Source organism: Pseudomonas sp. FBF18 (assembly GCF_024261405.1).
Taxonomy (GTDB): Bacteria; Pseudomonadota; Gammaproteobacteria; order Pseudomonadales; family Pseudomonadaceae; genus Aquipseudomonas; species Aquipseudomonas palmensis.
Genome location: NZ_QKRS01000003.1, coordinates 340282 through 453740 on the forward strand (window position 1 = coordinate 340282; position 113459 = coordinate 453740).

Consider the following 113459-nt stretch of genomic DNA (forward strand, 5'->3'; position numbering starts at 1 on the left):
TGCCCAAGCCGATCCGCCAGCTGTCGGAAGTCAGCTCGACCATCCAGAAGGGTGTGTCGGGGGCCGAGAGCATCTTCGAGCAGTTGGATGTGGAGCCGGAAGTCGACCACGGTACCGTCGAGCGCGACCGGGTTACCGGGCGCCTGGATGTCCGCCACCTGAGCTTCACCTACCCGGGTAGCGAGCGCCGCGTGCTCGATGACATCAGCTTCACCGCCGAGCCGGGTCAGATGGTGGCGCTGGTTGGGCGTTCGGGCAGCGGCAAGTCGACCCTGGCCAGCCTGATACCGCGTTTCTACCCGCATGCCGAGGGCGAGATCCTGCTCGATGGCGTGGAGGTGGAGCAGTACCGCCTGCGTAACCTGCGTCGGCACATTGCCCAGGTGACCCAGCATGTGACCCTGTTCAACGACACCGTGGCCAACAACATCGCCTACGGTGACCTGGCCGGTGCGCCGCGCGAGCAGATCGAGGCTGCGGCAGCCGATGCCTATGCCAAGGAGTTCATCGATCAGTTGCCTCAAGGGCTGGACACCGAGGTCGGCGAGAACGGCGTGCTGCTGTCCGGTGGCCAGCGCCAGCGTCTGGCGATCGCCAGGGCCCTGCTCAAGAATGCACCGCTGCTGATTCTGGACGAGGCCACCTCGGCCCTCGACACCGAGTCGGAGCGGCACATCCAGGCCGCCCTGGACCAGGTGATGAAAGGCCGTACCACCCTGGTGATCGCGCACCGCCTGTCGACCATCGAGAAGGCCGACCTGATCCTGGTGATGGATCAGGGGCGCATCGTCGAGCGTGGCACGCATGGCCAGTTGCTGGCCGAAAACGGCTATTACGCGCGCCTGCACGCCATGGGCCTGGATGAGCCGGCCAAGGCCGACATCACCTGAGTCACCCTGCCAGGGCGCGTTCTGCGCCCTGGTTGTCACAGCAGGTTACCGGCGCCGAACAGGCCGGTGCCAGGGCTGTGCTAATATCCCGCCCCTGTTCATTTTGTCTATATGGGTTGCCCATGAAGTTGTCCATGCCGCGTTTCGATCAAGCTCCGGTACTGGTGGTCGGGGATGTCATGCTCGACCGCTACTGGCATGGCGGTACCTCTCGCATTTCACCTGAAGCCCCGGTACCGGTGGTCAAGGTCGAGCAGATCGAGGACCGTCCGGGTGGTGCGGCCAACGTTGCGCTGAACATTGCCGCGCTGGGTGCGCCGGCCTCGCTGGTGGGCGTCACCGGCCAGGACGAGGCCGCCGACAGCCTGGCCAACAGCCTGCAGGCAGCGGGGGTTCGTTCGATCTTCCAGCGCATCGCCCATCAGCCGACCATCGTCAAGCTGCGGGTCATGAGCCGTCACCAGCAACTGCTGCGCATCGATTTCGAAGAACCCTTTGCCACCGACCCGCTGTCGCTGGGCGCCGAAGTCGACGCCCTGCTCGAAGGGGTGAAGGTGCTGGTGCTGTCCGACTACGGCAAAGGCGCATTGAAGAACCATCAGAGCCTGATTCAGGCCGCGCGGGCCAAGGGCATTCCGGTGCTGGCCGACCCCAAGGGCAAGGATTTCTCGATCTACCGCGGCGCCAGCGTCATCACGCCGAATCTGGGCGAGTTCGAGGCCATCGTCGGGCATTGCGCCGACGAGACCGAACTGGTCAGCAAGGGCGGCGAGCTGATGCGCGAGCTGGAACTGGGCGCCTTGCTGGTGACCCGAGGCGAGCACGGCATGACCTTGCTGCGCCCGGGCCATCCGGCCATGCACCTTCCGGCACGGGCGCGTGAAGTGTTCGATGTGACCGGTGCCGGCGATACCGTGATCTCCACCCTGGCGGCGGCGATCGCCGCCGGTGAGGAGCTGCCCCATGCGGTCGGTCTGGCCAACCTGGCCGCCGGCATCGTGGTCGGCAAGCTGGGTACGGCGGCCATCAGCGCGCCGGAACTGCGCCGCGCCATCCAGCGCGAAGAAGGCTCCGAGCGCGGGGTGCTGAGCCTTGAGCAGTTGCTGCTGGCCATCGACGATGCGCGGGCGCACAACGAGAAGATCGTGTTCACCAATGGCTGCTTCGACATTCTGCATGCCGGGCACGTGACCTACCTGGAGCAGGCGCGTGCGCAGGGCGACCGGTTGATCGTGGCGGTCAATGACGATGCTTCGGTCAGTCGCCTGAAGGGGCCGGGTCGCCCGATCAACAGTGTCGACCGGCGCATGGCGGTGCTGGCGGGGCTGGGGGCAGTGGACTGGGTCATCAGCTTCTCCGAAGGCACCCCGGAAAACCTGCTTGCCGAGGTCAAGCCCGACGTGCTGGTCAAGGGTGGCGACTACGGCATCGATCAGGTGGTGGGCGCCGATATCGTCAAGGCCTATGGCGGTACGGTGAAGGTGTTGGGGCTGGTGGAAAACAGCTCGACCACGGCGATCGTGGAGAAAATCCGCAAGAACTGAGTGGTTTGACCCGCGATTAGGGCCTGCAAAAACGTCCTACTTCTGCAACGCCAGCCCCAACAGCTGGCGGGCCTTGCCCGTCAGCCTTTTAAGTTTCGAGTCCGGCCTGGGCGCCACCAGCCCCTGCTGCCTCAGCCAGTCCTTCCAGCGAATCCGCTCTTCACGCACCAGCCAGCCATCCTGTCGGGCAAAGCTTTCGGCCAGGTAGATACCACGTGTACTCGCCGGCACCAATCGGTCCTTCTTCAGGGTGTACAGCTCGGCCTGCGGCTGTCCGTCTTCCAGCGGCATCAGGTACAAGTCTGGCCGGCTGCGGTTGAGGCGTGCCACCAGTTGGTCGCCCTCAAGGCGCTCGTCCACATGGAACAGGCTCAATGATTTGGCTTCCCTGGGCACTTGCAGGCGCAGGTCATAAATCAGTTGCAGTGACGCCGTGGGCAGGTGGACATAGGCTCGCGGTCGCTCGATCAGCGGCTGGTTGCCACAGCGCACCGGTCGCGCGGCCCCCGAGTGAGGGGTCAGCACGAAGGGCATCGCTTCACGGTAATGCAGCGCGTCGGCGTACGGCGCCGGCAACCAGGTGTCGTTGAAACGCCCGCCAAGCCAGCCTTCCGGGGTCTCCAGCAGGCATTCCTCGGCCACTTCCTGCACGGCCGTGTGCAAGGGCAGGTTCAGCTCCTGAGCGGGCACGTAACCGGAGATCAGCTTGAGCACCACATCACCGCGGTCCTGGCGGCGCTGGCGCACCAGTACCCAGTAGTCGCGGTTCTGCCACTGCAGGGTGAGGCGCACCGAAACGCCCAGGTTGGCTAGCTCCACGGCGAAACGCTCGGGGTCGGCCACCTGGATTGCCTTGCGCCGCTGCAGGGTCTGGGCAAAGTTCAGCGGCATGCCGATGCTCTGGTAGCTCAGGCCCTCGGGGCCGGCTTCCACATGCAGGGGCAGGGTCTTGAAGTTGCTGGGGTTCTTGCGGATCAGCGTGCGCGGCATCTCGGCTCCTTCTTGCGTTGGGGTCGGCCGCGACGGCGGCTCAGCGCTGGCTCAGGATCTTGGCGACCACGCCCACGTTGTGGGCCAGGTGCACGGGATTGATGGTGCCGACAATAGCACTGCTCACCCCGGGGTGGGCAAACAGCAGCTCGAAGCTGGCCCGCACCGGTTCGACGCCCGGGGCCAGGCAGGCATGACCGCTGGCCAGGGCCTTTTTCACCAGGATGGCCTTGCCGTGTTCGGCAGCATAGTCCAGCACCGGGCGTTCGCCCTGCTCGTCGAGGTTGTAGGTAACCATCGCGCAATCGCCTGTTTGCAGGGCCTGCAGCCCCCCTTCGACGGTTTTGCCGGACAGCCCGAAGCCGCGAATCTTGCCTTCCTGCTTGAGTCGGGCCAGGGTTTCGTACACCGCTTCCTGCTGCAGAATGCGCAGATCGTTGCCGTCGGAATGCACCAGTACAAGATCGATACAATCTGTTTCAAGGCGTTGGAGGCTGCGTTCCACCGAGCGGCGCGTGTGGGCGGCGCTGAAGTCGAAGTGCGAGTGGCCGTCGTCGAACTCTTCGCCGACCTTGCTGACGATCACCCAGTCGTGGCGCTGGCCGCGCAGCAATGGGCCCAGCCGCTCTTCGCTGCGGCCATAGGCCGGTGCGGTGTCGATCAGGTTGATGCCCAGCTCACGGGCCTGGCGCAGCAGCAGGCGGGCCTCGTCGTCGTCGGGGATGGTGAAGCCGTTGGGGTATTTGACGCCCTGGTCGCGGCCCAGCTTGACCGTGCCCAGCCCCAGCGGGGAAACGCTCAGGCCGGTGCTGCCCAGCGGGCGGTGATAGGGGTGCAGGGTCGGCAGGCTCATGGCAGCAGTTGCTCCCATACCGGTTGTGCCAGGGGCGGTTTTGGCAGGGGCGGCAGGGCAGGCAGATTGCCTGGCTTGATACCGTCACGTTCCAGGCTGTTCAGCACGCGGTCAGCGAAGTCCGGTGCCAGGGCCAGCTTGGTCGGCCAGCCCACCAGCAGGCGCTGCTGGTCGGCGAGGAAGGCGTTGTCGGGGCGCACCAGGCCCGATTGCGCGGGTTCGGCGCGGTCGACACGCACGGTGGCCCACTGCACCTGGCTGAGGTCGACCCAGGGCAGCAGCCCCGCGACCTCCTTGCGGGCGGCAGCGATCTGCGCTTCGGGTTCGCGGGCAACGCCCTCGGCTTCGGCCAGGTCGCCGCCCAGGTACCACACCCACTGGCCGTCGGCGGCCGGGTGGGTGGTCACGGTGATGCGCGGCTTGGGCCCGCCGCCCAGGCAGTGGGCGTACAGGGGCTTGAGGCTCGGGCCCTTGGCCATGACCATGTGCAGCGGTCGGCGCTGCATGGCCGGCTGGCTCAGGCCCAGGCTTTGCAGCAGCGCGGCATTGCCGGCACCGGCGCTGAGCACCACGCGCTGGGCGCGGATATCGCGGCCATCGACACGCAAGCCGACCAGTTCGTCACCTTCATGCAGTGGTTCGATGTGTTCACCGGCCAGCAGGCTGTCGTCGGCCAGCTCTGCCAGGCGCGCGAGCAGGCTCGGCACGTCCACCACCAGTTCGGCCAGGCGGTACACCTTGCCCTTGAAGGCACGGTCCTGCAGGGCAGGGGGCAACTGGTCGCCCTTGACCTGGTCGACCCGGCCGCGTACCGCCTTGCTGGCGAAGAAGCTGGTGAGGTTGCCGGCCAGGGTGCCGGGCGACCACAGGTAGTGCGCCTCGGACAGCAGGCGCACGCCGCTCAGGTCCAGTTCGCCGTTGCCGGCCAGGGCCTCGCGCCAGCGCCGCGGCATGTCGGCAATGGCCTCGGAGGCGCCGGTGAGCGCACCGTGCAGGGCGTACTTGGCACCGCCGTGGATGATCCCCTGGGACTTGAGGGTCTGCTCGCCACCGAGGCTGGCGCGTTCCACCAGCACCGTCGAGTAGCCCAGGCGGCGCAGGCGGGCATTGAGCCAGAGGCCTGCGACCCCTGCGCCGACGATCAGCACGTCGGTGGAAATAACGGATGACATGCACGCACCTCACAAGCAAAGACAGGAGCGCAGTATACAGCCTGTGAGGTTTCGTACCCTGTCGCTCATCAATGCCCGGTGGTTTTGGAGAACACCTGGATCACCACCACGCCGCCGACGATCATGGCCATGCCGAGCATGGCCGGCACATCCAGTTTCTGCCCGTAGATCACCAGCGCCGCGATGCTGATCAGCACGATGCCCAGGCCCGACCAGATGGCGTAGGCAATGCCTACCGGAATGCTGCGCACCACCAGGGTCAGCATCCAGAACGCCACGATGTAGCCGCACACCATCAGAAGCAGGGGCAGCGGCGTACTCAGGCCCTTGACCGCCTTCATCGAGGCGGTGGCAATGACTTCGGCGCAGATGGCGATGGCCAGGTAGGTATAGGCGTTCATGGTAGTCCTCTGTTCTGGTCGCGCATTCTAGAGGATGGCGCAATGGGGTAAAGTCATTACCTATCTATTCTGGAGATAGGCTGGCATGCACGGTCAATGGAACCTCGAACAGCTGCGCACCTTCGTGCGGGTCGCCGAACTGCGCTCGTTCTCGGCGGTGGCGCGTGAGCAGCGCAAGGCCCAGTCGGCGGTCAGCAACGCCATCGCGTTGTTCGAGGCCGACCTTGGGGTCACGCTGTTCGAGCGTAGCAGCGGGCGTCAGCCGCGCCTGACCGATGCCGGCCAGGCGTTGCTCGAGGAGGCACGCGAGCTGCTGCGCCAGTGCGAGCGCCTGGACGGCCGGGCGCAGGCGCTGATGCGCGGGCAGGAGGCGCAACTGCGCCTGGCGCAGGACGAGGCCATGCCCTTCCAGCCGGTGCTCGACAGCCTCGACGAGCTGGCCGTGCAGTACCCGCTGCTGGAAATCCAGGTGGCCAGCGGGGCCCAGGGCGATGTGGCGCGCAAGCTGCTGGAGCGCCGTGCCGACCTGGGCCTGATGTTTCACCACGAGCACATGCCTGCAGCGCTGGAGCGCCAGGCGCTGGGCAGCGTGGAGATGGTCACCGTGTGCGCGGTGCATCACCCGCTGGCGCAACTGGCCAGCGTCAATCGCCAGCAGCTGGCGCAGCACCGTCAGTTGCTGATCACGCCCCAGCAGAGCGGCTACCCTGGCGGCGAACCGATCAGCCCGCAGATCTGGCGCGCCGACAGCTTCTACGTGATGGCCGAGATGCTCATGCGCGGGCTGGGCTGGGCCTGGCTGCCGCGCCATGTGGTGCAGTACCCGGCCTACCAGCAGCAGATGGTGGAGCTTGCCAGCGAGTGGCGCCCGCCGGCGCTGGTGGTGGAGTTGGCGTGGCGCCGCGACGAGCCGCTGGGGCCGGCCGCGCGCTGGCTGGCCGAGCGCTTCGCAGTGCATTTGTGCGCCATTGGCTAGTACACTTCGGCGCCATGAACAGAACCCTATATACCCTGCTGTTTCACCTGGGCCTGCCGCTGGTCGCGCTGCGCCTGTACCTGCGCTCGCGCAAGGCGCCGGCCTATGCCCGGCGCATCGCCGAGCGCTTCGGCCTGAAGCTGCCGCCCCTGCAGCCGGGGGGCATCTGGGTGCATGCGGTGTCGGTGGGCGAGAGCATCGCCGCCGCGCCGATGGTGCGTGCCCTGCTGCAACGTTATCCACAGTTGCCGATCACCATCACCTGCATGACGCCCACCGGTTCCGAGCGCATCCAGGCGCTGTTCGCAAACGAGCCACGCATCCAGCACTGCTACCTGCCGTACGACCTGCCGTGGGCGGCGGCGCGGTTTCTGGAGCGTGCTCGCCCGCAACTGGCGGTGATCATGGAGACCGAGCTGTGGCCCAACCATATCCACCAGTGCGCCCGACGTGGCATACCGGTGGCGCTGGCCAATGCGCGGTTGTCGGCGCGTTCGGCCAAGGGCTATGCGCGTTTTGCCGGGTTGACCCGGCCGATGCTGGCCGAGATGAGCCTGATCGCGGTGCAGACCGAAACCGAGGCCGAGCGTTTTCGCCAGCTCGGTGCGCGGCCCGAGTGCGTGCAGGTGACCGGCTCGATCAAGTTCGACCTGACCATCGATGCGCAACTGCCGGTGCGCGCCAGGGCGCTGCGTGAAGAATGGCAGGCGCTGCAACGGCCGGTGTGGATTGCCGCAAGCACCCATGAGGGCGAGGACGAGGTAATCCTGGCAGCGCATCGGCAGTTGCTGGCGCACCATTCGGACGCGCTGCTGATGCTGGTACCGCGCCATCCGGAGCGCTTCAGCGCGGTGCATGGGCTGTGCGCAGCGCAGTTTTCCACGGTGCGCCGCTCTGGCGGGGCGCCGGTGACGGCGGATTGCCAGGTATTGCTGGGCGATACCATGGGCGAGCTGCTGTTTCTGTATGCGCTGGCGGACATCGCGTTCGTCGGCGGCAGCCTGGTGCCCAACGGCGGGCACAATCTGCTGGAGCCGGCTGCACTGGCCAGGCCAGTGTTGAGCGGGCCGCATCTGTTCAACTTTCTCGAGATCGCGGCAATGCTGCGCGAGGCGGGGGCGTTGTGCGAAGTGGATGATGCCCAGGGGCTGGCGGCCGAGGTGCGGCGCCTGATCGAGCTGCCCAGCGATGCACTGAAGATGGGCGAGGCGGGGGTCGGGGTGATGCGGGCCAATCAGGGGGCGTTGAAGCGCCTGCTGGATGGGCTGGGGAATCTGCTCAAGGCGTGAGGCCTGTTCGCCGGCAAGGTCGGCTCCTACACGGGGTGCGCAACACCTGTAGGAGCCGGCCTTGCCGGCGAAGCTGTTTCAGGGCCTTTCGAAATTGGCTTGCGCCGCCTTGGCCAGGTCCGGCGGCAGGAAGTCCTTGTCCGGGTTGTAGTCGGGCTTGAGGTAGCGACCCAGGTCATTCAGGTCTTGCGGGCTCAAGGTCCCGGCGGCCTGCTTCAGGCGCAGGTTGTCGAGGATGTAGTCATACCGGGTGTTGTTGTAGTCGCGCACCGAGGTGTACAGCTGGCGCTGTGCATCCAGCACGTCGACGATGTTGCGCGTACCCACCTGGTAACCGATTTCGGTCGCTTCCAGCGCACTCTGGTTGGAAATGATCGACTGCTTGCGCGCCTGCACCTGCTCCACGTCGGTGTTCACCGCGCGGTGCAGGTTGCGGGTGTTTTCCACCACCTGGCGACGCAGGCTCTCGCGCTGCTGTTCGCTCTGGCTCAGGCGCTGGTACGCCTCGCGCACCTGCGAGCTGGTCAGCCCGCCACTGTAGATCGGGATGTTCAGCTGCAGGCCGATGCTGGTCTGCTCCACGTCGCCGCGGTAGTTCTGGCCCGTCAGGTTGGGGTTGCTGAAGCCCAGGCTGTCGTTGTCACCCTTCTGGTAGCGCGCCACCGCGTCCACCGTCGGCGCGTGCCCGGCCTTGCGCTGGCGCAGGGTTTCCTCGGCCGCGTTGACCGCGTAGTTGGTGGCCTGCAGGTTCAGGTTCTGCTTTGCGGCGGTTTCTACCCAGGCCTTGGCGTCATTGGGCGTGGGTACCTGCACCGGCAGGGTGTGCACGATGCCCTGCACCGAGTTGTAGTCGCGGTTGGTCAGGGTCACCAGGGCCTCGAAGGCGTCGTCCACCTGGCGCTGCGCAACGATGCGGTTGGCCCGCGCGGTGTCGTAGCTGGCCTGGGACTGCAGCACGTCGGTCTTGTCCGACAGGCCTACATCGAAGCGCTCGTTGCTCTGGTCGAGCTGGCGCTTGAACGCGGCTTCTTCGGCCTTGGTCGAAGCCAGGGTGTCCTGGGCGCGCAGCACGGCGAAGTAGTTCTCGGCACTTTGCAGAATCAGGTTCTGTTCGGTGGCCGACAGCTCCAGCGCCGCCTGTTCGTTCACCGCTTCGGCTGCCTGCAACTGGAACCAGCGGTCGGCGCGGAAGATCGGCTGGGCCAGGGTGGCCTGCCAGGAGTTGCCGCTGCGGTTGGCGGTGATCGAGGGGTGATCGATCTTCGTACGGCTGTTCATCATCTCGGCGCCGGCCGAGAGGTTGGGCAGCAGGCCGGCACGGGCCTGGGGCACCACTTCCTTGCGGGCGCCGTAGTCGGCGCGGGCAGCGGCCAGGTCGGCGTTGTTGTTCACCGCTTCCTGATACACGCTGACCAGATCGGTGCGTACCGACAGGGGCGGTTCTGCTGCCCAGGCCATTCCGTTGGTAGCACACGACACGGCGAGGGCCAGTGAAAGTTTGCGCAGCATAGGGCAGTCCTTGAACGGTTGAGTATTTCTGAACCGATGAGTGTAGTTGCGCAGGCATTTTGCAACAATCCGCTATTTGCGCCTTTTATCATGCTTGTGCTTGGACTGTTGGCGTTTCGCGTCGCACCGGTCTATGCTGGGCGCGTTCTTGTCGGGGTGCCTTGCGTTGAGGCTGAGATCGGATAATTCCGGATCCCGTTGAACCTGATCAGGTTAGCGCCTGCGTAGGGAACAAGATTGCTCGTCTCCCGCGAGCCCTCTTGTGTCGGCTGCGGGATTGTCATTTCAGCTTTTTGGCTGGTGTGGCATCTTCCGTTTTCGGCACAGCACCAGCCCTGGTGCGCCCGTGCCTTTCAGGTTCACTCCGACTGCCAACCCGTCTGGAGAGCCTGTGATGAGCCAAAAACAAAAATACCCCGCGCACCTGAGTGAATCGGCCAAGGTCGACGAGCAGTCCGTGCAGCCGTTCACCCGTTCGCGCAAGATCTACGTGCAGGGCTCGCGCCCCGATATCCAGGTGCCGATGCGCGAAATCAGCCTGGACGACACCCCCACCGATTTCGGCGGCGAAGCCAACGCGCCAGTGCTGGTGTACGACACCTCCGGCCCCTACACCGACCCCACCGTGCAGATCGACGTGCGCAAGGGCCTGGGCGATGTGCGCTCGGCCTGGATCGACGCGCGCGGCGACACCGAGCGCCTGGCCGGGCTGTCCTCCAGTTTCGGCCAGATGCGCCTGAACGACGTGGAACTGACCAAGCTGCGCTTTGCCCACGTGCGCAACCCGCGCCGGGCCAAGGCCGGCGCCAACGTCAGCCAGATGCACTACGCGCGCCAGGGCATCATCACCGCCGAGATGGAGTACGTGGCCATCCGCGAGAACATGAAGCTGCAGGAGGCCCGCGCCGCCGGCCTGCTCGACCAGCAGCACGCCGGGCACAGCTTCGGCGCAAGCATCCCCAAGGAGATCACCGCCGAATTCGTGCGCGAGGAAGTCGCTCGCGGCCGCGCGATCATTCCGGCCAACATCAACCATGTGGAGCTGGAGCCGATGATCATCGGCCGCAATTTCCTGGTGAAGGTCAACGGCAACATCGGCAACAGCGCGCTGGGCTCCTCCATCGAGGAAGAAGTGGCCAAGCTGACCTGGGGCATCCGCTGGGGCTCGGACACGGTAATGGACCTGTCCACCGGCAAGCACATCCATGAAACCCGCGAGTGGATCATCCGCAACTCGCCGGTGCCGATCGGTACGGTGCCGATCTACCAGGCACTGGAGAAGGTCAACGGCGTGGCCGAGGACCTGACCTGGGAGCTGTTTCGCGACACCCTGATCGAACAGGCCGAGCAGGGCGTGGACTACTTCACCATTCATGCCGGCGTGCTGCTGCGCTACGTGCCGCTGACCGCCAAGCGCGTGACCGGCATCGTCAGCCGCGGCGGCTCGATCATGGCCAAGTGGTGCCTGGCGCATCACAAGGAAAACTTCCTCTACACCCATTTCGACGAAATCTGCGAAATCATGAAGGCCTACGACGTCAGCTTCTCGCTGGGCGACGGCCTGCGCCCAGGCTCGATCGCCGATGCCAACGACGCGGCGCAGTTCGGCGAGCTGGAGACCCTGGGCGAGCTGACCAAGATCGCCTGGAAGCATGACGTGCAGTGCATGATCGAAGGCCCCGGCCACGTGCCGATGCAGTTGATCAAGGAGAACATGGACAAGCAGCTCGAGTGCTGCGACGAGGCGCCGTTCTACACCCTGGGCCCGCTGACCACCGACATCGCGCCGGGGTACGACCACATCACCTCGGGCATCGGTGCGGCGATGATCGGCTGGTTCGGTTGCGCGATGCTCTGCTACGTGACGCCCAAGGAGCACCTGGGGCTGCCGAACAAGGACGACGTCAAGACCGGCATCATCACCTACAAGATCGCCGCGCACGCGGCGGACCTGGCCAAGGGGCACCCGGGCGCGCAGATCCGCGACAACGCCTTGAGCAAGGCGCGGTTCGAGTTCCGCTGGGAAGACCAGTTCAACCTGGGCCTGGACCCGGACACCGCACGCTCGTTCCACGACGAGACCCTGCCCAAGGATTCGGCCAAGGTCGCGCACTTCTGCTCGATGTGCGGGCCCAAGTTCTGCTCGATGAAGATCACCCAGGAAGTGCGTGAATACGCCGCCAACCAGCCGGTCGAGGTGGCGGTAGAAGAGGGCATGCGCGAGCAGGCCGAGCGGTTCCGCCAGGAAGGCAGCCAGTTGTACCAGAAGGTCTGAAAGCATCGCGGGTCAAGCCCGCTCCCACAGGTATGCCGCTGCCCTAGAGATCAGCGATACCCCGTGGGAGCGGGCTTGACCCGCGAAAGGGCCTTCCATCCAACCCACATTTCCTGCCGAGTCTTCATCGTGAGCACACCCAGCCACTACTCCCCCGATTCCCCCATTCCCGACAGCCAGCGCGTCTTCGGCGCGCGGGACCTGTTCTCCCTGTGGTTCTCCCTCGGCATCGGCCTGATGGTGCTGCAGACCGGCGCCTTGCTCGGCCCCGGCCTGGGCCTGTCCGGGGCGCTGCTGGCCATCACCCTCGGCACGCTGGTCGGCGTTCTGCTGCTGGCCGCCGCCGGCGTCATCGGCAGCGACACCGGCCTGTCGGCCATGGGCACCCTGCGCCTGAGCCTGGGCCGCCACGGCGTGGCGCTGCCGGCCATTCTCAACCTGCTGCAACTGGTTGGCTGGGGCGCGTTCGAAATCATCGTGATGCGCGACGCCGCCAGCCTGCTGGGTGCGCGGGCCTTCGGCGCCGACAGCCTGTGGGTCAGCCCGCTGCTGTGGGCACTGTGCTTCGGCGCCCTGGCCACCGCGCTGGCGGTGGCCGGCCCGCTGACCTTCGTGCGCCGCATTTTGCGCAAATGGGGCATCTGGCTGCTGCTGGGCGCCTGCCTGTGGCTGACCTGGAACCTATTCGCCAAGGCCGACCTGGCTGCCCTGTGGGCCCGCGCCGGGGACGGCTCGATGTCGCTGGGGGTGGGCTTTGACATCGCCATCGCCATGCCGCTGTCGTGGCTGCCGCTGATTGCCGACTACTCGCGCTTCGGCAGGCATTCGGGGCAGGTGTTCGTGGGTACCGCACTGGGCTACTTCATCGGCAACCTGTGGATGATGAGCCTGGGCGTGGCCTACATCCTGGCCTTCGCCACCGATGGCGAAGCCAGCACCCTGCTGCTGGCGCTGGCCGGCGCAGGCTTTGGCATCCCGCTGTTGCTGGTGCTGCTCGACGAGTCGGAAAAGGCCTTTGCCGACATCCACTCGGCGGCGGTGTCCAGCAGCCTGCTGTCAGGCGTGAAGGTCGAGCACCTGGCACTGGTGATCGGCGTGGTGTGCACCCTGATCGCCTGCTTCGCGCCGCTTGGCCAGTACGAGAACTTCCTGCTGCTGATCGGCTCGGTGTTCGCGCCGCTGTTCGGTGTGGTGCTGAGCGACCACTACGTGCTGCGCCGGCGTCGCCTGCCGGGTGTGGTCGACGGCCTGCACTACGGGGCGCTGGTGGCGTGGGCCTGTGGCGTGGCGACCTACCATGTGCTGGCGCATTACGCCGCGGACGTTGGCGCCACCCTGCCAGCCTTGTTGCTGGCAGGGGCGCTGCATCTGTTGCTGGGCTTCAACCGCGGCCGGGAAACAGCTCGGGCCTGATCACGCCGTTCAGGCGCGGGTAGGGGATCTTGAGCTCGATGTGGCCCATGGAGTACGGGGCGATGGCATACACCTCGTACTTCACCACCACCGCGCCGTAGGTCAGGGCGACGTGCGGTGACTTCTGGAATGGCCAGTTCTTCACGAACTCGGCGTCCTTGTCCATGCCGGTGCTGATCAGCCAGCCCTTGTGGGCCTCTTCGACGGTCTTCCAGAAGGTCGCCTCCTGGCCCGGCACCAGCATGTCCTGCAGGGTCAGCACCTTGTCCTGCTGGCGCGAATAGTTGATGAAGCCGCGCCCCGGCATGCCGTGCGCGCCGCCGGTGTCCAGGTAGCTGGACAACTCGATGATCACCAAGCCGTCATGCTGCTCGCGTACCTTGGCCTGCAGGTAGCTGCTGTTGCGGCTCTGGGCCGATTGCAGGTAGCTGTCCTCGTAGGACTTGAGCGAGGCCGGCAACGGTGCGCCCTCGCCATCGCTGGTGAGCTTGAGCAGGCTGCGCTCGACGATCGCATCGAGCTTGGGGTTGGTGGGGAAGTGCACCGTGTCGATGTTCACCAGCGGGCAGTCGGCTGCGGTGCAGCCCGGCTTGATGTGCTCCCACCTGTCGCGCTTGACCTCGAGCGGCACGCGCATGTTGGGCTGGAACAGGCTCTGGCAGGCGCCCAGGGTCAAGGCCAGGGCGGTCACGCAGGCTAATTTCGCAAGTGACATGATGATCCTTGTAGTGCAACGGTAATCGGGCTTGGACCGTCGGCAATGCCGTCGGTTCGCCACTAAGCTGACAAGAAAGGCTGCGCCTATCCTCGCAGCCCGCACGATTGTTTTAAAGGGGTGAAACCGCGCAGTGTGCAGGTTAGGATGGCGCGACGTGGTAATGGGGTAACGAGGTATCCATGACAGACAAGCCAAAGGCCATGCCGACCGACGTACAGATCGTGCGGCGCGAAAACTGCTTCAAGGGCTTTTACCGGCTCGACCGGCTGCACCTGCGCCACGAGCTGTTTGCCGGCGGCATGGGCCGCGAGATCAGCCGTGAGCTGTTCGTGCGCCACGACGCAGTGTGCGTGCTGCCCTATGATCCGCAGCGTGACGAAGTGGTGCTGATCGAGCAGTTTCGTGTCGGCGCCATGGGCAAGGTCGACAACCCCTGGCTGGTGGAACTGGTCGCCGGTCTGATCGACAAGGACGAACAGCCCGAGGAGGTTGCGCACCGCGAGGCGCAGGAGGAAGCTGGGCTGACATTCAGTGCGCTGTGGCCGATGACCAAGTACTTTCCGTCGCCCGGCGGCAGCGATGAATTCGTGCACCTGTACCTGGGGCGTTGCCACAGCGACGGCGCAGGCGGCCTGCACGGGCTGGAAGAAGAGGGCGAAGACATTCGCGTGAAGGCCTGGGCGTTCGAGGATGCGTTGCAGGCCGTGCGCGATGGGCGCATTGCCAATGCCGCGAGCATCATTGCCCTGCAATGGCTGGCGTTGAACCGTGATGAAGTCAGGGGGCTGTGGTCGTGAATCTGTTGCGCGAGCGCTACCGGGTCGATCTGGTCGGCTTGCAGGCTGCCTGCGAGGCCAACTATGCGCGCCTGATGCGACTGTTGCCCGACATGCGCACCACCCAGAGCTCGCGCCGCATCGGCATGACCCAGGGTGACCAGATGCTCGGCGTGCTGGTGCTCGACGTGGTGCTGGCCTGCCCTTACACCACCACCCTGCGCGTGCGCCAGGAGCACAGCCTGCCGTGGCTGCCGGTGCCGCAGCTGGAGGTGCAGGTGTACCACGACGCGCGCATGGCCGAGGTGGTCAGTGCCGAGCATGCGCGGCGCTTTCGCAGTGTCTACCCATACCCCAATGCGGCCATGCACCAGCCGGACGAAAAGGCCCAGCTCAACCTGTTCCTGGGCGAGTGGCTGAGCCATTGCCTGGCCTGCGGCCACGAACTGGAAGCGGTTCGCTGAAAATGTGACCGGTGTCGTGGGCTCGGGGTTTGCCGTTGCCTGCATTCCCACCATAATCGTGCAGAATCCGCCCAAGGAGACGGCCTTGCCGCACTCGATCATCCCTTCCCGTGACGCCTCGGTGCTGCTGGTGCAGCTCTCCGACAGTCATCTGTTCGCCGAAGCCGAAGGCACGCTGCTGGGCATGAATACCCGCGACAGCCTGCGCCGTGTGGTCGAGCGGGTACTCGACGAACAGCCGGTGGTCGACCTGGTGCTGGCCACCGGCGACCTGTCGCAGGATGGCAGCGTCGAATCCTATCTGCAGTTTCTGGCCCTCAGCGGCAGGATTCCGGCCCCAGCCCGCTGGCTGGCCGGCAATCACGACGAACCGTTCCCCATGGCGCAGGTGGCACGCGGCAGCGCGCTGCTCGAGCCGGTGGTGGATGCCGGCGCCTGGCGGGTGATCATGCTCAACTCGGCCGTGTGCGGCTCGGTGCCGGGGCTGCTGGCAGACGATCAGCTGCAACTGCTCAGGCAGGCCCTGGAGGCCGCACCGCAGCGCCATTGCCTGATCTGCTTCCATCACCAGCCGGTTTCCATCGATTGCGCCTGGATGGCGCCCATCGGGCTGCGCAACGCCGATGCGCTGTTCGACCTGCTCAAGGGTTATCCACAGGTGCGCGCGCTGCTCTGGGGGCATATCCACCAGGAGTGGGACCAGCTGCGTGACGGTGTGCGTCTGCTCGCCTCGCCGTCCACCTGCATTCAGTTCGAGCCGGGCAGTGAAGACTTCAAGGTGGGCGACCAGGCCCCGGGGTATCGCTGGCTGCGCCTGCATGACGACGGCAGGCTCGAGACCGGGGTCTCGCGCGTGACCGACTTTGCCTTCACCGTCGATTACGGCAGCAGTGGGTACTGAGCGCTGCAAGCTGCAAGTGAACGCGAATATCACCGCCCGGTTGTAACCTGATGTTTGAAAGTTGCCGCTCAAGGCTTCTCGAACAGGCTAAACTGCGCGTCTTTTGTGCTCGTTGCGACGGGCGTTGCATGGGCATCGGGGGCGATCATGTCGGGTTCGATTCTTTATATCCACGGGTTCAACAGTGCGCCCAGTTCGACCAAGGCCAGCCAGCTGAGCAGTGTGATGCAGCAGCTGGGGCTGGCCGGGCAGCTGCGCGTGCCCCTGCTGGACAACCATCCGCGCCAGGCCGTGGCGCAGCTTGAACGTGCCATCGCCGAGCTGGGTTCGCCATTGCTGGTCGGCAGCTCGCTCGGGGGCTACTATGCCACCCACCTGGCCCAGCGCCACGGGCTCAAGGCCTTGCTGATCAACCCGGCCGTCAATCCGCACCAGCTGTTCGACGGCTACCTGGGCCCGCAGCAGAATTTCTACACCGGGGAAACCTGGGAGCTGACACTGGACCACGTGCAGGCCCTGGCCGAGCTGGAAGTGCCCGCACCGAGCGACCCCGAGCGCTTTCAGGTATGGCTGCAGACGGGCGATGAAACCCTGGACTACCGCCGTGCCCAGGCCTTCTATCGGGCCTGTGCGCTACGCATCGAGGCCGGTGGCGACCACAGCTTCCAGGGCTTCGCGCAGCACCTGCCGGCCATGCTGAGCTTTGCCGGCATTGCACCGCAGGTGTACCAGGCATTCGATTTTTCTGTACTTTGACTGATTATTTTCACCTACGACTGACGACGAGAACCCATGGCCAATCCCAGCGCTAGCGCCTATAACGCAGACGCCATCGAAGTCCTCTCCGGCCTTGACCCGGTGCGCAAGCGCCCGGGCATGTACACCGACACCAGCCGGCCCAATCACCTGGCCCAGGAAGTCATCGACAACAGCGTCGACGAAGCGCTGGCCGGCCACGCTCGCACCGTGCAGGTCATCCTGCATGCAGACCATTCGCTGGAAGTGTCCGACGACGGTCGCGGCATGCCCGTGGACATCCACCCCGAAGAGGGCGTGTCGGGCGTCGAGCTGATCCTCACCAAGCTGCACGCCGGCGGCAAGTTTTCCAACAAGAACTACCAGTTCTCCGGCGGCCTGCACGGGGTGGGCATCTCGGTGGTCAACGCCCTGTCCAACCAGGTACGGGTACGGGTCAAGCGCGACGGCAACGAGTACCAGATGACCTTCGCCGACGGCTTCAAGGCCACCGAGCTCGAAGTGATCGGTACCGTCGGCAAGCGCAACACCGGTACCAGCGTGTACTTCGCGCCCGATCCCAAGTATTTCGACTCGCCCAAGTTTTCCATCAGCCGCCTCAAGCATGTGCTCAAGGCCAAGGCCGTACTGTGCCCGGGGCTGCTGGTCAGCTTCGAGGACAAAGGCACCGGCGAGAAGGTCGAGTGGCATTACGAGGACGGCCTGCGCTCGTACCTCGAAGACTCGGTAAGCGAGTTCCTGCGCCTGCCCGACGCGCCGTTCTGCGGCAGCCTGGCGGGCAACAAGGAGGCCGTGGACTGGGCCTTGCTGTGGCTGCCCGAAGGCGGCGACAGCGTGCAGGAAAGCTACGTCAACCTGATTCCCACCGCCCAGGGCGGCACCCACGTCAACGGCCTGCGCCAGGGCCTGCTCGATGCCATGCGCGAGTTCTGCGAGTTCCGCAACCTGCTGCCGCGCGGGGTCAAGCTGGCCCCCGAGGACGTGTGGGAGCGCATCAGCTTCGTGCTCTCGATGAAGATGCAGGAGCCGCAGTTCTCCGGCCAGACCAAGGAGCGCCTGTCGTCCCGCGAGGCCGCCGCATTCGTTTCCGGCGTGGTCAAGGATGCCTTCAGCCTGTGGCTCAACGCCCACCCCGAAGTGGGCATGCAACTGGCGGAACTGGCGATCAACAACGCCGGGCGCCGGCTCAAGGCCAGCAAGAAGGTCGAGCGCAAGCGCGTGACCCAGGGCCCGGCACTGCCGGGCAAGCTGGCCGACTGCGCCGGGCAGGACCCGATGCGCGCCGAGCTGTTCCTGGTCGAGGGTGACTCGGCCGGTGGTTCGGCCAAGCAGGCGCGCGACAAGGAGTTCCAGGCCATCCTGCCGCTGCGCGGCAAGATCCTCAACACCTGGGAAGTCGACGGCGGCGAAGTGCTGGCCAGTCAGGAAGTGCACAACATCGCGGTGGCCATCGGCGTCGACCCCGGTGCTACCGACATGAGCCAGCTGCGCTACGGCAAGATCTGCATCCTGGCTGACGCCGACTCCGACGGCCTGCACATCGCCACCTTGCTCTGCGCCCTGTTCGTGCAGCACTTCCGCCCGCTGGTGGAGGCCGGCCACGTGTACGTGGCGATGCCGCCGCTGTACCGCATCGACCTGGGCAAGGAGATCTACTACGCCCTGGACGAGGCCGAGCGCGACGGCATCCTCGACCGCCTGGTGGCCGAGAAGAAGCGCGGCAAGCCGCAGGTCACCCGATTCAAGGGCCTGGGCGAGATGAACCCGCCGCAGCTGCGTGAAACCACCATGGACCCGAACACCCGGCGCCTGGTGCAGTTGACCCTGGAAGACCTCGAAGGCACCCGCGAGATCATGGACATGCTGCTGGCCAAGAAACGTGCGGGCGACCGCAAGAGCTGGCTGGAGTCCAAAGGCAACCTGGCCGAGGTACTGGCTTGATCGCTCGGTGCCTGGCAGCGCTGTTGTCACTGCTGGGCGTGCCGGCGCTGGCCGAAACCTGGCCGGAGCTGGCGATGCAGAGCGAGCATCCGGTAGAGGGCATGCGTGGCGGCAACCTGTCGGGGCTGGCCCTGTGCAACGGCGAGCTCTGGACCGTCTCGGACCGCGACGACGACCTGCTGTACCGCCTGGACACCACCCAGACGGTGTGGCAGGCCGAAGGTATTCGCCTGGAGGTGCCGCCGGTGCCGGACAGCGGCCTGCCCTGGGGCCTGCGCTCGAGCAACTGGGCAATGTCCTACGTGCGCGGCGGCGAGCTGGATTTCGAAGGCATCAGTTGCGATGCCGCAGGCAATCACTACCTGGTCAGCGAAACCCATGTGGCGGTGCTCAAGGTACCGGTCGCAGGCGACCCCAGCTGGCTGAAGATCGACCCGAGCATGGTCCGCCAGGCGCGCGCCAGCGGCATGCTGCTGCACTTCAATGCATTGTTCGAAGGCATCGCCGTGAACCCGGCCGGCGATCGCCTGTGGCTGGCCGCCGAGCGCGAGCGCCGCGGGCTGATTTCGATCAATCGCCAGCAGACCACCTGGCACTGCGGTGATGGCTGCGTGCTGCTCAGCGAGGCCGGCACCGAGATGCAGCCTGCGCAGATGCCCAATGCCCGCGAGCGGCCCCGGGATTTTGCCGACCTGGCGCTGTTCGAAGGCAAGCTGTTCACCCTGGAGCGCAACGCCTACCGTATCTGCCGGCGTGATGCCGACACTGGAAGCGTGGAGCGCTGCTGGTCGTTCGCTGCCGATGCCCTGATCGAATCGCGGCAGTATTCGCAGCCGTTCGGCCTGGCCGAGGCCCTGGTGATCGATGCCAAAGGCGCCTGGATAGGCCTGGACAACAACGGCGGTCGCCGCGCCGATGGCGAAAACCGCCCGATCGTGTGGCGCTTTGAAGCGCCCCAGGGCGGCTGGAGCGCCAAACCGTGAGCCAGGCACCGGGCAAGCGTGCCGGCCGGGTGATGCTGGTGCTGGCGTGGGCGGCCGGCCTGTTCCTGGCCACGCGCTTTTTCGGCGACTGGGAACAGCGCCAGGCCAACCCCAACAGCCAGATCAGCTCGCAGCACGGCGATGGCTATGTCGAGGTGCGGCTGCTGGGCAATGGCCAGGGGCATTTTGTGGCCGACGGTCTGATCAACGGCCAGGCCGTGCATTTTCTGCTGGATACTGGCGCCACCGACGTGGCGATCCCCGAGAGCCTGGCCCGGCAGTTCAGCCTGGAGCGTGGTGTGCCCGTGACCCTGAGTACCGCCAATGGTCGTACCGAGGGCTATCGCACCCGCCTCGACAGCCTGCAACTGGGCGATATTCTGCTGCGCGACGTACGCGCCCTGGTGGTGCCGGGGCTGGACGGCGAGCAGGTACTGCTGGGCATGAGTGCCCTGAAACAACTCGAATTTACCCAGCGCGGCGGCACCTTGCTGCTGCGCCAGACCTTGAAATGATGAGGCCCGCATGAGCGACTCCCTTGATCTCAGCCTCGATGGCGTAGAGCGCCGGTCACTGGCTGACTTCACCGAACAGGCCTACCTCAACTATTCCATGTACGTGATCATGGACCGTGCGCTGCCGCATATCGGCGACGGTTTGAAGCCGGTGCAGCGACGCATCGTCTACGCCATGAGCGAACTGGGCCTGGACGCCGATTCCAAGCACAAGAAATCGGCGCGTACCGTCGGTGACGTGCTCGGCAAGTTCCACCCGCATGGCGATTCGGCCTGCTATGAAGCCATGGTGCTGATGGCGCAGCCCTTCAGCTATCGCTACACCCTGGTCGACGGCCAGGGCAACTGGGGTGCGCCGGACGATCCCAAATCCTTCGCGGCCATGCGCTACACCGAAGCGCGCCTGTCGCGCTATTCCGAGGTGCTGCTCAGCGAACTGGGCCAGGGCACTGCGGACTGGGGCCCGAACTTCGACGGTACCCTCGACGAGCCCCTGGTGTTGCCGGCACGTTTGCCGAACATCCTGCTCAATGGCACCACCGGTATCGCCGTGGGCATGGCCACCGACGTGCCGCCGCACAACCTGCGCGAAGTGGCCACCGCCTGCGTGCGCCTGCTCGACGAGCCCAAGGCCACGGTCGAACAGCTGTGCGAGCACATCCAGGGCCCGGACTACCCGACCGAAGCAGAGATCATCACCCCGCGAGCCGACCTGCTGAAAATCTACGAAACCGGCCGTGGCTCGGTGCGCATGCGCGCCGTGTACCACATCGAGGACGGCGACATCGTGGTCACCGCGCTGCCGCACCAGGTGTCGGGCGCCAAGGTGCTGGAACAGATCGCCGCGATGATGCAGGCCAAGCCGTCCAAGGCGCCGCAGGTGGCCGACCTGCGTGACGAATCGGACCACGAGAACCCGTGCCGCATCGTGATCATCCCGGTGCACAGCCGCGTCGACCACGAAGCGCTGATGCAGCACCTGTTCGCCAGTACCGACCTTGAGTCCAGCTACCGGGTCAACATCAACATCATCGGCCTGGACGGCAAGCCGCAGTTGAAGAACCTGCGCACGCTGCTGGTCGAGTGGCTGCAGTTCCGCGTGCAGACCGTGCGCCGTCGCCTGCAGTTCCGCCTGGACAAGGTGGAGCGTCGCCTGCACCTGTTGGACGGCTTGCTGATCGCCTACCTCAACCTGGATGAAGTGATCCACATCATCCGTACCGAGGAGCACCCGCGGGCCAGGTTGATCGAGCGCTTTGCATTGAGCGAGATCCAGGCCGACTACATTCTCGACACGCGCCTGCGCCAGTTGGCCCGTCTGGAAGAGATGAAGCTGCGCAACGAGCAGGACGAACTGCTCAAGGAACAGGCCAAGTTGCTGGCGCTGCTGGGCAGCGAAGCCAAGCTCAAGAAACTGGTGCGCACCGAACTGCTGCAGGACGCCGAAACCTATGGCGACGACCGTCGCTCGCCGATCGTCGAGCGCGCCGAAGCCCGTGCGATGACCGAGCACGACCTGCTGCCCAACGAAAAGGTCACGGTGGTGCTGTCCGAGAAGGGCTGGGTACGTTCGGCCAAGGGCCACGACATCGATGCCACCGGGCTCTCGTACAAGGCCGGTGACGGCTTCAAGACCGCAGCCGCGGGGCGCTCGAACCAGTACGCGGTGTTCATCGACTCCACCGGCCGCAGCTACTCGGTGCCGGCGCATACGCTGCCGTCGGCACGGGGCCAGGGTGAACCGCTGACCGGTCGCCTGACCCCGCCGCCCGGTGCTTCGTTCGAGTGCGTGCTGATGCCCGAGGATGACGGCTTGTACGTGATTGCCTCCGATGCCGGCTACGGCTTCGTGGTCAAGGGCGAAGACCTGCAGGCCAAGAACAAGGCCGGCAAGGCCCTGTTGAGCCTGCCGAACAACGCCAAGGTGATCCTGCCGCGCCCGGTGGGCAACCGCGAGCAGGACTGGCTGGCGGCGGTGACCACCGAAGGGCGCCTGCTGGTGTTCAAGATCAGCGACCTGCCACAGCTGGGCAAGGGCAAGGGCAACAAGATCATCGGCATTCCGGGCGACCGCGTGGCCAGTCGTGAAGAATTTGTCACCGACCTGGCAGTGATTCCCGAAGGTTCGACCCTTGTATTGCAGGCCGGCAAGCGTACCCTGTCGCTCAAGGGCGATGACCTGGAGCACTACAAGGGCGAGCGTGGGCGGCGTGGCAACAAGCTGCCGCGCGGCTTCCAGCGGGTCGATGCGCTGCTGGTGGAAAACGTCGAATAAGCGACCTGGTGGCCGCAAACGGGTATTTTAGTGACCGTTTGCGGCTTAAACACTGGAGTCGCACGGAACTTTCGCGGATGATAGGCCCCTTGTGGTGCCAGCGTAGCTGTGTGCCCGACGTATTCATGAGTATCACTGCGGCAAGCCGTGTGGCGGCCGCCTGGATGGGATGATGACTTTTCTGCGCCTTCCATTTGTTCTACTGCTCAGTGGCGTGCTGGGCTTGGCCGGGTGCAGCATGCACCAGCCGGTAGCGCTGTATCAGCTCGACAGTGGCGAGCCGGGGCAACCTGGCCAGAGCAACGGCATGGCCGTGGTGCTGGGGCCGGTCTCGGTGGCCGACTACCTGCAACGCGAAACCCTGCTGCAACGCCAGCGTGACGGCAGCCTGACGGCGGCGACCGATGGTCGCTGGGCGGGCAGCCTGTCGGCCGATATCGACCAGTTGCTGGTGCGCCAGCTGGCCTGGCGCCTGGACAGCCAGCGTGTGGTGCTGGCACCGGCCAGCACCGGGTTCAACCCGGATGTGCAGGTGCTGCTGTCGATCACGCGCCTGGACTCGGGCGTTGGCCAGCCGGCGATCCTCGATGCCCAGTGGCGCTTGCTTGATCGTCGTGGCCAGGTGCGTGACAACCGCATCGTGCATTTCGAGCAGCCCCATGAAGGCAGCTCGGCGGCGCAGGTACAGGCGCAGGGGCAACTGCTTCAGCGTCTGGCCGAGCAGCTGAGCGTGGCGTTGAAGCCGTTGGCCAATCAGCCGCCGATCGTGCAGGAACAGCCGAAGAAGGCCACGCCGGTACAGCAGGTGCGCAAGGAGCCGGAGAAGCCGAAGATTCCGATGGCGACACCGATTCGTACCGAGATGGAAGTGTTCCGGTTTTAACCGGCCACAAAAAAGCCCGCAGCGATGCGGGCTTTTTTGTGGCCGGTTGAAACCGGCTCCTACGGGGCCTCAGGTCTTGATCTGGCGCTCGTGCATCCGTGCCAGCTGGCGCTCCAGCATCGACGGATACGGCTCCATCAGGCGCTCCACACAGCACGCCCCTTCAGGGCTGGCAATCGGGCGGATGCGGGCACGCTGGCGAATCAGCGCATCATCACTGACCTTGCGCTCCACCAGCAGCAGGTTGCGGCTGTGTTGCGACAACGCCAGGGCATCCTGGGCCTTGTCGGTCAGCAGCAGGTCGATCTGGCTCAGGCCATGCAGGTCTTCACCCAGCGCCAGGCCCAGCTGCAATTGCAGGGTAATCCCGCTGTCGGCCACTTCCACCTGCAACGCATGCCCCAGGGCACGCAGCAGTTCGCCACAGCAGATGGCGTTGGTCAGGTAGTCCTCGCCGCTTTCCGAGCTGTGGAACAGCAGCAGCGTGCTGCCATCGTTGAGTGTGTGCACTTCGCTTTCATACAGCGACGCGGCCTGGTCGAGGCAGTCGCGGTAGCGGTCCAGCAGTTCGGTCAGACGTGCCCGAGGCAGGCGGCGCAGTTGCTCCTGGGAGCCCAGTTGCACCGCCAGCACCGCACTGGCCTGCGGCTCGCGTGGCGCAGCGGGTACTACAGCCTGCGGCGCGGCATCGCTGTCGTCGCGCAGGTCGGCAAACGCCTCGTCGTCGTCTTCATCATGCGCTACTGGCCTGGGCAGCGCCGGCTTGGGCTCCAGCGCCGGCTCGCGCAGGTTGCGCACCTGCAAGGCCGGCTGCGCTTCATGTTCGTCGTAGTCGTCTTCTTCCTCGGGCTCTGCTTCAGGCTCCGGCGGTGGCGGGGCAAAGCGCGAATGCAGCTGGCGCGCCAGGTCGCCGATCTCGTCCTGGCGGTCGGTGGCCGGGGTGTAGGCATCCAGGTCGCGCAGCCACACCCGCAGTTGCAGCAGCGGCGTCGAAATAAAGCGCCCCAGGCGCAGGCTCAAGGCCAGAGCAAGAGCCAGCAGGATCGCCGCCAGAATGCCCATGCTCTGCAGGCTGATGGTCAGCGGCTGCTGGAACTGGCTCATGTCCAGGCTGATGCGCAGTTGCCCGGCCGTCACGTCCTGGAAGGTGATCTTGGTCTGGTACAGGCCCTCGACCTCGCCCAGCAGGCCGTTTTTCGGGCGCTGGCCGGCTTCGGCGAGGATCCGGTTGTCGACGCTGTAGATGGCGGCATGGGCCACCAGCGGGTTCTTCACCAGGTTGCCGAGCAGCACGTTGAGGCTGAGGATGTCGTTGGACACCAGCAGTTCGGTGGCAGACGTGGCGGTCTGCGTGGTCAGGCTCTGACCCAGGGCGTCGGCCTGCTCGTGCATGGCCTGCTTGAACTGCAGGCCCATGACCCCGGCGTAGATGACCAGCGCCAGCGCTACCAGAAACACGTTGTGGCAGGCGATCCGCAAGGCCAACGGCACACGGCGCTGGCGCAGGGCACGGAAGATCAGCAGGAAGAAATTGTCGGTTTTAACTGGCGTGGGCCGGTTCACAGAGCGCGGCTCTTTATGTCGGAGAAGGTGCTGCGCAGTATAGCGACAGGGCATGGGCCGGCAAAGTATCGACTGCGCCCGATGGTCTGCGAAAGTGGGTAGAATGCGCGTTTTGTCACTGTGTCGGAGCCCGTTTTGCGCGAAATCGTTCTGATTAACATCACCGGCGAGGACCGTCCGGGTCTCACCGCGGCCATTACCGGCGTGCTCGCCCAGGGCGGGGTGAACATCCTCGACATCGGCCAGGCGGTCATCCACGACACGCTGTCGTTCGGCATCCTGGTGGAAATCCCCAGCACCGAGCAGGCCAGCGCCGTGCTCAAGGACATCCTCTTCACCGGGTACAAGCTGGACCAGCAGGTGCGCTTCACCCCGGTTTCCGAGCAGGACTACCAGCAGTGGGTCGACGGCCAGGGCAAGGCGCGCCACATCGTGACCCTGCTGACGCGCAAGGTCACTGCCGAGCAGTTGCAGCGGGTGAGCTCCATCACCGCCCAGTACGGGTTGAACATCGACCATATCGACCGTCTGTCGGGTCGTATCGCGTTGGACACCCCGGCCGACCAGGGCAAGGGCTGCATCGAGTTCTCCGTGCGTGGCGAGCCGGCCGACCCGCAGGCCCTGCGTGCCGAGTTCCTCAGCGTGGCGCAGGAGCTGAACGTCGACATCGCCTTCCAGCAGGACTCGCTGTTCCGCCGCAACCGTCGCCTGGCGGTGTTCGACATGGACTCCACCCTGATCGAGGCCGAGGTCATCGACGAGCTGGCCAAGGCGGCAGGCGTGGGCGAGCAGGTGTCGGAAATCACCGAGCGTGCCATGCGTGGCGAGCTGGATTTTCGTGCCAGCTTCAAGGAGCGCCTGGCGCTGCTCAAGGGCCTGGACGTCAACGTGCTGGACGAGATCGGTGCTTCGCTGCGCCTGACCGAGGGCGCCGAGGTGCTGTTCGCCGAGCTCAAGCGCCTGGGCTACAAGACCGCGATCCTGTCGGGTGGCTTCACCTACTTTGCCAAGCAGCTGCAGGCCAAGCTGGGTATCGACTATGTGTTCGCCAACGAGCTGGAAGTGGTGGACGGCAAGGTGACCGGCGTGGCCGTGGAGCCGATTGTCGACGCGCAGCGCAAGGCTGACCTGTTGACCGAGCTTGCACGCAAGGAAGGCTTGCAGATGGAGCAGACGATTGCCGTGGGCGACGGTGCGAACGACCTGCCGATGCTGGCGATTGCCGGCCTGGGCGTGGCGTTCCGGGCCAAGCCGCTGGTCAAGCAGTCGGCCAAGCAGGCGATCTCGACGCTGGGGCTGGATGGGGTGCTGTATCTGCTGGGTTTCAGGGATCGCGACGGTCGCGACTGAGAAAGCGGGGCCGCTGCGCGGGTCAAGCCCGCTCCCACAGGTTTGCCATCGCTCCAGAAGGCCGTGCAGCCCCTGTGGGAGCGGGCTTGACCCGCGATGAGGCCCGACAGCCAGGCACAAAAAAGCCCGCATCGCTGCGGGCTTTTTGTTGGGTCAGGCGTGCTGCGCCGGCAACCCCAGGCATTCGCCCATGTTCACCACCGATCCCGCACCCAGCGATTCGGCCCACTTCACCTGCTCTGGCCCGAATAGCACAACAGCCGTCGAACCCAGCTTGAAGCGGCCCAGCTCGGCGCCTTTTTCCAGGTAGATCGGTGCACGCGCTGCCTCGTCGTAGCGGAAGGTCTTCAGCTCGCGCTTGGGCGGCGTGACCAGCCCGGCCCATACCGTCTCGACCGACGCCACGATCATCGCGCCCACCAGCACCACGGCCATCGGCCCGCGCTCGGTATCGAACAGGCACACCACGCGCTCGTTGCGCGCAAACAGCTCCGGCACGTTTTCGGCGGTGGTCTGGTTGACCGAGAACAGCCGGCCCGGCACGTAGATCATCTCGCGCAGGGTACCGGCCAGCGGCATGTGCACGCGGTGGTAGTCCTTGGGCGACAGGTAGATGGTGGCGAATTCGCCGCCCATGAACGGCGCAGCATTGGCCGGGTCGCCGCCCAGCAGCTCAAGGGCGCTGAAGCTGTGGCCCTTGGCCTGGAAGATGCGGCCATGCTCGATCGGGCCCAGCTGGCTGACAGCGCCGTCGGCCGGGCACAGGATCGCCCCCGGGGTCTGGTCCAGCGGGCGGGCATCCGGCTTGAGCGCGCGGGTGAAGAATGCGTTGAAGTGCTCGTAGGCGGTCAGGTCTTCGACCTGGGCCTGGGACATGTCGACCTGGTAGCGCTTGGCGAACCACGCGGTGAAGGCATTCTTGAACCATTTCACGCGGCATTCGGCCACGCAGCCGGCCAGGCGCGACAGCAGGTGGTGGGGCAGCAGGTACTGGCTGATGATGAACAAGCGGGATTTCATTGAATTTCCTTAAACTTCTACAGGCGTGTCGGGGTGGTTGCCCCATTCGCCCCATGAGCCGGCATAGGCCTTGACCCGTGGGTAGCCCAGGTGTTTGGCCACAAGATAGGTGAAGCCGGAGCGGTGGTGGGTCTGGCAGTGGGTAATCACTTCCTTGTCGCGGGTGATGCCCAACTGCTCGAGGATCTGGGGCATGTCCTTGCGGATGCGCAGGTGATCGTTCTGGTCCATGCCGGCCGTCCACTCGAAGTTGACCGCGCCCGGGACGTGTCCGCCCTTGGCGGCCAGCACTTTCTCGCCCCGGTATTCCTGCGGGCTGCGCGCATCCCAGACCGCCAGGTCGGCAGCGCCCAGGCGGCTTTGCAGGTATTCGCGGGTGGCGGTGGGGGCTTCGTGCAGGGTCAGGCTGACGCTGCCGGCAGCGGGCGCGGGCACATCGGTCGAGAGCTCGCCCGTCCAGCCCAGCGCGCCACCGTCGAGGTAGTGGTAGCGGGTATGGCCGATCACATCCAGCAACCAGATGAAGCGCCCGGCCCAGCCGCCGCCTTCGTCGTCATACACCACATACACGGCGTCCGGGTTGTGCCCCAGCTCGCCGAACAGCTTTTCCAGGTCGCCTTGGCTCGGCAGCAGCCCGGGCGCCGGTGGCTGGCCCAGCTGGGTGCGCTTGGGGTCGACGAAACGCGCACCGGGAATGTGCCCGCTGCCATAGCGTTTCGTGCTGGTCAGGTCGACCAGGATCAGCCCCGGCGCATCCAGGCGGGCTTGCAGGTCGGCGGGTTCAATCACCAGGGGCAAGCCGGAAAAGTCAGTCATCCAGAGTCTCCAGATCGGAACAGAGTGGGCGATTGTAGCGCATGGGTCAGGTGCTGCGGTTGCTGAAGGCGGTGAGGGCGCGCTCGATGCACTGGGCGGTCTTGCCGAACGCCTGCACGCTGATCTCCGAGAACGGGCCGCCGCCCTGGTCGGCCAGCACCACCATCACCACCTTGCCGTTGCTCGACAGCGAGCGCAGCAGCAGGTGCTGGCCACGGAACAGCACGCGCAGGGTGCCGGGCAGCAGGGCACCGAACTGGGCATAGTTGTCCGGGGTCAGGCGCAGTTGTGCCGACTGGGTCAGCAGGCGTTGCAGCAGCTTGCTCTGGGCGAGCGGCACCACCAGGCCGCCGGCCTCGGCGGGCAGCCCGGCGATCTGGTGCACGCGCAGGTGGGTCATGCCCTTGTCGGCCATCAGCATCATCACCCGCTGCATGCCGCAGGCCACCAGGGCATCGCGGGCGTAGGTGGTCAGGTGCATGGCGTTGGTGAATGCACTGGGCTCCACCAGCAGGTCGGCGCAGTACTTGCGCCAGGCCCCCAGCGATTCGGTCGAGGGCACGTCGGCAGGCCGCAGGCGGCGGTGCACGTAGTGCGAGCCGGTCGGCCAGATCAGCGATTCGGCGGGGTGGTAGAGGTCGTCGTCGGCGTGCAGGCGCGCACTGTTGGCGGCCTGCTGGTGCACCTGTTGCTGCACGTCGCTCAGCGGCACCTGCAGGTACAGGCTGGTCAGGCGTTGCCAGCGCTGGCTGTGCGGGCAGTCCCAGGCGTGCTGCGCCGCCAGGGCCAGGCCGTTGGCCAGCAGCACGGTGTTGGCCGGCTGGTTGAGCCAGCGGCGCAGGGCCGGGTCGGCGTCCAGCAGCTGTTGCTGGCGCAGCGGGTTGTCGTGCAGGCGGGCGATGTGCATGACCTTGACCAGCAGGCGGCGTTCTTCGCTGAGCACGTGGTAGCCCTGGGTGACCCAGTTGGGCAGGCGCCAGTAGTCGGCCAGGGCGCGGCACAGCGCCAGCAGGGGTACACCGAACAGTTCGCGCTCCACGCGCAGGGCCGGCTCGCCGCGGTGCACCACCCGTACTTCCCATTCCTCGATCAGCTTGGGGTGCGCCAGGGCCAGGGTCCACAACGGCGAGAGGAACAGCAGGCTGCCCCAGTGGATCTCCTGCCACAGCCGCGCCAGTTGGCTGGCGAACAGGCCGCTGGCCTGCTGGCTGGCATGCAGGCTGATCATCTGCAGGTGGCGCAGGGCCTTGGGGATCTGCGCCGGCGGCGCGGTGGGCAGGCGCAGCAGCAGTTCTTCGGCGCGCTTGAGGCCAAGCCGGTTGAGGGCGATTTCCAGGCTTTCGGCCGGCTCGGCCATGCTGGCGTGGGTATGCCGGTTGGCTTCGCGCATCACGCTGAGCACCAGCGCGGGGCTGTCCTGCATCAGATCGGCGATGTCACGCAGCGAGCGGCGGCTGTCGCCGATGGCGGCTTTTACCCGCTCGTGACTGTCCAGCGGCACCGGCAGTTGCACGCTGTCGAGCAGTTTGATCCAGGCGTCTAGGGTCTTTGGAATTTGAGTTGGCACGTGAGTTCACTAGGCATGCTGGGAGGTGGCCGAACTGGCTTTTCGCCTTGACTGGCTATAGTCTGGCGCAGAACTGCCGATAAGTAGAAGAAGAGTTTTACGAACTTCCGCCCCCGACCCTGACCACGACAGTAAGTGCTTCCAATCTATGGCTAAAATTATCGGCATCATTGTCGTATTCGCGAGCGTGCTTGGCGGATACGTTCTTTCTCACGGCAAGATCGCGGCCCTGATTCAGCCTTTCGAGGTGCTGATCATCGGCGGTGCCGCCTTTGGTGCGTTCCTGCAGGCCAACCCCGGCTACATGACCATGCACGTGATCAAGAAGTCGCTGAGCATGTTCGGCTCGCGCTTCTCGCACACCTTCTATATAGAAGTGCTGGGCCTGATCTACGAGATCCTCAACAAGAGCCGGCGCGAAGGCATGATGGCGATCGAGGGCGATATCGAAGACGCCGCGGCCAGCCCGATCTTCGCCAAGTACCCGGCGGTACTCAAGGATGAGCGCATGACCGCGTACATCTGCGACTACCTGCGCATCATGTCCACCGGCAACATGGCCCCGCACGAGCTCGAAGGCCTGTTCGACATGGAACTGCTGAGCATGAAGGAAGAGCTCGACCACCCGTCCCATGCCGTGACCGGCATCGCCGACGGCATGCCCGGCTTCGGTATCGTGGCGGCGGTACTGGGTATCGTGGTGACCATGGCTTCGCTGGGCGAGGGCGACCAGAAGTCCATCGGCCTGCACGTGGGTGCGGCGCTGGTGGGTACCTTCTTCGGTATTCTGGCGGCCTACGGCTTCTTCGGCCCGCTGGCCACCTCCCTGGCCCACGACGCCAAGGAAGAGGTCAACGTGTACGAGGCGATCAAGGCCGCACTGGTGGCGTCGGCCTCCGGCATGCCGCCATCGCTGGCGGTGGAGTTCGGTCGCAAGGTGCTGTTCCCCAAGCACCGTCCAAGCTTTGCCGAGCTGGAACAAGCAGTTCGCGGTCGCTGATCCATGGAAAACAATCAGCCGATCATCATCAAGCGCGTAAAGCGCTTCGGCGGCGGCCATCACGGCGGCGCCTGGAAAATCGCGTTCGCCGACTTCGCCACGGCGATGATGGCGTTCTTCCTTGTGCTGTGGCTGCTGTCCACCGCCACGCCCGAGCAGAAGATCGCGATTGCCGGCTACTTCAAGGACCCGATCGGGTTCTCCGAGAGTGGCACCCCGTACATCATCGACCTGGGCGGCTCGCCGGAGCTGGCCCCGGAAAAGACCATCAACCCTGAAGTGCAGTCCGAGCCGACGCCTGACACCAGCATCCAGCTGGACAAGGACGCGGTCGAGAGCATGGCCGAGCAGGTCGAGAAAGACCGCTTGAACCTGGTGCTGCAGGAGCTGCAGAACAAGGTCGAAGAAAACCCGCAACTGCAGAAGTTCAAGGACCAGATCCTGTTCGAGATCACCCAGGACGGCCTGCGCATCCAGATCATGGACGCCGAGAACCGGCCGATGTTCGACCTGGGCAGTGCGCGCCTGCAGCCGTACTTCGAGGACATCCTGCTGGCCATGGCCGACACCATCAAGGCGGTGCCGAACAAGATCAGCATCAGCGGCCACACCGATGCCAAGCCCTACGCCGGCACCGGTGATTACGGCAACTGGGAGCTGTCGGCCAACCGTGCCAACGCGGCGCGTCGGGCGCTGGTGGCCGGTGGCTATCCGGATGCCCAGGTGGCGCGGGTGGTGGGGTATGCATCGTCGTCGCTGTTCGACCGCGAGAACCCGCTCAACCCGGTGAACCGTCGTATCGACATCATCGTGCTGACCAAGAAGGCCCAGCGCACCATCGAGGGCGAACAGACCTCGCCGACGCCGCCGGACGCAGCCCAGCCGGGCGCGGCACCTGCGCCGGGCGCTGCGGCACCGACGCCCGAGCCTGAGCCGATGCAGCCGCGTGAACTGCGCGAGAAGCTGAACATCTTCGAGGATGGCGTGTTGAAGATGGACGAGCCCAACAAGCCGCAGTGAGCCGGCAGCCGACAACGCCCGCATGGAGTGATCCGTGCGGGCGTTGTGCTGTGTGGGGTTCGGCATTTCAGTAGCCGCGACCGATGCTGGCCTTGAGCTCGGCCTGGAAGTGCTGGGCATTGCAGCGATTGTCGCCGGGTGCGGCCTGCGTGGGCAGGTTGAGGGCGCGGCCAAGGGTGTGTTCCAGGCGGTAAGCGCTGACGAACAGGTCCAGGTCGGCGGCTTGCGCCATGGCCGGCAGTTCGCCCAGGTAGGTGGGGCTGGCCGGCTCGCCCAGCTGGAACGTGGCGACCCGTCGGTCGGCCAGCGCTGCGGCGCCCAGGGCGAAGGGCACCCACCAGGCGCCGCAGGTGTTGCCCGACACCAGCACGATCAGGTGGGTGCAGCCGTGCAGGCTGCGGCTGATGAGGGTGGTGAGGGTGCAGGCATCGTCGGCCTGGGGGTCGATGGCCTCCAGGCAGGTGGCCAGGCCCTCGAGGCGCAGGTGCTCGCCGATGGCCATGGCGGCGGCCAGGTCGTTGCGGCAGTAGAGGAGTGAGACTGGCATCCGGAGGTCCCTGGTGGGCGCAAATCTGGTGCGGGATACCTTTGATGATTACGACGCGTGGTGCAAGGCGTGGGATTGAATCAGGAGGTGGACTACATGCCTGGGTGAAAAGGCCTACAAATGTGTTGCGACAACTGACGCCTTCGCCGGCAAGGCCGGCTCCTACAGGTGTCCGCGTAAGGCGAATCTTCGGAATTTCCCTATTCCCTGTAGGCCCCTTCCCAATCATACTTTTGCCGCTTTCCCGCCATTGCGGTGGTCACGGTAGCGCTCTAGTCTGCGTCGCGTCGTTGGTGTTCAACGACCGGTTTTGACAGGCCGTATTTATCGTGGGCATGCGCAGCCTTTATGGCGACTGTGCGTGGGGCACATTCGTGTGCGCCGAGTCCCGGTGATCGGTCTGTCAACCCGCGTACAGTTGCCACCCATTTGTTTGACAGCAGATGTAGGCGACTCCACCACCGGAGGTCCCATGTTGAAAATCGTCCCCGATCCACCCCAATACGCCAATCTGCCCCTCGAAGACATCCTCTCGTGCACTGACCGCGAGCGCTGCGCGCTCGTTCGCCGGCAAGGCCGGCTCCTACAACGGCTCGCAGTACCTGTAGGAGCCGGCCTTGCCGGCGAAGACGCCCGTAGAGCCAATTAAGAAAGTCGTCGGGAGATAACAGATGGAAAACAGCTCAGTCTTCAAGACACTAGGCGTCGGCACTTTCGGCGAAGGCGAGGGCGGCCCCACCGCCGAGCGCCTGTTTCGCGTGCAAGCCGGCCACAACGCCGACTTCGCCCTGGAACAATCAGCCCTGCTGCTCAGTTGCGCCTACAAGCTCACCTTGCAAGCCGGCATCGAGCCGGATGGCACGCTTGTCTGGGCGGCACATTACCTGAGCGGCATGTCCAAGGCCCTGGTCGAGGATGTGGCGCATGCGATGTTCATCGAACAAACGCCTGCGCCATGACCGTCAGTAGCTGTCCTGCGGCAGGCTGGCAATGATCGAGCGATAGCTGTTCATGCGCTGCTGCTGCACGCGCCCGTCTTCCAGCGCCTTGAGCAGCGCACAGCCCGGCTCGCGGTCGTGCTTGCAGTCGCGGAAGCGGCAGGTGCCGATCAGGTCGTTGAACTCGATGAAGCCGGCCTCCACGTCCGCCCGGCTCACGTGCCCCAGGCCGAACTCGCGAATGCCCGGCGAGTCGATCAGCTCACCGCCACCCGGGAAGTGATACAGCCGCGCGGTGGTGGTGGTGTGCTGGCCCTGGCCCGACCACTCCGACAGCTCGCCCACGCGGGTGTCGACATCGGGCAGCAGGCTGTTGACCAGCGACGACTTGCCCACCCCGGACTGGCCGACGAACACGCTGATGTGCCCATCGAGCAAGGTCTGCAACTGCTGCATGCCGTCGCCATGGTGCGCCGACACTTCCAGCAGCGGGTAACCCAGCTGACGGTACACCGCCAGCAGCGCATTCAGCGCCGGGGCGTTCTGCTCGTCGATCAGGTCGGCCTTGTTCAGCAGCAGCAGCGGGCGGATACCGGCATGCTCGGCGGCCACCAGGTAACGGTCGATCAGGTTGGCATGCGGCTCGGGGGCCGGGGCGAACACGATCACGATCAGGTCGACGTTGGCCGCCACCGGCTTGAGCTGGCCACGGCTGTCGGGGCGGCACAGCTCGGTGCTGCGCGGCATCTGCGCCACGATCACGCCGATACCCTGGTTGCCGGCGCGCCATACCACCTTGTCACCAGTGACCAGCGCTGGCAGGTTGGCGCGCAGGTGGCAACGGAACACCTGGCCGGCCACGTCGCCGTCCTGTGCTTCGACTTCCACCTGCACGCCGAAGTGTGCAATCACCAGGCCCAGTTGTTCAGGCCCCAGGTCGCCGCCTTCGAGGGTGTCCAGCGTGTGCTGTTCGCGTTTGGCAGCGCGGGCGGCGCGCTCACCCTGGATTTTTTCGATGCGCCAGTTCTGGCGGCGATTGAGCTGGCGTTTGGCCATGTAGGTCTCGTTTCGTCAAGCAAAGCATGTGAGGGTGCAACGGCGTCGAGTCTAGCACGCTCCACTAGGCTAAACTGCGCGCCTACCGAGGAGCAGAATCATGCAGAACCCACAGAACCTGATCTGGATCGATCTGGAAATGACCGGCCTGGATCCGGACAGCGACGTCATCATCGAGATGGCCACCATCGTCACCGACAGTGACCTGAACACCCTGGCCGAAGGCCCGGTGATCGCCATCCACCACAGTGACGAGGTGCTGGCGCGCATGGACGAGTGGAACACCCGTACCCACGGCAACTCCGGCCTGACCCAGCGCGTGCGCGAGAGCAAGGTGAGCATGGCCGAGGCCGAGGCCGAGACGATCCGCTTCCTGGAGCAGTGGGTGCCCAAGGGCAAGTCGCCGATCTGCGGCAACAGCATCTGCCAGGATCGTCGCTTCCTGTACCGGCACATGCGCGAGCTGGAGAATTTCTTCCACTACCGCAACCTGGACGTGTCCACCCTCAAGGAGCTGGCCGCACGCTGGGCTCCCGAGGTGCGCGACAGCTTCAAGAAGGGTGGCACGCACCTGGCGCTGGACGATATTCGCGAATCCATCGCCGAGCTGCGCCACTACCGCGAGCACTTCATCAAGTTCTGACCCGCACTGCGCCAACAATCGTTGGCGCGCCCCCTTTTGGTGCCTGGGGCAACTGGGTAGACTGCGCGCCTCTTTGCACGGACCTGCGCCATCATGCTGTTGATGCTCTATTTGATCGCCATTACCGCCGAAGCCATGACCGGGGCGCTGTCGGCCGGGCGGCGCGGCATGGACTGGTTCGGCGTGGTGCTGATCGCCTGCGTCACGGCCCTGGGCGGAGGCTCGGTGCGCGACGTGCTGCTGGGCCACTACCCGCTGACCTGGGTGAAGCACCCGGAGTACCTGGTGCTGACCAGCGTGGCGGCCTTGATCACCATTTTCATCGCGCCGCTGATGCGCCACCTGCGTTCGCTGTTTCTGGTGCTCGATGCGCTGGGGCTGGTGGCGTTCACCCTGATTGGCTGCATGACCGCGCTGGAAATGGGCCAGGGCATGCTGGTGGCGTCGATCAGCGGGGTGATCACCGGCGTGTTTGGCGGCATCCTGCGGGATATCTTCTGCAACGACATTCCGCTGATCTTCCGGCGTGAGCTGTATGCCAGCGTGTCGTTTCTGGCGGCGTGGTTCTACCTGGGGTGCGTGTACTTCAAGGTGCCGGGGGAGCAGGCGATTTTGCTGACGCTGTTTGGCGGGTTGCTGCTCAGGCTGCTGGCGATACGGTTTCGCTGGGAAATGCCCAAGTTCCAGTACAACGACGAGCATTGAGGGCTTCTTCGCGGGTCAAGCCCGCTCCCACAGGATCACCACTGTTCTTGAAACCGGTGCTGTCCCTGTGGGAGCGGGCTTGACCCGCGATGGTCGCGCTGCAGACCTAAAGCCGTGCCTGATGCTGACGCAGCGCCCACTCCACATGCTCCCTCACCAGCTCCGACGGATACTCCCGCCGCGCCTGGAGCGCCTCCAGCACCGGTATGGTCGAGGGCGCATTGCCCAGCCCCACCGCCAGGTTGCGCAACCATCGCTCATACCCCGCCCGGCGCAGCGGCGAGCCTTCGGTGCTGGCCAGAAACGTCTCTTCATCCCACATGAACAGCTCCGCCAGCCCGGCGTTGTCCAGCCCGTGGCGCGGCTTGAAATCCGCTTCGCCGGTGGGCCGGGCAAAGCGGTTCCACGGGCACACGATCTGGCAATCGTCACAGCCGAACACCCGGTTGCCGATCAGCGGCCGCAGCTCTTCGGGGATCGCGCTCTTCAGTTCGATGGTCAGGTACGAAATGCAGCGCCGCGCATCCAGCACATACGGCCCCACGAAGGCCTGGGTGGGGCAGATGTCCAGGCATGCACTGCACCGCCCGCAATGCTCGGTGGCCTGCGCCTCGTCCACCGGTAGCGGCAGGTCGACGAACAGTTCGCTGAGAAAGAAGTAGCTGCCAGCCTTGCGGTTGAGCAACAAGGTGTTCTTGCCGATCCAGCCCAGCCCGGCCTGTTCGGCGATGGCCTTTTCCAGCACCGGCGCGCTGTCGACGAAGGCGCGGAAGCCGAACGGCCCGATGTCTTTCTGGATGCGCTCGGCCAGGTGCTGTACGCGCTTGCGGACCAGCTTGTGGTAGTCGCGCCCCAGCGCATAGCGCGAGATGTAGGCCTTTTCGGGCTGGGCGAGCATCTGCGCCATCTGCGTGTCGCCCGGCAGGTAGTCCATGCGCAGCGACACCACGCGCAAGGTGCCCGGCACCAGCTCGTCGGGGTGCGAGCGTTTGCTGCCATGGGCGCCCATGTACTCCATCTCGCCGTGATAGCCCTCGGCCAGCCAGCGTTCCAGGTGTTTTTCGTGTTCGCCCAGCTCCACACCGGCAATGCCGACGTGCGCAAACCCCAGTTCACGGCCCCAATCCTTGATCGATTGGGCGAGGGCGGGTAGATCGAGGGGGGAAGCAGACATGCGAAATAGGGCAACGATGACTCAGGTGCGTATAATTCTGCCAGACATCGGAGCCGAACGACGCATGCCTCAGACCAAACACCCTGCAAATCAGCCATTGGTGCTCACCAGCGTCACCCTGGCGAGCCTCGCGCCGCGCTCGAATGCCGCGCACAAGGGCGACTTCGGCCATGTGCTGGTGGTCGGTGGCGACCGTGGCACGGGCGGTGCGGTGCTGCTCAGTGCCGAGGCGGCGCTGCGCTGCGGCGCCGGCCTGGTGTCACTGGCCACCCGCACTGAGCAACTGCCCGCCGCGCTGGCCCGCCTGCCCGAGATGATGAGCCTGGGCGTGCATTCGGCCAACCAGTTGATGGCGCCGATTGAACGCGCCACCGTACTGGTGGTCGGACCCGGACTGGGGCAGGCCGCCTGGGGGCGCAGCCTGCTCTCGGCGGTGGTGCCGGCCAGGCACGCCCAGGTGTGGGATGCCGATGCGCTGAACCTGCTGGCGCAAGCACCCTTGCCGCTGGCGGCGGGCAGCATCATTACCCCGCATCCGGGGGAGGCGGCGCGCCTGCTGGGGATTTCCACCGAAGCGGTGCAGGCCGATCGCTCCTGGGCGGCGCTCAAGCTGGCGCGCAAGTACGCGGCGGTGTGTGTGCTTAAAGGCGCCGGCACGCTGGTGGCCGACCCGGCCGGGCAATTGGCACTGTGCCAGCGCGGTCACCCGGCCATGGCCGGTGCCGGCCTGGGCGATGTGCTCAGCGGCGTGCTGGGTGCGCTGCTGGCCCAGGGCATGCCGGCCTGGGACGCCGCCTGCCTGGGGGTGTGGCTGCACGCCTGTGCCGGCGAGCGCCTGGGCGTACAAGGTCGCGGGCTGGCGGCCAGCGACCTGATACCGGTCATTCGTCAAGTTCTGGAGGAGCATTCAGCGTGTCAGGTGTAACCCTGTTTATGGCCGACGAAGCGGCCATGTGTGAGTTCGGTGCCCGTATCGCCCAGGTGACCAAGGGTCACGGCGTGATTTTCCTCGAGGGTGACCTGGGGGCCGGCAAGACCACCCTGTCACGGGGCATCATCCGTGGTCTGGGACACACCGGCGCGGTGAAAAGTCCTACCTTCACTGTGGTTGAGCCCTACGAGATTGGCGACATTCGTGCCTTCCATTTCGACCTGTATCGCCTGGTCGATCCGGAGGAGCTGGAGTTCATGGGCATTCGCGACTACTTCGAAGACGACGCCCTGTGCCTGTTCGAGTGGCCCCAGAAGGGGGCGGGCATTTTGCCAAAGCCCGACCTGACCATTACCATAAGCCCCCAGGCGGACGGGCGTTCGCTGAACCTGTTGCCGCAGGGCTCTCGCGGTGAAGCCTGGTGTGCCGCTCTGGCCTTGGAAATCAATTAGAAAATGGGGATAGGTATGCGCTTTCGCGCACTGTTTGGCGTTGTAGGACTGCTGCTGGCGGCAGTAACCGTCGATGCCTTCGCGATCACGCAAGTCAAGAGTGTCCGTTTATGGCGTGCGCCGGACAACACACGCCTGGTGTTCGACCTGTCCGGCCCGGTGCAGCACAGTGTGTTCACCCTGACGGCCCCGGATCGCCTGGTGATCGACATCAATGGCGCAACCCTGGGTGCGCCTTTGAACGTGTCCACCTCCAATACCCCGATCACCAGCGTGCGCTCGGCGCAGCGCACCCCTACCGACCTTCGCGTGGTCATCGACCTGAAAAAGTCGGTGACGCCCAAGAGCTTCACCCTGGCGCCCAACGCCCAGTACGGCAACCGTCTGGTGGTCGACCTGTTCGATCAGGAATCCGACGCCACGCCACCCACCCCGACCCCGTCGGTGGCCACCACGCCGGCCGTGCCGGTGACCCCGACGCAGCCGGCGATCAAGTTGACCCCGGTGCCCAGCGGCAAGCGTGACATCGTGATCGCCATCGACGCCGGTCACGGCGGCGAAGACCCGGGTGCGTCCGGCTCGCGCGGCCAGCATGAGAAAGACATCGTGCTGGCCATCGCCAAGGAACTGCAGCGCCAGATCAACAGCGAGAAGGGCTTTCGCGCCGAGCTGACGCGTACCGGCGACTACTTCATCCCGCTGCGCAAGCGTACCGAGATTGCGCGCAAGAAGGGCGCCGACCTGTTCATCTCGATCCACGCCGACGCCGCGCCGTCCAAGGCGGCCTTCGGTGCCTCGGTGTTCGCCCTGTCCGACCGTGGCGCCACGTCCGAGACGGCGCGCTGGCTGGCCGACAGCGAAAACCGCTCCGACCTGATCGGTGGTGCCGGCAACGTCAGCCTCGACGACAAGGACCGCATGCTTGCGGGCGTGCTGCTCGACCTGTCGATGACCGCCTCGCTCAGCTCCAGCCTCAACGTGGGGCAGAAGGTGCTGGGCAATATCGGCCGGGTCACCCCGCTGCACAAGCGCCGCGTGGAACAGGCCGGGTTCATGGTGCTCAAGTCGCCGGACATCCCGTCGATCCTGGTGGAAACCGGGTTCATCTCCAACGCCAACGAAGCCTCCAAGTTGGCCACTGCCAGCCATCAGCAGGCCCTGGCACGCTCGATCCACAGTGGCGTGCGCCAGTTCTTCCAGCAAAACCCGCCGCCGGGCACCTACATCGCCTTCCTGCGTGACAGCGGCAAGATCGCCCAGGGCCCGCGCGAGCACACCGTGCGTCCGGGCGAGACCCTGGCCATGATCGCCGTGCGCTACCAGGTCAGCGTGGCCAGCCTGCGCAGCACCAACGGTCTGAAAACCGATGAGCTGAAGGTTGGCCAGAACCTCGACGTACCGGCCACCACGCTGGCTGGCCAGCCATGAGCAGCGGCGCTCGCATCGAGCTGCTCAGCCCGCGGCTTGCCAACCAGATCGCCGCAGGCGAGGTGGTCGAACGCCCGGCCTCGGTGATCAAGGAGCTGCTGGAAAACAGCCTCGACTCCGGTGCCCGGCGCATCGACGTCGAGGTGGAGCAGGGCGGGGTCAAGCTGCTGCGGGTGCGCGATGATGGCAGCGGTATCGCTGCCGATGACCTGCCGTTGTCCCTGGCGCGGCACGCCACCAGCAAGATCCGCGACCTGGAAGACCTCGAGCGGGTAATGAGCCTGGGCTTTCGCGGCGAGGCACTGGCGTCGATCAGCTCGGTCGCGCGCCTGACCCTGACCTCGCGCACCCGCGACGCCGACCAGGCCTGGCAGGTTGAAACCGAAGGCCGCGACATGTCCCCGCGGGTGCAGCCGGCAGCGCATCCGGTGGGTACCTCGGTCGAGGTCCGCGACCTGTTCTTCAATACCCCGGCCCGGCGCAAGTTCCTCAAGACCGAAAAAACCGAATTCGACCATCTGCAGGAAGTCATTCGGCGCCTGGCGCTGGCGCGCTTCGACGTGGCCTTCCATTTGCGCCACAACGGCAAGAGCGTCCTCAGCCTGCATGAAGCCCATGACGACACGGCCCGCGCACGGCGCGTGGCCTCGATCTGCGGCCCGGGCTTTCTGGAGCAGGCGCTGCCGATCGAGGTGGAGCGCAACGGCCTGCATCTGTGGGGCTGGGTCGGCCTGCCGACCTTCTCGCGCAGCCAGGCCGACCTGCAATACTTCTTCGTCAACGGCCGTGCCGTGCGCGACAAGCTGGTCGCCCACGCGGTGCGCCAGGCCTACCGCGACGTGCTGTTCAATGGTCGGCACCCGACCTTCGTGCTGTTTCTGGAGGTCGACCCCACCGGCGTGGACGTGAACGTGCACCCCACCAAGCACGAGGTGCGCTTTCGTGACGGGCGCATGGTGCACGACTTCCTGTACGGCACCCTGCACCGGGCGCTGGCCGATGTGCGCCCGCAGGATCACCAGCCGGGCGCAGCCGCTGCCCCCGAGGTGGAGCGCCCCAGTGGCCTGCAGGCCGGCGAGTTCGGCCCCCAGGGCGAGATGCGCCTGGCCGCCAACCTGCTCGAACAGCCCCCGGCGCAGCCGATGCTGAACACGGCAGGTAGCGCCGCGGGCAGTGGCTCGGGCGCCGGCTACCAGTACCAGTACACCCCGCGTCCGGCCCAGGCATTGCCCGCGGCCGAGGCCCAGGGGGTGTATCGCGAATTCTTCGCCCCGCTGCCCGGCAGCGAGCCGGCCAACCTGCCTCAGGGCCAGGGCGATATTCCGCCGCTGGGCTATGCGCTGGCGCAGCTCAAGGGCATCTATATTCTTGCCGAGAACGCCCAGGGCCTGGTGCTGGTGGACATGCATGCGGCCCACGAGCGGATCATGTACGAGCGGCTCAAGGTGGCCATGGCCAGCGAGGGCCTGAGCGGCCAGCCGCTGCTGGTGCCCGAGTCCCTGGCCCTGAGCCAGCGCGAAGCCGATTGCGCCGAAGAACACGCGGCGTGGTTCCAGCGCCTGGGCTTCGAACTGCAGCGCCTGGGCCCGGAAAGCCTGGCGATCCGGCAGATCCCTGCGTTGCTCAAGCAGGCCGAGGCCAATCGCCTGGTGCAGGACGTGCTGGCCGACCTGATGGAATACGGCACCAGCGACCGTATCCAGGCACACCTGAACGAGCTGCTCGGCACCATGGCCTGTCATGGCGCGATTCGCGCCAACCGGCGCCTGGCCCTGCCGGAAATGAACGGCCTGCTGCGCGACATGGAAAACACCGAGCGCAGCGGTCAATGCAACCATGGCCGACCGACCTGGACCCAGATGGGCCTGGACGATCTGGACAAACTGTTCCTGCGCGGTCGCTGATATGGCAGTTCGCAATCCCCCGGCCATCTTCCTGATGGGCCCCACCGCCGCCGGCAAGACCGACCTTGCCATCGAGCTGACCAAGGTGCTGCCGTGCGAGCTGATCAGCGTCGATTCGGCGCTGGTCTACCGCGGCATGGACATCGGCACCGCCAAGCCGTCCAAGGCGTTGCTGGCCGAGCACCCGCACCGGCTGATCGACATCCTCGACCCGGCCCAGAGCTATTCGGCAGCCGATTTTCGCCGCGATGCGCTGCAGGCCATGGCCGAGATCACCGCGCGCGGCAATATCCCGCTGCTGGTGGGCGGCACCATGCTGTATTTCAAGGCGCTGCTCGAAGGCCTGGCCGATATGCCTGCGGCCGATGCGCAGGTGCGTGCCGAGCTTGAAGCCGAGGCTGCACAGCTGGGCTGGCAGGCCTTGCACGCCCAGCTGGCGGCGGTCGACCCCGAATCGGCGGCGCGCATCCACCCCAACGATCCGCAGCGGTTGGTACGGGCGCTGGAGGTGTACCGGGTCAGCGGCATGACGATGACGTCACATCGCGAGCGTCAATCGGCGCAAAGTAGCGTCGCAGGCGCTTCGGGCCAGGAACAATTGCCCTATACTGTCGCCAGCCTGGCAATCGCCCCGCAGGATCGAAAGGTGCTGCACGAGCGAATTGCGCTACGATTTGGGCAAATGCTGGAACAGGGCTTCGTCGACGAGGTCCGATCACTGCGTGCCAGAAGTGACTTGCATGCAGGGCTGCCGTCTATACGGGCAGTCGGTTATCGCCAGGTCTGGGATCACCTTGATGGCAAGTTGAGTGCAGCTGAAATGCAGGAGCGCGGCATCATTGCCACTCGCCAATTGGCGAAGCGGCAGTTTACCTGGTTGCGCAGTTGGGCCGATCTGCACTGGTTGGACAGCCTGGCTTGCGACAATCTGCCACGCACCTTGAAATACCTGGGATCGGTCTCCATATTGGGCTGAGTCCCTGCAATTGCCGTCTACTCTTGGGGGTGGGGCGGCCTGAGCCATCATATTTCTTTGATTTTTTACTATTGATCCTTACAGGAGTGCGGCATATGTCAAAAGGGCATTCGCTACAAGACCCTTACTTGAATACTTTGAGAAAAGAGAAGGTCGGCGTTTCGATCTATCTGGTCAACGGCATCAAGCTGCAGGGCACGATCGAGTCGTTCGACCAGTTCGTGATTCTGCTGAAGAACACCGTCAGCCAGATGGTCTACAAGCACGCGATCTCGACAGTGGTGCCGGTTCGTCCGATTCGTCTGCCAAGCGCAGCCGACGCCGAACAGGGCGACGCTGAGCCAGGTAACGCCTGATAGGAGTCTGCTTTGTTCTTTGAGCGCCACGGTGGTGGTGAACGGGCAATCCTCGTTCACTTGGAAGGTCAGAGCCCTGAGGCGCGCGAAGACCCGCAGGAGTTCCGCGAGCTGGCCCTGTCGGCCGGTGCCGATATTGTCGCGTTCGCCAATGTGGCGCGACACCAGCCTACCGCCAAGTTCCTGATTGGCAGCGGCAAGGTCGAGGAATTTCGCGACCTGGTCAAAGCCGAACAGGCCGATTTGGTCATTTTCAATCACACCCTCACGCCCAGTCAGGAACGTAACCTCGAACGTGTCTTCGAGTGTCGCGTGCTTGACCGCACGGGTCTTATTCTCGACATCTTCGCCCAGCGGGCACGTACCCACGAAGGCAAGCTGCAGGTCGAACTGGCCCAGCTCGAGCACATGAGCACGCGCCTGGTGCGCGGTTGGACTCACCTCGAGCGGCAGAAGGGCGGTATTGGTCTGCGCGGGCCGGGTGAAACCCAGCTCGAAACCGACCGGCGCCTGCTGCGCATACGCCTGCGCCAGATCAAGGGCCGCCTGGAGAAGGTGCGCAGCCAGCGCGAGCAGGCACGGCGCGGGCGCAAGCGCGCGGATATCCCCTCGGTGTCGCTGGTGGGGTACACCAACGCCGGCAAGTCCACTTTGTTCAATGCGCTGACCCAGTCCGAGGTGTATGCGGCCGACCAGCTGTTCGCCACCCTCGACCCGACCCTGCGTCGGCTCGAGCTGGATGACGTCGGGCCGGTGGTGCTGGCCGACACCGTGGGCTTCATCCGTCACCTGCCGCACAAGCTGGTCGAGGCATTTCGGGCTACGCTCGAAGAGTCGAGCAACTCCGACCTGCTGCTGCACGTGATCGACGCCCATGAGCCGGAGCGCATGGAGCAGATCGAGCAGGTCATGGCGGTGCTCGGCGAGATCGGTGCCGAAGGCTTGCCGATCCTCGAGGTGTATAACAAACTCGACCTGCTCGAAGGGGTCGAGCCGCAGATCCAGCGCGATGCCGACGGCAAGCCGCAGCGGGTATGGGTATCGGCCCGTGACGGTCGTGGCCTGGAGCTGGTGGGGCAGGCGATTGCAGAACTGCTGGGGGATGACCTGTTCATCGGTACCCTGCGCCTGGAACAGCGTTTCGCGCGGTTGCGCGCGCTGTTCTTCGACCTGGGGGCGGTGCAGAGCGAAGACCATGACGAAGACGGCAACACCCTGCTGGCGGTACGCTTGTCCCGGGTCGAGTTCAATCGCCTGGTAAGCCGCGAGGGGATGAAACCGCTGGAGTTCATCGAGCAACACACTTTGCAATACAAGCCCGACCTCGCGGTCGGGCAGCCGTGACAGGCATTCTGTAGCATTGGACGGCGCGCCGTGGGCGCGTCTTTGCTTTATCAGATGGAGAGCGCTATGGCTTGGAATGAGCCGGGTGGCAACTCGAACAATCAGGATCCTTGGGGTGGGCGCCGTGGTGGCGGCGACAAGAAGGGACCACCGGATCTCGACGAGGCCTTCCGCAAGCTGCAGGATAGCCTGAACGGCATGTTCGGCAGTGGCAAGAAACGGGGCGGCGACAGCGGCTCCGGCAAGGGTGCCGGTTTCGGTCTGCTGGGTATCGGCCTGGCCGTACTGGCGGCCATATGGCTGTACAGCGCCGTGTACGTGGTGGACGAACAGGAGCAGGCCGTGGTGCTGCGCTTCGGCAAATACTACGAAACCGTAGGGCCGGGCCTGAACATCTACTTCCCGCCGATCGATCGCAAGTACATGGAGAACGTCACCCGCGAGCGTGCTTATACCAAGCAGGGCCAGATGCTGACCGAAGACGAGAACATCGTCGAAGTGCCGCTGACCGTGCAGTACAAGATCACCAACCTGCAGGATTTCGTGCTGAACGTCGATCAGCCTGAAGTCAGCCTGCAGCACGCGACCGACAGTGCCCTGCGCCACGTGGTGGGTTCCACCTCGATGGACAAGGTGCTGACCGAAGGTCGTGAGCAGATGGCCGTGGAAATCAAGGAGCGTCTGCAACGCTTCCTCGACACCTACCGCACCGGTATCACCGTGACCCAGGTCAACGTGCAGAGCGCGGCAGCCCCGCGTGAAGTGCAGGAAGCCTTCGACGACGTGATCCGTGCCCGTGAAGACGAGCAGCGTGCGCGCAACCAGGCCGAGTCCTACGCCAACGGCGTGGTGCCGGAAGCCCGTGGTCAGGCGCAGCGCATCATCGAGGATGCCAACGGCTACCGCGATGAAGTGGTCTCGCGTGCCAAGGGTGAGGCCGACCGCTTCACCAAGCTGGTGGCCGAGTACCGCAAGGCTCCAGAGGTGACCCGTCAGCGTCTGTACCTGGACACCATGCAGGAAGTGTATAGCAACACCAGCAAGGTCCTGGTATCCGGCAAGGACGGTCAGAGCAACCTGCTCTACCTGCCGCTGGACAAGATGATCGACAGCCGCCGCAGTGGCAGCACCCCGGTCACCAGCGTCACGCCGTCGGCCAATGACGCCGCCAACCGTGCCGCCGCAGACCTGCAACAGCAACAGCGCGAGACGCGCTCCAGGGAGAGCCGCTGATGAGCAATAAATCCCTGATCGCCGTGATCGTCGCCGTGGTGCTGGCGATCGTCGCCTGGAACAGCTTCTACATCGTGGCCCAGACCGAACGCGCCGTGCTGCTGCAATTCGGCCGTGTGGTACAGGCCGATGTGCAGCCTGGCCTGCATGTGAAGGTTCCCTACGTCAACCAGGTGCGCAAGTTCGACGCGCGGCTGATGACCCTTGACGCACCGACCCAGCGGTTCCTGACCCTGGAGAAGAAAGCGGTGATGGTCGATGCCTACGCCAAGTGGCGCGTGCAGGACGCCGAGCGTTTCTACACCGCGACTTCGGGCCTCAAGCAGATCGCCGACGAACGTCTGTCGCGCCGTCTGGAAAGCGGCCTGCGCGACCAGTTCGGCAAGCGCACCCTGCATGAGGTGGTATCCGGTGAACGTGACGCGCTGATGGCTGACATCACCGCTTCGCTGAACCGCATGGCCAGCAAGGAGCTGGGCATCGAAGTGGTCGACGTTCGCGTCAAGGCCATCGACCTGCCCAAGGAAGTGAACCGCAGCGTGTTCGAACGCATGAGCACCGAGCGTGAGCGTGAAGCTCGCGAGCACCGCGCCAAGGGTAACGAGCTGGCCGAAGGCATCCGTGCCGACGCCGATCGTCAACGCCGCGTGTTGCTGGCCGAAGCCTATCGCGAGTCGGAAGAAACCCGTGGTGATGGTGATGCCCAGGCAGCAGCCATCTACGCCAAGGCCTATGGCCAGGACCAGGAGTTCTACGCGTTCTATCGCAGCCTGAAGGCCTACCGCGAGAGCTTCGCCGACAAGAGCGACGTGCTGGTGCTGGACCCGAGCAGCGAGTTCTTCCGCTTCATGGGCAAGACCAAACCGTAAGCATGCACACCCCGCCCGGCGGCTAAAACGTCGGGCGGGGTGCCTCCCGCGAGAAAACGGGTGTATGATGCGGCAGCCGGGAAATTCCCGGCTTTTTTGCGTCTGCAAGATCGATTGGCCTTTATCGGGCCCGGGCTTGTGGCGCACTTCAGGTTTTACGAGGGTATCGGTACTGCGGTTTCGCTGGAATCAGCGCTGCCCGTCATTGTGTGCCGATAGCTGCTTCACTCAAGGCTCGCCCGCGGGCAGGCCGCCCGGACCATAGGGGAAATGGCGTAATGGCAACGGTAGACCGCTGGCTGCTGCCAGATGGCATCGAAGAAGTACTGCCACCTGAGGCGGCGCGCATCGAGATCGCGCGTCGTCAGGTGTTGGACCTGTTCCAGAGCTGGGGTTACGAGTTTGTCGTGACCCCGCATATCGAGTACCTGGAATCGCTGCTCACCGGTGCCGGCCAGGACCTGGATCTGCGCACCTTCAAGGTCATCGACCCGCAATCCGGGCGGCAGATGGGCTTTCGGGCCGACATCACGCCACAGGTGGCGCGCATCGACGCGCACACCCTGCGCCGTGAAGGGCCGAGCCGCCTGTGCTATGCCGGCAGCGTGCTGCACGCCTTGCCACGTGCGCTGTCGACCTCGCGCAGCCCGATTCAGCTGGGCGCCGAGCTGTACGGCGATGCCAGCCCGGTCAGCGACGTCGAGGTCATCAGCCTGATGCTGGCCATGCTGCAACTGGCCGACGTGCCGGATGTGCACATGGACCTCGGGCATGTCGGTATCTACCGCGGCCTGGCCCGTGCGGCCGGCCTGTCGGGCGCGGTCGAGCAGCAGTTGTTCGACGCCCTGCAGCGCAAGGCCATCGACGAAGTGATCGAGCTGACCGCCACGCTGCCGGCTGACCTGGCCGGCATGCTGCGTTCGCTGACCGAGCTGTGCGGTGGGCGCGAAGTGCTCGAGCAGGCACGTGTGCGCCTGGGCCGTGCCCCGGCCGCAGTGTTGGCGGCGCTGGATGACCTGATGGCGATCGCCGAGCGCCTCGCCACGCGTTACCCCGAGCTGCCGCTGTATTTCGACCTGGGCGAGTTGCGCGGCTACCACTACCACACCGGTGTGGTGTTTGCCGCCTTCGTGCCAGGCGTCGGCCAGTCGATCGCCCAGGGCGGTCGCTATGACGACATCGGAGCGGACTTTGGCCGGGCACGCCCGGCTACCGGTTTCTCCACGGATTTGAAGACCCTGGTCACACTGGGGCGAGCCGAGGTGGTGTTGCCGTCTGGCGGGATCTGGATGCCCGACAGCAGCGATGCAGCACTTTGGCAGTTGGTCTGCCAATTGCGCAGTGAGGGCCAGCGGGTGGTTCAGGCCTTGCCTGGGCAGCCGCTGACCGCCGCCGTCGAGGCGGATTGCGATCGGCAATTGATTCAGCAAAACGGGCTTTGGCAGGTTCTGCCGCTGGCCATTTGAGATTCCACGCCGGCACGAGCCGGCGCCAAGTTTGCGCGAATGAGGACAAGTGTTATGGGTAAGAATGTCGTAGTCCTGGGCACCCAGTGGGGTGATGAGGGCAAAGGCAAGATCGTCGATCTGCTGACCGAACATGCTGCCGCCGTAGTGCGCTACCAGGGTGGCCACAACGCCGGCCACACCCTGGTGATCGACGGTGAGAAGACCGTGCTGCACCTGATCCCTTCGGGCGTGCTGCGCGAAGGCGTGCAGTGCCTGATCGGCAACGGTGTGGTGGTTGCTCCCGACGCCCTGCTGCGCGAGATCACCAAGCTGGAAGAGAAGGGCGTACCGGTGCGCGAGCGCCTGCGCATCAGCCCGTCCTGCCCGCTGATCCTGTCCTTCCACGTGGCCCTGGACCAGGCCCGCGAAAAGGCCCGTGGCGAGCTGAAGATCGGCACCACCGGTCGCGGCATCGGCCCGGCCTACGAAGACAAGGTTGCGCGTCGTGGCCTGCGTGTGGGCGACCTGCTCAACATGCCACGCTTCGAAGACAAGCTGCGCGAGCTGGTGGACTACCACAACTTCATGCTGGTGGGTTACTACAAAGAGCCGGCCATCGAGTTCGAAAAGACCCTGGCCGAGTGCAAGGAATACGCCGAACTGCTCAAGCCGCTGATGCTGGACGTGACTGCCGAGCTGCACGACCTGCGTCGCGCCGGCAAGGACATCATGTTCGAAGGTGCCCAGGGTTCGCTGCTGGACATCGACCACGGTACCTACCCCTACGTGACCAGCTCCAACACCACCGCCGGTGGCGTTGCGACCGGTTCGGGCGTTGGTCCGATGTTCCTGGACTACATCCTGGGCATCACCAAGGCCTACACCACCCGCGTGGGTTCGGGCCCGTTCCCGACCGAGCTGTTTGACGACGTTGGTGCGCACCTGGCCAAGCAGGGCCACGAATTTGGCGCAACCACCGGCCGTGCCCGTCGTTGCGGCTGGTTCGACGCCGTCATCCTGCGCCGCGCCATCGACGTGAACAGCATCTCGGGCATCTGCCTGACCAAGCTGGACGTGCTCGATGGCCTGGAAACCATCAACATCTGCGTCGGCTACAAGGACGCAGCGGGCAAGGACGTTGCCCCTACCGACGCCGACAGCTACGTGGGCCTGCAGCCTGTGTACGAAGAAGTGCCGGGCTGGAGCGAGTCGACCGTGGGCGCCAAGACCCTGGAAGAACTGCCGGCCAACGCCCGTGCCTACATCAAGCGTGTGGAAGAGCTGATCGGTGCGCCGATCGACATCGTCTCCACCGGCCCGGACCGCAACGAGACCATCGTGCTGCGCCATCCGTTTGCCTGATTCGCTGTAGGCAGTAAAGAACGCCGCTGTCCCTCCGGGCCAGCGGCGTTTTTTTTGGCCAGTTGGTGAAAGGGTCATAAAGGTCAGCCCTGGCTATGAATTTGACCGGTATGCCTGCTGCCCGGCACGGCCTTTGCTGTAAGAATCGTCCTATAAGGTGCCATCACTATAATGGCCCCGCGATACGGAGGGTTCTTGTGTGTCGGCCGTTCTCTCATTGTTACGAAGCCGCCTGTTGCGGCCTGTCTTTGTTGCGTTGGGTATCGCTCTTTTGGTGCAGGTGCTGGTTGCGGTCGCGCTGACGCGGAGCACGGTGACTGCGCTGGAGGCCGATCTGGGTAATCGCCTGGGTGCAGACAGCCAGAAACTGTCGGGTGAACTGGAACAGGCCGGGCGTGAGCTCAGCTCGGGCCTGGACAGTCTTTCGGCCAGTACCCGCCAGCGTTTGTCCGCCGGGCTATCCGCACGCCTTCAGGAGGAGCAGGCGCAACTGCGCGTCACCCTCGAAAAAAGCCTCAAGGAGTCGGCCAATCACATGGCCGAACTGCTGGCATCGGTTGCGCCGCGGGCCATCTGGGATGACGACATACCGGCACTGTCGGAGTTTTCCCGGCGCGCCCAGCGCAATGCCAACGTGCTCTTCGTGGTCTACGACGACGCCCAGGGCCAGCACCTGACCCGCTACCTGAACCGGCAGAACCCGATCAACCAGGCCCTGATGGAAAAGGGCCAGGGCGAACGGGCGCTCGACAAGGTGCTGGATGCGGCGCGCAACGACCCGGCGGTGTACATGATCGAAGCCTCGATCAACCCCAACGGCACCGAGATCGGCAAGGTGGTGATGGGCGTCTCCACGGCGTCGGTCGACAACGAGCTCAAGGCGCTGGACGCGCGCTTCTCGGCCCTGATCGCCAGCGGCGACCAGTTGGTCGGCGACAGCCTGGTGGGCGCTGCGGCCGACAGCAACAAGGCCCTGAGCGCCCGCCTGCAGGCGGCCCAGGCCAGTGCCGCGGCGATGCAGGCCAACACCTCGCAGACCGTGCAGCAAGCGGCGGCGACCCTGCGCTGGAACATCGGCCTGGGGCTGGTGGCGGTGGGCTTCGGCGTATTGCTGGTGGTGGCCGTGGTACTCGGCCGGCGCGTGCTGAGCAAGCTGCGCCTGCTGATTGCCGCGCTCAACGACCTGGCGGCCGGCGACGGCGACCTGACCAAGCGGGTGCCGATCGACAGCCGAGACGAGATCGGCGACATGGCTGCGGCGGTCAACCAGTTCGTCGACAAGCTGCAGCCCATCGTGCGCGAAGCGGGCGAGGTGGCGCAGCGCACCGGGGTCGAGATCGGCACCATGGCGCAGAACAACGCGGGCGCCGATGCGGCGGCCGCTTCGCAGCGCGATGAGGTGGCCGAGAGCCTGCGCGCCCTGTCGAGCATGGCCGATGAAGCCCAGGCCGAAAGCCAGGCCATGCAGGCAGCGTTGCAGCAGGTGGTGGACATTCGCCAGGCCACCGACGAGAACAGCCGTACCTCGGCCCAGGTGGCCAAGCTGATCGAAGCGTTGGCCGGGCAGGTGGGGGCGGGCTCCAAGGTGATCGAGCGGCTGGCCGAGCAGAGCCAGCAGATCGAGGTGGTGCTGGAGGTGATCCACGGGATTGCCGAGCAGACCAACCTGCTGGCGCTCAATGCCGCCATCGAGGCGGCGCGGGCTGGCGAGACCGGGCGCGGGTTTGCCGTGGTGGCCGACGAAGTGCGGGCGCTGGCGAGCAAGACCCAGAGCTCGACCGGCGATATCCAGGCGCACATCGGTGCCTTGCAGCAGGGCGCGCGGGAGGCGGTGGCAGCCATCAGCCAGGCCGGGCGTCAGGCCAGCGAAGGCTTGACCGTGCTCAAGGACAACGCGCGCCTGCAGCAGTCGGTGCAGGTGTCGGTGGAGCAGGTGCATGCGGCGATCGGCCTGGCCACCCGGGCGGCCGAGCAGCAGGCGCAGGGGGCGCAGGCGGTGCGTGGGCGGGTCGAGACGATTCATGCCCAGGCCGAGCGTGCAGCGCAGGTGGTGATGCAGACCACGGCCAGCAGCAAGGTGCTGGATGACCTGGCGGCGCAGTTGAAGGCCAGCCTGGGGCAGTTCAGGGCCTGAGATAGTGTCGTTTGTATCGCGGGTCAAGCCCGCTCCCACAAGGGCCTCATCGATCCTTGTGGGAGCGGGCTTGACCCGCGATGCCTTTCAGGCGCGGTTTAGGTACATCCGCGTCGTCAGCAGGTACACCGGCAACCCCGACACCACAATCAACAGCGCCGCATAGGGCGCCGCCGCCGCGAATTCGACGTTGGCGGTATGCGCCCACACTTCGGTCGCCAGCGTGGTCATGCCGGTGGGGCTGAGCAGCAGGGTGGCGGTCAGCTCCTTCATCGCATCCAGGAACACCAGCGCAAACGCTGCCGCCAGGGCCGGGAAGATGATCGGCAGGGTCACCTTGCAGAACGCCTTGAACGGCGTCGCGCCCAGGGTGCGCGCCGCCTCTTCCAGCTGTGGTGCGGCCTTGGTCAGCGCGGTACGCACCGGCGCCTGCGCCAGCGGCAAGAACAGCAGCGCATAGGCCAGCAACAGCAGGCCGGTGGTCTGGTACAGCGCCGGCACATAGTGCAGGGCGAAATACACCAGGGTCAGCGCAATCACCAGCCCCGGCAGCGCGTGCAGCAAGTAGGGCAGGCGCTCGGCCCAGATCGCCAGGCGGCCCTTGTAGCGCACCACCAGAAAGCTCACCGGTAACGCCAGCAGCAGGCTCACCCCCGCGCCGCCCAGTGCCAGCGACAGCGACGAGAACAGCGCCCGGCTGATGTCGGCCACCGGGAAGGCCGCCGACGATCCCACGCTCAGCCAGTAGCCCAGCATGCCCAGCGGGATGCCGCTGCCCAGCACTGCCAGCAGCAGGCAGCTCAACTGCCCCAGTACGCTCCAGCCACCCAGGCGGATCGGCTTGGCACGGCGTGCCACGCCCTGGCCGATGCGTACGTGTCGCGCCTTGCCGCGTACCCGCAGCTCGAACCACAGCAGCAACAGGCACATGAACAGCAGCACCGCCGAGAGCATCGCCGCATTGGCGTTGCTGAACTCCAGCTCGAACTGCTGGTAGATCGCGGTGGTGAAGGTCTGCAGGCCCAGGATCGACAGCGCGCCGAATTCCACCAGCATGTGCAAGGCAATCAGCAGGCTGCCGCCCAGGATCGACGGCCACAGCAGCGGCAGGGTGACCCGGCGGAACACACCCCAGCGGTTGTAGCCCAGGGTGCGGGCCGATTCTTCAAGCGAGGTGTCGAGGTTGCGCAGGGTCGCGGCCACCGGCAGGAACACCAGTGGATACTTTGACAGCGCCATCACCAGGATCGCCCCGCCCAGCCCCTCGAAGCGCGGGCTCAGCGAGACCCAGGTGAAGCCGCTGACGAACGCCGGCACGGCAAACGGCAGGCACAGGATCACGCCCCACAAACGCCGCCCGCGCAGGTCGCTGCGCTCCAGCAGCCAGGCCAGGGCCAGGCCGACCACGGCGCAGGCCACGGTCACCCCGGCCATCAGCAGCAGGGTGTTCTTCATCAGGCCCCAGACGAAGGGCCGCCACAGCAGGTACAACGCCTCGCGCCAGCCGGCCTGCCAGGCCTTGAGGCCCACGTACAGCAACGGCAGCAGGCTCAGGCCCACCAGCAGCAGCACCGGTAGCACCACCCAGATCGAGGGGCGCTTGCGGCGCGGAACATAACGCGCCACAGACGGCGCAGGCAGCACGGCTTCCATCAGAGCAGGCCGACCTCGCGCTCAAGTTCCAGGGCTTCCTCGGCATTGCCCAGGTCGGCCGGGGTGATCTTCGGCGGGCGCAGGTCTTCGAACGGCTTCAGGCCCTGGTCCGAGACCATGCCCTTGTGCAGCGGATACTCGGCGGTGGTCTGGGTGATCACGCGCTGGCCTTCTTCGCTGGCCATCCAGGCGAGCAGGGCCTGGGCTTCCTTGGGGTGCTTGCTGGCCTTGACCGCCGCGGCGCTGGAGATGGTCACCAGGCCACCGACGTCGCCGTCGGCCAGGTAGTAGAGCTTGGAGTCCAGTTGGCCGCGCTCTTTCTTGAGGGCGTACCAGTAGTAGTTGTTCACCAGTACGGCAGCCACTTCGCCGTTTTCCACGGCCTTGAGGGCAACCATGTTGTTGGTGTAGGTCTTGCCGAAGGCCTTGAGGCCGGTCAGCCATTCTTCGGCCGCTTCACGCCCGTGCAGCTTGAGGATGGCCACGGCCTGTTCCTGGAACGCGCCGCTGGTGGGCACGAAGCCGACCTTGCCGTCCCACTCGGGGTCGGCGAAGTCCATCACCGATTGTGGCAGGTCTTTTTCGTCGATCACCTTGGGGTTGAAGGCCACCACGCGGGTGCGAGCGGTCACGCCCATCCAGGTGCCGTTGCTGGCCACGTATTCCTTGGGCAGCACTTGCAGGGTCGAATCGTCGATCTTGGCCAGCAGGCCTTTCTCGCCCAAGTTGTTCAGCGGCGGCGATTCTTCGGTATAGATGACGTCGGCCGGGGAGCGTGCGCCTTCTTCCTCGATCTGGCTGGCCAGCTGGTTGCTGCTGCCCTTGCGGATATTGATGTGAATGCCGGTCTTGGCCTCGTAGGCCTTGGCGATGGCTTCGCCGATTTCCTTGTGCTGGCCGTTGTACAGGGTCAGCGTCACAGGGTCGGCGGCCATGGCGGCGGGTGCTGCGAGCACCAGGCTGAACACGGAAACGGCCAGGCCGCGCAAAATCGGGTTGATGCGGATCGTCATGCGGGTGGTTCCTCGCTTGCGGGCTACAAATCTTGAAACAATGATAAACGATATAGTTTCTCAAGTACGCCCGTGAGGAAAAATTCATGAGCTGACTATCGGTTAACTCACTTGATTTGTTGGGCGGGGCGGGGTGGCAACGCAGCGTCCGAATGTGCGGCAGTGGGGTGAGCTCGAATCGCAGGCATAAAAAAACCCGCTTTCGCGGGTTTCTCTAGAATATGGTGCCCAGAAGAAGACTCGAACTTCCACGACCGTAAGGTCACCAGCACCTGAAGCTGGCGTGTCTACCAATTTCACCATCTGGGCAAAGTTGAAGCATTGAAACATGAAACGGTGTAGCGTGTGTTGCGTAAATTCCAGACAGGCAAGCTAATCTGAAACTTGAAAATTGGTGCCCAGAAGAAGACTCGAACTTCCACGACCGTAAGGTCACCAGCACCTGAAGCTGGCGTGTCTACCAATTTCACCATCTGGGCATATCGTCGAGGCTTCATGATGCTTCACATCGCGCCGCTTCTCAACTATAACGACGCTGTCCGTCGTTGTGGTGCGCACTATACGGATGCCCTCGAAGGCTGTAAAGCCCCGTTCAGAAAAAATCTCAAAAATTTCAAGTCGTTGTTCCTTGGGCTGTTTTGGCATCACTCAAGGGCCCTGACGGGGCTGTCAAAGCCTCGGATTTCCGGTTTCAATACGGCTATGCCAAACTAACCCTATATAGACAAGGTGAACCCCTACTAATGGCCGATTGGCAGACCCTCGATCCCGAGGCCGCTCGTGAAGCGGAAAAATACGAAAACCCCATTCCTAGCCGTGAGCTGATCCTCCAGCGCCTTGACGAGCGCGGCTCTCCCGCCGCCCGCGAGCAACTGGTGGAAGAGTTCGGCCTGCAGACCGAGGACCAGATCGAGGCCTTGCGTCGCCGCCTGCGCGCCATGGAGCGCGACGGCCAGCTGATCTACACCCGGCGCGGCACCTATGCCCCGGTAGACAAGCTGGACCTGATCCTGGGTCGCATCTCGGGCCACCGCGACGGTTTCGGTTTTCTCGTCCCCGACGATGGCAGCGACGACCTGTTCCTGAGCCCGGCGCAGATGCGCCTGGTGTTCGATGGCGACCGAGCGCTGGCGCGCGTGTCCGGGCTTGACCGGCGCGGCCGGCGTGAAGGCGTGGTGGTCGAAGTGATCTCCCGTGCCCACGAAAGCATCGTGGGGCGCTACTTCGAGGAAGGCGGGGTGGGCTTCGTGACCCCCGACAACCCCAAGGTCCAGCAGGAAGTGCTGGTGACCCCGGGCCGCAATGCCGGCGCCAAGGTCGGCCAGTTCGTCGAGGTGAAGATCACCCACTGGCCGACCCAGCGCTTCCAGCCGCAGGGCGATATCGTCGAAGTGATCGGCAACTACATGGCGCCGGGCATGGAAATCGACGTGGCGCTGCGCAGCTACGACATTCCCCATGTATGGCCCGAGGCGGTCATCAAGGAAGCGCGCAAGCTCAAGCCTGAAGTCGAAGAGAAGGACAAGGAACACCGCATCGACCTGCGTCACCTGCCGTTCGTCACCATCGACGGCGAAGACGCACGGGACTTCGACGATGCCGTGTACTGCGAAAGCCTGGGCAAGCTGCGCCTGTTCTCCGGTGGCTGGCGCCTGTTCGTGGCGATTGCCGACGTGTCCAGCTACGTGCGCCTGGGCTCTGCCCTGGACAACGAAGCCCAGGTGCGCGGCAACTCGGTGTACTTCCCCGAGCGGGTGATCCCGATGCTGCCCGAGGAACTTTCCAACGGACTGTGCTCGCTGAACCCGAACGTCGACCGGCTGGCGATGGTCTGTGAAATGACCATCAACAAGTCCGGCCAGATGGTCGACTACCAGTTCTACGAAGCGGTCATCCACTCCCACGCGCGCCTGACCTACAACAAGGTCAGCAGCATGCTCGAACATGCCCGTACCCGTGAAGGCAAGGCGCTGCGCGAGCAGTACAGCCACGTGGTGCCGGACCTCAAGCAGCTGTATGCGCTGTACAAGGTGTTGCTGGCGGCCCGTCACACCCGTGGCGCGATCGACTTCGAAACCCAGGAAACCCGCATCATCTTCGGTGCCGAGCGCAAGATCGCGGAAATTCGCCCGACCGTGCGCAACGATGCGCACAAGTTGATCGAAGAATGCATGCTCGCGGCCAACGTGGCCACGGCCGAGTTCCTCAAGAAGCACGAGATCCCTGCGTTGTACCGCGTGCACGACGGACCGCCGCCGGAGCGCCTGGAAAAACTGCGCGCCTTCCTCGGCGAGCTGGGGCTTTCGCTGCACAAGGGCAAGGATGGTCCGTCGCCCAAGGACTACCAGGCGCTGCTGTCGCAGATCGCCGGTCGCCCTGACTTCCACCTGATCCAGACCGTGATGCTGCGCTCGCTGAGCCAGGCGGTGTACAGCGCCGACAACAACGGCCACTTCGGCCTGAACTACGAGGCGTACACCCACTTCACCTCGCCGATCCGGCGTTACCCCGACCTGCTGACCCACCGTGCCATCCGCAGCGTGATCCGTTCGCGCCAGGAAACCCCGCACGTCAAGCGGGCCGGCGCGATGAGCATTCCCAAGGCGCGCATCTACCCGTACGACGAGGCGGCCCTGGAGCAGCTGGGCGAGCAGTGCTCGATGAGCGAGCGACGCGCCGACGAAGCCACCCGCGACGTGACCAACTGGCTCAAGTGCGAGTACATGAAGGATCGCGTGGGCGAAAGCTTCCCGGGTGTGATCACCGCGGTGACCGGTTTCGGCCTGTTCATCGAACTGACCGACATCTACGTCGAAGGCATGGTGCACGTCAGTGCCTTGCCGGGTGACTACTACCACTTCGACCCGGTACACCACCGCCTGGCGGGCGAGCGCACCGGTCGCAGCTTCCGCCTGGGCGACACGGTCGAAGTGCGCGTGATGCGCGTGGACCTCGAACAGCGCAAGATCGATTTCGAGATGGCCGAAAACACCCTGAATGCGCCGATCGGTCGCAAGCAGCGTGGTGCCGAGCCTGCCGCCAAGGGCAAGACGGGCGCTGCCTCGGCCAAGTCCAATGGTGCCGCCAAGCCCTACAGCGCGCCGGCCAAGGCCGCCAAGGTCGAAGCGGCGCCGGCCGAGCCGCCGCGCCGCAGCCGCAAGAACGAAACCTCCGAAGCCTATTTCCCGGCCGATGCCGCAGCCAAGAACGCCGAAGTGCGCAAGAGCCGGGAAATGAAGAAGGCGTTGCTGTCCGATGCCAAGAACGCCGTGGGCAAGCCTGCGGCCAAGGGCTCGAAGACGTCTTCGGAGAAACCGAGCAAGCACCGCAAGGGGCCGCCAAAAGCCGGTTCCGCTTCACGTAAACCCAAGGGCAAGTCATGAGTCAGCTGGAAAAGATCTACGGTGTGCATGCGGTGGAGGCCCTGTTGCGCCACCACCCCAAGCGGGTCAAGCAGATCTGGCTGGCCGACAGCCGCAGCGAGCCGCGGGTGCAGGCCCTGCTGGAGCTGGCCGCACAGAACCGAGTGACGGTCGGCCAGGCTGAACGCCGCGAGATGGACGCCTGGGTCGAGGGCGTGCACCAGGGCGTGGTCGCCGAGGTCAGCCCGAGCCAGGTGTGGGGCGAGGCGATGCTCGAAGAGCTGCTGGACCGCACCGAAGGCGCGCCGCTGATTCTGGTGCTGGACGGTGTGACCGACCCGCACAACCTGGGCGCCTGCCTGCGCACCGCCGATGCGGCCGGTGCGCTGGCGGTGGTGGTGCCCAAGGACAAGTCGGCGACCCTGACCCCGGCGGTACGCAAGGTGGCGTGTGGCGCTGCCGAGGTGATTCCGCTGGTGGCCGTGACCAACCTGGCGCGTACTCTGGAGAAGCTCCAGCAGCGCGGCCTGTGGGTGGTGGGCACGGCGGGGGAGGCCGAACAGGAACTGTATCAGCAGGACCTGACCGGCCCGACCATCCTGATCATGGGCGCCGAGGGCAAGGGCATGCGCCGCCTGACCCGCGAGCACTGCGATTTTCTGGTGAAGCTGCCGATGGCCGGCAGCGTCAGCAGCCTGAACGTGTCGGTGGCCACGGGCGTGTGCCTGTTCGAGGCGGTGCGTCAGCGTCAGGCCAAGCGCAAGGCCTGATAAGGCGTTGCCACTTTCGCGGGTCAAGCCCGCTCCCACAGGGCTTTCGGTGGCCTGTGTGGGGGCGGGCCTGGCCCGCGATGCTTTCAAGGCTGTTCAAATAATCACCAATTGCCTTGCGTGCGCCCCGGCGCTTCTCTACAATTGCGCCCCTTGCCCCGCTGGCAGGCGCGCATGCGCCCACCGCACAAGGCAAGACAAACAGTGTCATTCACTCCTTGTCTGACCACCCTGGTGGCAGACTACAACCCGTAAGGAGCATTCATGCGTCATTACGAAATCATCTTTCTGGTCCACCCTGACCAGAGCGAGCAAGTCGGCGGCATGGTTGAGCGTTACACCAAGCTGATCGAAGAAGACGGCGGCAAGATCCACCGTCTGGAAGACTGGGGCCGTCGTCAACTGGCCTACGCAATCAACAATGTTCACAAGGCTCACTACGTGATGCTGAACGTTGAGTGCACCGGCAAGGCCCTGGCCGAGCTGGAAGACAACTTCCGCTACAACGATGCCGTGATCCGTAACCTGGTCATCCGTCGCGACGAAGCCGTTACCGGCCAGTCCGAGATGCTCAAGGCTGAAGAAAACCGCAGTGAGCGCCGTGAGCGTCGCGACCGTCCTGAGCACGCTGACAACGCCGAAGGCGATGACAGCGACAACAGCGACAACAGCGATAACGCTGACGAGTAATCCACGGACCTTTTGAGGAGCCTATTACATGGCACGTTTCTTCCGTCGTCGTAAATTCTGCCGCTTCACTGCTGAAGAAGTGAAAGAGATCGATTACAAAGATCTCAACACCCTGAAAGCTTATGTATCCGAAACCGGCAAGATCGTTCCAAGCCGTATCACCGGTACCAAAGCTCGTTATCAGCGTCAGCTGGCTACCGCTATCAAGCGCGCCCGCTTCCTGGCCCTGCTGGCCTACACCGACAGCCACGGCCGCTGAGACCGGGTCGTCGACAGGTAGCAAGGGATAAAGTGCATGCGAGCGTTAGCTGATTTCATCATGCGCGGTCGCGTGCAGGCCACTCTGGTAGTGGTCGGTTGTGCGGCATTGCCGCTGTTGTTCTGGTTGAGTGCCGCCGCCGGGAGCCTGGTGTTCCTGCGGCGCGGTTTCAAGGACGCCTCCGGGATCCTCGCCTGGGCATTGCTGCCCGCGCTGGTCTGGTGGTTCTTCGGTGAACCGCGCACCTTGATGGTGTTGCTGGGAACCTTCGGTCTGGCTGCGTTGCTACGCGCCGGACAGTCCTGGAGCCGGGTGCTGTTGTTCAGCATCGCCTGGGGCCTGGTGTATGGCGTCATCCTGGGTTCGGTGTTCCGCGAACCGATCGAAGCGCTGGCGCAGGTGCTTGAAAAAGCCCTGCCGCAGATGCTCGACGGTCTCTACCAGCAGTTGACGGTAGAAGAGCGGGCCCGCCTGGGGAGCGTGATCGCACCGGTGCTTACCGGCCTGATTGCGGCATTGCTGCAGGCAGTCAGTCTGCTGGCCCTGATGTTGGGTCGCTACTGGCAAGCCGCGTTGTACAACCCGGGAGGCTTTGGCAGCGAGTTTCGCGCCATACGGCTCCCGCTGGTACCGGCGCTGTTGCTGCTGGTGTGCATGCTGATAGCGCCGAATTTCGGCAGCGAACTGGCGATGTTGACACCGTTGTGCAGCGTACCGCTGGTGTTCGCCGGGCTGGCCCTGATTCACGGGCTGGTCGCGCAGAAGCGCCTGGCCAGGTTCTGGCTGGTGGGGATGTACGTGACGCTGGTGCTGTTCATGCAGCTGATTTATCCGTTGCTCGTGGTTCTGGCCATTGTCGACAGCCTGATTGATTTTCGCGGTCGTTCTGCATCGAAAGATGCCGGTGACGCGAACGGTGAAGGTTAAAAGTTAAGAGGTTTATACCTAATGGAACTGATCCTGCTGGAAAAAGTCGCCAACCTGGGCAACCTGGGCGACAAGGTAAATGTTAAGGCCGGTTACGGTCGTAACTTCCTGCTGCCATTCGGCAAGGCTACCGCTGCGACCGCTGCCAACCTGGCTGCGTTCGAAGAGCGTCGCGCCGAGCTGGAAAAACTGGCTGCTGACAAGAAAGCTTCGGCTGAAACCCGCGCTGCCCAACTGGCCGAGCTGGAAGTGACCATCACTGCCACCGCCGGTGACGAAGGCAAGCTGTTCGGTTCGATCGGCACCCACGACATCGCTGACGCCCTGACCGCCTCCGGCGTTGAAGTGGCCAAGTCTGAAGTGCGTCTGCCGAACGGCACCATCCGCAACGTTGGCGAATTCGACGTAGCCGTGCACCTGCACAGCGACGTAGAAGCCACCGTTCGCGTGGTTGTCGTCGCAGCCTAAGCTGGACCAATCGACTGGCACCCTGGGTGCCAGCCGGTTAACATCGGGCACGATCCTGCATTGCAGGTCGTGCCCTTTGTCTTTTTCAACACCCTGATTCCCAAGTGGCCATGAACGAGATAACCGCCCCCGAGCAATATGATCTGCAAACCGCTGCCCTGAAGGTGCCGCCGCATTCCATCGAGGCCGAACAGGCCGTACTCGGTGGCCTGATGCTGGACAACAACGCCTGGGAGCGCGTGCTCGATCAAGTCTCCGACGGCGACTTCTACCGGCATGACCATCGCCTGATCTTCCGCGCCATCTACAAGCTCGCCGACCTCAACACCCCGTTCGACGTGGTGACGCTGCACGAGCAGCTCGACAAGGAAGGCCTGAGCTCCCAGGTCGGTGGCCTGGGTTACCTGGGCGAGCTGGCCAAGAACACCCCGTCGGTGGCCAACATCAAGGCCTATGCGCAGATCATTCGCGAGCGCGCCACACTGCGCCAGCTGATCAGCATCAGCAGCGAGATCGCCGACAGCGCGTTCAACCCCCAGGGCCGCAACGCCGCCGAGATTCTCGACGAGGCCGAACGGCAGATCTTCCAGATCGCCGAAGCACGGCCCAAGACCGGTGGCCCGGTAGGGGTCAACGAACTGCTGACCAAGGCCATCGACCGCATCGACACGCTGTTCAACTCCGACAGCGCCATCACCGGTATCTCCACCGGCTACACCGACCTGGACGAGAAGACCAGCGGCCTGCAACCGGCCGACCTGATCATCGTGGCCGGCCGTCCGTCGATGGGTAAGACCACCTTCGCCATGAACCTGGTGGAGAACGCCGTGTTGCGCAGCGACAAGGCGGTGCTGGTGTACTCCCTGGAGATGCCAGGCGAATCGCTGATCATGCGTATGCTCTCCTCGCTGGGGCGCATCGACCAGACCAAGGTGCGTTCCGGCCAGCTGGACGACGACGACTGGCCGCGCCTGACTTCGGCGGTCAACCTGCTCAATGACCGCAAGCTGTTCATCGACGACACCGCCGGCATCAGCCCGTCGGAAATGCGCGCACGTACCCGGCGCCTGGTGCGTGAGCATGGCGAGATCGCCATGATCATGATCGACTACCTGCAACTGATGCAGATCCCGGGCTCCAGCGGCGACAACCGTACCAACGAGATTTCCGAGATCTCGCGCTCGCTCAAGGCCCTGGCCAAGGAATTCAACTGCCCGGTCATCGCCCTGTCGCAGCTCAACCGCTCCCTCGAGCAGCGCCCCAACAAGCGCCCGGTGAACTCCGACTTGCGTGAATCGGGTGCGATCGAGCAGGACGCCGACGTGATCATGTTCGTGTACCGCGACGAGGTGTACCACCCCGAGACCGAGCACAAGGGCATCGCCGAGATCATCATCGGCAAGCAGCGTAACGGCCCCATCGGCTTCGTGCGCCTGGCGTTCATCGGCAAGTACACGCGCTTCGAGAACCTGGCACCGGGCAGCTACAACTTCGACGACGACGAATAAGGTGCCGATGGCCAATTCCGACTTCTGACGTCGGAATTGGTCAAAATTTGTGCTATATTCCGCGCCCGCGATTTCCCTGATACCAAGAACCGGTCACTGACATGCAAGCAGCCAAACCACTTTTCGACTATCCCAAGTACTGGGCCGAATGCTTCGGGCCAGCGCCATTCCTGCCGATGAGCAGGGAGGAGATGGATCAGCTCGGCTGGGATTCCTGCGACATCATCATCGTGACCGGTGACGCCTACGTCGACCACCCGTCGTTCGGCATGGCCATCATCGGCCGGCTGCTCGAAGCCCAGGGCTTCCGGGTGGGCATCATTGCCCAGCCGAACTGGCAGAGCAAAGACGACTTCATGAAGCTGGGCGAGCCGAACCTGTTCTTCGGTGTCGCGGCCGGCAACATGGACTCGATGATCAACCGCTACACCGCCGACAAGAAGATCCGCTCGGACGACGCCTACACCCCGGGCGGCCTGGCCGGCAAGCGCCCCGACCGTGCCAGCCTGGTCTACAGCCAGCGCTGCAAGGAAGCCTACAAGCACGTGCCGATCGTGCTGGGTGGCATCGAGGCCTCGCTGCGCCGCATCGCGCACTACGACTACTGGCAGGACAAGGTGCGGCACTCGATCCTGATCGACGCCTGCGCCGACATCCTGCTGTACGGCAACGCCGAACGCGCGATCGTCGAAGTCGCCCAGCGCCTGTCCTACGGCCACAAGATCGAAGACATCACCGACATCCGCGGCACCGCCTTCGTGCGCCGCGACACCCCGCAGGGCTGGTACGAAGTGGACTCCACGCGTATCGACCGGCCGGGCAAGGTCGACAAGATCATCAACCCGTACGTGAACACCCAGGACACCCAGGCCTGCGCCATCGAGCAGGAGAAGGGCCCGGTCGAAGACCCGCAGGAAGCCAAGGTGGTGCAGATTCTGGCCAGCCCGCGCATGACCCGCGACAAGACCGTGATCCGCCTGCCGTCCTACGAGAAGGTGCGCAGCGATGCGGTGCTGTACGCCCACGCCAACCGCGTGCTGCACCTGGAAACCAACCCGGGCAACGCCCGTGCGCTGGTGCAGAAGCACGGCGAGGTGGACGTGTGGTTCAACCCGCCGCCCATCCCGATGACCACCGAAGAGATGGACTACGTGTTCGGCATGCCCTATGCGCGCGTCCCGCACCCGGCGTATGGCAAGGAGAAGATCCCGGCCTACGACATGATCCGCTTCTCGGTGAACATCATGCGTGGCTGCTTCGGTGGCTGCACCTTCTGCTCGATCACCGAGCACGAAGGCCGCATCATCCAGAACCGTTCCCACGACTCGATCATTCGCGAGATCGAAGAAATCCGCGACAAGGTGCCGGGCTTTACCGGGGTCATCTCCGACCTGGGCGGGCCGACCGCCAACATGTACCGCATTGCCTGCAAGAGCCCGGAAATCGAATCTGCGTGCCGCAAGCCGTCGTGCGTGTTCCCCGGCATCTGCCCCAACCTGAACACCGACCACTCGGCGCTGATCCAGCTGTACCGCAGTGCGCGTGACCTGCCGGGGGTGAAGAAGATCCTGATCGCCTCGGGCCTGCGCTACGACCTGGCAGTCGAGTCGCCGGAGTACGTCAAGGAGCTGGTCACCCACCACGTGGGCGGTTACCTCAAGATTGCCCCGGAGCATACCGAGGAAGGCCCGCTGAACCAGATGATGAAGCCTGGTATCGGCAGCTACGATCGCTTCAAGCGCATGTTCGAGAAGTACTCCAAGGAGGCGGGCAAGGAGCAGTACCTGATCCCGTACTTCATCGCGGCGCACCCGGGCACTACCGACGAAGACATGATGAACCTGGCCCTGTGGCTCAAGGGCAATGGCTTTCGCGCCGACCAGGTGCAGGCGTTCTACCCGTCGCCGATGGCCTCGGCCACTGCCATGTACCACTCGGGCAAGAACCCGCTGCGCAAGGTTACCTACAAGAGCGACGCGGTGACCATCGTCAAGAGCGAGGAGCAGCGCCGCCTGCACAAGGCGTTCCTGCGGTACCACGACCCCAAGGGCTGGCCGATGCTGCGCGAAGCCCTGCAGCGCATGGGGCGTGCCGACCTGATCGGGCCGGCCAAGCACCAGTTGATCCCGCTGCACCAGCCGGCGACCGACAGCTACCAGAGTGCGCGGCGCAAGAACTCGACGCCGGCGGGCAGTCACAAGGTGGCCAAGGAAACCAAGATCCTGACCCAGCACACCGGCTTGCCGCCGCGTGCCAGCGACGGTGCCAAGCCGTGGGACAAGCGCGAGCAGGCCAAGGCGGCCGCCTTTGCGCGTAACCAGGAAGCGGCCAAGGCACGCAAGGACGCCGCCAAGGGTGGCAAGGGCAAGGGCAAGAAGACCCGCGAGCCGGTGTTGCCACGCTGACACCGCGTCGCGGCCATCGCGGGTCAAGCCCGCTCCCACAGGTACAGTGCAGATCCATAGGCCACTGACTATCCTGTGGGAGCGGGCTTGACCCGCGATGAGGTCCGCAAGGCCACATCCATCCTTCTCCCCATCCCCGCCACACGCTACCCTGCATCACCTGCCGTCACCGAGCACGCCCATGGCTGACCCGCTGGCCTCACCAAGCCCTGCCTCCTACCACGAGATGTTCGCGGCGGATGGCAGCGTGCGCCCGCATTGGCAGCGCCTGCACCAGCACCTGCAACGCAGCGGCCCCACCCAGCTGGCCCAGCGCCAGGCCCAACTGGCGCGCCATCTGCAGGAAAACGGCGTCACCTACAACATCTACGCCGACCCCGACGGCACCGATCGCCCGTGGGAGCTGGACCTGCTGCCGCAGCTGATCCCCGCGCAGGAGTGGCAGGCGCTGGCGGCGGGCATCGCCCAGCGCGCGCACCTGCTCAACGCGGTACTGGCCGACATCTATGGCCCGCAGCGCCTGATCGGCGAAGGCCTGCTGCCGTCCGAGCTGGTGTTCGGCCACAACAATTTTCTCTGGCCGTGCCAGGGCATCACGCCGCCCGGCTCGACCTTCCTGCATGTGTACGCTGCCGACCTTGCCCGCGGCCCCGATGGGCGCTGGTGGGTCACCGCCGACCGCACCCAGGCGCCCTCCGGGGCCGGCTTCGCGCTGGAGAACCGCACGCTGGTCACGCGCACCCTGCCGGACCTGTACCGCGACCTGCACGTGCAGCACCTGGCCGGGTTCTTTCGCAACCTGCAACAGAGCCTGCTGCGCCTGGCACCCAGCGGCCAGGAACCGCCACTGGTGGTACTGCTGACCCCGGGGCGCTTCAACGAAAGCTATTTCGAGCACCTGTTCCTCGCCCGCCAGCTGGGTTACCCACTGGTCGAAGGCAGCGACCTGACCGTGCGCGATGCCACGGTTTACCTCAAGACCCTGGGCGGGCTGCGCCGGGTGCACGCGATCATGCGCCGCCTGGACGACGATTTCTGCGACCCGCTGGAACTGCGTACCGACTCGGCCCTCGGCGTGCCCGGCCTGCTCGACGCGGTACGCCAGGGCCGCGTGCTGGTGGCCAATGCGCTGGGCAGCGGGGTGCTCGAATCTCCCGGCCTGCTCGGCTTTCTGCCGGCCATCAACCAGCACCTGTTCGGCGAGGCCCTGAGCCTGCCGTCGATCGCCACCTGGTGGTGCGGCGAGCCGCCTGCGCTGGAGCAGGCCCTGGCCAGGCTGCCGGAGCTGCTGATCAAGCCGGCGTTCCCCTCGCAGAGTTTCGCTGCGCTGTTCGGGCGCGACCTGGACGAGGCGGCGCGCGATGCCTTGGCCGGGCGCATCCGTGCACGCCCGTATGCCTACGTGGCACAGGAACTGGCGCAGTTGTCCCAGGCGCCGGTATGGCAGGGCACGCTGCAGGCGCGGCCGATCGGCATGCGGGTGTATGCGGTGGCCACCGCCGATGGCTACCGGGTACTGCCCGGCGGCTTGACCCGGGTGGCCGCCCTGGCGGATGCCGAGGTGGTGTCGATGCAGCACGGCGGGGCCAGCAAGGACACCTGGGTACTCGGCGAGGCGGCCCCGGTCGGCGAACAGTGGCAGGCCAGCCGCACCCTTGGCGTGGCCGATCTGATCCGCCAGGACCCGTACCTGCCGTCGCGGGTCGTGGAAAACCTGTTCTGGTTCGGCCGCTATTGCGAGCGCTGCGACACCAGCGCGCGCCTGCTGCGCATTCTGCTCAGCCGCTACCTGGATGGCGAACATCCGTCCACCTGGCAGGCGGCGGTGGCCCTGGCCGAAGAGCTTGAGCTGCTGCCCCCCGAGGGCACCCTGGCCGAGCGCCTGCGCGCCGCCTTGCTCGATGCCGACTGGGCGTTCAGCCTGCGCGCCAACCTGCAGCGCCTGCAATGGACCGCCGCCCAGGTGCGCGGCAAGCTCTCGCGGGAGAACTGGCAGGCGCTGGTGGAGTTGCAGCACGAAGCCCAGGCGCTGGGTGGGCAGACGGCGGACTTCGGCGAGCTGCTGGATTTTCTCAACCGCCTGGTGATGTCGCTGGCGGCGCTGTCCGGCTTTGCCCTGGACGACATGACCCGCGATGAAGGCTGGCGCTTTCTGATGATCGGGCGGCGCATCGAGCGCCTGCAGGGCTTGAGCCTGAGCCTGGCCAGTTTTCTGCGCGGCCCCGGCGCCTTCGACCAGGCGGGCCTGGAATGGCTGCTTGAACTGGGCAACAGCAGCATCACCTACCGCTCGCGCTACCTGGCGGTGGCGCAGTTGATCCCGGTGCTGGACCTGCTCCTGCTCGACCAGCAGAACCCCCATGCGGTGCTGTTCCAGCTCAAGCTGCTGGTGCGTGCCCTGGAGCGATCCAGCGATGAGTTCGGCAGCCCGCCAGACCCGACCCTGGCCCTGCTGGCCGAGCGCCTGTACCACTTCGACCTGGGCAGCCTGGAGCACGCGCTGTTCGGCAAGGCCAGCGTGCGCGCGGTGCTCGATGGCCTGGCCGAGTTGCTGGGCGAGATCGCCAAGGCCAGCCTGCAGGCCTCCGAGCGACTGGCGCTGCGCCACTTCGTGCATGTCGATGACATCAGCCAGCAGACGGTGTCGGCCTGATGAGCGCGCGCTACCAGGTACTGCACGACACCCATTACCGCTATGACAGCCCGGTGTCCCTGGCCCAGCAACTGGTGCATCTGTGGCCACGGGCCTGTGCCTGGCAGCAGTGCGAAGACCGGCAATTGCAGGTCGACCCGCTGCCGACCCGGCGGCGCGACGAGCTCGACGGCTTCGGCAACCCGCTGACCCGGCTGGCGCTGGAGCGCCAGCATGATCAACTGCGCGTGGTGACGCGGGTGCAGGTGAACGTGCTGTCGCGCGCCGCGCCGGTGCTGGCTGCCTCGCCGCCGTGGGAACAGGTGTGCCAGGCGCTGGCGTATTCGGGGCAGGCGCTGACTGCGGCCACGCTGGAGGCGTGCCGCTTTCGTTTCGAATCGCCGTATGTGCGGCTGAAGCAGCGTTTCGTCGTGTTTGCCGAGCCGTGTTTCGCCCCGGGCCAGCCGTTGCTGCTGTGCGTGCAGGCCCTGATGCAGCAGATTTTCAGCCAGTTCACCTTCGATGCCGGTGCCACCCAGGTGGCCACCCCGCTGGTTGAGGTGCTGCAGCGTCGCCGCGGCGTGTGCCAGGACTTCGCCCACCTGATGCTCGCGTGCCTGCGCTCGCGCGGGCTGGCGGCGCGCTATGTCAGCGGCTACCTGCTGACGCGCCCGCCGCCCGGGCAGGCCCGGCTGATCGGGGCCGATGCCTCGCATGCGTGGGTGTCGGTGTACTGCCCGGTCAACGGCTGGGTGGATTTCGACCCCACCAACAACCTGCTGCCGGCGCTGGAGCACATCACCCTGGCCTGGGGCCGGGATTTTTCCGATGTGTCACCGCTGCGTGGGGTGATTCTGGGCGGGGGCAGCCATGACCCGCAGGTGCAGGTGACAGTGTTGCCGCTGGATGAATGCCCGGCGTGACGGCCCATCACTCCGGGCGCGCGAATTCGACGTTGCTGCCAGTGGCACCGCAGGCATAGGCAGCCAGCAGGCTGCGCATCAGACTACCAAGGGACATGTCCTGTACTCCTAATTGAGAGGTTGTCTCATCGTCCCTGAATGGCGCATGATGGTCCCACGGATTTTGTGTATACAATCCATAGCGAAAATTTACTACCAGCGCGCCTAACCTGCCCCTTGACTCATATCAGGCCGGTGGGGGACGCTCTGGGGCAGTATAGAAACGGATAAAAAACCCCTGCCAAGGAGATTCACGATGTTTGCCAAAGCTGTTGCGGTATCCCTGCTGACCCTCGCCAGTGCCCAGGTCTTCGCTGCCGATTGCAAGGTCACGGTCGATTCCACCGACCAGATGTCCTTCAACACCAAGGCCATTGAGATCGACAAGAGCTGCAAGACTTTCACCGTCGAATTGACCCACTCGGGCAACCTGCCGAAGAACGTCATGGGCCACAACCTGGTGATCAGCAAAGAAGCTGACATGCAGCCAATCGCCACCGACGGCCTGAGCGCCGGTATCGACAAGGATTACCTGAAGGAAGGTGATGACCGCGTGATCGCCCACACCAAGGTGATCGGTGCTGGTGAGAAGGACTCGGTGACCTTCGATGTTTCCAAGCTCAAGGCTGACGAGAAGTACGGCTTCTTCTGCTCGTTCCCTGGCCACATCTCGATGATGAAAGGCACTGTTACCCTGAAGTAACGCGGCGTTGCCAATCGCGGGTCAAGCCCGCTCCCACAGGTACAACACTGGTCTTGAAGGCAGTGATGTACCTGTGGGAGCGGGCTTGACCCGCGATGCTTTTATGGGGCGAATGGCATCTCGCGCTTGTGATGCGTCTTCTCGTACGTGCGCCTGATGATCTCGAACGCTTCCTCGCTCACTGCCTCGCCGTGCAGAAACGCATCGATCTGCGCATAGGTCACCCCATGCGATGCCTCGTCCGGCTTGCCCGGCGCCAGGTCTTCCAGGTCGGCGGTCGGCACCTTCTCCACCAGTGATTCCGGCGCGCCAAAGCTGCGTGCGATGTCGCGCACCTGATGTTTCACCAGCCCGCTCAACGGCGCCAGGTCGCAGGCCCCGTCACCGAACTTGGTAAAAAACCCCATCACCGCCTCGGCCGCGTGATCCGTGCCGATCACCAGCCCGCCACGTGCCCCGGCAATGGTGTACTGCGCCACCATGCGCATGCGCGCCTTGGTGTTGCCCACCACGAAATCCACCAGCGCCGGCTTGCCGTCCCTGAGCGCCTCGACCTCGGCCGCCAGCGCCTGCACCGCCGGCGCGATGTTCACCGTATGGCATTCGTCGGGCTGGATGAAATCGATGCACGCCTGGGCGTCATGCTCGTCATGCTGCACCTGGTACGGCAGGCGTACGGCGATGAAGCGGTAATGCACATCGCCCGTCTGTTCGCGCAGCTCGTTGATCGCGCGCTGGGCGAGCAGGGCGCCGGTCAGCGAGTCGACACCACCGCTGATGCCCAGCACCAGGGTCTTGAGCCCGGCGTTCTTCAGGCATTGCTGGATGAAGGCCACGCGCCGGGCCTTCTCGGCCTCGAGCGCGGCCGCGTCGGCGAACGGCGGCTGAACCTTGAGCTGCTGCGCAATCTCTCGCTGGACGGCTTGCATGGGTTACTCCTTGGGCACTTTGAATACGTGGCGCAGGTAGGCGACGAAGTTGGCGTCGCGGCATTGGGTCTTGGCCGCTTCATCGGAAATCTTCGCCACGGGCTGGCCGTTGCAGTCGGTCATTTTAAGTACGATGCTCATCGGCGCCACCCCGGGAATGTCACAGGTGAGGTTGGTGCCGATGCCGAAGCTGACATTGATGCGCCCGCGCAAGGCGCGGAATATCTCCAGGGTCTTGGTCAGGTTCAGCCCGTCCGAGAACACCAGCGTCTTGGTCATCGGGTCGATCCCCAGCTTGCGGTAATGCGCGATGGCCTTCTCTGCCCATTGCACCGGATCGCCGGAGTCATGGCGCAGGCCGTCGAAGAGCTTGGCGAAGTACAGGTCGAAGTCGCCGAGGAATGCATCCATGGTGATGCAGTCGGTCAGTGCTATTCCCAACAGCCCGCGGTACTCGCGCACCCAGCAGTCCAGGGCGGCGATCTGGCTGTCGATCAGCCGCGGGCCGAGCTGCTGGTGGGCCATGATCCACTCGTGGGCCATGGTGCCCAGCGGTTTGATATCCAGTTTGCGTGCCAGATGCACGTTGCTGGTGCCCACGAAGCGCGCCGGGAACTCCGCCGTCAGCACCTTCACCACCTGTTCCTGGACCTTGTAGGAGAAGCGTCGGCGGGTGCCGAAGTCGGCCACCTGCAGTTCGGCCAGCTCCTCGCTGCTGGCATTGGCGCGCAGCCAGTCGAACTTGCGGTACAGCTGGTCGCGTGCATCCACCAGCTTGATCTGTGGATAACGGTGCTGGTTGCGCACCTCGCTGATGATCGCCAGCAGCGGCACCTCGAACAGGATCACGTGCAGCCACGGACCGTGCAGGCGCAATACCAGTTCATCGTGCTCGATGGCCAGGTGCAGGTAGCGCAGGTTGAAGCGAAACAGCCCCAGAAAGCGCAGGAAGTCCGGCTTCATGAAGCTGATCTGCTCCAGGAAGCCCAACTGCTCGGCACTGATGCTCAGCTCGCTGAGGCGCTCGATCTGTGCGCGGATCTGCGCCAGATAGGGGCGCAGGTCTTCGCCGTTTCGGCAGCGGAACTCCCACTCCACATCCACGTTGGGGTAGTTGTGCAGCACCGCCTGCATCATCGTCAGCTTGTAGAAATCGGTATCGAGCAGGCTCTGCACGATGCGGTTGGCGAAGGCACTTTCGCTCATAAAGGACTCCAGGTCGGGCGTGCGCCCATCCGGGGCCGCCAATGCAGCCCATTGTGCCAGTCTTTTTGCCGCTGAGGCCGGCGCCGACGGGGTAATTCGGTAGCAGGCTATGGGTAGCGGCGGTTTTCGCATTGGCCAGCTAGCCTCTTATGGTGCCCGCTGTAGCAGATGCGCACCAAGGATGTGCAGTTCGGTTACGTATCTTGTTACAGGCTGGTTGCACGTAAACACAGGTCAGGGTTGCAATGATGGCACTCAAGGGTTGCGCTTCAAGCGGTTCGTGGGTGGCGCCAGGTGCAGGGCAGGAGGTTGCACGGCCCGTGGAAAAGGCGCGAAAGCGGCGCCTGCCGAACCTGATCGCGAGTTTTTACAGAATAAAAATCCAATGGCACGGCCCTTGCTCATCGCAATTGCTGAACGTTGTAGTGCCAACCAAAAAAACTCAGGAGCACCACCTCATGTCGCAGACGTTTTACAAGAAAGGCTTTCTGGCCCTCGCCGTTGCCACGGCGATGGGCGTGTCTTCGTATGTACAGGCCGACGTCAAGATCGGTGTAGCGGGCCCGATGACCGGTGCCAACGCGGCGTTTGGCGAGCAATACATGAAAGGTGCGCAGGCGGCCACCGACAAGATCAATGCCGCGGGCGGCATCAACGGCGAGAAGATCGTGCTGGTCAAGGGCGACGATGCCTGCGAGCCCAAGCAGGCGGTGGCCGTGGCCAACCGCCTGGTCGACCAGGACAAGGTCATCGGCGTGGTCGGGCACTTCTGCTCGTCCAACACCATCCCGGCGTCGGAGGTGTACGACGAGGCCGGGGTCATCGCCATCACCCCCGGCTCGACCAACCCGCAGGTCACCGAACGTGGCCTGAGCGCCATGTTCCGCATGTGCGGGCGCGACGATCAGCAGGGCATCGTGGCCGGCGACTACATCGTCGATGTGCTCAAGGGCAAGAAGGTTGCCGTGCTGCACGACAAGGACACCTATGGCCAGGGCCTGGCCGACGCCACCAAGGCGCAGTTGACCAAGCGCGGCGTCACCCCGGTGCTGTACGAGGGCCTGACCCGTGGCGAGAAGGACTTCAGCGCCGTGGTCACCAAGATCCGCTCCACCGGTGCCGACGTGGTCTACTTCGGCGGCCTGCACCCCGAAGCCGGCCCGCTGGTACGCCAGATGCGCGAGCAGGGGCTCAAGGACGTCAAGTTCATGTCCGATGACGGCATCGTTACCGACGAACTGGTGGCTACCGCCGGCGGCAAGCAGTACGTCGATGGCGTGTACATGACCTTTGGCGCCGACCCGCGCCTGCTGCCCGACAGCAAGGCGGTGGTGGACGAGTTCCGCAAGGCCGGTACCGAGCCCGAAGGCTACACCCTGTACGCCTACGCCTCGATCCAGGCCCTGGCCGCCGCGTTCAACGGTTCCAAGTCGAACAAGGGTGAAGACGCTGCCAAGTGGCTCAAGGCCAACCCGGTGCAGACCGTGATGGGCGAGAAGAAGTGGGACGCCAAGGGTGACCTGACCGTGTCCGACTACGTGGTCTACCAGTGGGACAAGGACGGCAAGTATCACCAACTGGAAAAACAAAAATAACAACGGCCGGCACCCCGGGCACTCGCTGCCCGGGGCGCGCCCCGGTTTTTGCCGTACCTGTCTTTTCTCGTAGATCTGCACAACCCGGCGCCGCTTGTACCGCCTCAACGGCGGTGCAACGTGGTCGGCGCTTGTGCAATCTCAAATACGTGAGATTGCGTTATGGATGGTATTTTCCTGCAGCAACTGATCAATGGTCTGACCCTGGGGTCGGTCTATGGTCTGATCGCCATCGGCTACACAATGGTCTATGGCATCATCGGCATGATCAACTTCGCGCACGGCGAGGTGTACATGATTTCCGCCTACCTGGCGGCTATCAGCCTGGCATTGCTGGCGTATTTCGGTATCGAGTCCTTTCCCCTGCTGATGCTCGGGACGCTGATCTTCACGGTGGTGGTCACCGGCGTGTATGGCTGGACCATCGAACGCATCGCCTACAAACCCCTGCGCAACTCCACCCGGCTGGCACCGCTGATCAGTGCCATCGGCATTTCGCTGATCCTGCAGAACTACGCGCAGATCAGCCAGGGCGCCCGCCAACAGGGCGTACCGACCCTGCTCGAAAGCGCCTGGCGCCTTGAAGTGGGCACCGGCTTCGTGCAACTGACCTACACCAAGATCTTCATCCTGGTGGCAGCCTTCGTCGGCATGGCCGCGCTCACCTACATCATCAAGTTCACCAAGCTGGGGCGCATGTGCCGGGCCACCCAGCAGGACCGCAAGATGGCCTCGATCCTGGGCATCAACACCGACCGGGTGATCTCCTACGTGTTCGTCATCGGCGCGGTGATGGCCGCGCTGGCCGGCGTGCTGATCACCATGAACTACGGCACCTTCGACTTCTATGCCGGCTTCATCATCGGCATCAAGGCCTTCACCGCGGCGGTGCTGGGCGGTATCGGCTCGCTGCCGGGCGCGATGCTCGGGGGCATCATCCTGGGGATTTCCGAGTCGCTGTTCTCCGGGCTGATCAACTCCGACTACAAGGACGTGTTCAGCTTCTCGCTGCTGGTACTGATCCTGATCTTCCGTCCCCAAGGCCTGCTGGGTCGCCCACTCGTGGCCAAGGTGTAAGTATGTCTGCTGCCAAAAACGCTTCCATCGATATCAAGCGCAGCCTGGTCGATATGGTTCTCGCCGGGCTGATTTCCCTGATCGTGTTCGGCCCCATCGTCGGCGTGGTGCTCGACGGCTACAGCTTCAACATGCAGCCTGCGCGTGTCGCCTGGCTGGTGGCGGGGGTGATGCTGGGACGCTTCGTGCTCAGCCTGTTCCTGCAGACCAGCAAGGGCCAGGCCATCCTGCAGGGCTTCGAGAGCAGTGGCTCGGGTGTGCATGTGCTGGCGCCGGACTACAAGTCGCGCCTGCGCTGGATCATCCCGGCACTGATCGTGATTGCCATCGTGTTCCCGTTCTTCGCCAACAAGTACCTGCTTACCGTGGTCATCCTCGGGCTGATCTACGTGCTGCTGGGCCTGGGGCTGAACATCGTGGTGGGCCTGGCCGGGCTGCTCGACCTGGGCTACGTGGCGTTCTACGCCATCGGTGCCTATGGCCTGGCGCTGGGCTACCAGTACCTGGGGCTGGGCTTCTGGACGGTGCTGCCGCTGGCGGCGATCGCCGCGGCACTGGCCGGCTGCATACTGGGCTTTCCGGTGCTGAGGATGCACGGGGACTACCTGGCCATCGTGACCCTGGGCTTTGGCGAGATCATCCGCCTGGTGCTCAACAACTGGCTGTCGTTCACCGGCGGGCCCAACGGCATGCCGGTACCGTCGCCGACCTTCATGGGCCTGGAATTCGGGCGCCGAGCCAAGGACGGCGGGGTACCGTTCCACGAGTTCTTCGGCATCGACTACAACCCCAACGTGAAATTCCTGTTCATCTACATCGTGCTGTTCCTGGTGGTGCTGGCGGTGCTGTACATCAAGCACCGGCTCACCCGCATGCCGGTGGGGCGCGCCTGGGAAGCACTGCGCGAGGACGAGATCGCCTGCCGCTCGATGGGCCTGAACCATGTGCTGGTCAAGCTCTCGGCGTTCACCCTGGGTGCGTCCACCGCAGGCCTGGCCGGGGTGTTCTTCGCCAGCTACCAGGGCTTCGTCAACCCGTCCTCGTTCACCTTCTTCGAGTCGGCGCTGATCCTGGCCATCGTGGTGCTCGGCGGTATGGGCTCGACGGTCGGGGTGGTGATCGCCGCCTTCGTGCTGACCGTGGCGCCGGAGTTGCTGCGCAGCTTCTCCGAGTACCGCGTGCTGCTGTTTGGCGTGCTGATGGTGTTGATGATGATCTGGCGACCGCGTGGGCTGATCCGCATCAGCCGCACCGGTGTGGTCCCGCGTAAAGGAGTGGCGCCATGAGCGACGAAGTGATTCTTTCGGTCGACAACCTGATGATGCAGTTCGGCGGCATCAAGGCGCTCAGCGACGTGAGCCTGAAGGTCCGGCGCAACGCCATCTTCGCGCTTATCGGCCCCAACGGCGCGGGCAAGACCACCGTGTTCAACTGCCTTACCGGGTTCTACAAGGCCAGCGGCGGCAAGATCGAGCTGAACCTGCGCGGCACCCGCACCAATGTCATCCAGCTGCTGGGCGAACGCTTCCAGGCGGCCGACTTCGTGTCGCCCAGAAGCTTTGCCAGCCGCCTGTACTACAAGATGTTCGGCGGCACCCACCTGGTCAACCGGGCGGGGCTGGCGCGTACCTTCCAGAACATTCGCCTGTTCAAGGAAATGTCGGTGGTGGAGAACCTGCTGGTGGCCCAGCACATGTGGGTCAACCGCAACCTGCTGGCCGGGGTGCTCAACACCAAGGCCTACCGTCAGGCCGAGAGCGACGCCCTGGACCATGCCTTCTACTGGCTGGAGGTGGTCGACCTGGTGGACTGCGCCAACCGCCTGGCCGGCGAGCTCTCGTATGGCCAGCAGCGCCGCCTGGAAATTGCCCGGGCCATGTGCACGCGCCCGCAGATCATCTGCCTGGACGAACCCGCCGCCGGCCTCAACCCGCAGGAAACCGAAGCGCTCAGCCGCATGATCCGCGTGCTGCGCGACGAGCATGACCTGACGGTGGTACTGATCGAACATGACATGGGCATGGTAATGAGCATTTCCGACCATATCGTGGTGCTGGACCACGGCAACGTGATCGCCGAGGGCGCGCCGCAGGAGATCCGCAACAACCCGACGGTGATCGCGGCCTACCTGGGCGCCGATGAAGAGGAGCTGGCATGAGCGTACCGATCCTCGAACTGAAGGACCTGGACGTGTTCTACGGCCCGATCCAGGCGTTGAAAAAGGTCTCGATGCACATCGACGAAGGCGAGACGGTAAGCCTGATCGGCTCCAACGGCGCGGGCAAGTCCACGCTGCTGATGTCGATCTTCGGCCAGCCGCGCGCGGCGTCGGGGCAGATCCTCTACCGGGGCACCGATATCACCCACAAGTCGTCCCACTACATCGCCTCCAACGGCATTGCGCAGTCGCCGGAGGGGCGCCGGGTGTTCCCGGACATGTCGGTGGAAGAGAACCTGATGATGGGCACCATCCCGATTGGCGACAAGTTCGCCGGCGAGGACATGCAGCGCATGTTCGAGCTTTTTCCGCGGCTCAAGGAACGGCGCAACCAGCGGGCGATGACCATGTCCGGTGGCGAGCAGCAGATGCTGGCGATTGCCCGGGCGCTGATGAGCCGGCCCAAGTTGCTGTTGCTGGATGAACCGTCGCTGGGGCTGGCGCCGATCGTGGTCAAGCAGATCTTCTCGACCTTGCGCGAGCTGGCCAAGACCGGCATGACCATCTTCCTGGTGGAACAGAACGCCAACCATGCGCTCAAGCTGTCGGACCGCGCCTACGTGATGGTCAACGGGCAGATCCGCATGACCGGCACCGGGCAGGAACTGCTGGTCAACGAGGAGGTGCGCAACGCGTATCTGGGTGGGCACTGACGGCGAACATTAAAGAAGACCCCGGCTTGCCGGGGTTTTTTTTGTGCGTATTACGACCCAATCGCGGGTCGAGCCCGCTCCCACAGGGGCAGCGGTGAACCTTGTGGGAGCGGGCTTGACCCGCGATCGGGCCGCAGATCGGCCTTGCGGCAGATTGTGGAAAAGTTATTTGAAGGTGTGCAGGTAACGCGACACAACGTCGCTCCAGGCACTTGTTTTCAAAGGCATTGAAGTTGTCCCCGATTCGTGTGGAACCGACTGTGGGTAACTTGGTAGTACATGGCTGAAGACCATGTAATACAAGGCTTACAGAGGTGTGGTTGTTTTTTGAGCAGCGGTTTTTCTGACGCTGCAGCGGGCATTTGTCAAGACTTTTATGGCGAGGTCGATTGCCCCTCATTTCACCTGTGCAGCCTGTGGATAACTCTGTGGGCAAGCACTGGAAAGACTGGCGCAGGCAGCGAGATCAAAGGCCTCTGGCCATCACTGCAGTTATCCTTCTGCATCTCTGGCTGTCGCGTTGTTCAAGGGGCGGCCGCCAGGTCAAGCGAAATACTTCCCACGCCAGGCCACAGCCCGCTCAAACCGTGGGCCGCAGCCTGTGCAGTTGCCCCCAGTCTGTGTGGAAGGGCCTGTGGATAACGTGCGTACAGCTCGCGCCGGGCCTTGCGGGGCAAGGCTTTCAGGGTTTTGATCGTTTTTTGTACAGTTGATTTTCGGCTTGCTGCGCAGCGCCGTGGCGGGGCATGCTGCACGCCCTGTCGATCAGTTGCCCGTGGGCACGTTTTCCCGAGGAGATTTTCCATGACTTCCACCGTATTCATCACGGGCGCCACCTCCGGTTTTGGCGAAGCCTGCGCACGTCGCTTCGCCGAGGCGGGCTGGTCGCTGGTGCTGACCGGTCGGCGCCAGGAGCGCCTGGAGGCGCTGTGTGCGGAGCTGTCCAAGCAGACCGAAGTGCATGGCCTGGTACTCGATGTGCGTGACCGCAAGGCCATGGAAGCGGCCATCGAAGGCTTGCCGCCGACCTTTGCCAAGCTGCGCGGGCTGATCAACAACGCCGGCCTGGCCCTGGGTGCCGACCCGGCGCCCAAGTGCGACCTGGACGACTGGGAGACCATGGTCGACACCAACATCAAGGGCCTGATGTACAGCACCCGCCTGCTGCTGCCGCGCCTGATCGCCCACGGGCGTGGCGCGACGATCCTCAACGTCGGGTCGGTGGCGGGCAACTATCCGTACCCGGGCAGCCATGTGTATGGCGGTACCAAGGCGTTCGTCGGGCAGTTCTCGCTGAGCCTGCGCTGCGACCTGCAGGGCACGGGCGTGCGGGTCAGCAACATCGAGCCGGGGCTGTGCGAGAGCGAGTTCTCGCTGGTGCGCTTCGGGGGTGACAAGGCGCGCTACGACGCCACCTATGCCGGTGCCGAGCCGATCCAGCCGCAGGACATTGCCGAGACCATCTTCTGGATTCTCAACCAGCCGGCGCACATCAACATCAACAGCCTCGAGCTGATGCCGGTGAGCCAGGCGTGGGCGGGGTTCTCGATCGATCGTTCGAAGGCCTGAGTGCACTTTCGCCGGCAAGGCCGGCTCCTGCAACTCATGTAGGAGCCAGCGTTGCTGGCGAAGGCGTCAGAGGGCGCGCTGCAACCCTTCCAGGCAGGTCGCCAGGTGGTACGGCGTGGTCGACGGCATATCGTGCCGGCTCACCGCGCCACTGGCGTCGCGGCATTCATGCCAGCCGCCGTCATGCAGAAAGTTCTGCTGCAATGCCTGCAGTTGCGCCAGCACCTTGCCCGCGCTGTCGGGCCGCAGCGCCAACGCACGCAGGTATTCGGCCTGGGCCCAGATGCGCTGGGTGGCGTCACGCACGCTGCCGTCGACATTGAGCATCGCCAGCACCGCACCGTTCTTTACCCCCTGTTGCTCGGCATAGCCGAATGCGCGGCTCAACGAGCCATGCAGCGCGCCGCCGCGCAGCAGCGGTGAGGATTCGAGCAGATAGAACCACTCGAACTGGTGCCCCGGTTCGAACCAGTTATCCACAGCCCCGCGCGGTTTCTCCAGCATCACCCCATGTGCCGGGTCGATGAAGTGCGCCTGCATGGCCTCGGTGAGGTTCACCAGCGCGTCCTGTACCACCGCGTCGTGACGCACCGACAGGGTGGCGAGGAAGGCTTCGGCCAGGTGCATCAGCGGGTTCTGCAACGGCCCGCTGCCCAGCGTCGACCAGTCTTCGGCCAGGCTCGCCTCGTACAGGCCGTGCTCGGTGGCAAAGCGCTCCAGCACCACTTCAAGGGCTGCATTCAAGGTCGACTCGGCCATTGCTTCGTTCACCTTGCCCCAGTAATGCGCGCAGGCGAACACGATGAAGGCGTGGGTGTAGAGGTCCTTGGTGCGGTCCAGCGGGTTGCCCTGGGCGTCGATGCTGTAGAACCAGCCACCGTGCTCGGCGTCGTGAAAGTGGCGTTGCAGGGTGCGCAGCAGGGCGGCGGCACGTTCCGCGGCGCCAGGCTGCTCGATGCGGCTGCTGAACAGGTACAGCTGGCGCGCGCAGGCCATGGCACGGTAGCGCTGTACCGGCAGGGGCCGGTGCTGCGGGTCGAGGGCTTCGAATGGCAGGGCCATGTCCGCGTTCCAGCCCGGGCCTTGCCACAGCGGCACGATGCGCTGGGCGAAGTGCTGCTGGACGCTGTCGAGCAGGGCAGGGAGTTCAGGCTGGGCGGTACGAAGGTCGGGCATGGAGAGGCGTCGTCGCGGTGGGCGTTTGTGGCGCATGGTAGCAGGAATTGCGGTTCGGCTTGAGCACCCCTTCGCTGGCAAGCCAAGGGCTCAGCGCAGATCGCCGAGCCCTTGCCAGTACTTGGCCCCGACAAAGATGAAGCGCAACTGCTGGGTGATCTTCGCCTGCGCGCTCAACTGCCCCGGTACCGGCTCGGCCGGCGAGTCGATCAGCTCGGGCAGGGTGGCGAACACGGTCTTGACCACCAGGTCGGCCATCACCCCCAGGGCCGCGTCGTCCAGATGCCGCCAGCGCGGCATGCGTTTGAGGTCCGCCGCCAGGTCCGAGCTGATCCCTTCGCGCAGCTTGGCGATGGCCTGACGCACCGGCTGCGAGCCACCGTACTGCTCGCGGGCCAGGAACAGGAACTGCGCCCGGTTGGCCGCCACCACATCGAGAAAGATGCGCACCGAAGCATCGGTGATGCCGCCCAGTTCGAATTCATTGTGGCGCACCAGGCGGATGGTCTGGCGGAAGGTTTCGTCCACCTCGTTGACCAGTGCCAGCCCCAGCTGGTCCAGGTCGCAGAAGTGGCGGTAGAAGCCGGTGGGCACGATGCCGGCGGTCTTGGCTACCTCGCGCAGGCTGATGCTGCCGAAGCCTCGGCCGCTCTCCATCAGGTGGCGGGCGGCATCCAGCAGGGCCTGTCGGGTCTGTAGCTTTTGTTCGGCGCGCGGCAGCATGGCGAGTATCGGTTCACAGTCATACAGCCCTGCACTCTAGGGCCTGGGCCGCAAAAAACAAAGCCCGGTCGATGGACCGGGCTGTGGGCGCGGGCACTGGCGCATGGGCTCAGCTCGCGCGGCTGTTGCGTTCGATCAGACGGTCCGAGCCGCCTTCGGCGATGCGAGTGCTGCGTTCGACAAGGCGGTCGGAACCACCTTCGGCAACGCGGTTGCTGCGCTCGATCAGGCGGTCAGAACCGCCTTCGGCCAGGGTCTTGAGGGGCTGTGCAATGACGCTGGCGCTGTCGCGGGCTTCGGCCGAGAGGTTCTGTTCGGTGGCGGGTACGGCGAAGGCGTTGGCAGCCAGCAGGCTGAGGGCAAAACTGAGCAGCAATGGGCGTTTCATGATCTGGCGCTCCTTGGGAGGGCTGGTAAGTGGGTACGGCGCCAATGCTACGCTTGGGGGTCAGATAAAGAAGTTCATAAAGATAATGGTAACAATCGACGGCATTGATAGTCGGAAGTGTTAAGTGCCCTCAACGGGCATGGCTGTTCGCCATGCTGTCATCAGGAGATTCGTGCAATGACGCGCCCTGCCAAAATTCTCACCTGGACCTTCGCCACTGTGCTGTTGTTGCTGGCGGTCCTGATCATCGTCATCGCCACCTTCGACTGGAACCGCATCAAGCCCACCCTCAACGAAAAGGTCTCCGAGGCCTTGCACCGACCCTTTGCGATCAATGGCGACCTGGCCGTGCGCTGGCAGCGCGATCGCGACGAGGGCGGCTGGCGCGCCTGGGTGCCATGGCCGCGCTTCATCGCCCAGGACCTGACCCTGGGCAACCCCGAGTGGCTCAAGGCGCCGCAGATGGTCGGCCTGCAGCGCGTGGAGTTTCGCCTCTCGCCGCTGCCGCTGCTGGCCCAGCGCATCGTGATCCCGCGTATCGACCTGACCCTGCCGGTGGCCAGCCTCAAGCGCCTGGCCGATGGCCGCGCCAACTGGACCTTCGATTTCGGGCCCAAGGACGAGAACGCCGAGCCGTCCAAATGGGTGCTGGATATCGGCGCCATCGGCTTCGACAAGGGCGAGGTGGCCTTCGACGACCAGACCCTCAAGACCGTGGTGAAGGTGCAGGTCGACCCGCTGGGCAAACCCATTCCGTTCACCGACATCGTCGGCAAGGCCAGCGCCGACAAGGCGGCGAGCCAGGGTTCGGCGCCCCAGGACTACGCCTTCGGCTTCAAGGTCGACGGCCGCTACAAGGGCCAGCCGTTGAATGGCAGCGGCAAGATCGGCGGGCTGCTGGCACTGCAGGACGCCACGCAGCCGTTTCCGCTGCAGGCTGACGTGCGCATCGCCGACACGCGCGTCGCAGTGGCCGGCACCCTGACCGACCCGCGCAACCTTGGCGCGCTCGACCTGCGCCTGCGCCTGTCGGGCGCAAGCCTGGGCAATCTGTACCCACTGACCGGCGTGACCCTGCCCGACTCGCCGGCCTATTCCACCGACGGCCACCTGATCGCCAAGCTGCACGAGCCGGGCGGGGCGGTGTTCCGCTACGAGGGCTTCAACGGCAAGATCGGCGACAGCGATATCCATGGCGACCTGGCCTTCGTCGCCAGCCAGCCGCGGCCAAAGCTCACCGGCAAGCTGGTGTCCAACCAACTGCTGTTCAAGGATCTTGGCCCGCTGATCGGCGCCGACTCCAACGCCGAACAGAAGGCCCGTGGTGGCGCGAGCAAGCAGCCGGCCGGCAAGGTGCTGCCGGTGGAGGAGTTTCGCACCGAGCGCTGGCGCACCATGGACGCCGACGTGAGCTTCAGCGGCAAGCGCATCGTGCACAGCGAAGAACTGCCCTTCAAGGACCTGGCCGCGCACTTCGTGCTCGATGACGGCGTGCTGCGCCTGGAGCCGCTGAGTTTTGGCGTGGCCGGCGGCAAGCTGGATGCGCAGATCCGCCTGGATGGCCGCGCGGTGCCGATGCAGGGGCGTGCGCGCCTGAGTGCGCGCAACTTCAAGCTCAAGCAGCTGTTCCCCACCTTCGAACCGATGAAGACCAGCTTCGGTGCGCTCAATGGCGATGCCGACATCAGTGGCCGCGGCAACTCGGTGGCGGCCTTGCTGGGCACCTCCAATGGCGACCTGCGGCTGCTGATCAACGACGGCGCGATCAGCCGTGGCCTGATGGAGATCGCCGGGCTCAACGTGGGCAACTACGTGGTGGGCAAGCTGTTTGGCGACAACGAGGTGAAGATCAACTGCGCGGCGGCGGACTTCGGCATCAAGGACGGCCTGGCCAGTACGCGCCTGTTCGTGTTCGACACCGAGAACGCGATCATCTACATCGATGGCACGGCCAACTTCGCCACCGAGCAACTGGACCTGAAGATCAACCCCGAGTCCAAGGGCCTGCGCCTGTTCTCGCTGCGCTCGCCGTTGTACGTGCGCGGGCCGTTCGTCAAGCCGAGTGCAGGCGTGCAGGCAATTCCGCTGGCGTTGCGCGGGGCCGGGATGGTGGCGTTGGGGGTGGCGGTAGCGCCGGCGGCGGCGTTGCTGGCGCTGGTGGCGCCCAGCGGCGGGGACGAGAACCAGTGCACGCCATTGCTGGAGCAGATGCGTTCGGGCAAGGCGCCCAAGACCGTCAAGGCTGGCTAAACGCATCGCGGGTCAAGCCCGCTCCCACAAGGATCACCACGGACCCTGTGGGAGCGGGCTTGACCCGCGATGAAGTCGCTGCGGTTTACAGCCCTTTGAGCAGATCCGCCATATCGTCCGCGTGCTCTTCCTCCTGGGCCAGGATGTCTTCGAAGATGCGCCGGGTGGTCGGGTCGCTGTCACCGATGTACTGGATGATCTCGCGGTAGCTGTCGATGGCGATGCGCTCGGCGACCAGGTCTTCGAGCACCATTTCCTTGAGGGTCTTGCCTGCCACGTACTGCGCGTGGGAGTTCTTGCTCAGGTTGTCGGGGTTGAAGTCCGGTTCGCCGCCCAGCTGCACGATGCGCTCGGCCAGCTTGTCGGCGTGCTCCATCTCCTGGTTGGCGTGCTCCAGGAACTCTTCGGCGGCCACGTTGGCCTTGATCCCCTCGGCCATGAAGTAGTGGCGTTTGTAGCGCAGTACGCACACCCACTCGGTGGCCAGCGACTCGTTCAGCAGGCGCAGGATCTTTTCGCGGTCGGCGGTGTAGCCTTCGGTCACCGCACCGTCTTCCACGTGCTGGCGGGCGCGGTGGCGCAGGGTTTGTACATCGGTCAGTTCAACGTTGCTCATCATGTTCTCCAAGCTGAAAACGGGGTTTCACGCTCTGACGGCGCGTCGGGTGCACAGTGTGTGATTGATTGGCGCGCTAAAAGTTTTACGCGCCGGGAAGGGCCTGTTCGTCCTTCTGGCGTTGCTCGCACGTCTTGAAGCCCTTGGCATCCACATGCCCGGTGGCATCGAAACGCACGTAGTAAGCCTGTTGCTTGCCTTCATGGTTTAGCACGTAGTTATTGCATGTGCCGCCGTGGGGCAGGTCGATGACGGAGGAAGGGCTGCCGCCGATGGCGATCACCTGCTGCATGGTCATGCCGTTGCCCACCTGCTTGACCAGCGGCTGTTCGCGGTAGGTCACGTAGTCCACAGGGTTTTCAGGGCGGTTGCTGCCGCAGCCTACCAGGGTGGCGCTTGCCAGCAGGGCTGCCAGGGCGTGCTTGTACATGGTCTCGCTCCCTTGTGAAGGCCGTCATGGCCTGATAAGGGTTGGAACCGCAGCGCACGCCGGGAGTTCGATTGCAGTTGCCATTGTTGTGCCTGTAGGGTGGTGCGCACTGCCACGGATCGGGAGGGGCCGCCATGTCGCAAGCGCTTGCAACGCGTTATCCACTGGTACTGGTGCCGGGCATGCTCGGCTTCGTGCGCCTGGTGCTGTACCCGTACTGGTTCGGCATTGTCGCGGCCCTGCGCCGGGGCGGGGCCACGGTGTTCCCGGTGCAGGTCTCGCCGGTCCACGGCAACGAGGTGCGCGGTGAACAGCTGCTGCGCATCATCGACGACCTGCGCCGCCGCACCGGCGCCGACAAGGTTCACCTGCTGGGCCACAGCCAGGGTGCGCTGACCGCCCGTTATGCGGCGGCCAGGCGCCCGGAATGGGTGGCCTCGGTCACCTCCATCGCGGGCCCCAACCACGGCTCCGAACTGGCCGACTACCTGGACAAGCACTACCCCGGCGATTCCGCCCGCGGGCGCCTTCTCAAGTGGGTGCTGCACGGGCTGGCACGGCTGATGGGCTGGCTGGAAACCGGCTGGCGCGGGGCAGGCCTGCCCATCGACGTGCACGCCTCGCACCAGTCGCTGACATTCGAGGGCGTGGCCCTGTTCAACCAGCGTTATCCACAGGGCCTGCCGCTGACCTGGGGTGGCCAGGGGCCGGCCGAGGTCGACGGGGTGCGCTACTACTCGTGGTCGGGCACCTTGCAGCCGGGCATCACCGACAGCGGGCGCAACCGCTTCGATGGCAGCAACCGCTTCTGCCGCCTGTTCGCGCGCACCTTCGTGCGTGAACCGGGCCAGTGCGACGGCATGGTCGGGCGGTTCAGCTCGCACCTGGGCCAGGTGATCGGCGACGACTACCCGCTGGATCACCTGGATATCGTCAACCAGTCACTCGGCGCGGTGGGCAAGGGCGCCGACCCGGTACGGCTGTTTACCGAGCACGCGGCGCGTCTGAAGGCGGCGGGGCTTTGAGGCGGCGCAGCGGGGTGGTCCAGCGTTCGGCCAGAATCACCCCGGCCAGGGTCAGCACGCCGCCCACCAGGTGATACGGCGCCAGGCGTTCGTCGAGCACCAGTGCCGCGATCACCGCGGTCAGCGCCGGCAGCAGGTTGAAGAACAGCGTGGTGCGGCTGGGGCCCAGGCGCACCACCGCCTGCATCCACACCAGTGGCGCCACGATCGAGGCCAGCACGCAGGCGTAGAGCACCAGGCCGATGTTGTCCACGCTCAGCCCGGCCTTGGGCGAGAACAGGTACAGCGGCAACAGCACCACGATCGCCACCAGCACCTGCAGGTACAGCAGTTGCAGCGGCGGCAGGCGCAGCTGCCACTTTTTCAGCAGGGTGCTGTACACCGCATAGGCCAGGGTGGCGATCAGCATCATCGCGTCTCCCAGGTTCAGGCCGTGGGCCAGCAGCGCGGCCGGGTCGCCGCCGGACACCACCACCAGCACCCCGGCGAACGACACCAGTGCACCCAGCAGCGCGCCGGCGCTCAGGCGCTGGCCCAGGGTGGCGATGGCCAGGGTCAGCGACATCAGCGGCATCAGCGACAGGATGATGCCCATGTTGGTGGCGCTGGTGATGGCGGCGGCAAAGTACGCCAGGCTCTGGTACACCGCCATGCCCAGCACCCCGAGGATGATGATCTTGCCCAGGTGCGGGCGGATCGCCGCGCGGTTGCGCAGCACTGCCCGCAGCAGGAACGGGCTGAGCAGCAGGCCGGCGAGCACCCAGCGGTAGAAGCCGATCTCGGCAGGGAAGATGGCGCCGACGGCCAGCTTGTTGACCACGGTGTTGCCGGCCCAGATCAGAATGGCCAGCAGGGGGAACGCATAATTCATGCAACAGGGACTCTTTGAAGATGACGGCGGTCATTATCCGCCTGTCTGTCTGGATGTTTATACTGCGATCCAGACAACCCGCCCATTGATCCAGACAGCATTCGACCGACAGCATGGCACGCAAATACCTCGACATCCCGCAGCTGGACGCGCTACCGGCACCGGTGTACTTCCGCTATGACGAGTTCGGCGCCGACACCCACAGCGCCGCGCACCGTCACGCCTGGGGCCAGCTCAACTACACCGCCCACGGGGTGATGCAGCTGGAGATCGACGGCCGGCGCTTCTTCTCGCCGCCCAACTACGCGGTATGGGTGCCGCCGGACACCGAGCATGGTTGCTACAACCCCCAGGCCGTGGTGTACCGCTCGGTGTACATCACCCGCGAGCTGAGCCAGAGCCTGCCTGCGCAGCCGTGCAGCCTGGTGATCAGCGACATCCTCAAGGCCATCCTCGGCGATTTTGCCCGGCGCGACGTCAAGGTACCGCGCACCGATGCCGACCAGCGCCTGGCCCAGGTGCTGGTGGACCAGTTGCACTGCGCGCCGGTGCACACCGGCTACCTGCCGTATGCCCAGGGCACGGGCCTGCGCAGCGTGCTGCAGGCCCTGCAGCGCAACCCTGGGGACAACCGTCCGCTGGGCGACTGGGCGGCCAGCGTACATGTGAGCGAGCGCACCCTGGCCCGCCAGTTCATCCGCGAGCTGGGTATCAGCTTTGGCGAATGGCGCCAGCGCCTGCGGTTTCTGCGGGCCATCGAGGCCCTGGAGGGCGAGCAGAGCATCCAGCAGATCGCCTTCGACCTGGGCTACGGCAGCCCATCGGCTTTTATCGCGATGTTCCAGCGCCAGGCCCAGTGCACCCCGGAGCAGTACCGACGCCAGGCGCGCCGCGGCTGACAGGGGTTTGTAAAAATTCTTGTCTACACTGGTGTCGAGGCTGCGCGGATGGCGTGGCGACCAGGAGAATGCCCCATGAAAATGTTGCGTGTGCCGTTGCTGCTGCTTGGCGTCCTGATGTGTTCGCAGGGGTTCGCCGCCACCGCACAGCAGGAGAAGATGAAGACCTGCAATGCCGACGCCACCTCCCAGGCGCTCAAGGGTGACGCGCGCAAGGCGTTCATGAGCACCTGCCTGAAAAAGGCCGAGCCCGCGACCCAGCAGGAGAAGATGAAGACCTGCAATGCCGACGCCACCACCCAGGCGCTCAAGGGCGACGAGCGCAAGGCGTTCATGAGTACCTGCCTGAAGAAGAAATGAGCCCCTGCTGAGGCTCAGTCGCGTGCCGGCAGGCCCACATACACCAGCCGGTCCACGCCCTCGCCAAAGAAGAACGAGAACGGCCGCCCCAGTGCGTCCATGCGCTGGTTGCACTCGGCGTGCAGTTCCCGGGCACGCGCATGGGTCATCTCGGCCATCGGCTCCGATACCAGTGGCGGGCCGATCACGAAGTGCAGGTGAATGTTGTCGGGGTTCAGGTAGTCGAGCCAGTTGCGGGTGCTGAACGCCACCTGCAGGGTGCCGTTATCGACCAGTCGGCGCAGCGCCGCGTCTTCGAACTGCAGGTGCACTGGCACCTGGGCGGCCTGGAAGTCGCGGTTGCGCACGTGCAGCAGGCCCTGACGGCCCGAGCCGAGCTCGCCTGGCCCGGTGGCGAGCATGTAGAACGGCAGTGTCGGAGTCATGCCGGCCTCCAGGGTGCAGAGCATCTGGTCATCGGCCTGCGGCAGCACCTTGAGGTAGGGGTTGCTGTGCGGCGGGGTACCGATGTCCTGGCCAAGGGCAATGTGCAGGTTCTGCGGGGTCAGCACGGTGGTGTCGAAGTGACGCGGCGGCGCGCCCGTACCTTGGCGCTGGCCGGTCAGCCCCTGGGCCTGGTCGGCGTCGAACCGCAGCTTCATGTTCAGGGTCACCGCATTGCGTGCCGGGATGATGGCTTCGAACACCTCGCGAATCTCGTCCAGCTGCTGTGGGCTCAGTGAGTCGTCCGTCAGGCGCAGGTGCACCACCTTGTCGTTGTACTCGTCCATCTCCATCACCAGGCGGTCGGTGGGGATGTGGTGCGCGGCCAGCAGCGCGAAGATCGATTCGCGGTAGCTGTAATGCACGTCCCGGCTGTAGTACAGGTCGCCCACCGGCGCCTGGAAGTGCAGCACCAGAAAGTCCTTGTCACAGCCTGCGAGCAACAGCGCGAGCGCGCACAGCAGTACCTTACGCATGGGGTTCCTTGGCCGTGTCGGCGTGTTCCTGCAGCGGCAGCAGGCGAGGCTGCCACAGGCGCAGGGTTTCGATGAGGGTGGGCCGGCCATTGACGCTAAGAATGATGGCCACGCCCCGGCTGAACATCACCTCCACCTCGTTGTGCGGGTCGGTCTTTTCCTCGATGTCCTCCAGCGGCATGTGCACCGCGATGCTCTGGATGCGGTGGTGTATTTCGCCGAAGTGCTGCAGCGAGTAGCCCCAGGTGTCCAGCGGGCCTTGCAGGCGGTACACCGCAGCGCGCTTGCCGGTGACGTGGGCCAGTTTCTTCCAGGGCAGGTCGGTGGTGCCGACCAGCTTGCGCAGCATGTAGGCCGGGCCGCCGAGAAACGCCAGGGCCTCGCGCTCGCCGTCGTTCAGCTGGCGTATCGGGGTGGCGCGGCGCAGGTACCTGACGCGGTTGAGCCAGGTCATGAAGAACGTCCAGAAGATCGGCGTGATGCGCCAGACAATCAGCACGCAGAGAATCGGCACCAGTATTTCGAGGATATCTTTTTCGCGCATGCACGCTCCTGCGATTGCGCATGGGCGCGCGGTCATTCCGTGAGGGCGGGCATCATAGAAAGATTGCCCTGGCAACGCCAGCGCGCCGCGCCCCGCGTGCCCCTATGCCTGCTCGTAGAAGGCTGGCAGACTGCCGTCTTTGTGGTCTTTCTGCCTCCGAGGTTGTATGACATTTACCCAGCGCCAGATCGTCCTGGCGAGTTGGCTCATCGTGTTCACCGGGTTGCTGCTGGCGCTGCCGCTCAAGCTGCTGCCCAGCCTGCTGGCCGGCCTGCTGGTGTTCGAGCTGGTCAACATGCTCACGCCCAAGCTGCAGCACCTGATTGCCGGGCAGCGTGCGCGCTGGGTGGCGGTGGCGTTGCTGGGCACGCTGATCGTGAGCGTGCTGAGCCTGCTGTTTGCCGGGGCCATCAGCTTTCTGCTGCACGAGGCGGAGAATCCCGGCGCGTCGCTGGACAAGTTCATGCTGCTGGTGGACCAGGCGCGCGGGCAGTTGCCGCCGTTCATCGATGCCTACCTGCCGGCCAGTGCGGCGGAGTTCAAGGTGGCCATCGGCGAATGGTTGCGCACCCACCTGGCCGACCTGCAACTGGTGGGCAAGGGCGCGGCGCACATGTTCGTGACCTTGCTGATCGGCATGATCCTGGGCGCCATCGTGGCCTTGCAGCGCATCCCCGACCTGACCCAGCGCAAACCGCTGGCCGCGGCCTTGTTCGAGCGCCTGTCGCTGCTGGTGCAGGCGTTTCGCAACATCGTGTTCGCGCAGATCAAGATCTCGCTGCTCAACACCGCCTTTACCGGGGTATTCCTGGCGGTGGTGCTGCCGCTGTTCGGGGTGCACCTGCCGCTGACCAAGACGCTGATCGTGCTGACCTTCCTGCTGGGGCTGCTGCCGGTGATCGGCAACCTGATGTCCAACACGCTGATTACCATCGTCGGCCTGTCGCTGTCGATCTGGGTGGCGGTGGCGGCGCTGGGCTACCTGATCGTGATCCACAAGGTCGAGTACTTTCTCAATGCGCGCATCGTGGGCGGGCAGATTCGCGCCAAGTCGTGGGAGCTGCTGCTGGCGATGCTGGTGTTCGAGGCGGCGTTCGGCTTGCCGGGCGTGGTCGCGGGGCCGATCTACTATGCGTACCTGAAGAGCGAGTTGCGCCGGGCCGAGCTGGTGTAAGGCCGACGGGCCTCTTCGCCAGCCTTGCTGGCGAAGAGGCCAACTCATTTCTGTGGATAAGTGACCGCTTCCACCCGATCCAGCCCCGCACCCATGAAGAAGGTGTACGGCCGCCCGAGCTTCATCTGCTCGGCGTAGCACTGGCTGTTCAGCGCCTTGACCCGATAGTCGATCTGGTAGGCACGCATCAGCTCGTGCTCGCCCAGGTCCGCCAGCTTGAACGCGATGCTCAGGCTCTTGCGGTTCTGCTCGTCAGCCGGCAGCAGCGCGAGTTCACCCTTGTCGACCTGCTGCTGCAGGCTGGCCTGCTTGAAGCGGTAGCGGGCACTCACTTTCCACAGGCTGAAGGCATCCGCTTCGCCTGTTTCGGCAAACTCCAGCACCACCCGCTGCGGGTCATCGCCCTTGGCCGCGTAGACGTCGGTCATGCCCGGGTAATACTGGCGCGGGCTGATGTACAGCAGGCAACTGACCTCGGCCTGCACCTGTTCGTTGACATCCATCGTGGTGCCCGGCCATTGCTCCGGCATCGCGGCCACCGTACTCACTTCGTCGCCCGGTTCGGCGGGCAGGGTGAACGAGGCGGGCATCGCCTCCAGGGCCTGCAGCTGGCTTGGGGTCAGGCGCTGGCGCTCGGCGGCGGTGGGTTGCAGGGTGACTTCGATAGCGAAGGTGACAGCGTTGCGCGCCTGCACGATGTCCTCGAACAGCCCGCGCAAGGCGGCCTGCTGCTGTTCATCCAGCGGTTGCAGCAGCACCACATGCACCAGGCGCTTGTCCTCGGCATCCACGTCGAAACGCAGGCGCTTGGGGTCGACCTGGCGCTGTTCGAGGGCCTCGCCGATCATCTGCAGGTTGATCGGGTCCAGCCCCCAGCGGGCGGTGCCGACGTCGGTCTGAAAGCGCACGCTCATGAATGTTTCGTCGCCGCAGCCGCCCAGCAGCAGCGCGCTCGACAGTGCCAGGGTTCTGGCCAGGTTCATTGGGTTTCTTCCTTGTAGGTCACCGATTCGAGCCGGTCCAGGCCGTCCCCGACCCGAAAGCTCAGGGGGCGTGGCAAGTGGTTGGCAGCGCTTTCGCACGAATGGATCAGCTGCGAAGCATTGGGTTGCAACGGAAAACTGCGGTACAGCCGCTGTTGCCCCAGGTCCGAAAAACCCAGCATCACCACCAGTGGGTCCACCGACAGGTAGTTCGGCTCGACGAGCCACAGTTCGCCTTTGTCGATCCTGCCTTGCAGGCCGGCGTCGGTCAGCCGGTAATGCGCCGGGTAGTGCGCTTCGCCCAGCTCGACGCTGACCTGATTGGCCGTGTCCAGCGTCATCTGCCACAGGCCGGTGATGCCTTCCGGCAACGGCTTTACCGGCAGCGCCTGCAGTTGGCAGGTGACCTTGGAGTTGATGCGTTCGGTCACGTCCCGCGGCACGTTGTCGTCGTCCCTGGGCATCAGCGCCATGGTCAGCACCGTCGGGCTGAGCTCCAGCGGGATCAACAACGGTTGCGGCAGCGCGTCGATCCGCTGGCGCTCTGCCGCGCTCAGGGCCTGGCGTTGCTCGGGGGTGATGTCCAGGGTGAGTTCGATCTGCAGCGTGTTCGCCGCGCGTGCCTGCAGGATCTCGTCGAACGGTTCGCGCAACGCCTTGCGCTGCGCCTCGCTCAGCGGCTGCAGTTCCCTCACGTACACCAGGTGTTGGTCTTCGAGGTCGACCCGCCAGCGCAGGCTTTTCGGGTCGATCTGGCGTTGCACCAGGGCCTCGTCGATCATCTGCTGCTTGCGCGCGTCCAGGCCGGTGCCCGACGAGCCGGCCGAGTCCTCGAAGCGCAGGGTCATCAGGTCGTCGTTGCAACCGGCCAGCAGCAAGGCGCTGATCAGCGCCAGGGGTTTGAAACTCATCTGTTCACGTCCTTGTGGGGCGGCGGGCTAGCCGTAACGCTTGCGGGCTTCGATCGCCAGGCCGCTACCGATGCTGCCGAAGATGTTGCCCTCGACGTGGCGCGCGTTGGGCAGCATGGCCGCCACGCTCTGGCGCAGGGCAGGGATGCCGCTGGAGCCGCCGGTGAAGAATACCGTGTCGACCTGCGCCACCCCTACACCGGCCTTGTTCAGCAGCTCGCCGACGCTGCCACGCACACGTTCGAGCAGGCTGTCGATGGACGCCTCGAACAGCGCACGGGTCAACTCCACACTCAGCTCGGGCTGCACGCGCTTGAGGTCGACCAGGCGGCTGTCGCTGTGGGTCAGCTCGATCTTGGTGGCTTCCACTTCCATCGCCAGCCAGTGCCCGGCGCGCTGTTCGATCAGCTTGAACAGGCGGTCGATGCCGTCGGTGTCCTCGATGTCGTAGCGCATGCTGCCCAGCGCCAGCTGGGATTTCTGCGAGTACACCGAGTTGATGGTGTGCCAGGTGGCCAGGTTCATGTGGTGGCTGGTGGGCATGAAGGCACCGCTTTTCATGCGGCTGCCATAGCCGAACAGCGGCATCACGCCCTGCAGGCTCAACTGCTTGTCGAAGTCGGTACCGCCGATGTGCACGCCACCGGTGGCCAGGATGTCGGCGTGGCGGTCATCGAGCATGTGGCGCTCGGGGGCCAGGCGTACCAGCGAGAAGTCCGAGGTACCACCGCCGATGTCGACGATCAGCACCAGCTCTTCGCCCTGGATGCTCGACTCGTAGTCGAAGGCTGCGGCGATGGGTTCGTACTGGAACGACACGTCCTTGAAGCCGATCTTCTTCGCCACCTCGGCCAGGGTGTCTTCGGCCTCCTGGTCGGCGGCCTGGTCGTCGTCGACGAAATGCACCGGGCGGCCCAGCACCACCTCGTCGAAGTCGCGCCCGGCATTGGCCTCGGCACGCTTCTTCAGCTCGCCGATGAACATGCCCAGCAGGTCCTTGAACGGCAGCGCGGTGCCCAGCACGCTGGTGTCGTGCTTGATCAGCTTGGAGCCCAGCAGGCTCTTGAGCGAGCGCATCAGGCGGCCTTCGTAGCCCTCCAGGTACTCGTGCAGGGCCAGCCGGCCATAGACCGGGCGCCGCTCCTCGATATTGAAGAACACCACCGAGGGCAAGGTGATCTTGCCGTCTTCCAGGGCAATCAGCGAATCCACGCCGGGACGGTGCCAGCCGACGGTGGAATTGGAGGTGCCGAAGTCGATACCGCAGGCGCGGGCCGGGGATGCGTGACTCATGGGTGTGCTTCCGGGGGAAAAACGGCCGCGCAGTTTATGCCAGCCATCGGCAGAATCAAGACCGAATATCTGCTCGACAGCAATCCTTTGTCCGACTTGAAAGGCTATGCTTGACCCCAATCTTCACAGCAGTGATGCATTCGATAACCGATGGTGAATCGTAAAGATGGACTTCAAAGACTATTACAAGATCCTTGGCGTAGAGCCCACGGCGGATGAAAAGGCGATCAAGACCGCCTACCGCAAGCTTGCGCGCAAGTATCACCCGGACGTCAGCAAAGAGCGCGACGCCGAAAACCACTTCAAGGAAGTGAACGAGGCCTATGAGGCCCTGAGCAGCCCTGAAAAGCGCGCCGAATACGACGAGCTGCGCAAGTACGGCCAGCACGGCCGGCCCTTCCAGGGCCCGCCGGGCTGGGAAAGCCGTGGCGGTGGCGGTGGCGGTGCCGACTTTGGCGGCGGCGACTTCTCGGACTTCTTCAGTTCCATTTTCGGCTCGGCCGGACGTGGCAACGGCAACCCCTTTGGCCGTGGCCAGCAACGCAGTGCCGGTCGGCGAGGGCAGGACGTGGAAATGGAACTGGCGATTTTCCTCGAGGAAACCCTGGCCAACGAGTCGAAGAAGATCAGCTTCCAGGTGCCGCAGTACAACGCGGCCGGGCAGCGCACGGGCGACACCACCAAGACCCTCAACGTCAAGATCCCTGCCGGGGTGACCGACGGCGAGCGCATCCGCCTCAAGGGCCAGGGTGCACCGGGCGTGGGCGGCGGCGCCAATGGCGACCTGTACCTGATCATTCGCCTGGCACCCCACCCGCTGTTCGATGTCGAAGGTCATGACCTGATCATCACCGTGCCGCTGGCACCGTGGGAGGCTGCGCTGGGCACCAAGGTCGAGATGCCGACCCTGACCGGCAAGGTCAACCTGACCATCCGCCCCGACAGCCAGAGCGGCCAGCGCCTGCGCATCAAGGGCATGGGCCTGAGCAACAAGCAGGGCCAGCGTGGCGACCTGTATGCGCAGCTGAAGGTGGTGATGCCGACGCAATCGAGCGCCGAAGCCCGCGAACTGTGGACCAAACTGTCGGAGAAGGCCGGGTTCAACCCGCGAACTCAATGGAGTAAGTGACCATGAGCAGTACCCTGATCGTTCAACTGGACATGCGAACCCTTTGTCAGGAGGCCGATGTACCGGCAGCCTACGTGATCGAGATCGTCGAACACGGCATCGTTGAACCTTCGGGGCGAACGCCGGAGGAATGGGTGTTCGACGACCGTGCCCCGGTGCTGGCCAAGCGCGCGGCCAAGCTGCACCAGGAGCTGGAACTGGAGTGGGAAGGGGTGGCGCTGGCGCTGGAGCTGCTGGAGGAAGTGAAGCAGTTGCGCAGTGAGAATTCGATGTTGAAGCAGCGCCTGGGCAGGTTTGTGCAAGGCTGACCGGCCCAATCGCGGGTCAAGCCCGCTCCCACCGATACGCCGTTGGCCTCCAAGCCAGCGCTGTACCTGTGGGAGCGGGCTTGACCCGCGATGAGGCCCTCAGCCCTGTGGGGGCTGCGCCCCCGGTGCCAGCATCAGTTGCATGAAGGTCAGGTCCAGCCACTTGCCGAACTTCACCCCCACCTGCGGCATCTGTCCGTTCAGGGTGAAGCCCAGCCGCTCGTGCAGGCGGATCGACGCCGTATTGCCGCTCTCGATCGCCGCCACCATCACATGCTTGCCACAGCCCCTGGCACGCTCGATCAGCGCCTGCATCAGCAACGGCCCCAGGCCCTGGCCGCGCTGGTCGCTGCGGATGTACACCGAATGCTCCACGGTGTGGCGAAACCCCTCGAACGGGCGCCAGTCGCCGAACGAGGCATAGCCCAGCACCTCCCCTGCCTCATTCACTGCCACCAGAATCGGATAACCCTGCCCCTGGCGCGCCGCGAACCACGCCTGGCGATTGCCCAGGTCGACCGTCTGCTCGTTCCAGATCGCCAGGGTGTTGAGCACCGCGTCGTTGTAGATATCACGGATGGCCGGCAGGTCGGCGTGCACGGCGTCGCGGATGTGATTCATGACAGGCTCTCGGAACGGGACAGGCGCACAGATTAAATCGTAACCAGGCCGCGTACACCTTCGGCCTCCATGTTTTCCCCGCGGCCCTGCTGCACGATCTCGCCGCGGGACATCACCAGGTACTGGTCGGCCAGCTCGGCGGCAAAGTCGTAGAACTGCTCCACCAGCAGAATCGCCATGTCGCCACGCGCGGCCAGTTGGCGGATCACCGCACCGATCTCCTTGATCACCGATGGCTGGATGCCTTCGGTGGGCTCGTCGAGAATCAGCAGGCGCGGGCGGCTGGCCAGGGCGCGGCCGATGGCCAGTTGCTGTTGCTGGCCACCGGACAGGTCGCCGCCGCGGCGGTGTTTCATCTGCAGCAGTACCGGGAACAGTTCGTAGATGAAGGCCGGCACCTCCCGCGCCTGGCTGGCGCCGAAGCGTGACAGGCCCATCAGCAGGTTCTCCTCCACCGTCAGGCGCGGGAAGATCTCGCGGCCCTGGGGCACGTAGGCGATTCCGGCGTGCACGCGCTGGTGCGGCTTGAGCGTGGTGATGGCCTGGCCCTCCCAGTGCACGCTGCCTTCGCGGGCGGGAAGCAGGCCCATCAGGCAGCGCAGCAGGGTGGTCTTGCCCACGCCGTTGCGGCCCAGCAGGCAGGTGACCTCACCGACCTTGGCCTGGAACGACAGGCCGCGCAGGATGTGGCTGCCGCCGTAGTACTGGTGCAGGGTGTCGATTTTCAGCATGTGCCTTGTCCTTTTTTGTCTGTACCGGCAACGCCGGCTCCTACAAGAGCCGCGGTGTCTCTGTAGGAGCCGGCGTTGCCGGCGAAGCTTTTCAGCGCCCCAGATAAACCTCGATCACCCGATCATCGGCCTGCACCTGTTCCAGCGAACCCTCTGCCAGCACGCTGCCCTGGTGCAGCACCGTCACATGGTCGGCAATGCTGCCGACAAACCCCATGTCGTGCTCCACCACCATCAGCGAATGCCGGCCGGCCAGGCTTTTGAACAGCTCGGCGGTGAATTCGGTCTCGGCGTCGGTCATGCCCGCCACCGGTTCGTCCAGCAGCAGCAACTGCGGGTCCTGCATCAGCAGCATGCCGATCTCCAGAAACTGCTTCTGCCCATGGGACAGCAACCCCGCCGGGCGCTGCGCCGACCCGGTCAGGCGAATGGTCTGCAGCACCTGGTCGATACGGTCGCGCTGTTCGCCGCCGAGTCTTGCGCACAGGCTGGCCCACACCGACTTGTCGGCCTTCTGCGCCAGTTCCAGGTTTTCGTACACGCTCAAGGCCTCGAACACCGTCGGCTTCTGGAACTTGCGCCCGATGCCGGCCTGGGCGATCTGCACCTCGCTCATGCGCGTCAGGTCCAGGGTCTCGCCGAACCAGGCCTTGCCGGTGGTGGGGCGGGTCTTGCCGGTGATCACGTCCATCAGCGTGGTCTTGCCCGCCCCGTTGGGCCCGATGATGCAGCGCAACTCGCCCACGCCGATGTACAGGTTCAGCGCATTCAGCGCCTTGAAGCCGTCGAAGCTCACGCTGATGTCCTCCAGCGTCAGCACCGTGCCGTGGCGCACGTCCAGCCCTGGCTGGCGTGCCTGGCCCAGGCCGATGGCATCGCGACCGCTGCCGGCGTCGATGATCGGTTCGAGCATGAACTCGGGGTGTACGGCAGGCAGTGGTACGCTTCTCATTGTTCACCCCTTTTCTTCAGCAGACCGACCACGCCCCTGGGCAGGTAAAGCGTTACCAGAATGAACAGCGCACCGAGAAAGAACAGCCAGAACTCGGGGAACGCCACGGTGAACCAGCTCTTCATGCCATTGACCACGCCGGCGCCCAGCAGCGGCCCGATCAGCGTGCCGCGCCCGCCCAGGGCTACCCACACGGCGGCCTCGATGGAGTTGGTGGGCGACATCTCGCTGGGGTTGATGATGCCCACCTGCGGCACGTACAGCGCACCCGCCAGGCCGCACAGCACGGCGCTCAGCACCCACACGAACAGCTTGAAGCCACGCGGGTCGTAGCCGCAGAACATCAGGCGGTTCTCGGCGTCGCGCAGCGCCGTGAGCACGCGCCCGAACTTGCTGCGCGCCAGGCGCCAGCCCAGGTACAGGCTGCCCGCCAGCAAGGCCACGGTGAGCAGGAACAGCACCGCGCGGGTGCCCTGGGCGGTGATCTCGAAACCCAGGATGCTGCGAAAGTTGGTGAAGCCGTTGTTGCCGCCAAAGCCGGTCTCGTTGCGAAAGAACAGCAGCATGCCGGCAAAGGTCAGGGCCTGGGTCATGATCGAGAAGTACACGCCCTTGATCCGCGAACGGAACGCGAAGTAGCCGAACACCAGCGCCAAAAGCCCCGGCGCCAGCACCACCAGGCACAGTGCCCAGGCAAAGTGCTGGGTGCCGGCCCAGTACCACGGCAGCTCGCTCCACGACAGAAAGGTCATGAACGCCGGCAGGCCGTCGCCGGCCGCTTCGCGCATCAGGTACATGCCCATGGCGTAGCCGCCCAGGGCGAAGAACAGGCCATGGCCCAGCGACAGCAACCCGGCGTAGCCCCACACCAGGTCCAGCGCCAGGGCAACGATGGCGTAGCACAGGATCTTGCCCACCAGGGTCAGGGTGTAGGCCGACACCTGCAGGCTGTGGCCGGCTGGCAGCAACGACAGCAGTGGCAGGGCGATCAGCACCAGCAGCACCAGGGCGCCGACGGCCAGGGTCAGGCGCGGGCCGGCTTTTTGCGTAGCAGTGACAAGCAGTGGCTGGTTCATCAGTCGATTACCCGTCCCTTGAGGGCGAACAGGCCTTGCGGACGCTTCTGGATGAACAGAATGATCAGCGCAAGGATGAGGATCTTGCCGAGCACCGCACCGATCTGCGGTTCCAGCAACTTGTTGGCTATGCCCAGGCCGAACGCGGCCCACAGGCTGCCGGCCAGTTGCCCGACGCCACCGAGCACCACCACCAGGAACGAGTCGATGATGTAGCTCTGGCCCAGGTCCGGGCCGACGTTGCCGATCTGGCTCAGGGCCACGCCGCCCAGGCCGGCGATACCCGAACCCAGGCCGAAGGCGAGCATGTCCACGCGCCCGGTGGGCACGCCGCAGCAGGCGGCCATGTTGCGGTTCTGGGTGACGGCGCGCACGTTCAGGCCCAGGCGGGTGCGGTTGAGCAGCAGCCAGGTGAGCAGCACCACGCACAGGGCGAAACCGATGATCACCAGGCGGCTGTAGGGCAGCACCAGGTTGGGCAGTACCTGCAGGCCGCCGGAGAGCCAGGCCGGGTTGGCCACCTCGACGTTCTGCGCGCCGAACAGCAGGCGGATGGCCTGGATCAGGATCAGGCTGATGCCCCAGGTGGCCAGCAGGGTTTCCAGCGGGCGCCCGTACAGGTGGCGGATCACCGTGCGTTCGAGCAGCATGCCGACCCCGGCACTCACACCGAAGGCCACCGGCAGTGCCAGCAGCGGGTAGAAGTCCAGCGCGCCGGGGGCGTAGCGCTGCACCAGCACTTGCACCACGTAGGTGCTGTAGGCGCCGAGCATCAGCATTTCGCCGTGGGCCATGTTGATCACCCCCAGCAGGCCGAAGGTGATCGCCAGGCCCAGGGCTGCCAGTAGCAGGATCGAACCCAGCGACAGCCCGCTGAAGGCCTGGCCGAGCAGCTCGCCGATCAGCAGCTTGCGCTTGACCTGGGCCAGGCTGGTTTCGGCGGCGGTGCGCACCGTGGGGTCGGTTTCCACACTGGGGTCGAGCAGGCTTTCGAGGCGGGTGCGGGCCATCGGGTCGCCGGTTTCGCCCAGCAGGCGCACGGCGGCCAGGCGTACGGCGGGGTCTGTCGCGACCAGTTGCAGGTTGGCCAGGGCCAGGCCCAGGGCTGCGTGCACGGCGGCGTCGGGCTCGCTGGCAAAGCGCCGGTCGAGGAAGGCGACCTGAGCGGGCTGCGCGCTTTTCTGCAGTTGCTGGGCGGCGGCCAGGCGGACCCTGGCGTCATCGCTGAGCAGTCGATGGCTGGCCAGGGCGTTGTCCACCAGGCCGCGCAGGCGGTTGTTCAGGCGCAGCTTGCGGCTGTCGTCCGGGCCCAGGCGGCCTTGCTGCAGCGAACTCAGCAGTTCGAGGCGCGCGGGGTCGGGTTGCGCCGCCCAGCCCTGCAGCAGGCTGGCCTGTTCGTTGGGCTTGGCGGCGATGAAGTAGTCGGCGTCGCCAGCGGCCCGGGCTGCTAGAGGCAGCAGCAGGAGCAGGGCGAGCAACAGCGAGTGGAGTGCCTTGGGCATGGCGGCTTCCTCGAAAGGTTAGGTGACTGTCAGGGCCTCTTCGCGGGTCAAGCCCGCTCCTACAGAGTTCGGTGATCCCTGTGGGAGCAGGCTTGACCCGCGATGGGCCGCACGGCGGCCCCCTGCCTCAGTTGCCTTTCACGGCATAATCCGGCCGCTTGTCGTTGCCCGGAATGAACGGGCTCCACGGCTGCGCGCGCAGCGGCTGCTCGGTCTGCCACACCACGCTGAACTGCCCGTCATCCTGGATCTCGCCGATCATCACCGGCTTGTGCAGGTGGTGGTTGGTCTTGTCCATGGTCAGGGTGAAGCCCGATGGCGCCTTGAACGTCTGCCCCGCCAGCGCCTCGCGCACCTTGTCCACATCGGTGCTCTTGGCCCTTTCCACCGCCTGGGCCCACATATGGATGCCCACATAGGTGGCCTCCATCGGGTCGTTGGTCACCGCCTTGTCGGCGCCCGGCAGGTTCTTCGCCTTGGCATAGGCCTTCCAATCGGCCACGAACTGCGTGTTGACCGGGTTGTCCACCGACTCGAAGTAGTTCCACGCCGCCAGGTGCCCCACCAGCGGCTTGGTGTCGATGCCGCGAAGCTCCTCTTCACCCACCGAGAACGCCACCACCGGCACGTCGGTGGCCTTCAGGCCCTGGTTGGCCAGTTCCTTGTAGAACGGCACGTTGGAGTCGCCGTTGACGGTGGAGATCACCGCCGTCTTGCCCCCGGCCGAGAACTTCTTGATGTTGGCCACGATGGTCTGGTAATCGCTGTGGCCGAACGGGGTGTACACCTCCTCGATGTCCTTGTCGGCCACGCCCTTGCTGTGCAGGAACGCACGCAGAATCTTGTTGGTGGTGCGTGGGTACACGTAGTCGGTGCCCAGCAGGAAGAAGCGCTTGGCCGCGCCACCGTCCTCGCTCATCAGGTATTCCACCGCCGGTATCGCCTGCTGGTTGGGCGCTGCCCCGGTGTAGAACACGTTGGGCGACATCTCTTCACCTTCGTACTGCACCGGGTAGAACAGCAGCCCGTTGAGTTCCTCGAACACCGGCAGCACCGACTTGCGCGACACCGAGGTCCAGCAGCCGAACACCACCGCGACCTTGTCCTGGGTCAGCAACTGGCGGCTCTTCTCGGCGAACAGCGGCCAGTTGGAGGCCGGGTCGACCACCACCGGCTCCAGCAGCTTGCCGTTGACCCCGCCCTTGGCGTTGATCTGCTCGATGGTCATCAGGGCCATGTCCTTGAGCGAGGTCTCGGAGATCGCCATGGTGCCCGACAGCGAATGCAGGATGCCGACCTTGATGGTCTCGGCGGCCTGGACCGTCCAGCTCAGGCCCATCGCGGCAATCGACGCGCTGAGGGTGAATGCCTTGATCAGACTGCGACGCTTCATAGTGCTCTCTCCATGGGATCGAATGGTTCTGCTGGGCAGACGGCGACTTTGTGCAGAGAGCTTTAGCAAGGGCTGTGCCGATGTCGTACACAGGCTTGCCAGCGGCGTGTTCACAAGGTGCAGGGCAGGGTGGGTGCACCGGGATGGCGCTTGCCGTGGTGCAGTACGCGCAAGGCTGCACAGCAATAGTTCACGGCGATGCCTTATGCTTGCGCCCTCACTTCAACTCGGCTCAAGGATTTTCGCCATGGAAGCGTCATCGCTGTACTTTCGCTGCAACATCACCCCGGCCCAGTACCAGGCCGCGGTGACCTCACCTGCGGCGGGCGCTGGCGAGTTCGATGACTGGCAGCAATGGCTGGACGCCGCCGAGGTGCACGGGGTACGTGATCTTGACCAGAAGGCGCCTGAAAATGCGGTGGCGCTGGGCGATTTGCTTCAGGGCTGGGTCGACTGCATGTACGGCAGCCTGATGCAGTACGACGAGGCGTCGCAGGTCTGGCAGTTCGCGTTGGTGGAGTTCACCAACAATTACGGCGAGATGATCCAGCTGCTGGCCCCTCTGCGTCAGATGGCGAAGTACGCCAAGCCGGAGTCGGACAGCTTCCTGCTGGTCTATTCGTATATCTGGGGTGATGGCGACAATGCGTTCCTCACCCTGGGCCAGCAGCGCAGCCAGTTTGCCAGCGGCCCTTCGCCCGAACAGCGGGCCGAGGCCGATGGCGTGCTGGAAGGGCTTGCCCAAGCCCTCCAGCAGCAGGAGTACGACTACGACTGACGCGGCGTGGTAGCGGGCACCGGCACACGCGCCTGGCGCTTGCGGCGCACGGTCTGGTAGGTCACGGCCAGCAGCACGAACCACAGCGGCGTCACCAGCAGGGCCTGGCGGGTATCGCTCTCCAGGCACAGCAACACCAGGATGAAGGCGAAGAACGTCAGGCATACCCAGCACATGAAGCGCCCGCCCGGCATCTTGTACTTCGAGGCCTGGTGCAGCGGCGCACGCTCCTTGCGGTAGGTGAGGTACGACAGCAGGATCAGCGTCCACACGAACATGAACAGGATCGCCGACACCGTGGTCACCAGGGTGAAGGCCTCGATCAGGTCGGGGATCACGTACATCAGGGCCGCGCCCAGCAGCAGGCAGGTGCACGAGAAGTACAGGCCGTTGGCCGGCACCTTGCGGCTGGACAGGGTCTCGAAGCTTTTCGGCGCATCGCCCTGCTGGGCCAGGCCGAACAGCATGCGGCTGGTGGAAAACACCCCGCTGTTGGCCGAGGAGGCCGCCGAGGTCAGCACCACGAAGTTGATGATGCTCGCCGCCGCCGGCAGCCCGGCCAGCACGAACAGCTCGACGAACGGGCTCTTGCCCGGCACCACGTCGCGCCACGGGGTGACGGCCATGATCGCGATCAGCGCCAGCACGTAGAACATGATGATGCGGATCGGGATCGAGTTGATCGCCCGCGGCAGGGTGCGCTCGGGGTTCTTCGCCTCGGCGGCGGTGGTGCCCACCAGTTCGATGCCGACGAAGGCGAACACGGCAATCTGGAAGCCCGCGAAAAAGCCCATCAGGCCATGGGGGAACATGCCCGCGTCATTCCACAGGTTGCTCAGCTGTGCACTGGTGCCGGTGGGCGACTGGAAGCCGACGAACACCATGTACAGGCCGGTGCACACCAGCGCCATGATCGCGATGATCTTGATCAGGGCGAACCAGAACTCGATTTCGCCGAACAGCTTCACCGTGATCAGGTTCAGCGACAGCAGCACGCCGACGCAGGCCAGGGCCGGCGCCCATTGCGGCAGGTCAGGGAACCAGAACTGCGAGTAGGCGGCGATTGCGATCACGTCGGCAATGCCGGTGATGATCCAGCAGAACCAGTAGGTCCAGCCGGTGAAGTAGCCGGCCCAGGGGCCGAGCAGGTCGGCGGAGAAATCGATGAACGACTTGTAGTTGAGGTTCGACAGCAGCAGTTCGCCCATGGCACGCATGACGAAGAACAGCATGAAACCGATGATCATGTAGACGAAGATGATCGACGGGCCAGCCAGGCTGATGGTCTTGCCCGAGCCCATGAACAGGCCGGTGCCGATGGCCCCGCCAATCGCGATGAGCTGGATATGGCGGTTGGTGAGGTTGCGTTGCAGGTCGTGGGCCGGGGTGTCCGGCGGTTGCTGGTTGGTCATGGGTGGCATTCCATTGAGGAGTCAGTCTTCTTGTGCGTGAAGCGCTCGCTAGGCTATCACGGGCTTTTGCCCTGGCGAGGTGGCAATACGTCTCAAGTTGGTACGTTCGCACCGCTTTGTTGATCGCGGTCAAGGCAGGATTTCCGGGCCAGGCAAGGGCTCAGCGCCAGGCAGCAGTTCAGCGCCGGCGCATCATGCCGATGAAGAACAGCCCGCCGATGGCCGCCGTGGCGATGCCGATGGGCAGGTCTTCAGGGGCGATCAGGGTGCGTGCGGCCACATCCACCCAGATCAGGAACAGGCTGCCCAGCAGCAGCGACACCGGCAGCAGCCGGCGGTGCTCGGCGCCCACCAGGCGCCGCGCAATGTGCGGCACCATAAGGCCGACAAAGCCGATGGAACCGCTGATCGCCACCAGCACGCCGGTCAGCAGCGAGCAGATCAGAAACGCCAGCAGGCGCACCGAGCGTGCGTTCAGGCCCAGGGTCACGGCGGTCTGCTCGCCGGCCATCAGCGCATTGAGCGCGCGTGCCATGCCCAGCAGCAGGCCCAGCCCCAGCAGCACGCTGGCTGCCGGCACCGCCAGCAGCTCCCAGCGCGCCAGGCCGAGGCCGCCGAGCATCCAGAACATCACCGCCGAGCTTGCACGATGATCGCCCATGAACAGCAGCAGGTTGGCCAGCGCCATCATCACGAAGGCCACGGCCACCCCGCACAGCAACAGGCGGTCGCTGTCCAGGCGGCCATGCCGGCTGGCAATCGCCAGCACCAGCAGCATGCTGCACAGCGCGCCGACAAAGGCTGCCAGCGGCAGGGTCAGCACGCCGATCAGTTCACCCACATGCAGCACCACCAGCACCGCACCCAGCGTGGCGCCGGAGGTCACGCCGAGCAGGTGCGGGTCGGCCAGCGGGTTGCGCGTGACCGCCTGCAGCACCGCGCCGATCATCGCCAGGCCGCCGCCCACCAGCGCGCCCAGGAGCATGCGCGGCACCCGGATCAGCCACACGATATGTTCCTGGCCGGCGGTCCAGGCGGGCACCTCGGGGGCAATGCCGAATACCTTGAACAGCAGCACCCGGGCGACCACCTCGACCGGCACCGGGGCCGAACCGAACCCCAGCGAGAGCACGCACGACACCAGCAGCAGGCCGCTCAGCGCCAGCAGCATCAGGCGATAGCGATTGTTCATGCGCCGTGCAGGCCCTTGGCGATGGCCTCGATCGCCTCGACGTTTTCCAGGCTCGGCGTGGCGGCCACATAGGGGATGACCACGAAGCGCCGGTTACGCACCGCGTCGACCGATTGCAGGGCCGGGTGCTGTTCCAGAAACTGCTGCTTCTGCGCGGCGGTGATCTCGCCATAGTCGACGATCACGATCACCTCGGGGTTGCGTTCGACCACGCTTTCCCAGTTCACGCGGGTCCAGCTGGCCTCGATGTCATCGAGGATGTTGCGCCCGCCGGCGGCGTTGATCAGCGCCTCGGGCATGCCCAGGCGCCCGGAGGTCATGGCGCGGTCTTCGCCGCTGTCATACAGGAACACCCGCGGGCGCTGCGCCGGCAGGTGCTGCTGCACGCTGGCCACGCGCTGCTGCATCTGCTCGATCAGCTGGCTGGCGCGGGCCTGCACGTCGAAGATCCGGCCCAGGTTGCGCAGGTCGTTGTAGGTGTCGTCCAGGCTCGCCGGCGGGCGCTTCATCACGAACGCGCACGACTCGGTCAGCTCGTATACCGCGATGCCCAGCGGTGCCAGGCTCTGCGGGGTGAGGTCGCCGCCCACGCGCATGCCGTAGTCCCAGCCGGCGAAGAAGAAGTCGACGTTGGCGTTGAGCAGGGTTTCCACCGAAGGGTACTTGCTGGCCAGCTCCGGCAGGCCGTCGAGTTCCTTGCGCAGCGCCGGGGTCACTGCCTTCCAGCCGCTGACGCCGCTGTAGCCGACCATCTTCGTGCGCAGGCCCAGGGCGAGCATCATCTGGGTCATGTTGATGTCGTGGCTCAGGGCGCGTTCGGGGGCCTTGGCGAAGGTCACCTCGCGGTTGCAGCTGTGCACCGTGAGCGGGTAGCGCGTGGCCTCGGCCAGGGCCGGGCCGGCGACCAGCAGCAGCGCGGCAAGCAGGGCGGATCGAATCATTGGGGGGCTATCCAGGTGATGCGTGGATGGTCGGCCAGCGGGTGGCGGTCGATCAGCGCCTGAACGCCGAACACCTCGCGCAGCAGCTCGGCGGTGAGGACCTGGTGCGGTGTGCCACTGGCCACGATGCGGCCGTGGTCGAGCACGTACAGGCGGTCGCAGAAGGCGGCGGCCAGGTTCAGGTCGTGGATGCTGGCCAGGGTGGCGATGCGCAGCTGGCGCACCTGGTGCAGCAGGGCCAGTTGGTAACGCGGGTCGAGGTGGTTGGTCGGTTCGTCGAGGATCAGTACGCGCGGTTGCTGCACCAGGGCGCGGGCCAGGATCACGCGCTGCTTTTCACCGCCCGAAAGGGTGGCGAAGGCGTGGTCGTCGAAGCCGTGCAGGCCGACGTCGAGCAGCGCCTGCTGCACACGCTGGCGGTCTTGGCGGCTGTCGCCGTCGAACAGGCCCTGGTGCGGAATGCGCCCCATGGCGACCACTTCGGCCACGCTCAGGCCAAACGCGTCGGGAAACTCCTGCAGCACCACCGCGATGCGCTGGGCACACCAGCGCGGCGATTGTTGCCAGAGGTTGTGGTCGTCGAGGGTGATGTGCCCGCGTTCGGGCGCGTTGAAGCGGTAGGCGCACCGCAGCAGGCTGGTCTTGCCGCTGCCGTTGGGGCCAATGAGGCCGACGAATTCGCCGGGGCGCACCTGCAGGTCGACGCCACGCAGCTGGAACTGGTGGTGGCAGTGGCCGTGGCCTTTGGGGGACCAGTGCAGGTTGTGGATATTCAGGGTGGTCATGTGTCGTCTATTCGGGCCTCTTCGCCGGCAAGGCCGGCTCCTGCAGGACCGGTGTGGTGTGTAGGAGCCGGCCTTGCCGGCGAATGGGGCGACGCGGTCAGAAGGTGTAGTCGGCCGTCACGAAGAACGAGCGCGGCTCACCCAGGATCCATTGCTGGCCGTCATTGTACTGACTTTGCGCGTACCGACGGTCGAACAGGTTGTTCAACTGCAGGCCCAGCGTGGTATCGCTGAGCACCTGCCACGCCACCGAGGCATCCACCACCGTGTAGCTCGGCAGCCGGGTAGTGTTGCCCATGTCGGCATAGCGCCCGTCCACATAGCGCACCCCGGCGCCGGCGCGCAGGCTGTCGGTCAGGCCCTTGCTCAGCCACAGGTTGGCGGTGCGCCCCGGTACGTCGGTGGGGCGGTTGCCGGCCCGCGATACCATCACGCCGTTCACCTCCTGCTCGAACTCGTCATAGCGTGCACGCACGAACGCGGCGTTGGCCTGTACCTGCCAGTCGTGCGGCAGCTGCAGGTCCAGGCTGGCCTCGATGCCGTCGGACGACTGCTTGCCCACCTGCAGTTGCCGGCCGGTGCCGATCTGCGACGGGTCGTCGGTGAGCAGGTCCTTCTTGACGATGTGGTACGCCGCCAGGGTCCATTCGCCACGCTGCTGCCAGAACTGCTGCTTGACCCCGACCTCGGTCTGGCGCGCCTTGGCCAGGCCGTACTGCTGCTGGTCGGGGCTCAGCGAGATCAAGCCGCCAACGCCATCGGTGCTGGTGGCGTGCTGGGCATACAGCGACGTTTCGGGGGTGAGGGCGAACACCAGCCCGGCCTTCCAGTTGTTGCCGTCCAGGCTGGTGTCGCTGCGTGTGTTGCCGGTCACTTCGCTGCGCAGGTCGTTGCGGTCCAGGTGCACCACGTCGCGGCGCACGCCCGTCACCAGCGACAGGCGCTCGGTGAGCTGCAGGCGGTTTTCGGCGAACAGCGCGAACTGGTGGGTCAGGCTGTCGAACTGCGGACGGTACGCCGAATCGCTGGCAAAGCCGCTGCGCTGCGGGTGGCGCAGGTCGATCGGCTCGCCGCCGACGATGCTGTCGTTGAATGGCGCGTTGCTGTTGAGCTGGAAGCGGATGCGGTTGTAGTCGGCGCCCACCAGGGTCTGGCTGTCGAGGCCGAACAGGCTGTGCCTGAAGGTGAAGGTCTGGCGATCACCCAGCTGCTCCTGCTGGTGCTTGATGCCGAAGTTGCCACTGCGCAGCAGTTGCTGGCTGGCCGCATCCCAGGTGTAGTTCTCGGCGTTCTGCCAGCGGCGGTTGGCCTTGAGGTAGTACAGCTCGTTGGTGGAGCTGACGCTGTCGCTGATCTGCCACTCGGTGGTCAGGCGCGTCCACTGGTCGTTGTAGTGCTGCTTGTCGTTGCTGATGTTGTAGTTCTTGTCGCGCAGGCTCTCGCGCAGGTGGCCGTTGATCAGCGGCGTGCCGAAGTAGTTCATCGGCTTCTGGTCGCCATAGTCGTGCGCCAGGGTGAAGGCCAGGTCGTCATTGGCCTGCCAGCGCAGCGCCGCGCTGATGGCGGTGCTGCTGGAGTCGCCGTGGTCGATCCAGCCGTTGCTGCGCAGCTGGTTGATGTTCAGGCGGTAGCTCAGGCTGTCGGTGAGCGAGCCGCCGCTGTCGAGGGCGGTCTGCTGGCTGTCGTGGCTGCCGTAGCCCAGGCGCAGGTGGTTGACGATCTCGCCCTCGAAGGGCTTTTTCGGCACCACGTTGACCACCGCACCGGTGGCGCCTTCGCCATACAGCACCGAGGCCGGGCCGCGCAGAACGTCGATGCGTTCCACCGACCAGGTGTCTACCGGGAAGGTCACGGTGCCCATGCCGGTGTACATGCGGTTGCCGTCGAACAGCTGCATCACCGAGCTCTGCCCGGTGAAGCCGCGGGCCTGCAGCGAGGTGCCGCCATCGCCCGGGGTGCCGGTGCGGCTGATGCCGGTGCTGCGCGACACGCCGTCCTGTACGCTGCGATCGCCACGTGCGCGTACCTGCTCGCCGCTCAGGCTCTCGACGCTGCCCGGGGTTTGCAGGGCGTTCAGGTTCAGGCGCGAACCGGCGCTGGTCGGGGTATCGAGGCTGACCCGCTGTTCGGCGTCGGCCGTGGCGGTGATGGTGCCGGCAGGCAGGGTCAGGGTGTTGGCCAGGGCGCAATCGCACGCGGCCAGCAGGCTCAGGGAGCCGATCAGGTACTTGTTCATCGGAAGGGAAATCGCTTGTCCATAAGGCCCGGGCGCGTCGGTGCGCCGGGTTCGAGGCGGGTGTTTTTCGGGGCGTATAATGTAACATTTTGCCGATTGGCGGTAGCGCAGCGTGCTCATGTGCTGCATGAGCAGGGCTCAGGTTGGCGCCGCCGGTCTGCCAGAGGGCGCGGCCAGTGGCCGCGCCCGTGTGGTGCATCAGAAGCTCAGGTCGACCTTGGTCCAGAGGGTACGCCCTGGCTCGTTGATCGCCTGCGGATCACTGGCCGGGTAGCCGAAGCCGGCGTTGCCCGCCAGGTTCAGGTGCTCGGCGTAGGCCTTGTCGAACAGGTTGTCGACGCCGGCACTGAGCTTGATGTTCTTGCTCACGCGGTAGGTGCCGTTGAGCGAGAACACGCCGAAGCCTGCGCTTTTCTCGTAGTCCTTGCCCACCACGTTGCCGGAACCCTCGGCGATGCGGTTCTGCGCCGAGACCAGGCGCCACAGCGCACCGGCGCTCCAGGCGTCGCGGCTGTAGGTCAGGCCCAGGCGGCTTTCCAGCGGCGGCATCTGCGGCAGCGCCTTGCCATCGCTGCTGTTCTTGCCCCAGGCGTAGGCCAGGGTGGCGTCGGCTTTCCAGTTGGGCGCGAACTGATAGGCCGCGCCCAGCTCGCCGCCCATGATACGGGCATCGATGTTCTGCGCCTGGGAGCTGAGCATGCCCATCATGCCGGGACGGTAGTCGAACAGGATGTAGTCGCGCACCTGGCCGACATAGCCCGAGGCCCAGGCTTCGAGCTGCTCGGTCTTGTACTGGATGCCCACGTCGAGCTGGGTGGTCTTCTCCGGCTTGATCGAGTCGAACGCATTGAGCGAGCCGGCCGGGCCCGACTTGGGCGAGAACAGCTCCCAGTAGTCGGGGAAGCGCTGGGCATGGCCCAGGCCCACATAGGTGGTGGCCGGGAGGTCGAGCAGGTCGTGCTCGTAGCGCACGAACCCGCTGGGCAGGGTGTCGGCGCGGGTGTTGCCGCGGGTGGCGCTGGCTTCACGAAAATCCTTGGCCGAGGCGCGGTCCAGGCGCGCGCCGCTGACCAGGCGGTCCTGGCTGGAGGTTTCCCAGGTCAGCTCGCCGAACACGCCGTAGTTGTGAAAGTCCGCGTCCTTGGTCCAGGGCTCGGCCTTGTGCGCATCCACGCCCATGCCGCCGCGCTGGCGATGTTCGTTGGTCTGCGCATCGACACCGCTGACCAGGGTCACGTCCTCCCAGCGCCAGGTGGCCTTGAGCCGCCCGCCGAGGGTGCGGCGGTCGACGTTGCTGACCATCGGCCCGGCCATCATGCCGCTGGTGGGCGAGGTGCGCAGGCTGTAGTTGTCCATCACGTGGTCGGCGTAGTTGTAGTAGACCTGGGCTTCGAGCTTGTCGAGCACCCCGCCCAGGTTGGATTTCTCAAAGCGCAGGCCCAGGCTTTCGCGCTTGAACTGCGAACCGTCCATGCCGCGCCCGGCATAGCGCGCCTCGCCATCGCCCTTGCCGGCAGTGAGTTCGAGCAGGGTGTCGGCATCCGGGGTCCAGCCCAGGGCCACGTCACCGTTCCACTTGTCCCAGCGCGAGGGCACGGTGTCGCCGTTGCCGTCCTTGTAGTCGTCGGAGCGCGACTGGTTGCCGACAAAGCGTGCATAGCCCTGTGCGTTGCCTGCCGCAGCATCCAGCACCTTGTCGAAGCGCCCGTTGGAGCCGGCCAGCAGGCTTGCGTTGACGCGGCTGCCGAGCTCGCCGAACTGTTCGGGCTCGCGGTCGAAGAGGATGGTGCCGGCCGAGGCGCCGGGGCCCCACTGCACGCTCTGCGGGCCCTTGATCACGGTGAGGCGGTCGTAGGTTTCCGGCGAGATGTACGAGGTGGGTGCGTCCATGCGGTTGGGGCAGGCGCCGAGCATCACGCCGCCGTTGGTAAGGATGTTCAGGCGCGAGCCGAACATGCCACGCAGCACCGGGTCGCCGTTGGTGCCACCGGCGCGGATGGCCGAGAAGCCCGGGATGGTCTTGAGGTAGTCGGCGCCGTCGCTGGCCGGTACCGGCTGGCGTGGGTCCTTGGGGTTGGTGACGATGGTCAGCGGCGAGCTGGGCGCCACGGCAGTGATCACCGTGGGGCTCAGTTCGGCGTGGTCGTGGCCTTCGTGGCCGCTGTCGGCGGCCAGGGCCACGTGGCTGAACAGGGTGCCGCACAGCAGGGCGATGGTGCCTTGCAGCGACAGGCGCAGGGTAACGGTAGAGCCGGACATAGTATTTCCAACATCGTGTGGTCGTGAGGGTGCGCAGGAGCCTCGGCAGCAAGCCGGGCCCTGGGGCGCATGCAAAGTGGGTTCAGACGACGATGTGGGCAGGTGGCGCGCGGCTGCGGGCGCCGGGGAAGATGGCCTGGCGCGCATGGCCCTGGCGCGGCTGGGCGCGCAGGGTGGTGTGGGGCGAGACGGCCTCGGTGTCGAGCAGGCTGAGCGTCTGCGGCAGCGCCGGGCAGTGGAAGAACAGGCTGCAGTAGCCGCACTTTTCCCAGATGACGTGCAGCGCTGCCGGGTTGTCGGCCGGGCTGCTGGCGTGGCTGCCTGAGTGGCAGTCCATGGCCATGTCCATGCCGGGCATGGAGGCACGGTGATCCATCGGCATCGACTGGGAGACCAGTGGGCCGATGAAGATCATCAACATGGCGAACAGGCTCAGCCAGCTGCCGCGTGCTCGTTGGAGGTCAGCGGGGCGGGCGAGCCTGCCGCGGGGCAGGCGCATGGCGTGCAGCCGTCAGCGAATCAATGGCTGTGGGCGGTGCCCTCGGGGGCCTGTTTCTGCACGGCCACTTCGACCGTGATGTTGCCGGCCTTCTGGAAATGCAGGGTCAGCGGGAAGCGCTTGCCGTCGCTGAGCAGGCTGCGGTCCTTGGGCTGCATCAGCATCACGTGGTAGGCGCCGGGGGCGAACACCAGGTCGGCGCCGGCGGGGATGTCGACACCCTGCACCTGCTGCATCTTCATCAGGCCGTCCTTGTGCACATGCTCGTGCAGTTCGGCGTTGTCGGTGATCGGGCTGTCGACGCCGAGCAGGCGATCGGCGCTCTTGCCGTTGTTGTGCACGATGAAATAGGCGGCCACGTTAGGGGCGTTGGGCGGCAGCTCCTGCGACCACGGGTGGGCGATATGCAGGTCGCCCACGGTGTATTCATGGGCGTTGGCAAAGGTGGCGGGCAGCAGCAGGGCGGCCAGCAGCAGGGCGTTCTTGAGCATGGTCAATCTCCGTTCGGGTCAGGTTCGCAACTGGTAGCGTAGTGAACTCAGGCCTGGGGGGAGGCACGGGGATTGAGCGCGGGCCATTGCTGGCGTGGCGTGGGGTGGTAGCTGGCGAGTAGCGGTGACGGGGTGTTGAGGGTGTGCTCGGACGTCACCAGCCGTGGCGGGTGGCCGGGCAGGGCCAGCAGCGGGGCAGTGCCGGAGCAGCACCAGCAGTGCTGCATGGTGGAGTGGTCGTCGTTCTGCTGTTGGCCGTCGGGGGCATTCAGCGAGATGGCGATCATCTTGGTCACGCCGCTGGAGCAGAAGGTGCCCCACAGCAGTTGTTCGGGTTGGGCTTTTGCAGCGGCGGCGGACAACGGCATGGCCAGCAGATTGAACAGCACTGCGAAGCAGGCGATCCAGGCGTAGGCGAGCCGGTGTGCGGGCATGGGGAGATCCGGTCAGGAATCGAGTGGGGCTATTTAGCCAGATGTCGAAGTATATGTAAAAAAGCCGGGGTGTGATGGAGTGTCGCAGGTGGGGTAACTGCGTCGACAGCGCATCTATCCTTCCCCTGACCTTGTGTCAGCCTTTTTTGATCGACTCTGGAGCTGTGTGCACCCGTCAAAGCGCCGCCAGCACATCGGCGACGCCCACGAACTCCCGATCCACCCCCGCCAGCGCCGGCCGCTTCAGGATCAGTACCGGCACACCCCGCTCGCGCGCCACTTCGAGCTTGGGCTCGGTCGCGGCGCTGCCACTGTTCTTGCTGATCAGCACATCCACCCGGCAACGCTCGAACAACGCCCGTTCATCCTCCAGGCGAAACGGCCCCCGCGCGCCGATCACTTCGCATCGCGCATTCCCCTCGCACGCCTCCAGCGCGCGCAAGGTCCAGAACTGCTGCGCGGGTATCTCGTGCAGGTGCTGCAACGGCTCGCGCCCCAGGGTGAACAGGGGCCGGCGAAACGGTTTCAATGCCTCGATCAACTGCGTCCAGTCTGCCACTTCCCGCCAGTCGTCACCGGCCTGCGCCTGCCACGCCGGGCGCCGCAACGCCCAGCATTCAACCCCGGCCAGGCGCGCTGCCTGCGCCGCATTGCGGCTGATCTGCGCCGCATACGGGTGGGTCGCGTCGATCACCAGACCGATGCCTTCGGCCCGCAGGTAAGCGGCTAGGCCCTCGGCCCCACCATAGCCGCCCACCCGCACCTGGCACGCCAGGTCGCTGGGCACCCGGCCGATACCGGCCAGGCTGTAGACGTGCTGCGGGCCCAGCTGACGGGCTATCAACAGCGCCTCGGTCACGCCGCCCAGCAACAGGATGCGCCGGCTCATCGAACACCCGCCCGGCCGACGATGCCGCCCTGGCGGTCGATGGCGAACACCTCCACCTGTACCTGCGCCGGCACCACGCTGCGGGCGAAAGCCAGCGCGTGCTCGCACACCGCATCCCCCAGCCCGACCCCCGCCGCACTGGCCAGGGCCAACGCCTGCTGGCTGGTGTTGGCGCCGATGATCGCCGCCTGCAACGCGGCGTCGGCACCCACCGCTGCCGCCCAGCCAGCCAGTTGCGGCAGGTCGATGCTCGAATGCCGGCTGTGCAGGTCCATGTGCCCGGCCGCCAGTTTGCTGATCTTGCCGAAGCCGCCGCAGATGCTCAGCTTGCCAACCGGCACCTTGCGCAGGTGCTTGAGCACCGCGCCGACAAAATCGCCCATCTCGATCAGGGCGATGTCGGGAATGCCGTAGACCCGGCGCATGGTGTCTTCGCTGGCATTGCCGGTACACGCGGCAATGTGTTCGTAGCCATTGGTCTTGGCCACGTCGATGCCCTGGTGGATCGAGGCAATGTAGGCCGCGCAGGAAAACGGCCGCACGATGCCACTGGTGCCCAGAATCGACAGCCCGCCGAGGATGCCCAGGCGCGGGTTCATGGTCTTGAGGGCCAGGCTGTCGCCGTCCTGCACGTTCACGGTGACCTCGAAGCCCCCCGCGTAATCGCACTCCAGCGCCAGACGCTGCAGGTGCTCGGTCATCATGCGCCGCGGCACCGGGTTGATCGCCGGCTCGCCCACCCCCAGCACCAGCCCGGGACGGGTCACGGTGCCCACGCCGATGCCGGCGACAAAGCGCACGCCCGGCTCGGCCAGCAGCCGCACCTGGCTGTAGAGCAGCGCGCCATGGGTCACGTCGGGGTCGTCGCCGGCATCCTTGAGGGTGCCGGCTTCGGCGCCTGGCCCGGCCAGCCGGCAGAACTCCAGGCGCATCTGCACCTGTCTGCCCTTGGGCAGGGTGATCTGCACCGCGTCGTCGCATTGCCCGCTCAACAGCAGGCGCGCCGCCGCCAGGCTGGTGGCAGTGGCGCAGCTGCCCGTGGTCAGGCCGCTGCGCAGCGGCGCCGGCTGTTCTGCGGTTTCGTCACGCATCGAGGGGCTTTACCACATCAAGCAGGGTGATCGGCAGCGCCTGGCGCCAGGTGTCGAACTCGCCCAGCGGCTGCGCCTGGGCCACATGGATACGGGTGAGCTCGCCGCCATGACGTTCGCGCCAGCTCATCAGCAGGGTCTCGCTCTGCAGGGTCACGGCATTGGCCACCAGCCGGCCA

103 protein-coding genes, 2 tRNA genes, 1 pseudogene and 1 riboswitch (2 of these 107 only partly in view) are annotated in these 113459 nt (G+C 65.2%); of the genes and pseudogenes, 58 read left to right on the forward strand and 48 right to left on the reverse strand.

Annotated elements, in window-relative coordinates:
• Positions 1–890, forward strand: the final stretch of a protein-coding gene (msbA, locus tag DN387_RS07490; protein WP_043863574.1) for a lipid A export permease/ATP-binding protein MsbA. 913 nt of this gene lie to the left of the window's left edge; the window shows 890 of its 1803 coding nt (coding positions 914–1803); its start codon lies beyond the left edge, outside the window; its stop codon occupies positions 888–890.
• 122 nt (positions 891–1012) lie between these two features.
• Entirely contained in the window at positions 1013–2434 is a 1422-nt protein-coding gene (gene hldE / locus DN387_RS07495) for a bifunctional D-glycero-beta-D-manno-heptose-7-phosphate kinase/D-glycero-beta-D-manno-heptose 1-phosphate adenylyltransferase HldE (RefSeq protein ID WP_043863573.1), read from the forward strand.
• A 36-nt stretch (positions 2435–2470) separates the two neighbouring features.
• Here hldE and DN387_RS07500 read toward each other — a convergent pair whose 3' ends face one another.
• The 4 genes from DN387_RS07500 to DN387_RS07515 form a co-directional block, all read right to left on the reverse strand.
• Positions 2471–3424: a hypothetical protein gene (locus tag DN387_RS07500; protein ID WP_043863572.1), complete on the reverse strand. Its 954-nt coding sequence runs from the start codon at positions 3422–3424 to the stop codon at positions 2471–2473.
• A 40-nt stretch (positions 3425–3464) separates the two neighbouring features.
• Positions 3465–4277: an aldo/keto reductase gene (locus tag DN387_RS07505; RefSeq protein WP_054915745.1), complete on the reverse strand. Its 813-nt coding sequence runs from the start codon at positions 4275–4277 to the stop codon at positions 3465–3467.
• Entirely contained in the window at positions 4274–5449 is a 1176-nt protein-coding gene (locus tag DN387_RS07510; RefSeq protein ID WP_054915744.1) for an FAD-binding oxidoreductase, read from the reverse strand. Before DN387_RS07510 ends, DN387_RS07505 begins: the two co-directional genes overlap by 4 nt.
• 68 nt (positions 5450–5517) lie before the next feature.
• On the reverse strand, positions 5518–5850 hold the full coding sequence (locus DN387_RS07515; protein ID WP_043863569.1) for a multidrug efflux SMR transporter: 333 nt from the start codon (positions 5848–5850) through the stop codon (positions 5518–5520).
• Positions 5851–5935: 85 nt separating this feature from the next.
• Here DN387_RS07515 and DN387_RS07520 point away from each other — a divergent pair, with 85 nt between their 5' ends.
• On the forward strand, positions 5936–6826 hold the full coding sequence (locus DN387_RS07520) for a LysR family transcriptional regulator (protein ID WP_043863568.1): 891 nt from the start codon (positions 5936–5938) through the stop codon (positions 6824–6826).
• 14 nt (positions 6827–6840) lie between these two features.
• Positions 6841–8115: a lipid IV(A) 3-deoxy-D-manno-octulosonic acid transferase gene (gene waaA / locus DN387_RS07525; protein ID WP_054915743.1), complete on the forward strand. Its 1275-nt coding sequence runs from the start codon at positions 6841–6843 to the stop codon at positions 8113–8115.
• Positions 8116–8193: 78 nt separating this feature from the next.
• Here the strand turns inward: waaA and DN387_RS07530 are convergent, their stop codons facing one another.
• On the reverse strand, positions 8194–9624 hold the full coding sequence (locus DN387_RS07530) for a TolC family outer membrane protein (protein ID WP_043863566.1): 1431 nt from the start codon (positions 9622–9624) through the stop codon (positions 8194–8196).
• A gap of 142 nt (positions 9625–9766) precedes the next feature.
• Positions 9767–9872: riboswitch (TPP riboswitch) on the forward strand.
• Between the two features lie 146 nt (positions 9873–10018).
• Here DN387_RS07530 and thiC point away from each other — a divergent pair.
• Together thiC and cytX are read left to right on the forward strand one after the other, a co-directional pair.
• A complete protein-coding gene (gene thiC, locus DN387_RS07535; RefSeq protein ID WP_054915742.1) occupies positions 10019–11899 on the forward strand; it encodes a phosphomethylpyrimidine synthase ThiC in 1881 nt (626 codons plus the stop codon).
• Between the two features lie 129 nt (positions 11900–12028).
• Positions 12029–13312 (forward strand): putative hydroxymethylpyrimidine transporter CytX, encoded by a 1284-nt coding sequence (cytX, locus tag DN387_RS07540; protein WP_054915741.1) that lies wholly within the window; start codon positions 12029–12031, stop codon positions 13310–13312.
• Here cytX and DN387_RS07545 read toward each other — a convergent pair.
• Positions 13281–14027: an RsiV family protein gene (locus DN387_RS07545; RefSeq protein WP_043863563.1), complete on the reverse strand. Its 747-nt coding sequence runs from the start codon at positions 14025–14027 to the stop codon at positions 13281–13283. The genes cytX and DN387_RS07545 overlap by 32 nt on opposite strands.
• A 182-nt stretch (positions 14028–14209) precedes the next feature.
• Here DN387_RS07545 and DN387_RS07550 point away from each other — a divergent pair, with 182 nt between their 5' ends.
• From DN387_RS07550 to DN387_RS07590, 9 genes are all read left to right on the forward strand, one after another.
• Positions 14210–14827, forward strand: coding sequence for an NUDIX domain-containing protein (locus tag DN387_RS07550; protein ID WP_043863562.1), 618 nt, complete (start codon positions 14210–14212; stop codon positions 14825–14827).
• Entirely contained in the window at positions 14818–15270 is a 453-nt protein-coding gene (locus tag DN387_RS07555) for a DUF1249 domain-containing protein (protein ID WP_043863561.1), read from the forward strand. Before DN387_RS07550 ends, DN387_RS07555 begins: the two co-directional genes overlap by 10 nt.
• 85 nt (positions 15271–15355) lie before the next feature.
• Entirely contained in the window at positions 15356–16171 is an 816-nt protein-coding gene (gene cpdA / locus DN387_RS07560) for a 3',5'-cyclic-AMP phosphodiesterase (protein WP_054915740.1), read from the forward strand.
• Between the two features lie 147 nt (positions 16172–16318).
• Positions 16319–16927 carry a YqiA/YcfP family alpha/beta fold hydrolase gene (locus DN387_RS07565; RefSeq protein WP_043863559.1) on the forward strand — a complete coding sequence of 203 codons (609 nt, stop codon included), beginning with the start codon at positions 16319–16321 and terminating at the stop codon, positions 16925–16927.
• A gap of 36 nt (positions 16928–16963) precedes the next feature.
• Positions 16964–18868: a DNA topoisomerase IV subunit B gene (parE, locus tag DN387_RS07570; protein ID WP_043863558.1), complete on the forward strand. Its 1905-nt coding sequence runs from the start codon at positions 16964–16966 to the stop codon at positions 18866–18868.
• Positions 18865–19851, forward strand: a complete 987-nt coding sequence (locus tag DN387_RS07575) for an esterase-like activity of phytase family protein (protein ID WP_054915739.1) — start codon at positions 18865–18867, stop codon at positions 19849–19851. Before parE ends, DN387_RS07575 begins: the two co-directional genes overlap by 4 nt.
• Entirely contained in the window at positions 19848–20366 is a 519-nt protein-coding gene (locus DN387_RS07580; RefSeq protein WP_054915738.1) for a TIGR02281 family clan AA aspartic protease, read from the forward strand. The genes DN387_RS07575 and DN387_RS07580 overlap by 4 nt, the downstream gene beginning before the upstream one ends.
• 10 nt (positions 20367–20376) lie before the next feature.
• Positions 20377–22641: a DNA topoisomerase IV subunit A gene (gene parC, locus DN387_RS07585; protein ID WP_054915737.1), complete on the forward strand. Its 2265-nt coding sequence runs from the start codon at positions 20377–20379 to the stop codon at positions 22639–22641.
• A 172-nt stretch (positions 22642–22813) separates the two neighbouring features.
• Positions 22814–23524, forward strand: coding sequence for a membrane integrity-associated transporter subunit PqiC (locus DN387_RS07590; RefSeq protein ID WP_043863554.1), 711 nt, complete (start codon positions 22814–22816; stop codon positions 23522–23524).
• A gap of 69 nt (positions 23525–23593) precedes the next feature.
• Here DN387_RS07590 and DN387_RS07595 read toward each other — a convergent pair whose 3' ends face one another.
• Complete coding sequence (locus DN387_RS07595; RefSeq protein ID WP_043863553.1) at positions 23594–25087, reverse strand: HAMP domain-containing protein; 1494 nt, start codon at positions 25085–25087, stop codon at positions 23594–23596.
• Positions 25088–25222: 135 nt separating this feature from the next.
• Here DN387_RS07595 and serB point away from each other — a divergent pair, with 135 nt between their 5' ends.
• Positions 25223–26437 (forward strand): phosphoserine phosphatase SerB, encoded by a 1215-nt coding sequence (gene serB, locus DN387_RS07600; RefSeq protein ID WP_043863552.1) that lies wholly within the window; start codon positions 25223–25225, stop codon positions 26435–26437.
• Positions 26438–26590: 153 nt separating this feature from the next.
• Here the strand turns inward: serB and asd are convergent, their stop codons facing one another.
• From asd to DN387_RS07615, 3 genes are read right to left on the reverse strand one after another with little or no spacing between them, the layout of a single operon-like run.
• On the reverse strand, positions 26591–27457 hold the full coding sequence (gene asd / locus DN387_RS07605; protein ID WP_054916179.1) for an archaetidylserine decarboxylase: 867 nt from the start codon (positions 27455–27457) through the stop codon (positions 26591–26593).
• 9 nt (positions 27458–27466) lie between these two features.
• Entirely contained in the window at positions 27467–28273 is an 807-nt protein-coding gene (locus DN387_RS07610) for a rhodanese-like domain-containing protein (protein WP_043863550.1), read from the reverse strand.
• A 46-nt stretch (positions 28274–28319) separates the two neighbouring features.
• Positions 28320–29840, reverse strand: coding sequence for an HDOD domain-containing protein (locus DN387_RS07615; protein WP_054916178.1), 1521 nt, complete (start codon positions 29838–29840; stop codon positions 28320–28322).
• A gap of 148 nt (positions 29841–29988) precedes the next feature.
• On the opposite strand from DN387_RS07615, the gene motA reads away from it, so the two are divergent.
• Entirely contained in the window at positions 29989–30840 is an 852-nt protein-coding gene (gene motA / locus DN387_RS07620; RefSeq protein ID WP_043863548.1) for a flagellar motor stator protein MotA, read from the forward strand.
• Positions 30841–30843: 3 nt separating this feature from the next.
• Positions 30844–31860, forward strand: a complete 1017-nt coding sequence (gene motB / locus DN387_RS07625) for a flagellar motor protein MotB (protein WP_043863547.1) — start codon at positions 30844–30846, stop codon at positions 31858–31860.
• A gap of 67 nt (positions 31861–31927) precedes the next feature.
• Here the strand turns inward: motB and DN387_RS07630 are convergent, their stop codons facing one another.
• Positions 31928–32407 carry a toll/interleukin-1 receptor domain-containing protein gene (locus DN387_RS07630; RefSeq protein WP_054916177.1) on the reverse strand — a complete coding sequence of 160 codons (480 nt, stop codon included), beginning with the start codon at positions 32405–32407 and terminating at the stop codon, positions 31928–31930.
• Between the two features lie 671 nt (positions 32408–33078).
• Here DN387_RS07630 and DN387_RS07635 point away from each other — a divergent pair.
• Entirely contained in the window at positions 33079–33366 is a 288-nt protein-coding gene (locus tag DN387_RS07635) for a DUF3077 domain-containing protein (RefSeq protein ID WP_043863545.1), read from the forward strand.
• A gap of 3 nt (positions 33367–33369) precedes the next feature.
• On the opposite strand, the gene rsgA is transcribed toward DN387_RS07635, so the two are convergent.
• Positions 33370–34401, reverse strand: a complete 1032-nt coding sequence (gene rsgA / locus DN387_RS07640) for a small ribosomal subunit biogenesis GTPase RsgA (RefSeq protein WP_043863544.1) — start codon at positions 34399–34401, stop codon at positions 33370–33372.
• Positions 34402–34501: 100 nt separating this feature from the next.
• Between rsgA and orn the strand changes: the two genes are divergently transcribed.
• Complete coding sequence (gene orn, locus DN387_RS07645) at positions 34502–35044, forward strand: oligoribonuclease (RefSeq protein WP_043863543.1); 543 nt, start codon at positions 34502–34504, stop codon at positions 35042–35044.
• A gap of 90 nt (positions 35045–35134) precedes the next feature.
• Entirely contained in the window at positions 35135–35749 is a 615-nt protein-coding gene (locus DN387_RS07650) for a trimeric intracellular cation channel family protein (RefSeq protein WP_173925102.1), read from the forward strand.
• Positions 35750–35855: 106 nt separating this feature from the next.
• Here the strand turns inward: DN387_RS07650 and queG are convergent, their stop codons facing one another.
• Complete coding sequence (gene queG, locus DN387_RS07655; protein ID WP_043863541.1) at positions 35856–36923, reverse strand: tRNA epoxyqueuosine(34) reductase QueG; 1068 nt, start codon at positions 36921–36923, stop codon at positions 35856–35858.
• A gap of 64 nt (positions 36924–36987) precedes the next feature.
• On the opposite strand from queG, the gene DN387_RS07660 reads away from it, so the two are divergent.
• The 12 genes from DN387_RS07660 (at position 36988) to DN387_RS07715 (ending at position 51360) form a co-directional block, all read left to right on the forward strand.
• Positions 36988–37848, forward strand: coding sequence for an NAD(P)H-hydrate dehydratase (locus tag DN387_RS07660; protein ID WP_054916176.1), 861 nt, complete (start codon positions 36988–36990; stop codon positions 37846–37848).
• Entirely contained in the window at positions 37836–38306 is a 471-nt protein-coding gene (tsaE, locus tag DN387_RS07665) for a tRNA (adenosine(37)-N6)-threonylcarbamoyltransferase complex ATPase subunit type 1 TsaE (protein ID WP_054916175.1), read from the forward strand. The genes DN387_RS07660 and tsaE overlap by 13 nt, the downstream gene beginning before the upstream one ends.
• A gap of 3 nt (positions 38307–38309) precedes the next feature.
• Positions 38310–39734 (forward strand): N-acetylmuramoyl-L-alanine amidase, encoded by a 1425-nt coding sequence (locus DN387_RS07670; RefSeq protein ID WP_196932996.1) that lies wholly within the window; start codon positions 38310–38312, stop codon positions 39732–39734.
• Positions 39731–41638 carry a DNA mismatch repair endonuclease MutL gene (gene mutL / locus DN387_RS07675; protein WP_043863537.1) on the forward strand — a complete coding sequence of 636 codons (1908 nt, stop codon included), beginning with the start codon at positions 39731–39733 and terminating at the stop codon, positions 41636–41638. Before DN387_RS07670 ends, mutL begins: the two co-directional genes overlap by 4 nt.
• Before the next feature lies 1 nt (position 41639).
• A complete protein-coding gene (gene miaA / locus DN387_RS07680) occupies positions 41640–42614 on the forward strand; it encodes a tRNA (adenosine(37)-N6)-dimethylallyltransferase MiaA (protein ID WP_043863536.1) in 975 nt (324 codons plus the stop codon).
• 95 nt (positions 42615–42709) lie between these two features.
• Positions 42710–42970, forward strand: coding sequence for an RNA chaperone Hfq (hfq, locus tag DN387_RS07685; RefSeq protein ID WP_043863535.1), 261 nt, complete (start codon positions 42710–42712; stop codon positions 42968–42970).
• Positions 42971–42982: 12 nt separating this feature from the next.
• Positions 42983–44314: a ribosome rescue GTPase HflX gene (hflX, locus tag DN387_RS07690; RefSeq protein WP_043863534.1), complete on the forward strand. Its 1332-nt coding sequence runs from the start codon at positions 42983–42985 to the stop codon at positions 44312–44314.
• A gap of 66 nt (positions 44315–44380) precedes the next feature.
• Complete coding sequence (gene hflK / locus DN387_RS07695) at positions 44381–45547, forward strand: FtsH protease activity modulator HflK (protein ID WP_043863533.1); 1167 nt, start codon at positions 44381–44383, stop codon at positions 45545–45547.
• A complete protein-coding gene (gene hflC, locus DN387_RS07700; protein ID WP_043863532.1) occupies positions 45547–46416 on the forward strand; it encodes a protease modulator HflC in 870 nt (289 codons plus the stop codon). The genes hflK and hflC overlap by 1 nt, the downstream gene beginning before the upstream one ends.
• 278 nt (positions 46417–46694) lie before the next feature.
• Entirely contained in the window at positions 46695–47882 is a 1188-nt protein-coding gene (locus DN387_RS07705; protein WP_043863531.1) for an ATP phosphoribosyltransferase regulatory subunit, read from the forward strand.
• A 54-nt stretch (positions 47883–47936) separates the two neighbouring features.
• On the forward strand, positions 47937–49226 hold the full coding sequence (locus DN387_RS07710; protein WP_043863530.1) for an adenylosuccinate synthase: 1290 nt from the start codon (positions 47937–47939) through the stop codon (positions 49224–49226).
• Between the two features lie 199 nt (positions 49227–49425).
• Complete coding sequence (locus DN387_RS07715) at positions 49426–51360, forward strand: methyl-accepting chemotaxis protein (protein WP_043863529.1); 1935 nt, start codon at positions 49426–49428, stop codon at positions 51358–51360.
• Positions 51361–51447: 87 nt separating this feature from the next.
• Here DN387_RS07715 and DN387_RS07720 read toward each other — a convergent pair whose 3' ends face one another.
• The 4 genes from DN387_RS07720 to DN387_RS07735 form a co-directional block, all read right to left on the reverse strand.
• Complete coding sequence (locus tag DN387_RS07720) at positions 51448–53013, reverse strand: iron ABC transporter permease (protein ID WP_043863528.1); 1566 nt, start codon at positions 53011–53013, stop codon at positions 51448–51450.
• Positions 53013–54026, reverse strand: a complete 1014-nt coding sequence (locus DN387_RS07725) for an extracellular solute-binding protein (protein WP_043863527.1) — start codon at positions 54024–54026, stop codon at positions 53013–53015. The genes DN387_RS07720 and DN387_RS07725 overlap by 1 nt, the downstream gene beginning before the upstream one ends.
• Before the next feature lie 222 nt (positions 54027–54248).
• Positions 54249–54335: transfer RNA gene (locus DN387_RS07730), tRNA-Leu, on the reverse strand.
• Between the two features lie 83 nt (positions 54336–54418).
• Positions 54419–54505, reverse strand: a tRNA-Leu gene (locus DN387_RS07735).
• A 264-nt stretch (positions 54506–54769) separates the two neighbouring features.
• On the opposite strand from DN387_RS07735, the gene rnr reads away from it, so the two are divergent.
• The 11 genes from rnr to azu all read left to right on the forward strand — a co-directional run bounded on the left by rnr (position 54770) and on the right by azu (position 68712).
• Entirely contained in the window at positions 54770–57409 is a 2640-nt protein-coding gene (rnr, locus tag DN387_RS07740; protein WP_054916173.1) for a ribonuclease R, read from the forward strand.
• Complete coding sequence (gene rlmB / locus DN387_RS07745) at positions 57406–58158, forward strand: 23S rRNA (guanosine(2251)-2'-O)-methyltransferase RlmB (RefSeq protein WP_043863525.1); 753 nt, start codon at positions 57406–57408, stop codon at positions 58156–58158. Before rnr ends, rlmB begins: the two co-directional genes overlap by 4 nt.
• 264 nt (positions 58159–58422) lie before the next feature.
• Entirely contained in the window at positions 58423–58848 is a 426-nt protein-coding gene (rpsF, locus tag DN387_RS07750; RefSeq protein ID WP_043863524.1) for a 30S ribosomal protein S6, read from the forward strand.
• 28 nt (positions 58849–58876) lie between these two features.
• On the forward strand, positions 58877–59107 hold the full coding sequence (rpsR, locus tag DN387_RS07755; RefSeq protein ID WP_003171373.1) for a 30S ribosomal protein S18: 231 nt from the start codon (positions 58877–58879) through the stop codon (positions 59105–59107).
• A gap of 36 nt (positions 59108–59143) precedes the next feature.
• The gene (locus tag DN387_RS07760) at positions 59144–60034 is read left to right on the forward strand and encodes a hypothetical protein (protein WP_043863523.1); all 891 of its coding nucleotides are present in this window, start codon (positions 59144–59146) and stop codon (positions 60032–60034) included.
• 21 nt (positions 60035–60055) lie between these two features.
• Positions 60056–60502 carry a 50S ribosomal protein L9 gene (rplI, locus tag DN387_RS07765; protein WP_043863522.1) on the forward strand — a complete coding sequence of 149 codons (447 nt, stop codon included), beginning with the start codon at positions 60056–60058 and terminating at the stop codon, positions 60500–60502.
• 110 nt (positions 60503–60612) lie between these two features.
• The gene (dnaB, locus tag DN387_RS07770) at positions 60613–62010 is read left to right on the forward strand and encodes a replicative DNA helicase (RefSeq protein ID WP_043863521.1); all 1398 of its coding nucleotides are present in this window, start codon (positions 60613–60615) and stop codon (positions 62008–62010) included.
• A gap of 101 nt (positions 62011–62111) precedes the next feature.
• Positions 62112–64415: a YgiQ family radical SAM protein gene (locus tag DN387_RS07775; protein WP_043863520.1), complete on the forward strand. Its 2304-nt coding sequence runs from the start codon at positions 62112–62114 to the stop codon at positions 64413–64415.
• Positions 64416–64596: 181 nt separating this feature from the next.
• The gene (locus DN387_RS07780; protein ID WP_054916172.1) at positions 64597–67068 is read left to right on the forward strand and encodes a circularly permuted type 2 ATP-grasp protein; all 2472 of its coding nucleotides are present in this window, start codon (positions 64597–64599) and stop codon (positions 67066–67068) included.
• The gene (locus tag DN387_RS07785; protein WP_054916171.1) at positions 67068–67970 is read left to right on the forward strand and encodes a transglutaminase family protein; all 903 of its coding nucleotides are present in this window, start codon (positions 67068–67070) and stop codon (positions 67968–67970) included. The genes DN387_RS07780 and DN387_RS07785 overlap by 1 nt, the downstream gene beginning before the upstream one ends.
• A 295-nt stretch (positions 67971–68265) precedes the next feature.
• Positions 68266–68712 (forward strand): azurin, encoded by a 447-nt coding sequence (gene azu, locus DN387_RS07790; RefSeq protein ID WP_043863517.1) that lies wholly within the window; start codon positions 68266–68268, stop codon positions 68710–68712.
• 101 nt (positions 68713–68813) lie between these two features.
• Here azu and nadE read toward each other — a convergent pair whose 3' ends face one another.
• Positions 68814–69641 (reverse strand): ammonia-dependent NAD(+) synthetase, encoded by an 828-nt coding sequence (gene nadE / locus DN387_RS07795; protein ID WP_043863516.1) that lies wholly within the window; start codon positions 69639–69641, stop codon positions 68814–68816.
• 3 nt (positions 69642–69644) lie between these two features.
• Positions 69645–70847, reverse strand: a complete 1203-nt coding sequence (gene pncB / locus DN387_RS07800; RefSeq protein ID WP_043863515.1) for a nicotinate phosphoribosyltransferase — start codon at positions 70845–70847, stop codon at positions 69645–69647.
• 458 nt (positions 70848–71305) lie between these two features.
• Here pncB and DN387_RS07805 point away from each other — a divergent pair, with 458 nt between their 5' ends.
• The 6 genes from DN387_RS07805 to DN387_RS07830 all read left to right on the forward strand — a co-directional run bounded on the left by DN387_RS07805 (position 71306) and on the right by DN387_RS07830 (position 77959).
• Entirely contained in the window at positions 71306–72442 is a 1137-nt protein-coding gene (locus DN387_RS07805) for a branched-chain amino acid ABC transporter substrate-binding protein (protein WP_054916170.1), read from the forward strand.
• 162 nt (positions 72443–72604) lie between these two features.
• Positions 72605–73519 carry a branched-chain amino acid ABC transporter permease LivH gene (locus DN387_RS07810; protein WP_254506038.1) on the forward strand — a complete coding sequence of 305 codons (915 nt, stop codon included), beginning with the start codon at positions 72605–72607 and terminating at the stop codon, positions 73517–73519.
• A 2-nt stretch (positions 73520–73521) separates the two neighbouring features.
• Complete coding sequence (livM, locus tag DN387_RS07815) at positions 73522–74805, forward strand: high-affinity branched-chain amino acid ABC transporter permease LivM (protein ID WP_043863512.1); 1284 nt, start codon at positions 73522–73524, stop codon at positions 74803–74805.
• Positions 74802–75677 carry an ATP-binding cassette domain-containing protein gene (locus DN387_RS07820; RefSeq protein WP_054916169.1) on the forward strand — a complete coding sequence of 292 codons (876 nt, stop codon included), beginning with the start codon at positions 74802–74804 and terminating at the stop codon, positions 75675–75677. The genes livM and DN387_RS07820 overlap by 4 nt, the downstream gene beginning before the upstream one ends.
• On the forward strand, positions 75674–76390 hold the full coding sequence (locus tag DN387_RS07825; RefSeq protein ID WP_043863511.1) for an ABC transporter ATP-binding protein: 717 nt from the start codon (positions 75674–75676) through the stop codon (positions 76388–76390). Before DN387_RS07820 ends, DN387_RS07825 begins: the two co-directional genes overlap by 4 nt.
• A gap of 804 nt (positions 76391–77194) precedes the next feature.
• Complete coding sequence (locus tag DN387_RS07830) at positions 77195–77959, forward strand: SDR family oxidoreductase (protein WP_043863510.1); 765 nt, start codon at positions 77195–77197, stop codon at positions 77957–77959.
• Between the two features lie 66 nt (positions 77960–78025).
• On the opposite strand, the gene DN387_RS07835 is transcribed toward DN387_RS07830, so the two are convergent.
• The 3 genes and pseudogenes from DN387_RS07835 to DN387_RS07845 all read right to left on the reverse strand — a co-directional run.
• Complete coding sequence (locus DN387_RS07835) at positions 78026–79135, reverse strand: AGE family epimerase/isomerase (RefSeq protein ID WP_054916168.1); 1110 nt, start codon at positions 79133–79135, stop codon at positions 78026–78028.
• A 90-nt stretch (positions 79136–79225) separates the two neighbouring features.
• On the reverse strand, positions 79226–79858 hold the full coding sequence (locus DN387_RS07840) for a TetR family transcriptional regulator (protein ID WP_043863508.1): 633 nt from the start codon (positions 79856–79858) through the stop codon (positions 79226–79228).
• A 124-nt stretch (positions 79859–79982) separates the two neighbouring features.
• Positions 79983–80246: pseudogene (locus DN387_RS07845) on the reverse strand (phage infection protein); the annotation flags it as partial.
• Between the two features lie 177 nt (positions 80247–80423).
• On the opposite strand from DN387_RS07845, the gene DN387_RS07850 reads away from it, so the two are divergent.
• Positions 80424–82496 (forward strand): AsmA family protein, encoded by a 2073-nt coding sequence (locus tag DN387_RS07850; protein ID WP_054916167.1) that lies wholly within the window; start codon positions 80424–80426, stop codon positions 82494–82496.
• 85 nt (positions 82497–82581) lie between these two features.
• Here DN387_RS07850 and DN387_RS07855 read toward each other — a convergent pair whose 3' ends face one another.
• Both DN387_RS07855 and osmE read right to left on the reverse strand, forming a co-directional pair.
• On the reverse strand, positions 82582–83112 hold the full coding sequence (locus tag DN387_RS07855) for a bacterioferritin (protein WP_043863506.1): 531 nt from the start codon (positions 83110–83112) through the stop codon (positions 82582–82584).
• An 85-nt stretch (positions 83113–83197) separates the two neighbouring features.
• Positions 83198–83542, reverse strand: coding sequence for an osmotically-inducible lipoprotein OsmE (osmE, locus tag DN387_RS07860; RefSeq protein WP_043863505.1), 345 nt, complete (start codon positions 83540–83542; stop codon positions 83198–83200).
• 134 nt (positions 83543–83676) lie between these two features.
• Between osmE and DN387_RS07865 the strand changes: the two genes are divergently transcribed.
• Positions 83677–84567 (forward strand): triacylglycerol lipase, encoded by an 891-nt coding sequence (locus DN387_RS07865; RefSeq protein WP_054916166.1) that lies wholly within the window; start codon positions 83677–83679, stop codon positions 84565–84567.
• Here the strand turns inward: DN387_RS07865 and DN387_RS07870 are convergent.
• On the reverse strand, positions 84527–85438 hold the full coding sequence (locus DN387_RS07870) for a DMT family transporter (protein ID WP_054916165.1): 912 nt from the start codon (positions 85436–85438) through the stop codon (positions 84527–84529). The two genes, DN387_RS07865 and DN387_RS07870, sit on opposite strands and share 41 nt — an antisense overlap.
• Before the next feature lie 113 nt (positions 85439–85551).
• On the opposite strand from DN387_RS07870, the gene DN387_RS07875 reads away from it, so the two are divergent.
• On the forward strand, positions 85552–86337 hold the full coding sequence (locus tag DN387_RS07875) for a helix-turn-helix domain-containing protein (protein WP_054916164.1): 786 nt from the start codon (positions 85552–85554) through the stop codon (positions 86335–86337).
• Between the two features lie 75 nt (positions 86338–86412).
• Positions 86413–86697, forward strand: a complete 285-nt coding sequence (locus tag DN387_RS07880; protein ID WP_043863501.1) for a PsiF family protein — start codon at positions 86413–86415, stop codon at positions 86695–86697.
• 14 nt (positions 86698–86711) lie between these two features.
• On the opposite strand, the gene DN387_RS07885 is transcribed toward DN387_RS07880, so the two are convergent.
• Together DN387_RS07885 and DN387_RS07890 are read right to left on the reverse strand one after the other, a co-directional pair.
• On the reverse strand, positions 86712–87656 hold the full coding sequence (locus DN387_RS07885) for a hypothetical protein (RefSeq protein WP_054916163.1): 945 nt from the start codon (positions 87654–87656) through the stop codon (positions 86712–86714).
• Positions 87649–88200 carry a hypothetical protein gene (locus DN387_RS07890; protein WP_054916162.1) on the reverse strand — a complete coding sequence of 184 codons (552 nt, stop codon included), beginning with the start codon at positions 88198–88200 and terminating at the stop codon, positions 87649–87651. The genes DN387_RS07885 and DN387_RS07890 overlap by 8 nt, the downstream gene beginning before the upstream one ends.
• Positions 88201–88366: 166 nt before the next feature.
• Between DN387_RS07890 and DN387_RS07895 the strand changes: the two genes are divergently transcribed.
• Positions 88367–89374, forward strand: coding sequence for an AI-2E family transporter (locus DN387_RS07895; protein ID WP_054916161.1), 1008 nt, complete (start codon positions 88367–88369; stop codon positions 89372–89374).
• Positions 89375–89418: 44 nt separating this feature from the next.
• On the opposite strand, the gene DN387_RS07900 is transcribed toward DN387_RS07895, so the two are convergent.
• The 3 genes from DN387_RS07900 to DN387_RS07910 are packed head-to-tail and all read right to left on the reverse strand — an operon-like array spanning position 89419 to position 92561.
• Complete coding sequence (locus DN387_RS07900) at positions 89419–90357, reverse strand: hypothetical protein (protein WP_043863497.1); 939 nt, start codon at positions 90355–90357, stop codon at positions 89419–89421.
• The gene (locus tag DN387_RS07905; protein WP_043863496.1) at positions 90354–91268 is read right to left on the reverse strand and encodes a hypothetical protein; all 915 of its coding nucleotides are present in this window, start codon (positions 91266–91268) and stop codon (positions 90354–90356) included. The genes DN387_RS07900 and DN387_RS07905 overlap by 4 nt, the downstream gene beginning before the upstream one ends.
• A 27-nt stretch (positions 91269–91295) precedes the next feature.
• Entirely contained in the window at positions 91296–92561 is a 1266-nt protein-coding gene (locus DN387_RS07910) for an Hsp70 family protein (protein ID WP_043863495.1), read from the reverse strand.
• Between the two features lie 166 nt (positions 92562–92727).
• On the opposite strand from DN387_RS07910, the gene cbpA reads away from it, so the two are divergent.
• Entirely contained in the window at positions 92728–93690 is a 963-nt protein-coding gene (gene cbpA / locus DN387_RS07915) for a curved DNA-binding protein (protein ID WP_043863494.1), read from the forward strand.
• 2 nt (positions 93691–93692) lie between these two features.
• Complete coding sequence (locus DN387_RS07920) at positions 93693–93998, forward strand: chaperone modulator CbpM (protein WP_043863493.1); 306 nt, start codon at positions 93693–93695, stop codon at positions 93996–93998.
• A 99-nt stretch (positions 93999–94097) separates the two neighbouring features.
• Here DN387_RS07920 and DN387_RS07925 read toward each other — a convergent pair whose 3' ends face one another.
• The 6 genes from DN387_RS07925 to urtA form a co-directional block, all read right to left on the reverse strand.
• Positions 94098–94619, reverse strand: a complete 522-nt coding sequence (locus DN387_RS07925; protein ID WP_054916160.1) for a GNAT family N-acetyltransferase — start codon at positions 94617–94619, stop codon at positions 94098–94100.
• Between the two features lie 32 nt (positions 94620–94651).
• Positions 94652–95350 (reverse strand): urea ABC transporter ATP-binding subunit UrtE, encoded by a 699-nt coding sequence (gene urtE, locus DN387_RS07930; RefSeq protein ID WP_043863491.1) that lies wholly within the window; start codon positions 95348–95350, stop codon positions 94652–94654.
• A 91-nt stretch (positions 95351–95441) separates the two neighbouring features.
• Positions 95442–96302, reverse strand: coding sequence for an urea ABC transporter ATP-binding protein UrtD (gene urtD, locus DN387_RS07935; RefSeq protein WP_167400197.1), 861 nt, complete (start codon positions 96300–96302; stop codon positions 95442–95444).
• A complete protein-coding gene (gene urtC, locus DN387_RS07940) occupies positions 96299–97378 on the reverse strand; it encodes an urea ABC transporter permease subunit UrtC (protein WP_043863489.1) in 1080 nt (359 codons plus the stop codon). The genes urtD and urtC overlap by 4 nt, the downstream gene beginning before the upstream one ends.
• Positions 97378–98880 carry an urea ABC transporter permease subunit UrtB gene (gene urtB, locus DN387_RS07945; protein WP_043863488.1) on the reverse strand — a complete coding sequence of 501 codons (1503 nt, stop codon included), beginning with the start codon at positions 98878–98880 and terminating at the stop codon, positions 97378–97380. The genes urtC and urtB overlap by 1 nt, the downstream gene beginning before the upstream one ends.
• Before the next feature lie 127 nt (positions 98881–99007).
• Entirely contained in the window at positions 99008–100273 is a 1266-nt protein-coding gene (gene urtA, locus DN387_RS07950) for an urea ABC transporter substrate-binding protein (RefSeq protein WP_054916159.1), read from the reverse strand.
• Positions 100274–100520: 247 nt separating this feature from the next.
• On the opposite strand from urtA, the gene DN387_RS07955 reads away from it, so the two are divergent.
• On the forward strand, positions 100521–101051 hold the full coding sequence (locus DN387_RS07955) for a hypothetical protein (protein WP_043863486.1): 531 nt from the start codon (positions 100521–100523) through the stop codon (positions 101049–101051).
• Here DN387_RS07955 and cycA read toward each other — a convergent pair.
• The 12 genes from cycA to DN387_RS08015 form a co-directional block, all read right to left on the reverse strand.
• Complete coding sequence (gene cycA, locus DN387_RS07960; protein WP_054916158.1) at positions 101042–102463, reverse strand: D-serine/D-alanine/glycine transporter; 1422 nt, start codon at positions 102461–102463, stop codon at positions 101042–101044. The two genes, DN387_RS07955 and cycA, sit on opposite strands and share 10 nt — an antisense overlap.
• 178 nt (positions 102464–102641) lie before the next feature.
• Positions 102642–103655, reverse strand: a complete 1014-nt coding sequence (locus DN387_RS07965) for an iron ABC transporter permease (RefSeq protein WP_054916157.1) — start codon at positions 103653–103655, stop codon at positions 102642–102644.
• Positions 103652–104596: an ABC transporter substrate-binding protein gene (locus DN387_RS07970; RefSeq protein ID WP_054916156.1), complete on the reverse strand. Its 945-nt coding sequence runs from the start codon at positions 104594–104596 to the stop codon at positions 103652–103654. The genes DN387_RS07965 and DN387_RS07970 overlap by 4 nt, the downstream gene beginning before the upstream one ends.
• A complete protein-coding gene (locus DN387_RS07975) occupies positions 104593–105381 on the reverse strand; it encodes an ABC transporter ATP-binding protein (RefSeq protein WP_043863482.1) in 789 nt (262 codons plus the stop codon). Before DN387_RS07975 ends, DN387_RS07970 begins: the two co-directional genes overlap by 4 nt.
• Positions 105382–105478: 97 nt before the next feature.
• Entirely contained in the window at positions 105479–107617 is a 2139-nt protein-coding gene (locus tag DN387_RS07980; protein WP_043863481.1) for a TonB-dependent siderophore receptor, read from the reverse strand.
• Positions 107618–107815: 198 nt separating this feature from the next.
• Positions 107816–109876 (reverse strand): TonB-dependent copper receptor, encoded by a 2061-nt coding sequence (locus DN387_RS07985; RefSeq protein WP_054916155.1) that lies wholly within the window; start codon positions 109874–109876, stop codon positions 107816–107818.
• Positions 109877–109958: 82 nt separating this feature from the next.
• Positions 109959–110375 carry a DUF2946 domain-containing protein gene (locus tag DN387_RS07990; RefSeq protein ID WP_054916154.1) on the reverse strand — a complete coding sequence of 139 codons (417 nt, stop codon included), beginning with the start codon at positions 110373–110375 and terminating at the stop codon, positions 109959–109961.
• Between the two features lie 20 nt (positions 110376–110395).
• Positions 110396–110866: a copper chaperone PCu(A)C gene (locus tag DN387_RS07995; RefSeq protein ID WP_043863478.1), complete on the reverse strand. Its 471-nt coding sequence runs from the start codon at positions 110864–110866 to the stop codon at positions 110396–110398.
• A 47-nt stretch (positions 110867–110913) separates the two neighbouring features.
• A complete protein-coding gene (locus DN387_RS08000; RefSeq protein WP_054916153.1) occupies positions 110914–111300 on the reverse strand; it encodes a DUF2946 domain-containing protein in 387 nt (128 codons plus the stop codon).
• Between the two features lie 175 nt (positions 111301–111475).
• A complete protein-coding gene (locus tag DN387_RS08005) occupies positions 111476–112189 on the reverse strand; it encodes a cobalt-precorrin-6A reductase (protein ID WP_054916152.1) in 714 nt (237 codons plus the stop codon).
• Positions 112186–113280, reverse strand: a complete 1095-nt coding sequence (locus DN387_RS08010; RefSeq protein ID WP_043863475.1) for a cobalt-precorrin-5B (C(1))-methyltransferase — start codon at positions 113278–113280, stop codon at positions 112186–112188. The genes DN387_RS08005 and DN387_RS08010 overlap by 4 nt, the downstream gene beginning before the upstream one ends.
• Positions 113273–113459: the end of a bifunctional cobalt-precorrin-7 (C(5))-methyltransferase/cobalt-precorrin-6B (C(15))-methyltransferase gene (locus tag DN387_RS08015; protein WP_043863474.1), read on the reverse strand. The gene runs 1025 nt beyond the window's last position; 187 of the gene's 1212 nt are visible here — the last part of the coding sequence; its start codon lies off the right edge, out of view — the gene reads right to left on this strand; its stop codon occupies positions 113273–113275. The genes DN387_RS08010 and DN387_RS08015 overlap by 8 nt, the downstream gene beginning before the upstream one ends.

Excerpts from the sequence above, each read along its gene's own strand:
- hldE (WP_043863573.1), top strand. The coding sequence starts at position 1,013 with ATGAAGTTGTCCATGCCGCGTTTCGATCAAGCTCCGGTACTGGTGGTC.
- DN387_RS07500 (WP_043863572.1), bottom strand. The coding sequence starts at position 3,424 with ATGCCGCGCACGCTGATCCGCAAGAACCCCAGCAACTTCAAGACCCTG.
- DN387_RS07505 (WP_054915745.1), bottom strand. The coding sequence starts at position 4,277 with ATGAGCCTGCCGACCCTGCACCCCTATCACCGCCCGCTGGGCAGCACC.
- DN387_RS07510 (WP_054915744.1), bottom strand. The coding sequence starts at position 5,449 with ATGTCATCCGTTATTTCCACCGACGTGCTGATCGTCGGCGCAGGGGTC.
- DN387_RS07515 (WP_043863569.1), bottom strand. The coding sequence starts at position 5,850 with ATGAACGCCTATACCTACCTGGCCATCGCCATCTGCGCCGAAGTCATT.
- DN387_RS07520 (WP_043863568.1), top strand. The coding sequence starts at position 5,936 with ATGCACGGTCAATGGAACCTCGAACAGCTGCGCACCTTCGTGCGGGTC.
- waaA (WP_054915743.1), top strand. The coding sequence starts at position 6,841 with ATGAACAGAACCCTATATACCCTGCTGTTTCACCTGGGCCTGCCGCTG.
- DN387_RS07530 (WP_043863566.1), bottom strand. The coding sequence starts at position 9,624 with ATGCTGCGCAAACTTTCACTGGCCCTCGCCGTGTCGTGTGCTACCAAC.
- thiC (WP_054915742.1), top strand. The coding sequence starts at position 10,019 with ATGAGCCAAAAACAAAAATACCCCGCGCACCTGAGTGAATCGGCCAAG.
- DN387_RS07545 (WP_043863563.1), bottom strand. The coding sequence starts at position 14,027 with ATGTCACTTGCGAAATTAGCCTGCGTGACCGCCCTGGCCTTGACCCTG.
- DN387_RS07550 (WP_043863562.1), top strand. The coding sequence starts at position 14,210 with ATGACAGACAAGCCAAAGGCCATGCCGACCGACGTACAGATCGTGCGG.
- DN387_RS07565 (WP_043863559.1), top strand. The coding sequence starts at position 16,319 with ATGTCGGGTTCGATTCTTTATATCCACGGGTTCAACAGTGCGCCCAGT.
- parE (WP_043863558.1), top strand. The coding sequence starts at position 16,964 with ATGGCCAATCCCAGCGCTAGCGCCTATAACGCAGACGCCATCGAAGTC.
- parC (WP_054915737.1), top strand. The coding sequence starts at position 20,377 with ATGAGCGACTCCCTTGATCTCAGCCTCGATGGCGTAGAGCGCCGGTCA.
- DN387_RS07590 (WP_043863554.1), top strand. The coding sequence starts at position 22,814 with ATGACTTTTCTGCGCCTTCCATTTGTTCTACTGCTCAGTGGCGTGCTG.
- asd (WP_054916179.1), bottom strand. The coding sequence starts at position 27,457 with ATGAAATCCCGCTTGTTCATCATCAGCCAGTACCTGCTGCCCCACCAC.
- DN387_RS07610 (WP_043863550.1), bottom strand. The coding sequence starts at position 28,273 with ATGACTGACTTTTCCGGCTTGCCCCTGGTGATTGAACCCGCCGACCTG.
- motA (WP_043863548.1), top strand. The coding sequence starts at position 29,989 with ATGGCTAAAATTATCGGCATCATTGTCGTATTCGCGAGCGTGCTTGGC.
- motB (WP_043863547.1), top strand. The coding sequence starts at position 30,844 with ATGGAAAACAATCAGCCGATCATCATCAAGCGCGTAAAGCGCTTCGGC.
- DN387_RS07630 (WP_054916177.1), bottom strand. The coding sequence starts at position 32,407 with ATGCCAGTCTCACTCCTCTACTGCCGCAACGACCTGGCCGCCGCCATG.
- DN387_RS07635 (WP_043863545.1), top strand. The coding sequence starts at position 33,079 with ATGGAAAACAGCTCAGTCTTCAAGACACTAGGCGTCGGCACTTTCGGC.
- rsgA (WP_043863544.1), bottom strand. The coding sequence starts at position 34,401 with ATGGCCAAACGCCAGCTCAATCGCCGCCAGAACTGGCGCATCGAAAAA.
- orn (WP_043863543.1), top strand. The coding sequence starts at position 34,502 with ATGCAGAACCCACAGAACCTGATCTGGATCGATCTGGAAATGACCGGC.
- queG (WP_043863541.1), bottom strand. The coding sequence starts at position 36,923 with ATGTCTGCTTCCCCCCTCGATCTACCCGCCCTCGCCCAATCGATCAAG.
- DN387_RS07660 (WP_054916176.1), top strand. The coding sequence starts at position 36,988 with ATGCCTCAGACCAAACACCCTGCAAATCAGCCATTGGTGCTCACCAGC.
- DN387_RS07670 (WP_196932996.1), top strand. The coding sequence starts at position 38,310 with ATGGGGATAGGTATGCGCTTTCGCGCACTGTTTGGCGTTGTAGGACTG.
- mutL (WP_043863537.1), top strand. The coding sequence starts at position 39,731 with ATGAGCAGCGGCGCTCGCATCGAGCTGCTCAGCCCGCGGCTTGCCAAC.
- miaA (WP_043863536.1), top strand. The coding sequence starts at position 41,640 with ATGGCAGTTCGCAATCCCCCGGCCATCTTCCTGATGGGCCCCACCGCC.
- hfq (WP_043863535.1), top strand. The coding sequence starts at position 42,710 with ATGTCAAAAGGGCATTCGCTACAAGACCCTTACTTGAATACTTTGAGA.
- hflK (WP_043863533.1), top strand. The coding sequence starts at position 44,381 with ATGGCTTGGAATGAGCCGGGTGGCAACTCGAACAATCAGGATCCTTGG.
- hflC (WP_043863532.1), top strand. The coding sequence starts at position 45,547 with ATGAGCAATAAATCCCTGATCGCCGTGATCGTCGCCGTGGTGCTGGCG.
- DN387_RS07705 (WP_043863531.1), top strand. The coding sequence starts at position 46,695 with ATGGCAACGGTAGACCGCTGGCTGCTGCCAGATGGCATCGAAGAAGTA.
- DN387_RS07710 (WP_043863530.1), top strand. The coding sequence starts at position 47,937 with ATGGGTAAGAATGTCGTAGTCCTGGGCACCCAGTGGGGTGATGAGGGC.
- DN387_RS07720 (WP_043863528.1), bottom strand. The coding sequence starts at position 53,013 with ATGGAAGCCGTGCTGCCTGCGCCGTCTGTGGCGCGTTATGTTCCGCGC.
- DN387_RS07725 (WP_043863527.1), bottom strand. The coding sequence starts at position 54,026 with ATGACGATCCGCATCAACCCGATTTTGCGCGGCCTGGCCGTTTCCGTG.
- rnr (WP_054916173.1), top strand. The coding sequence starts at position 54,770 with ATGGCCGATTGGCAGACCCTCGATCCCGAGGCCGCTCGTGAAGCGGAA.
- rlmB (WP_043863525.1), top strand. The coding sequence starts at position 57,406 with ATGAGTCAGCTGGAAAAGATCTACGGTGTGCATGCGGTGGAGGCCCTG.
- rpsF (WP_043863524.1), top strand. The coding sequence starts at position 58,423 with ATGCGTCATTACGAAATCATCTTTCTGGTCCACCCTGACCAGAGCGAG.
- rpsR (WP_003171373.1), top strand. The coding sequence starts at position 58,877 with ATGGCACGTTTCTTCCGTCGTCGTAAATTCTGCCGCTTCACTGCTGAA.
- DN387_RS07760 (WP_043863523.1), top strand. The coding sequence starts at position 59,144 with ATGCGAGCGTTAGCTGATTTCATCATGCGCGGTCGCGTGCAGGCCACT.
- rplI (WP_043863522.1), top strand. The coding sequence starts at position 60,056 with ATGGAACTGATCCTGCTGGAAAAAGTCGCCAACCTGGGCAACCTGGGC.
- dnaB (WP_043863521.1), top strand. The coding sequence starts at position 60,613 with ATGAACGAGATAACCGCCCCCGAGCAATATGATCTGCAAACCGCTGCC.
- DN387_RS07775 (WP_043863520.1), top strand. The coding sequence starts at position 62,112 with ATGCAAGCAGCCAAACCACTTTTCGACTATCCCAAGTACTGGGCCGAA.
- DN387_RS07780 (WP_054916172.1), top strand. The coding sequence starts at position 64,597 with ATGGCTGACCCGCTGGCCTCACCAAGCCCTGCCTCCTACCACGAGATG.
- DN387_RS07785 (WP_054916171.1), top strand. The coding sequence starts at position 67,068 with ATGAGCGCGCGCTACCAGGTACTGCACGACACCCATTACCGCTATGAC.
- azu (WP_043863517.1), top strand. The coding sequence starts at position 68,266 with ATGTTTGCCAAAGCTGTTGCGGTATCCCTGCTGACCCTCGCCAGTGCC.
- nadE (WP_043863516.1), bottom strand. The coding sequence starts at position 69,641 with ATGCAAGCCGTCCAGCGAGAGATTGCGCAGCAGCTCAAGGTTCAGCCG.
- pncB (WP_043863515.1), bottom strand. The coding sequence starts at position 70,847 with ATGAGCGAAAGTGCCTTCGCCAACCGCATCGTGCAGAGCCTGCTCGAT.
- DN387_RS07805 (WP_054916170.1), top strand. The coding sequence starts at position 71,306 with ATGTCGCAGACGTTTTACAAGAAAGGCTTTCTGGCCCTCGCCGTTGCC.
- DN387_RS07810 (WP_254506038.1), top strand. The coding sequence starts at position 72,605 with ATGGATGGTATTTTCCTGCAGCAACTGATCAATGGTCTGACCCTGGGG.
- livM (WP_043863512.1), top strand. The coding sequence starts at position 73,522 with ATGTCTGCTGCCAAAAACGCTTCCATCGATATCAAGCGCAGCCTGGTC.
- DN387_RS07820 (WP_054916169.1), top strand. The coding sequence starts at position 74,802 with ATGAGCGACGAAGTGATTCTTTCGGTCGACAACCTGATGATGCAGTTC.
- DN387_RS07825 (WP_043863511.1), top strand. The coding sequence starts at position 75,674 with ATGAGCGTACCGATCCTCGAACTGAAGGACCTGGACGTGTTCTACGGC.
- DN387_RS07830 (WP_043863510.1), top strand. The coding sequence starts at position 77,195 with ATGACTTCCACCGTATTCATCACGGGCGCCACCTCCGGTTTTGGCGAA.
- DN387_RS07835 (WP_054916168.1), bottom strand. The coding sequence starts at position 79,135 with ATGCCCGACCTTCGTACCGCCCAGCCTGAACTCCCTGCCCTGCTCGAC.
- DN387_RS07840 (WP_043863508.1), bottom strand. The coding sequence starts at position 79,858 with ATGCTGCCGCGCGCCGAACAAAAGCTACAGACCCGACAGGCCCTGCTG.
- DN387_RS07850 (WP_054916167.1), top strand. The coding sequence starts at position 80,424 with ATGACGCGCCCTGCCAAAATTCTCACCTGGACCTTCGCCACTGTGCTG.
- DN387_RS07855 (WP_043863506.1), bottom strand. The coding sequence starts at position 83,112 with ATGAGCAACGTTGAACTGACCGATGTACAAACCCTGCGCCACCGCGCC.
- osmE (WP_043863505.1), bottom strand. The coding sequence starts at position 83,542 with ATGTACAAGCACGCCCTGGCAGCCCTGCTGGCAAGCGCCACCCTGGTA.
- DN387_RS07865 (WP_054916166.1), top strand. The coding sequence starts at position 83,677 with ATGTCGCAAGCGCTTGCAACGCGTTATCCACTGGTACTGGTGCCGGGC.
- DN387_RS07870 (WP_054916165.1), bottom strand. The coding sequence starts at position 85,438 with ATGAATTATGCGTTCCCCCTGCTGGCCATTCTGATCTGGGCCGGCAAC.
- DN387_RS07875 (WP_054916164.1), top strand. The coding sequence starts at position 85,552 with ATGGCACGCAAATACCTCGACATCCCGCAGCTGGACGCGCTACCGGCA.
- DN387_RS07880 (WP_043863501.1), top strand. The coding sequence starts at position 86,413 with ATGAAAATGTTGCGTGTGCCGTTGCTGCTGCTTGGCGTCCTGATGTGT.
- DN387_RS07885 (WP_054916163.1), bottom strand. The coding sequence starts at position 87,656 with ATGCGTAAGGTACTGCTGTGCGCGCTCGCGCTGTTGCTCGCAGGCTGT.
- DN387_RS07890 (WP_054916162.1), bottom strand. The coding sequence starts at position 88,200 with ATGCGCGAAAAAGATATCCTCGAAATACTGGTGCCGATTCTCTGCGTG.
- DN387_RS07895 (WP_054916161.1), top strand. The coding sequence starts at position 88,367 with ATGACATTTACCCAGCGCCAGATCGTCCTGGCGAGTTGGCTCATCGTG.
- DN387_RS07900 (WP_043863497.1), bottom strand. The coding sequence starts at position 90,357 with ATGAACCTGGCCAGAACCCTGGCACTGTCGAGCGCGCTGCTGCTGGGC.
- DN387_RS07905 (WP_043863496.1), bottom strand. The coding sequence starts at position 91,268 with ATGAGTTTCAAACCCCTGGCGCTGATCAGCGCCTTGCTGCTGGCCGGT.
- DN387_RS07910 (WP_043863495.1), bottom strand. The coding sequence starts at position 92,561 with ATGAGTCACGCATCCCCGGCCCGCGCCTGCGGTATCGACTTCGGCACC.
- cbpA (WP_043863494.1), top strand. The coding sequence starts at position 92,728 with ATGGACTTCAAAGACTATTACAAGATCCTTGGCGTAGAGCCCACGGCG.
- DN387_RS07920 (WP_043863493.1), top strand. The coding sequence starts at position 93,693 with ATGAGCAGTACCCTGATCGTTCAACTGGACATGCGAACCCTTTGTCAG.
- DN387_RS07925 (WP_054916160.1), bottom strand. The coding sequence starts at position 94,619 with ATGAATCACATCCGCGACGCCGTGCACGCCGACCTGCCGGCCATCCGT.
- urtE (WP_043863491.1), bottom strand. The coding sequence starts at position 95,350 with ATGCTGAAAATCGACACCCTGCACCAGTACTACGGCGGCAGCCACATC.
- urtD (WP_167400197.1), bottom strand. The coding sequence starts at position 96,302 with ATGAGAAGCGTACCACTGCCTGCCGTACACCCCGAGTTCATGCTCGAA.
- urtC (WP_043863489.1), bottom strand. The coding sequence starts at position 97,378 with ATGAACCAGCCACTGCTTGTCACTGCTACGCAAAAAGCCGGCCCGCGC.
- urtB (WP_043863488.1), bottom strand. The coding sequence starts at position 98,880 with ATGCCCAAGGCACTCCACTCGCTGTTGCTCGCCCTGCTCCTGCTGCTG.
- urtA (WP_054916159.1), bottom strand. The coding sequence starts at position 100,273 with ATGAAGCGTCGCAGTCTGATCAAGGCATTCACCCTCAGCGCGTCGATT.
- DN387_RS07955 (WP_043863486.1), top strand. The coding sequence starts at position 100,521 with ATGGAAGCGTCATCGCTGTACTTTCGCTGCAACATCACCCCGGCCCAG.
- cycA (WP_054916158.1), bottom strand. The coding sequence starts at position 102,463 with ATGACCAACCAGCAACCGCCGGACACCCCGGCCCACGACCTGCAACGC.
- DN387_RS07965 (WP_054916157.1), bottom strand. The coding sequence starts at position 103,655 with ATGAACAATCGCTATCGCCTGATGCTGCTGGCGCTGAGCGGCCTGCTG.
- DN387_RS07970 (WP_054916156.1), bottom strand. The coding sequence starts at position 104,596 with ATGATTCGATCCGCCCTGCTTGCCGCGCTGCTGCTGGTCGCCGGCCCG.
- DN387_RS07975 (WP_043863482.1), bottom strand. The coding sequence starts at position 105,381 with ATGACCACCCTGAATATCCACAACCTGCACTGGTCCCCCAAAGGCCAC.
- DN387_RS07980 (WP_043863481.1), bottom strand. The coding sequence starts at position 107,617 with ATGAACAAGTACCTGATCGGCTCCCTGAGCCTGCTGGCCGCGTGCGAT.
- DN387_RS07985 (WP_054916155.1), bottom strand. The coding sequence starts at position 109,876 with ATGTCCGGCTCTACCGTTACCCTGCGCCTGTCGCTGCAAGGCACCATC.
- DN387_RS07990 (WP_054916154.1), bottom strand. The coding sequence starts at position 110,375 with ATGCGCCTGCCCCGCGGCAGGCTCGCCCGCCCCGCTGACCTCCAACGA.
- DN387_RS07995 (WP_043863478.1), bottom strand. The coding sequence starts at position 110,866 with ATGCTCAAGAACGCCCTGCTGCTGGCCGCCCTGCTGCTGCCCGCCACC.
- DN387_RS08000 (WP_054916153.1), bottom strand. The coding sequence starts at position 111,300 with ATGCCCGCACACCGGCTCGCCTACGCCTGGATCGCCTGCTTCGCAGTG.
- DN387_RS08005 (WP_054916152.1), bottom strand. The coding sequence starts at position 112,189 with ATGAGCCGGCGCATCCTGTTGCTGGGCGGCGTGACCGAGGCGCTGTTG.
- DN387_RS08010 (WP_043863475.1), bottom strand. The coding sequence starts at position 113,280 with ATGCGTGACGAAACCGCAGAACAGCCGGCGCCGCTGCGCAGCGGCCTG.